Origin of the sequence: Kineococcus sp. NPDC059986 (assembly GCF_040702905.1) — a bacterium.
Classification (GTDB): domain Bacteria; phylum Actinomycetota; class Actinomycetes; order Actinomycetales; family Kineococcaceae; genus Kineococcus.
Window position 1 is genome coordinate 1 of record NZ_JBFBND010000020.1, and the last position, 89,195, is coordinate 89,195.

The 89,195-nt window shown below is 74.6% G+C and carries 77 protein-coding genes; 41 read left to right on the forward strand and 36 right to left on the reverse strand.

Annotated elements, in window-relative coordinates; translation table 11 throughout:
* The first annotated feature begins 193 nt into the window (after positions 1-193).
* The 5 genes from AB0637_RS15430 (at position 194) to AB0637_RS15450 (ending at position 8,719) form a co-directional block, all read left to right on the forward strand.
* Positions 194-1,663 (forward strand): DUF1800 domain-containing protein, encoded by a 1,470-nt coding sequence (locus tag AB0637_RS15430; protein WP_366173332.1) that lies wholly within the window; start codon positions 194-196, stop codon positions 1,661-1,663.
* Between the two features lie 8 nt (positions 1,664-1,671).
* Complete coding sequence (locus tag AB0637_RS15435; protein WP_366173333.1) at positions 1,672-2,964, forward strand: DUF1501 domain-containing protein; 1,293 nt, start codon at positions 1,672-1,674, stop codon at positions 2,962-2,964.
* A gap of 463 nt (positions 2,965-3,427) precedes the next feature.
* A complete protein-coding gene (locus AB0637_RS15440) occupies positions 3,428-5,443 on the forward strand; it encodes an N-acetylmuramoyl-L-alanine amidase (protein WP_366173334.1) in 2,016 nt (671 codons plus the stop codon).
* Between the two features lies 1 nt (position 5,444).
* Positions 5,445-6,680, forward strand: coding sequence for a hypothetical protein (locus AB0637_RS15445; protein ID WP_366173335.1), 1,236 nt, complete (start codon positions 5,445-5,447; stop codon positions 6,678-6,680).
* 23 nt (positions 6,681-6,703) lie between these two features.
* A complete protein-coding gene (locus AB0637_RS15450; RefSeq protein ID WP_366173336.1) occupies positions 6,704-8,719 on the forward strand; it encodes a SpoIID/LytB domain-containing protein in 2,016 nt (671 codons plus the stop codon).
* A gap of 38 nt (positions 8,720-8,757) precedes the next feature.
* On the opposite strand, the gene AB0637_RS15455 is transcribed toward AB0637_RS15450, so the two are convergent.
* From AB0637_RS15455 to AB0637_RS15535, 17 genes are all read right to left on the reverse strand, one after another.
* Entirely contained in the window at positions 8,758-9,882 is a 1,125-nt protein-coding gene (locus AB0637_RS15455) for a glycosyltransferase family 87 protein (protein ID WP_366173337.1), read from the reverse strand.
* On the reverse strand, positions 9,875-10,309 hold the full coding sequence (locus tag AB0637_RS15460) for a GtrA family protein (RefSeq protein ID WP_366173338.1): 435 nt from the start codon (positions 10,307-10,309) through the stop codon (positions 9,875-9,877). Before AB0637_RS15460 ends, AB0637_RS15455 begins: the two co-directional genes overlap by 8 nt.
* Positions 10,306-11,145, reverse strand: coding sequence for a decaprenyl-phosphate phosphoribosyltransferase (locus AB0637_RS15465; protein ID WP_366173414.1), 840 nt, complete (start codon positions 11,143-11,145; stop codon positions 10,306-10,308). The genes AB0637_RS15460 and AB0637_RS15465 overlap by 4 nt, the downstream gene beginning before the upstream one ends.
* A 47-nt stretch (positions 11,146-11,192) precedes the next feature.
* Positions 11,193-11,711, reverse strand: coding sequence for a phosphatase PAP2 family protein (locus AB0637_RS15470; RefSeq protein ID WP_366173339.1), 519 nt, complete (start codon positions 11,709-11,711; stop codon positions 11,193-11,195).
* Positions 11,708-13,261, reverse strand: a complete 1,554-nt coding sequence (locus AB0637_RS15475; RefSeq protein ID WP_366173340.1) for a hypothetical protein — start codon at positions 13,259-13,261, stop codon at positions 11,708-11,710. Before AB0637_RS15475 ends, AB0637_RS15470 begins: the two co-directional genes overlap by 4 nt.
* Positions 13,258-14,049 (reverse strand): ABC transporter ATP-binding protein, encoded by a 792-nt coding sequence (locus AB0637_RS15480; protein WP_366173341.1) that lies wholly within the window; start codon positions 14,047-14,049, stop codon positions 13,258-13,260. Before AB0637_RS15480 ends, AB0637_RS15475 begins: the two co-directional genes overlap by 4 nt.
* Positions 14,049-14,933, reverse strand: a complete 885-nt coding sequence (locus tag AB0637_RS15485; protein WP_366173342.1) for an ABC transporter permease — start codon at positions 14,931-14,933, stop codon at positions 14,049-14,051. Before AB0637_RS15485 ends, AB0637_RS15480 begins: the two co-directional genes overlap by 1 nt.
* Before the next feature lie 2 nt (positions 14,934-14,935).
* The gene (locus AB0637_RS15490; protein ID WP_366173343.1) at positions 14,936-16,957 is read right to left on the reverse strand and encodes a glycosyltransferase; all 2,022 of its coding nucleotides are present in this window, start codon (positions 16,955-16,957) and stop codon (positions 14,936-14,938) included.
* On the reverse strand, positions 16,954-18,141 hold the full coding sequence (gene glf / locus AB0637_RS15495) for a UDP-galactopyranose mutase (protein WP_366173344.1): 1,188 nt from the start codon (positions 18,139-18,141) through the stop codon (positions 16,954-16,956). The genes AB0637_RS15490 and glf overlap by 4 nt, the downstream gene beginning before the upstream one ends.
* The gene (locus tag AB0637_RS15500) at positions 18,138-19,433 is read right to left on the reverse strand and encodes an acyltransferase (RefSeq protein WP_366173345.1); all 1,296 of its coding nucleotides are present in this window, start codon (positions 19,431-19,433) and stop codon (positions 18,138-18,140) included. Before AB0637_RS15500 ends, glf begins: the two co-directional genes overlap by 4 nt.
* Complete coding sequence (locus tag AB0637_RS15505) at positions 19,430-21,295, reverse strand: glycosyltransferase (protein ID WP_366173346.1); 1,866 nt, start codon at positions 21,293-21,295, stop codon at positions 19,430-19,432. The genes AB0637_RS15500 and AB0637_RS15505 overlap by 4 nt, the downstream gene beginning before the upstream one ends.
* 17 nt (positions 21,296-21,312) lie before the next feature.
* Positions 21,313-23,496, reverse strand: a complete 2,184-nt coding sequence (locus AB0637_RS15510; protein ID WP_366173347.1) for a DUF6541 family protein — start codon at positions 23,494-23,496, stop codon at positions 21,313-21,315.
* The gene (locus AB0637_RS15515; RefSeq protein WP_366173348.1) at positions 23,493-24,626 is read right to left on the reverse strand and encodes a glycosyltransferase family 4 protein; all 1,134 of its coding nucleotides are present in this window, start codon (positions 24,624-24,626) and stop codon (positions 23,493-23,495) included. The genes AB0637_RS15510 and AB0637_RS15515 overlap by 4 nt, the downstream gene beginning before the upstream one ends.
* Before the next feature lie 58 nt (positions 24,627-24,684).
* Entirely contained in the window at positions 24,685-25,200 is a 516-nt protein-coding gene (locus AB0637_RS15520) for a methyltransferase (RefSeq protein ID WP_366173349.1), read from the reverse strand.
* On the reverse strand, positions 25,197-25,565 hold the full coding sequence (locus AB0637_RS15525; RefSeq protein ID WP_366173350.1) for a hypothetical protein: 369 nt from the start codon (positions 25,563-25,565) through the stop codon (positions 25,197-25,199). Before AB0637_RS15525 ends, AB0637_RS15520 begins: the two co-directional genes overlap by 4 nt.
* Positions 25,566-25,634: 69 nt before the next feature.
* Positions 25,635-27,050: a protein kinase gene (locus tag AB0637_RS15530; protein ID WP_366173351.1), complete on the reverse strand. Its 1,416-nt coding sequence runs from the start codon at positions 27,048-27,050 to the stop codon at positions 25,635-25,637.
* On the reverse strand, positions 27,043-27,972 hold the full coding sequence (locus AB0637_RS15535; protein WP_366173352.1) for a hypothetical protein: 930 nt from the start codon (positions 27,970-27,972) through the stop codon (positions 27,043-27,045). Before AB0637_RS15535 ends, AB0637_RS15530 begins: the two co-directional genes overlap by 8 nt.
* Before the next feature lie 177 nt (positions 27,973-28,149).
* Between AB0637_RS15535 and AB0637_RS15540 the strand changes: the two genes are divergently transcribed.
* A complete protein-coding gene (locus AB0637_RS15540; RefSeq protein ID WP_366173353.1) occupies positions 28,150-29,004 on the forward strand; it encodes a peptidoglycan-binding domain-containing protein in 855 nt (284 codons plus the stop codon).
* A gap of 73 nt (positions 29,005-29,077) precedes the next feature.
* The gene (locus tag AB0637_RS15545; RefSeq protein ID WP_366173354.1) at positions 29,078-29,917 is read left to right on the forward strand and encodes a CHAP domain-containing protein; all 840 of its coding nucleotides are present in this window, start codon (positions 29,078-29,080) and stop codon (positions 29,915-29,917) included.
* A gap of 81 nt (positions 29,918-29,998) precedes the next feature.
* Here the strand turns inward: AB0637_RS15545 and AB0637_RS15550 are convergent, their stop codons facing one another.
* Positions 29,999-31,813, reverse strand: coding sequence for an ABC transporter ATP-binding protein (locus tag AB0637_RS15550; RefSeq protein ID WP_366173355.1), 1,815 nt, complete (start codon positions 31,811-31,813; stop codon positions 29,999-30,001).
* Between the two features lie 59 nt (positions 31,814-31,872).
* Here AB0637_RS15550 and AB0637_RS15555 point away from each other — a divergent pair, with 59 nt between their 5' ends.
* Together AB0637_RS15555 and AB0637_RS15560 are read left to right on the forward strand one after the other, a co-directional pair.
* The gene (locus AB0637_RS15555; protein ID WP_366173356.1) at positions 31,873-32,595 is read left to right on the forward strand and encodes a glycosyltransferase family 2 protein; all 723 of its coding nucleotides are present in this window, start codon (positions 31,873-31,875) and stop codon (positions 32,593-32,595) included.
* A gap of 2 nt (positions 32,596-32,597) precedes the next feature.
* On the forward strand, positions 32,598-32,972 hold the full coding sequence (locus AB0637_RS15560; protein ID WP_366173358.1) for a DUF2304 domain-containing protein: 375 nt from the start codon (positions 32,598-32,600) through the stop codon (positions 32,970-32,972).
* Positions 32,973-32,978: 6 nt separating this feature from the next.
* On the opposite strand, the gene AB0637_RS15565 is transcribed toward AB0637_RS15560, so the two are convergent.
* Positions 32,979-34,040, reverse strand: coding sequence for a cell wall-binding repeat-containing protein (locus AB0637_RS15565; protein WP_366173359.1), 1,062 nt, complete (start codon positions 34,038-34,040; stop codon positions 32,979-32,981).
* A 207-nt stretch (positions 34,041-34,247) separates the two neighbouring features.
* Here AB0637_RS15565 and AB0637_RS15570 point away from each other — a divergent pair, with 207 nt between their 5' ends.
* Together AB0637_RS15570 and AB0637_RS15575 are read left to right on the forward strand one after the other, a co-directional pair.
* Positions 34,248-35,576 (forward strand): UDP-glucose/GDP-mannose dehydrogenase family protein, encoded by a 1,329-nt coding sequence (locus tag AB0637_RS15570; RefSeq protein ID WP_366173360.1) that lies wholly within the window; start codon positions 34,248-34,250, stop codon positions 35,574-35,576.
* 165 nt (positions 35,577-35,741) lie between these two features.
* On the forward strand, positions 35,742-37,001 hold the full coding sequence (locus tag AB0637_RS15575; RefSeq protein ID WP_366173361.1) for an LCP family protein: 1,260 nt from the start codon (positions 35,742-35,744) through the stop codon (positions 36,999-37,001).
* Positions 37,002-37,112: 111 nt separating this feature from the next.
* Here the strand turns inward: AB0637_RS15575 and AB0637_RS15580 are convergent, their stop codons facing one another.
* Together AB0637_RS15580 and AB0637_RS15585 are read right to left on the reverse strand one after the other, a co-directional pair.
* Complete coding sequence (locus tag AB0637_RS15580) at positions 37,113-38,885, reverse strand: S8 family serine peptidase (RefSeq protein ID WP_366173362.1); 1,773 nt, start codon at positions 38,883-38,885, stop codon at positions 37,113-37,115.
* Between the two features lie 117 nt (positions 38,886-39,002).
* The gene (locus AB0637_RS15585; RefSeq protein ID WP_366173363.1) at positions 39,003-40,292 is read right to left on the reverse strand and encodes an alpha/beta fold hydrolase; all 1,290 of its coding nucleotides are present in this window, start codon (positions 40,290-40,292) and stop codon (positions 39,003-39,005) included.
* A 92-nt stretch (positions 40,293-40,384) separates the two neighbouring features.
* On the opposite strand from AB0637_RS15585, the gene AB0637_RS15590 reads away from it, so the two are divergent.
* Positions 40,385-40,843, forward strand: a complete 459-nt coding sequence (locus AB0637_RS15590; protein WP_366173364.1) for a DIP1984 family protein — start codon at positions 40,385-40,387, stop codon at positions 40,841-40,843.
* A gap of 262 nt (positions 40,844-41,105) precedes the next feature.
* Here the strand turns inward: AB0637_RS15590 and purE are convergent, their stop codons facing one another.
* Both purE and AB0637_RS15600 read right to left on the reverse strand, forming a co-directional pair.
* A complete protein-coding gene (gene purE, locus AB0637_RS15595; protein WP_366173365.1) occupies positions 41,106-41,624 on the reverse strand; it encodes a 5-(carboxyamino)imidazole ribonucleotide mutase in 519 nt (172 codons plus the stop codon).
* Positions 41,621-42,883: a 5-(carboxyamino)imidazole ribonucleotide synthase gene (locus AB0637_RS15600; protein ID WP_366173366.1), complete on the reverse strand. Its 1,263-nt coding sequence runs from the start codon at positions 42,881-42,883 to the stop codon at positions 41,621-41,623. Before AB0637_RS15600 ends, purE begins: the two co-directional genes overlap by 4 nt.
* 347 nt (positions 42,884-43,230) lie before the next feature.
* Here AB0637_RS15600 and AB0637_RS15605 point away from each other — a divergent pair, with 347 nt between their 5' ends.
* Positions 43,231-43,830, forward strand: coding sequence for a GtrA family protein (locus tag AB0637_RS15605; protein WP_366173367.1), 600 nt, complete (start codon positions 43,231-43,233; stop codon positions 43,828-43,830).
* Here AB0637_RS15605 and AB0637_RS15610 read toward each other — a convergent pair.
* Complete coding sequence (locus AB0637_RS15610) at positions 43,771-44,571, reverse strand: biotin--[acetyl-CoA-carboxylase] ligase (RefSeq protein WP_366173368.1); 801 nt, start codon at positions 44,569-44,571, stop codon at positions 43,771-43,773. The genes AB0637_RS15605 and AB0637_RS15610 overlap by 60 nt on opposite strands.
* A 100-nt stretch (positions 44,572-44,671) precedes the next feature.
* On the opposite strand from AB0637_RS15610, the gene AB0637_RS15615 reads away from it, so the two are divergent.
* From AB0637_RS15615 to AB0637_RS15665, 11 genes are all read left to right on the forward strand, one after another.
* A complete protein-coding gene (locus AB0637_RS15615; protein ID WP_366173369.1) occupies positions 44,672-45,694 on the forward strand; it encodes an iron-siderophore ABC transporter substrate-binding protein in 1,023 nt (340 codons plus the stop codon).
* 51 nt (positions 45,695-45,745) lie between these two features.
* Positions 45,746-47,401: a DUF885 domain-containing protein gene (locus AB0637_RS15620; protein WP_366173370.1), complete on the forward strand. Its 1,656-nt coding sequence runs from the start codon at positions 45,746-45,748 to the stop codon at positions 47,399-47,401.
* Between the two features lie 161 nt (positions 47,402-47,562).
* Entirely contained in the window at positions 47,563-48,204 is a 642-nt protein-coding gene (locus AB0637_RS15625) for a nucleoside triphosphate pyrophosphatase (RefSeq protein WP_366173372.1), read from the forward strand.
* Between the two features lie 116 nt (positions 48,205-48,320).
* Positions 48,321-50,168, forward strand: a complete 1,848-nt coding sequence (locus AB0637_RS15630) for a biotin carboxylase N-terminal domain-containing protein (RefSeq protein ID WP_366173415.1) — start codon at positions 48,321-48,323, stop codon at positions 50,166-50,168.
* Between the two features lie 323 nt (positions 50,169-50,491).
* A complete protein-coding gene (locus tag AB0637_RS15635; protein ID WP_366173373.1) occupies positions 50,492-52,033 on the forward strand; it encodes a sugar transferase in 1,542 nt (513 codons plus the stop codon).
* A complete protein-coding gene (locus AB0637_RS15640; protein ID WP_366173374.1) occupies positions 52,026-54,677 on the forward strand; it encodes a glycosyltransferase in 2,652 nt (883 codons plus the stop codon). Before AB0637_RS15635 ends, AB0637_RS15640 begins: the two co-directional genes overlap by 8 nt.
* Positions 54,674-55,429 carry a polysaccharide deacetylase family protein gene (locus AB0637_RS15645; protein ID WP_366173375.1) on the forward strand — a complete coding sequence of 252 codons (756 nt, stop codon included), beginning with the start codon at positions 54,674-54,676 and terminating at the stop codon, positions 55,427-55,429. The genes AB0637_RS15640 and AB0637_RS15645 overlap by 4 nt, the downstream gene beginning before the upstream one ends.
* Positions 55,426-56,625 carry a glycosyltransferase gene (locus AB0637_RS15650; RefSeq protein WP_366173376.1) on the forward strand — a complete coding sequence of 400 codons (1,200 nt, stop codon included), beginning with the start codon at positions 55,426-55,428 and terminating at the stop codon, positions 56,623-56,625. Before AB0637_RS15645 ends, AB0637_RS15650 begins: the two co-directional genes overlap by 4 nt.
* The gene (locus AB0637_RS15655; protein ID WP_366173377.1) at positions 56,622-57,248 is read left to right on the forward strand and encodes a hypothetical protein; all 627 of its coding nucleotides are present in this window, start codon (positions 56,622-56,624) and stop codon (positions 57,246-57,248) included. Before AB0637_RS15650 ends, AB0637_RS15655 begins: the two co-directional genes overlap by 4 nt.
* Entirely contained in the window at positions 57,245-59,452 is a 2,208-nt protein-coding gene (locus tag AB0637_RS15660) for a lipid II flippase MurJ (protein ID WP_366173378.1), read from the forward strand. The genes AB0637_RS15655 and AB0637_RS15660 overlap by 4 nt, the downstream gene beginning before the upstream one ends.
* Positions 59,449-60,645, forward strand: coding sequence for a GNAT family N-acetyltransferase (locus tag AB0637_RS15665; RefSeq protein WP_366173379.1), 1,197 nt, complete (start codon positions 59,449-59,451; stop codon positions 60,643-60,645). Before AB0637_RS15660 ends, AB0637_RS15665 begins: the two co-directional genes overlap by 4 nt.
* Here AB0637_RS15665 and AB0637_RS15670 read toward each other — a convergent pair.
* Together AB0637_RS15670 and AB0637_RS15675 are read right to left on the reverse strand one after the other, a co-directional pair.
* Entirely contained in the window at positions 60,618-61,580 is a 963-nt protein-coding gene (locus AB0637_RS15670) for a hypothetical protein (protein WP_366173380.1), read from the reverse strand. The two genes, AB0637_RS15665 and AB0637_RS15670, sit on opposite strands and share 28 nt — an antisense overlap.
* The gene (locus tag AB0637_RS15675; RefSeq protein WP_366173381.1) at positions 61,573-63,015 is read right to left on the reverse strand and encodes an NAD(P)H-quinone dehydrogenase; all 1,443 of its coding nucleotides are present in this window, start codon (positions 63,013-63,015) and stop codon (positions 61,573-61,575) included. Before AB0637_RS15675 ends, AB0637_RS15670 begins: the two co-directional genes overlap by 8 nt.
* Positions 63,016-63,044: 29 nt before the next feature.
* Here AB0637_RS15675 and AB0637_RS15680 point away from each other — a divergent pair, with 29 nt between their 5' ends.
* On the forward strand, positions 63,045-63,509 hold the full coding sequence (locus AB0637_RS15680) for a gamma-glutamylcyclotransferase (protein ID WP_366173382.1): 465 nt from the start codon (positions 63,045-63,047) through the stop codon (positions 63,507-63,509).
* 27 nt (positions 63,510-63,536) lie between these two features.
* Here AB0637_RS15680 and AB0637_RS15685 read toward each other — a convergent pair whose 3' ends face one another.
* Entirely contained in the window at positions 63,537-63,971 is a 435-nt protein-coding gene (locus AB0637_RS15685) for a PH domain-containing protein (RefSeq protein WP_366173383.1), read from the reverse strand.
* Between the two features lie 78 nt (positions 63,972-64,049).
* On the opposite strand from AB0637_RS15685, the gene AB0637_RS15690 reads away from it, so the two are divergent.
* Positions 64,050-64,874, forward strand: a complete 825-nt coding sequence (locus AB0637_RS15690) for a purine-nucleoside phosphorylase (protein ID WP_366173384.1) — start codon at positions 64,050-64,052, stop codon at positions 64,872-64,874.
* A gap of 9 nt (positions 64,875-64,883) precedes the next feature.
* Here the strand turns inward: AB0637_RS15690 and AB0637_RS15695 are convergent, their stop codons facing one another.
* Both AB0637_RS15695 and AB0637_RS15700 read right to left on the reverse strand, forming a co-directional pair.
* On the reverse strand, positions 64,884-65,684 hold the full coding sequence (locus AB0637_RS15695; protein WP_366173386.1) for an ABC transporter permease: 801 nt from the start codon (positions 65,682-65,684) through the stop codon (positions 64,884-64,886).
* Complete coding sequence (locus AB0637_RS15700; protein WP_366173387.1) at positions 65,681-66,676, reverse strand: ATP-binding cassette domain-containing protein; 996 nt, start codon at positions 66,674-66,676, stop codon at positions 65,681-65,683. The genes AB0637_RS15695 and AB0637_RS15700 overlap by 4 nt, the downstream gene beginning before the upstream one ends.
* Positions 66,677-66,982: 306 nt before the next feature.
* Here AB0637_RS15700 and AB0637_RS15705 point away from each other — a divergent pair, with 306 nt between their 5' ends.
* Positions 66,983-68,221: a hypothetical protein gene (locus AB0637_RS15705; RefSeq protein WP_366173388.1), complete on the forward strand. Its 1,239-nt coding sequence runs from the start codon at positions 66,983-66,985 to the stop codon at positions 68,219-68,221.
* 2 nt (positions 68,222-68,223) lie between these two features.
* Here AB0637_RS15705 and AB0637_RS15710 read toward each other — a convergent pair whose 3' ends face one another.
* Positions 68,224-69,222, reverse strand: coding sequence for a GTP-binding protein (locus AB0637_RS15710; RefSeq protein ID WP_366173389.1), 999 nt, complete (start codon positions 69,220-69,222; stop codon positions 68,224-68,226).
* 50 nt (positions 69,223-69,272) lie between these two features.
* Here AB0637_RS15710 and AB0637_RS15715 point away from each other — a divergent pair, with 50 nt between their 5' ends.
* The 3 genes from AB0637_RS15715 to AB0637_RS15725 are packed head-to-tail and all read left to right on the forward strand — an operon-like array spanning position 69,273 to position 71,879.
* Positions 69,273-70,940: a phospho-sugar mutase gene (locus tag AB0637_RS15715; protein WP_366173390.1), complete on the forward strand. Its 1,668-nt coding sequence runs from the start codon at positions 69,273-69,275 to the stop codon at positions 70,938-70,940.
* A 49-nt stretch (positions 70,941-70,989) separates the two neighbouring features.
* Positions 70,990-71,658: a hypothetical protein gene (locus tag AB0637_RS15720; RefSeq protein WP_366173391.1), complete on the forward strand. Its 669-nt coding sequence runs from the start codon at positions 70,990-70,992 to the stop codon at positions 71,656-71,658.
* Positions 71,655-71,879 (forward strand): helix-turn-helix transcriptional regulator, encoded by a 225-nt coding sequence (locus AB0637_RS15725; RefSeq protein WP_366173392.1) that lies wholly within the window; start codon positions 71,655-71,657, stop codon positions 71,877-71,879. Before AB0637_RS15720 ends, AB0637_RS15725 begins: the two co-directional genes overlap by 4 nt.
* A 115-nt stretch (positions 71,880-71,994) precedes the next feature.
* Here the strand turns inward: AB0637_RS15725 and AB0637_RS15730 are convergent, their stop codons facing one another.
* A complete protein-coding gene (locus tag AB0637_RS15730; protein ID WP_366173393.1) occupies positions 71,995-73,560 on the reverse strand; it encodes a histidinol-phosphatase in 1,566 nt (521 codons plus the stop codon).
* 80 nt (positions 73,561-73,640) lie between these two features.
* Here AB0637_RS15730 and AB0637_RS15735 point away from each other — a divergent pair, with 80 nt between their 5' ends.
* From AB0637_RS15735 to rsgA, 4 genes are all read left to right on the forward strand, one after another.
* Entirely contained in the window at positions 73,641-75,062 is a 1,422-nt protein-coding gene (locus AB0637_RS15735) for an aldehyde dehydrogenase family protein (protein ID WP_366173394.1), read from the forward strand.
* Positions 75,055-75,690: a hypothetical protein gene (locus AB0637_RS15740; protein ID WP_366173395.1), complete on the forward strand. Its 636-nt coding sequence runs from the start codon at positions 75,055-75,057 to the stop codon at positions 75,688-75,690. Before AB0637_RS15735 ends, AB0637_RS15740 begins: the two co-directional genes overlap by 8 nt.
* Positions 75,691-75,858: 168 nt before the next feature.
* Positions 75,859-76,464: a CvpA family protein gene (locus tag AB0637_RS15745; RefSeq protein ID WP_366173397.1), complete on the forward strand. Its 606-nt coding sequence runs from the start codon at positions 75,859-75,861 to the stop codon at positions 76,462-76,464.
* A 52-nt stretch (positions 76,465-76,516) separates the two neighbouring features.
* Positions 76,517-77,602 carry a ribosome small subunit-dependent GTPase A gene (gene rsgA, locus AB0637_RS15750; RefSeq protein WP_366173398.1) on the forward strand — a complete coding sequence of 362 codons (1,086 nt, stop codon included), beginning with the start codon at positions 76,517-76,519 and terminating at the stop codon, positions 77,600-77,602.
* Positions 77,603-77,618: 16 nt separating this feature from the next.
* Here the strand turns inward: rsgA and AB0637_RS15755 are convergent, their stop codons facing one another.
* Positions 77,619-78,242, reverse strand: a complete 624-nt coding sequence (locus AB0637_RS15755; RefSeq protein WP_366173400.1) for a TIGR03086 family metal-binding protein — start codon at positions 78,240-78,242, stop codon at positions 77,619-77,621.
* Positions 78,243-78,303: 61 nt separating this feature from the next.
* Here AB0637_RS15755 and AB0637_RS15760 point away from each other — a divergent pair, with 61 nt between their 5' ends.
* On the forward strand, positions 78,304-79,281 hold the full coding sequence (locus AB0637_RS15760; RefSeq protein WP_366173401.1) for a WYL domain-containing protein: 978 nt from the start codon (positions 78,304-78,306) through the stop codon (positions 79,279-79,281).
* A 3-nt stretch (positions 79,282-79,284) separates the two neighbouring features.
* Here the strand turns inward: AB0637_RS15760 and AB0637_RS15765 are convergent, their stop codons facing one another.
* On the reverse strand, positions 79,285-80,394 hold the full coding sequence (locus tag AB0637_RS15765; RefSeq protein WP_366173402.1) for an adenosine deaminase: 1,110 nt from the start codon (positions 80,392-80,394) through the stop codon (positions 79,285-79,287).
* Positions 80,391-81,350, reverse strand: a complete 960-nt coding sequence (locus AB0637_RS15770; protein ID WP_366173403.1) for a DMT family transporter — start codon at positions 81,348-81,350, stop codon at positions 80,391-80,393. Before AB0637_RS15770 ends, AB0637_RS15765 begins: the two co-directional genes overlap by 4 nt.
* A gap of 71 nt (positions 81,351-81,421) precedes the next feature.
* On the opposite strand from AB0637_RS15770, the gene AB0637_RS15775 reads away from it, so the two are divergent.
* The 6 genes from AB0637_RS15775 (at position 81,422) to AB0637_RS15800 (ending at position 86,251) form a co-directional block, all read left to right on the forward strand.
* Positions 81,422-82,321, forward strand: a complete 900-nt coding sequence (locus AB0637_RS15775) for a LysR family transcriptional regulator (protein ID WP_366173404.1) — start codon at positions 81,422-81,424, stop codon at positions 82,319-82,321.
* Positions 82,322-82,354: 33 nt separating this feature from the next.
* Entirely contained in the window at positions 82,355-83,773 is a 1,419-nt protein-coding gene (locus AB0637_RS15780) for an MFS transporter (RefSeq protein WP_366173405.1), read from the forward strand.
* Between the two features lie 43 nt (positions 83,774-83,816).
* On the forward strand, positions 83,817-84,794 hold the full coding sequence (locus AB0637_RS15785) for a 3,4-dioxygenase subunit beta (protein ID WP_366173406.1): 978 nt from the start codon (positions 83,817-83,819) through the stop codon (positions 84,792-84,794).
* A gap of 49 nt (positions 84,795-84,843) precedes the next feature.
* Positions 84,844-85,185 carry an SMR family transporter gene (locus AB0637_RS15790; RefSeq protein ID WP_366173407.1) on the forward strand — a complete coding sequence of 114 codons (342 nt, stop codon included), beginning with the start codon at positions 84,844-84,846 and terminating at the stop codon, positions 85,183-85,185.
* Positions 85,182-85,502: a multidrug efflux SMR transporter gene (locus AB0637_RS15795; RefSeq protein ID WP_366173409.1), complete on the forward strand. Its 321-nt coding sequence runs from the start codon at positions 85,182-85,184 to the stop codon at positions 85,500-85,502. Before AB0637_RS15790 ends, AB0637_RS15795 begins: the two co-directional genes overlap by 4 nt.
* Positions 85,503-85,687: 185 nt before the next feature.
* Complete coding sequence (locus AB0637_RS15800) at positions 85,688-86,251, forward strand: GNAT family N-acetyltransferase (protein WP_366173410.1); 564 nt, start codon at positions 85,688-85,690, stop codon at positions 86,249-86,251.
* Here the strand turns inward: AB0637_RS15800 and AB0637_RS15805 are convergent.
* Positions 86,230-88,527, reverse strand: a complete 2,298-nt coding sequence (locus AB0637_RS15805; RefSeq protein WP_366173411.1) for an EAL domain-containing protein — start codon at positions 88,525-88,527, stop codon at positions 86,230-86,232. The two genes, AB0637_RS15800 and AB0637_RS15805, sit on opposite strands and share 22 nt — an antisense overlap.
* A gap of 105 nt (positions 88,528-88,632) precedes the next feature.
* The gene (locus AB0637_RS15810) at positions 88,633-89,100 is read right to left on the reverse strand and encodes a DinB family protein (protein ID WP_366173413.1); all 468 of its coding nucleotides are present in this window, start codon (positions 89,098-89,100) and stop codon (positions 88,633-88,635) included.
* Positions 89,101-89,195: the final 95 nt, after the last annotated feature.

Here is an 89,195-nt window from a genome sequence, read left to right on the forward strand (position 1 = left end):
CCGCGGCGCGGCGGCGCAGCTCGGCGTCCGGTCCCTCGCCCGCGGCGAGGCCCTCGGAACACGTGTTCCGAGGGCGGAAAGGGTGTTTTCCGCGCGGGGTCGGGTGGGGGTGAGCTGAGGGGGCGGTCGCGGAGGGGGTGGGGACGTCACCCACCCGGCTCAAGCTTCGAAGATCCCCTGTCGAGAAGTGGCCGTGCCCACCTCGCCCCTCGTCACGCGCGGTCGCCGCCAGGCGGCACCCGCCCCGTTCGCGCACGAGAGCCCCGCCGACCAGCTGCACCTCCTGCGCCGCGCGACGTGGGGGCCCACGCCGGACTCCCTCGCCGAGGTGGCCCGGCTCGGGACCGCGGCGTGGCTGGACCGCCAGCTGAACCCCGGCGCGATCGACGACGGGGCGCTCGACGCCTTCGCGGGCCGCATGACGTTCTACGGTCGCTCGTGCCAGCAGCTCTACTCCGGCGGGTACGCCGCGACGGAGTGGAACGCCATGTTCGAGACGGGCCGGATGACGCTGGCCCGGCAGGTCTGGAGCAGCCGGCAGCTGTTCGAGGTCGTCGTGGACGTCTGGAACAACGTCCTGCACGTCACGTGCCCGAGCTCGGACGTCTGGTACAGCCGGCAGGACTACGACCGCACCGTCGTGCGCCGCCACGCGTTCGGCAGCTTCCCCGACATGCTCGTGGCCTCGGCGCGCCACCCCGCGATGCTGACCTACCTCGACAACGCCAGCTCCACGGCCGCCCAGCCGAACGAGAACTACGGCCGCGAGCTGCTGGAGCTGCACACCCTCGGCGTCGAGGCGGGGTACTCCGAGGCCGACGTGAAGAACTCCGCGCGGCTGCTGACGGGTCTGACCATCGGCCCCGACGGCGGCGGCGTCTACGACGCCGGTCGGCACGACGGCGGGGGCCGGTCCGTCTTCGGGTTCGGCGTCCCCCCGCACGCGGCCGGGGACGGCAACGGCTGGATCGACGCCTACCTGCGCTGGCTGGCCGTCCACCCCGTCACGGCCCGGCGGCTGTCCACCAAGCTCGCGACGCGGTTCGTCTCCGACACCCCGCCCGCCGCGCTGCTGGACGCGATGGCCCGCACGTGGGTCCAGACGGGCGGCCAGGTCGTCCCGGTGCTGCGGACCATGTTCGACTCCGCCCACTTCTGGGCCTCGGCGGGGCAGAAGGTCCGCACGCCCCAGGAGGACTACGTCGCCACGCTGCGCACCCTGGGCACCGGCATGGAGTCCAGCGGCGTCGGCGGGATCACCAAGATCTACTGGCACGTGCTCGACCAGGGGCACGCGCCGATGGCGTGGCCGGCACCCAACGGCTACCCCGACGTCGCCGCCGCGTGGACGTCCCCCAGCGGGACGCTGTCGCGCTGGAACCGGCACATGGACTTCGCCGCCGGCTGGTACCCGCCGGAGCTGCGGTTCACCCCGGCCCCGCAGCTGCTGCCGAGCATCCCCTCGACCTTCGGCGCCCTCGTCGACGCCCTCGGCGTGCGGCTCACCGGCAGCCGGCCCAGCGCCGACGAGAAGGCCGGTCTGCTCCAGTACGCGGGCCGCTCGGAGGGTTCGCCCTGCTCGTCCGGGGACCGGTGGGTGCAGAACAACCTGCGCTACCTCGTCGCCCTCACCCTCGACTCCCCGTCCTTCACGATCCGCTGAGGAGCCCCGTGAGCACCCGAAGCACCACCGGAACGGCGAACGACCCGCGCTGCGGCTGCGAGGAGGGGTCCCGCCTCACCTCGCGCCGGACCATCCTGCGCGCGGCCCTCGCGGCCGCCGCCACCGGCCTCACGACCTACACCGTCGGCGACGTCTCCACCCAGGTGTCGTTCGCCGCCCCCGGCTGGAACGGCGAGACGCTCGTCGTCCTGTCCCTGCACGGCGGTTTCGACGGCCTGTCCGCGGTCGTGCCCGGCGGCGACGGCGCCTACTACGCGGCCCGTCCGAGCATCGCCGTCCCCCGCTCGACGCTGCTGGGCCTGGACCCGATGTTCGGCCTGCACCCGGCGATGGCCCCGCTCATGCCGTTCTGGCGGAACGGGACGTTCGGCGTCGTGCACGCCGTGGGGCAGACCGACCCCACCCGCTCGCACTTCGCCGCCATGGAGCGGATGGAGACGGCCGCCCCGGGCAGCTCGGTGCGCACCGGCTGGATCGACCGGACGATCGGCTCGCTCGGCACCGGGTCGGTGCTGGGTGCCGTCGGCATCTCCAACCAGCAGCCGCGCTCCTTCGCCGGGCCGGCTGCGAAGACGACCATGACGTCGCTGGACGGGTTCAGCCTCATCGGCCCCGGCGACGACCGGCCGACCTGGCACGCCGCGCTGCGCCGCATGCACACGGGCGCCCGTCCCGAGGTCGCCGCACCCGCCACGACGCTGCTGAGCGCCATGGAGGACGTGGCCAAGCTGCAGGGCCGGACCGCGGGGCCCGCGAACGGCGCGGCCTACCCCGACTCCGACCTCGGCCGGGCGCTCGCGCAGGCCGCCGTCCTGAAGAAGTCGGGGGCTCCGGTGCAGGTCATCGCGCTGGACTCCGGCGACTGGGACATGCACGCGGGTCTGGGCCGGGTCGACGGCGGCTGGATGCGCGAGAAGCTCACCGAGCTGTCCTCGGCGCTGGCCGCGTTCGCCACGGACCTCGGCACGGCCTTCGGGTCGACGACGCTCGTGACGCTGTCGGAGTTCGGCCGCCGCGTCGGGGAGAACGCCTCGGGCGGCCTCGACCACGGCAACGGCAACGCGGTCCTGCTGCTCGGCGGCGGCGTCGTCGGCGGCCGTGTGCACGGTGTGTGGCCGGGGCTGAGCGCCGACCGCCTCGTCGACGGCGACCTGGCCGGGACGACGGACTACCGCAGCGTCATCGGTGAGGTCCTGCAGAAGCGGTGCGGCGCCGGGTCGCTGGGGACGATCTTCCCGGGGTTCGGCGGGTCCCAGCTGGGGGTCGTGCGGGCACGCTGACGTCGTCGTGCGGGCGCGCTGACCCTCGTACGGTCAGTCACCGAGAGTGACGTGCACCTCATCCAGCCGTCACCCGACCGAAGGCTGGGAATGCCCTGGACCACGTCTGGACTGCTCCTCCACCAGCCCTCCGAGCCCCCTGCGGGCCCGGGGGGCTGTGTGGTTCCTGGGGAGAACCGGTGCCGGATCGACCCTTCAGGTCTGGGACCCGTGCGCCGATTGTGACGTAGAGTGAACGAGTGACCACAGAGGTGTTACGAGGTTGTCCACTCCAGCACCTTGTACACCACAGGCATCGTCCCCTACTTTGCGTGACGAACCGGGCACAGTCCGGGAGCGACACGCTCAAGGTCGGGAGTCGACGCGCCGATGCCGAGGCCGAGCGTTCGCCCGTGTGGGTGTGTCACCACACGCAGTGAGCACCGGCAGTGAGCACCGCCCCCGCCAGAGAGGAACGAGCCCGATGCGGTCCGTCCAGACCCCCCTGTCCCGCCGCGCCCTGCTGACGGGTGCCGTCGGCACCGGCATCGTCGGCGCCTCCCTCGCCGGCGGGACCAGCTCGGCCAGCGCCCTCACCCCCTCCGCCCTGCAGGTCACCGGCTCGACCCGCGCCTTCGCCCTCGGCGCCCAGCGCTCGGCCTCGCTGCTGTCGGCCGACGCGGCCGGCGCCGGGCTGACGGTCGTGAGCGTCGACGTCGACGGCGGCCACATGGTCGGGGTCACGTTCCCCTCCGGCGCCTCCACCGACACGATCTCCGTCCGCGTCCGCCAGGCCGGCGGCGCGTGGACCGCGTGGAGCGACCTGCCCCTCAACGACTCCGAGCCCGACCCCGACACCGCCGAGGGCCGCCGCTCCGTCACGGCGTCGGACCCGATGTGGGTCGGCGCGCTCGGCGCCGGCGCGACCGTCCAGGTCCGGTTGCCGAAGACCGACGTGGCCGACGCGCACCTGCAGCTCGTCGACGCCGGCGAGGCCTCGGCCCTGGCCCGCACGACGCTGTCCAGCACGACGCCCTCCGGCACTGCGGCCGACCGCAGCGCCCAGCTGCTCGACACCAAGGCCTCCCCCAAGGTCCTGCCGCAGCCGACCATCAGGACCCGCGCGCAGTGGGGCGCCGACGAGTCCCTGCGCAAGGGCGGCGTCGGCTACAGCGACACGATCAAGGCCTGCGTCGTCCACCACACCGCCGACGGCGGGACGTACAGCCAGTCCGAGGTTCCCTCGGTGATCCGCGGCATGTACCGGTACCACACCGTCTCCCTCGGCTGGTCCGACCTCGGCTACAACTTCGTCGTCGACCGCTTCGGCGGGATCTGGGAGGGACGCGCGGGCGGGATCACGCTGCCCGTCGTCGGCGCCCACGCCGGGGGTTTCAACTCCGACACCTTCGGTGTGTCGATGATGGGCGACTTCACCTCCATCGCTCCGAGCGCCGCCTGCCTCGAATCCGTCGCGCAGGTCATCGCGTGGAAGCTGTCGATGTACGGCCTGCCCGCCGACGGCGTCGCCTACCTGACCTCCGCCGGTGGCGGCACCGCGAAGTACTCCCCCGGCACCACCGTCAAGCTGCGCACGATCAACGCGCACCGCGACGTCGGCTACACCGCCTGCCCGGGCAACGTCGGCTTCACGAAGATGGACTCCATCCGCGACCGCGTCGGCGACCTCCTCGGCGGGGCGACCATCACGGCGATCGCCGCGAAGTACGCCGCCCTCGGCGGTGCGGGCAACCTCGGTGGCCCGACGACCGACGAGAACGACACCCCGAACGGCGCCGGGTCGTACCGGTTCTACTCCGGCGGCGCGATCTACTGGTCCAAGGCCACCGGCGCCCACACCGTCCGCGGCGCGATCCTGCAGCTGTGGGGCCAGCTCGGCTGGGAGAACGGCCTGGGCTTCCCCACGACCGACGACTCCCCGGCCAAGGGCGGGTTCTACAACCACTTCCAGGGCGGGTCGATCTACTGGTCCCCGGCCACCGGCGCCCACGAGGTCCGCGGCGCGATCCGGCAGAAGTGGGCGGCCATGGGCTGGGAGGGCGGCCCCGCCGGTTTCCCCGTCACCGGGGACAGCGCCGCGAAGGGCGGGTTCTTCACGCACTTCCAGGGCGGCTCGATCTACTACTCCCCCGCCACCGGCGCGCACTGGACGACGGGCGCCATCCGCGACCGCTGGGCGGCGCTCGGCTGGGAGTACGGGCTGGGTTTCCCCACCGTCGACGACACCCCCACCCCGAACGGCAAGGGGTACTACAACCACTTCCAGAAGGGGTCGGTGTACTGGTCGCCCTCGACCGGTGCGCACGCCGTCACCGGCGCGTTCCGCGACACCTGGGCCTCCCTGGGCTGGGAGAACTCCTTCCTCGGGTTCCCCACGAAGGACGAGGTCTCGATCGACGGCGGGACGCGCATCGAGTTCGAGGGTGGAACCCTCACCTGGACCCGGTCCACCGGCAAGATCACCGTGAAGAAGAAGTGACGTGAGGCGTCGACGGCCGGCCCGGACCGGGGTGGGGGTGCGCGCGGGACTCTCCGTCCTCGTCGCCGGAGCGCTCCTGGCCACGGGCCTGCCGGCCCAGTCAGCCCCCCGGGTTCCCGGCGGACTGCCCGCGGACGTCGACGCCGTCCCCCGCTACCAGGCCCCGATCACCTGCGCGCCACCGCAGCCCGGGACCCTGGCGGTGGCCCAGCTGCTGCGTGACGCGTACGGCAAGCAGACGATCGGGACCGCCCGTGAGTGCCCCGCCAGCGGTGTCCCGGTCTCCGAGCACTCCGACGGCCGCGCCGTGGACTGGATGCTGGAGTCGACCGACCCCGCCCAGGCCGCGCTCGCCGGGGAGTTCCTCACCTGGTTGCTGGCCACCGACTCCGGCGGGAACGTCGCCGCGAACGCGCGTCGGCTCGGCGTCATGTACGTCATCTGGAACAAGCGCGTGTGGAAGACGTACGACGCGGCCGCCGGGTGGCAGCCGTACACCGGCCCCGACCCGCACACGAACCACATCCACCTCTCGCTGACGTTCTCGGGCGCCGCGCGCGAGACGTCCTGGTGGACGGGGACGACGGACCCGTTGCGCGCGCACTGGATCGCCCTGGGCGCCGAACGCTCCGTGCTCGGCGGCGACGTCGGCGGCCGCCGCACCACAGCGGCCGGCGGGGTCGCCCGCAAGGACTACCACTACGGCACCGTCTACTCCTCCCCCACCACCCCGGTGCGCGAGGTGCACGGCGGCATCCGTGCGCGGTTCGACCGCGTCGGCGGCGTCGGCACCCTCGGCGTCCCGCTGACCGACGAACTGCGCACGCCCCGCCGCACGGGCGCGTACAACCACTTCCAGTTCGGGTCGATCTACTCCTCCCCGGCGACCGGGTCCTTCGAGGTGCGCGGTGCGATCCGCGACCGGTGGGCCCAGCTCGGCTGGGAGAACGGCCTGGGGTTCCCCGTCTCCGGTGACACGCGCACCCCGCGGGGATCGGGGTACTACACCCACTTCGAGGGCGGCTCGGTCTACTGGTCCGCGGCCACCGGTGCGCACGCCGTCCGCGGCGCGTTGCGCGACGCCTGGGCCCGGCAGGGCTGGGAGAACGGCCGTCTGGGGTTCCCGACCCGCGACGAGTACCCCGTCCCGGGCGGTCTGCGCGTCGACTTCCAGGGCGGTTCCGTCACCTGGGACGCCGCCCGCCGCACCACCTCGACCAGCTACACCGGCAACTGATCCACGAAACCCCGGAGGACACCGTGCGCATTCGAACCCGTCGCCTGACCCGGGCCCTGGCCGCGACGGCCGTCGCGCTCACCGCCACGGGAACCCTCGCGACCCTCACGACGCTGCCCGCCCAGGCCGACGAGGTCCGGCCCGCGGTCGGGGGCGCCTTCGCCGTCGTCGGGCACGGGTTCGGCCACGGCATCGGGATGTCGCAGTGGGGCGCGCAGTCCCGCGCCCTGTCGGGCCAGGGGTACCGGACGATCCTCGACTTCTACTACCCCGGCACCGCGGTGGGGAACCAGGCGAACCGCACCCTGCGCGTCGGTCTCACGTCGTTCGCCAACGCGGCCGTGGCGATCTCCGCCCCGACCTCGGCCCAGCTCACGCTGTCCACGAGCGGCCAGAAGCTCGGCCCCGGCCAGCGCCTCGTCGTCGCCCCGGCCGGCAACGGCCTGTCCGCCACCGTCGGTTCCGGCAACGCCGCGAACGGCGGGTGGAAGGAGACGTGGGGCGGCACGGTGAGCATCAGCGGCCCCGACGGCGTCCTGCTGCAGAAGGGCGACGGCACCTTCGTCCGCTACGACGGCACCATCCGCATCGTCACGGGCTCGAACCTCACCGTCGTCAACGACGTCCCGCTCGAGACGTACCTGCGCGGCGTCGTGCCCGCCGAGTCCCCGTCGTCGTTCGCCCCCGAGGCGCTCAAGGCCCAGGCCGTCGCCGCCCGCAGCTACGCGATGTCGGTCCTGAACCCGCAGTCCCAGACCGACATCTGCGACACCACGGCCTGCCAGGTGTACCGCGGGTCCGAACTGCGCGACCGCAACGGCGCGACGACCTGGACGACGCCCGCCTCGACGGACGCAGCGATCGCCGCCACGGCCGGGGAGACCCGGTCCTACGGCGGGCAGGTCGCCTTCACGCAGTTCTCCTCCTCCAACGGCGGGTGGACCGTCAACGGGTCCAAGCCGTACCTCGTCGCCCGCGCGGACCCGTTCTCCGGCCCGGGGGCCGCCGCCGGGTCCAGCGTCGCCGACTGGTCGGCCACCGTCCCGGCGACGGCGTTCGACGCCGCGTGCGGCAACGCCGGGTCGGCGACCGGCCTCGTCATCACCGGCCGCGACGGCCGCGGTGACTACGGCGGCCGGGTCACGACCGCGAAGCTGCTGTGCACGAACGGCACGACGACCCTCACGGGCACCCGCATCCGTCAGCTCGCCGGGTTGCGCTCGGACTACTTCTCCGTCGTCAGCGCCGTGCAGCAGCGGTACTCCGCGCTCGGCGGCGGCGGCGGTCCGCTCGGCGGCGCGACGAGCGCGGAACTCGCGACGCCGAACGGGCTCGGGTCCTTCCAGCACTTCGCGGGCGGCTCGATCTACGCCTCGGCCGCCGGGGCGTACGACGTCCGCGGCGCCATCCGCTCGGAGTGGGCGCGCCTGGGCTGGGAGAACGGCCTCGGGTTCCCGACCACCGGCGACAGCCGCACCCCCAACGGCGCGGGCTACTACAACCACTTCCAGGGCGGTTCGGTGTACTGGTCCCCCGCGACCGGCGCGCACGCCGTCCGCGGCGCCATCCGCTCGGAGTGGGCCCGCCTGGGCTGGGAGAACGGCATGGGCTTCCCGACCACCTCCGACGCCCCCACCCCCAACGGGGTCGGCTGGTACACGAAGTTCCAGGGCGGGTCGATCTACTGGACGCCGTTCGCCGGCGCCCACGCCGTCCGCGGTGCGATCCTTCAGGAGTGGGCCTCTCTCGGCTGGGAGACGGGCGGTCTCGGGTTCCCCGTGACGAGCGACGCCGTCCTGCCGAACGGCCGCGGGTTCTTCACCCGCTTCCAGGGCGGAGCGATCTACTGGAGCCCCTCGACCGGTGCCCACGCCGTCCGCGGCGCCGTCTACGACGCGTGGGCCGCACAGGGCTGGGAGAACGGGTCCCTCGGCCTGCCGACCGGCGACGAGGCCTGGAACGGCTCGACGCTCACGCAGACGTTCCAGGGCGGCACGCTGAGCTTCAGCTCGGCCACCGGGAAGGTCGCCCGCGTCTGACGCCCGTCCCCTACGAGCCGGATGCTGGAGCCAGCGCGCTAGCGCTGGACAACGAGCCCACCCCCCGCGGGACGTCCACGCGCAGGGCCGCCCCGCGGCGTGAGGGCGAGGAGCGCGACGAGGACGAGCAGCGACAGCGGGCGCGTCTCGGCGGCGAGCGTGCCCCAGTGCAGCACGGGCAGCAGCCACGGGATCCCGGCGAGCACGACGAGCACGCGGAACCGGCCCCAGGCCAGCAGCGCGACGGCGGCGACCGGCGCGGCGAGGGCGTGGTGCGACCAGGTCACGGGCGAGACGAGGCACGTCACGAGGGAGACGAGCAGGCCGAACCGCAGCCGGTCCTGCCGCTCCAGCCAGTCGGCCCGGTACGCCACCACGACGACGAGCACGAGCAGCGGGACGGACAGGACGAGGCCCAGCGTCGAACTCGTCGACGACGACAGCCCGGCGTGCGCGAAGGCCCCGGCGAGGGAGTTGTTCGTCGTCGTGCCGGGGGCCGCGACGCGGGAGGAGTCCCACACGAGCGAACCGAAGTAGGACCCCGCCGACCCCGGCGCCACGAGCACCCCGAGGACGGTCGCGACGAGACCGACGACGGCGACCGCGGAGGCGAACCACCAGCGCGCACGCCGGTTGACGAACGCGGCGACGACGAGGGCGGGCGTCACCTTCACGGCTCCCGACAACCCGGCGAGCACCGCTCCTCCGCGCCCGCCGTAGAGGCAGCCGACGACGAGACCGACGACGACGAGGGGGCTGACCTGCCCCAGCACGAGGGCCTCGCGGAACGGGTCGCTCAGCAGGACGAACACCGTGCCGAGGCCGACGAACCACCCCGTCGCCACCGAGCGGAACACCTTCCAGCACGCCCATCCCGTCACCGCGAGGAGCGCGGCGTCCCACACGACGAGGTCGAGGGAGGCGGGCAGCAGCACCAGCGGCAGGAACAGCACGGCCGCGAACGGCGGGTAGACGAACCAGTGCCCGCGGTACGTCTCGCGCAGGTACAGGTCCCGGCCGGCGAGCAGGTCGCGCGCCCCGTCCCGGTAGACGGCGAGGTCGTACCCGCGCTGCCACGCCTCCTGCCCGAGCCCGGACAGGACGAGCCCCACCGCGAGGACGGCGCCCACCGCGGCGGGCAGCCAGAACCGGCGGTCAGGCACGTGAGGCGGACCGGTCCGGGAAGACGTACGTCCGGAACGTCAGGAAGCGGAACACCATGGCGATGGCCATCCCGACGACGTTGCCGGACAGGTTGTCCGCCAGCGCCGACGTCCAGCCGAACCCGTAGTGCGTGATGACCAGGCAGACCAGCTGCAACCCCGCCGCGATGGCGGAGAAGAGGAAGAACAGCGCGTACTCCCGGCCCGGGTGCGCGCTGCGGCGGTCGCGCCACGTGTAGTACCGCGAACCGAGGAACGCGATGAAGATCGCGATGACGCTGGAGACGACCTTCGACAACGCCGACCCGACCCCGGAGAACAGCAGCACGTTGAAGACGAGGAGGTCGGCGAGGTAGGCGATGCCGCCGGAGACGAGGAACCGGACGACCTCGCCGAAGCGGTGGTGCTGCGTGACGGCGCGGATCACAGCCACACCGCCAGCAGCAGGGACCCGCACCAGGCCAGGGCCAGCACGAGCAGGACCTTGTCGTGCAGGGCGATCTCCTCGGGTTCCTCGGCGTTGCCCTTGTCGACGTCGATCGCGTAGCGCAGGACGGCGAGGATGAACGGCACGACCGACAACGTCGCGAGCTGCGTGCCCGACTGCGGCACGAGGACCTCGACGGCCCACAGCGCGTAGGTGGTGACGACGACGGTCGCGGCGAGCGTCCACACGAACCGCAGGTACGTCGTCGTGTACTTCTGCACGACGCGGCGGACGGGTTCGCCGGTCAGCTCCCCGCGGCGCGCCTCGCCGTAGCGCTTGCCGGCCGCCATGAACAGCGACCCGAACGCGGTGGTCAGCAGGAACCACCCCGACAGCGGGATGTCCCCCGCGGTCCCGCCGGCGAGCATCCGCAGCAGGAACCCCGACGCGACGCAGGCCAGTTCCAGGACGGGTTCGTGCTTGACGCCGAAGCAGTAGGCGAGCTGGATCGCGAAGTAGACGGCGAGGACGACGCCCAGCATGGGCTGCCACAGCACACCGCCGACGAGGGCCACGGCGGCGAGCACGACGGCGAGGACGACCGCCGTGCGGGCGTCGAGCTCCCCCGCGGCGATGGGCCGGAACCGCTTGCGCGGGTGCGCGCGGTCGGCCTCCACGTCCTTGGCGTCGTTGATGAGGTAGACGGCGCTGGAGACGAGGCAGAACAGCACGAACGCCACACCGACACCCGTGAAGGTGTGCAGCCCGACCTGCGACCCGGCCGGGAACACCGGGGCCAGGACGAGGACGTTCTTGACCCACTGCCGCGGGCGCATGGCCCGCAGCCACGCGGGCAGGACGGAGGAGGGCGTCTCGGTCACGCTCACCGGGACCGCTCCGCGAGCGACCGGACGGCTCGCACGGTGACCGCCCCCAGCAGGGCTCCCGCGGTGACGTCGCTCGGGTAGTGCACCCCGAGGACGAGGCGGGAGGCCATCATCGCGGGCACGAGCGGCCACGTCGGGACGGGCAGCAGGGGCGCGAAGGCGATCGCCGCGGCCGTCGTGGAGGTGGCGTGCGAACTGGGCATGCTCCAGCGGCTGGGGGTGCCGACGCGCACCTGGACGTGGTGGTCCAGCGGGCGGTGCCGGCGCGCGACGCGCTTGAGGACGACGGACGCCCCGTGCGCGGCGACGACGGCCGTCGTCGCGACGAACCACTCCCGTCGGCGGCGGGTGTCCACGAGGAACCCCAGCGCGCCGAGGCCGATCCACGCCGCGGCGTGCTCGCCCGCGTGCGACAGACCCGTCGCGACGGGGACGGCGCCCGGGAAGGCGACCTTCTCCTGGACGGCGCGCAGGACCGCGAGGTCCACCTGCGCCACCTCCTGCAGTGCGTTCACAGACCACCCGCCGGGAGCAGGACGATGTCGGACAGGGGCATGTCCCACGTCGTCGTGACCGGCCACGTGGGCAGGCCGCGCGCCGCGGGGGGTTCGGTGCCGCGGTCGAAGCGGAAGAGGTCCCCCGCCACGGGGACCGGCGCCGCGGTCGTGTCGCGGTGGGTGAAGTTCCACTCCAGCAGCCGCTTGCCGAGCGGGGAGGCCTCGGCCTCGACCTGGTCGATCATGGGCTGCACGCGGGCGGGGTCGCCGAAGTAGTCCACGACGCAGTCGCAGACGTAGGCGAGGTGGCCGACCTCGCCCGGTGAGGTGACGTGCTGCGGACCGCCGCGCTCGCGCAGGACCTGCTGCACCCCGAGGGCGACCTGGGTGTACTGCGAGGGTTCGGCCCAGTTCGTCTGGATCGGGGCGATGCGCCACGGGGTGCCCGCGCGCAGGTCGACACCGACGCTCGCGACGAGCACGACGACGGCGGCGAGCGCGGCCCCGAGACCGACCGGCCGGACCTCCACCGTCCGGAACAGGACACCGAGCGCGGCGACGGCCGTGATCGTCGACAGGGCGATGAGCACCGCGTAGTACCAGTGGTAGGGCGGAACCCCGAGCACGGACAGCGCGACGTAGTGCGCGACGCCCGCGATCCCGGTGACCAGCCACGGCCACAACCGCGGCCCGTCCCCCTCGACGCGACGGCCGGTCGCCGCGAACGCGGCGAGCACGCACCACCCGAGCCCGCCGAGGACGACGGGCAGGAACGCGAGCACGGCCGTGAGCCCGTAGACCTCGACGTACATCTGCGCGCCGTTGGTGACGTCGTACTGCTCCCACGACTTCTGCAGCGTCTTGATGACGACGGTGTCGGGGACGGCCGAGCCGAGGACGAACCAGCTCCAGACCATCCACGGCAGCACGACGACGAGGGCCGCGGGCACGGCGACCCACACCCGGCGCAGGATCGCGGGGGTCAGCAGCGTGACGACGGCGATGACGACACCGGCGTCCATGCGCGTGAGGAAGACCGCGCCGGCGACGAGCCCGAACGGCAGCGCCCGTCCCTGCACCGCGGTGAGCAGCAGGAGGGACAGCAGCAGGACGAGGAACGCCGACTCCAGCCCGACGGAGCTGAGCAGCAGCGGGTTCACCCCGACGGCGACGGCCGCGACGGGACCCACCCACGCGGGCAGCCGGGTCCGGCGCGCGGAGGCCGTCAGCGACAGCGTCAGCCCGATCGCGACGGCGACGTGCAGGATCCCCAGCGCGAGGACGGGCCGGCGCACGACGAACGTGACCGCCCCCAGCAGGAGCACCCACAGCGGGGACGTCGCGGTGTTCGACTGGACGTCCGACAGCAGCCCCCACGTCCCGTGCAGGGCGAGGTTCCGGGCGTAGGCGAGGGTGATGTAGGCGTCGTCGACGAGGGCCGTGCGCAGCAGGACGAACGTCGCCGCCGCGAGCACGCCGACCCCGAGGGCGGGGACGAGCGCACCGACGCGCGAGACGGGCCGGCTCGGCGGTGCCGTCCGGACCGGGTCGGTGACCCCGCTGCTCACCCCTGCCCCCGCATCCGGGCGACGACGCGCTCGGCGCTGTCGTCGGCCACGATGCGACCCTGCTCGAGCAGGATCCCGCGCGTGCAGAGGTTCGCGACCATGTCGAGGTCGTGGCTGACGATGACGAGGGTGCGGCCCTCGGCGCGCAGCTCCTCGATCCGGGCCAGGCACTTCTTCTGGAACGGCTCGTCGCCCACCGACAGGATCTCGTCGATGAGGAACACCTCGGGGTCGGTGTGCACCGCGACGGCGAAGGCGAGCCGCAGGAACATCCCGGAGGAGTAGAACTTCACCTCGGTGTCGATGAAGCGCTCGATCTCGCTGAACGCGACGATGTCGTCGAACCGCTCGGTGATCGTGGCCTCGTCCATGCCGAGGATGGCGCCGTTGAGGAAGACGTTCTCGCGGCCCGTGAGGTCGGGGTGGAACCCCGCGCCGACCTCGATGAGCCCGGCGATCCGCCCGCGGACGCCGATGGTGCCCTCGTCCGGGCGCATGACCCCGGAGATGAGCTTGAGCAGCGTCGACTTGCCCGAGCCGTTGAACCCGAGCAGCGCGAGCGACTCTCCCTGGTGGACCGTGAGGTCGATGCCGTGCAGGGCCCGGAAGTTGTCCGAGATCGGCTTCTTGCGGATCTTCGCCATCGCCAGCTCCTTGAGGGAGCGGTTGTGGCGCAGGGTGAAGTCCTTGACGAGACCCCGGACCTCGATGGCGGTGGGGACGTCCGACGTGCGGGCCCGGTCCGGCTGGGAGGAGTTCGGTGCGGTGTTCTGGTCAGCCAAGCTCATCACAGCTCCTGGGCGAAACGGCCTTCGATGCGGCGGAACACGACCTGCCCCACCGCGAGGAGGACGAGGGCGATGAGCAGACCCCAGAGCCCGGACCACAGCAGGTGCGGCGGCAGCGGCGGCGGGACCGCCGCCTCGCGCACCCCGGCCGTCGGGTACCAGAACGCCCAGTGGAACAGCTCCACGGCGGAGGTCACGGGGTTCAGCTGGTACAGGGTCATGAACCAGGAGTCCGGCCCGCCCGTGGCGGCCGCGACCTTCTGCCAGTCGTAGAGGACCGGCGAGGTCCACGTGACGACCATGAGCAGCAGGTCGACGATGTTCTCGAAGTCGCGGTAGAGCACGTTGACGGCGCCGAACAGCAGCCCGAGGCCCACGGCGAGCACCGCGACGATGACGAACCCGAGCAACCCGGCCAGGACCTGCACGGGCCCCGGCCGCCAGCCCGTCACGAAGCACGCGATGAGCAGCACGACCAGCTGGGGCAGGAAGTGGATCGAGGCCACCCACGCCGAGGACACCGAGAACAGCTCGCGCGGCAGGAAGATCTTCTTGATGAGCGGCGCGTTGCCGACCACCGAGCGCGTCGCGTTGCCGAACGCCTCGGTGTAGAAGTTGATCACGACGATGCCGGAGAACAGGTACACCGCGAAGTTGGGCACCGACTGGTTGAGCCGGAGGAACTCTCCCATCGCGAAGTAGAAGACGGCGAACTGGACGCCGGGCTTCACGTACGACCAGAGCAGGCCCATGACGGACCCGCGGTACCGGACCCGCATCTCCTTGCGGACGAGGAGCTTGAGCAGGTACCGGTACCGGACGACGTCCAGCAGCCCCGAGCCGTGGCCCGGGGCTACCAGCGGTGCAGTCGTGTCGACGGCCACGGTCAGCGGTTCTCCGCCGGCGCGTCGACGGGCTGGGACAGGTCGACGCCGAACGTCTCCGCCCACGCCTCCATGGACGTGATCTCCGGCAGCGCCGCCTTGTACGCCGCGCGCAGCTGCGGCCACGACGTGAGCATCCGGCGGTGCAGGTCGGCGGACTCGGCGAGCAGCGACCGGAACTTCTTGGCGTCGCGGCGGTACCAGACCGCCCCCTTGCCGTCGGCCATCGAGACGACGGCCGAGTCGTAGAGGGACAGCTCCCACCACTTGCCGTCGGCCGCGGCGAGCGTCGCGTCCGGACGTTCGGTGGCCTCGGGCTTGACGGGCTTGAGCTGGCGCAGCGCGGCCTGGGCGGCCCAGGGCAGCAGCGTCGCCTTCTTCGGGGGCTTCGGCTCCTTGCCCTTGTGGGCGGGCTTGCCGCGGGTCGGCGAGGGGAACGCGTCGGGTTCGGCCTCGACCTGTGCGTCGGGGTGCTCGGCGCGGGCCGCGCGGATCGCCGGCAGCGTCGTGCCGAGGGTCTCGTGCAGGTGCCCCGGACCGCGGAGCAGGTCCGACAGCGCCCGGTTGCGCAGGGTCTGCGCGTAGTACTGCATCGAGATGAGGTGCTTGACGTCGGTGTAGCTGCTCTCGCGGAACAACCGGCCACCGCGCTCGTACGGGGAGTACAGCAGCGCCACGAGGAAGCGGTTGCGCTCGTGGTAGTAGGCCTGCCAGTCGATCGTGTCGTCCTTGTCGTTCCACGACACGTGCCAGACGCAGGCGCCCGGCAGCGACACCGTCGAGTAGCCGTGCTCCATGGCGCGCAGGCCGTACTCGGCGTCGTCCCACTTGATGAAGGCGGGCAGCGAGAGCCCGATCTCCTTGACGATCTCGACGGGGATGAGGCACATCCACCAGCCGTTGTAGTCGGTGTCGACGCGGCGGTGCATCCACGGCGTCTGGCGCAGGTTCGAGGCCGCCAGGTTGTGGCCGTGGTACAATCCGCGCGCCGGGCCCCAGAAGAACCGGTAGAGGTTCACCGACTCGCCCAGGGTGTGCAGCACCGAGCGGTCGTACATGTCGAACATGTGCCCGCCGACGAGGGTCGGCTTGCGGCAGGCGTCGCCGAACTGAACGGCGCGCACGATGCCCTCGGGCTCGATGTTCACGTCGTCGTCCAGGAGCAGGACGTACTTGGACTTCTCGCCCCGGACGGCCTCGAACATGCCGCGGGCGAACCCGCCGGACCCGCCGAGGTTGGCCTGGTCGATGACGCGCAGCTTGGAGCCGAGGAGCGCCGCGACCTCCTCGTAGCCCTCCTGCTCGCGCAGCTTCTGCGTGCCCTGGTCGACGATGACGATCTCGTCGAGGACCTCGAGCACGGACGCGTCGGCCGCGAGGGCGTTGAGCGTCTTCACGCAGTAGTCGGGACGGTTCATCGTCGTGACGCCGATGGACGCCTTGCCCGCGGGCTGGTCGGCCACGGGTGCGCTCCACGCGGCCTCGACGAGGGTGAGCGGCTCCGCGCCACCCGCCACGTCGATCCAGTACCAGCCGCCGTCGGCGAACGGCGCGAGCGTCAGGTCCTCGGACAGCTTCGCCTCGCCCTCGACGCGCCAGGACGTGACGCGCTGGCGGGACCCGCGCGCGTTCGACTTGAAGAGGGTGACCGTGCCGTAGCCGGAGAACGTCCCGACGAACCGGATCTCCTCCGCACGGGTCCACTTGCGCCAGTAGCTGGCGGGGAACGCGTTGAAGTACGAACCGAGGGAGTACCGCTTGCCGGCCGGGACGGTGAGGCTGCGGCGGTTCCCGGCGGCCTCGGTGTCGGACTCCACCACACCGGTGTTGACGAACTCCATCGAGTCGGTGTCCGCCGAGGCGTACCCCTCCGACTGCGAGAAGTCGACGTACAGCGGGAGGACGTCGATGTCGGCCGCGCTCGGGAACACGATGCGGTGGACCTCGCGCCACGCACCGTCGTCCGGTGCGAGCCCCTGGGACCCCTCGAGGTGCAGGTCGGTGCCGTGCGTCACAGTCGTCATGCGTCCACTCCCCCGGCCACGAGGGCCGCGCCGTCCTTGAAGTGCGGCGTCAGCTTGTTGTCCACCATCGACAGGGCCGCACCGATCGCCATGTGCATGTCGAGGTACTTGTACGTGCCGAGCCGGCCGCCGAACAGGACGTCCTTCTCCCGCGACGCCAGGTCCCGGTAGGCCAGCAGCTTCTGCCGGTCCTCGGGGGTGTTCACGGGGTAGTACGGCTCGTCGCCGGCGACCGCGAAGCGGGAGAACTCCCGCATGATCACGGTCTTGTCCTTGGGGTAGTCCCGCTCGGGGTGGAAGTGCCGGAACTCGTGGATCCGGGTGTAGGGCACGTCCTCGTCGGCGTAGTTCATGACCGGGACGCCCTGGAAGTCCTCGACCGGCAGGACCTCCTGCTCGAAGTCGAGCGTGCGCCACGACAACTGGCCCTCGGCGTCGCCGAAGTACGTGTCGACCGGGCCGGTGTAGACGACCGGGACGTTGCCCGTGACGTTCGCCTTCGAGACCTCCTGGGAGGCGTCGAAGAAGTCGGTGCCGAGGCGGACCTCGATGTTCTCGTGGTCGGCGAGCCGCTCCAGCCACGCGGTGTACCCGTCGACGGGCAGACCCTCGTACGTGTCGTTGAAGTAGCGGTTGTCGTAGTTGTAGCGGACCGGCAGGCGGGTGACCGTCGCCCCGGGCAGGTTGCGCGGGTCGGTCTGCCACTGCTTGGCCGTGTAGCCCTTGAAGAACGCCTCGTAGAGGGGGCGCCCGATGAGGGAGATCGCCTTGTCCTCGAAGTTGTCGGCGGCCGCGGTGTCGATCTCGCCGGCCTGCTCGGCGACGAGGGCGCGCGCGGCGGCCGGGCCGAGGGCCTTGCCGAAGTACTGGTTGATCGTGTGCAGGTTGACCGGCATCGAATACACGCCGCCGGAGTACGTCGAGAACACGCGGTGCACGTAGGGCGTGAACTTCGTGAACCGGTTGACGTGCTGCCAGACCCGCTCGTTGGAGGTGTGGAACAGGTGCGCGCCGTAGCGGTGCACCTCGATCCCCGTCTCCGGCTCCGCCTCGGAGTAGGCGTTGCCACCGATGTGGTCGCGGCGGTCGATGACCAGGACCTTCAGCCCGAGGTCCTCCGCGCACTGGCGGGCCACGGTGAGCCCGAAGAAGCCCGATCCGACGACGACGAGGTCTGCGTTCACTGCTCGGTCACCCTCGTTCGCTCGGTCCGGGTCGCTGCGTGCTGCTCGGGGGCAGGGCTGTGCTCTGAAGCGGCATGGGTCATGGTGGCGTCAGCGTAGCCGTCCCGGACCCCGTCCCGGCGCAGGCGACGCGCGCGGCCGAGGTCGCGCAGGCGGCGGCGGGCCGGTTCCTCGACGAACCTCCACAGGACCCACCCGAGCCCGATCGCGACGACCGGCAGGTTCGGCACGAGGAAGCTCGTCCACGGTCCGCCGGGGGCGATCTGCGGCACCGTCTTCTGGAAGGTCCAGAAGATCTCGTACACCGGGACGTGGACGAGGTAGACGCTGTAGGAGATGCGCCCGCCGAGCACGATCGAGGGCCGGGACAGCCACGCCGACGGCCCGCGGTCGGTGAGCGCGAGCGCCCCGACGAGCAGCGGGAAGAGGACGGCCACGGTCGCGAAGCGGTCGTAGGGGCGGCCGGCGGCCCAGCCGACGACGAGCACGCTCTCGAGCACGAGGATCCACGCGATGCGCGGGGCCCACAGCGCGGCACGCGGACCCGAGACGGGCCCGGCCTGGAGCTTGCGGACCGCCAGGCACACGAGGGCACCGGCGCCGAAGCAGGTGAAGATCCGCTCCAGCCAGCTGTAGTCCCAGTAGATGACGCCCGTCTCGTAGCTGCGCAGCGCGGCCGGCGCCATGAGCGCGACGGCCCCGGCGACGAGCACCCACCACGGCAGCTTCTTCAGCCGGTACAGGACGAGGGCGAGGACGGGGAAGGCGACGTAGGCGGCCATCTCGGCCGAGACCGACCACGTCGCACCGACGAAGCTCGCCCCGTCGAAGTCGGGACGGTGCCACAGCTGCACCAGCAGGAGCTGCTCGACCCAGCTGCGCCAGCCGAGGTCGGGCTGCACGCCCTGGTAGGCGTAGAACGCGGGGTCGACGCTGCGCCGCCACAGCAGCCAGATGCCGAAGAGCACGACGACGACGGCGTACGCCGGCCAGACGCGGCAGATGCGCGCCCACCAGAAGCTCAGCCAGCCGCCCAGACGGGGCCGCCGGCCCATCTTCTCCACGTAGGTGAGCGTGATGACGAAGCCGGAGATCACGTAGAAGAGGTCGACGCCGAGGTGCCCGGAGTCGGTGACGGGGGTGAGGAACGCCCGGACCCGCTGCCAGTCCGGCAGCGGGGTGAACTTCCAGTGGAAGAGCAGGACCCAGACGGCCGCGACGATGCGCAGGCCCGTGATCGAGCGGACCTCGGGGACGCGGGCCGGTGCGGTGGCCCCAGGGACGGCGGTCACCGGCTCCCCCCTCTCGCGATCAGGGCGCGGTAGGCGACGGTCCGCACGCGCGTGGGCACGAACCGGTAGCCGCCGCGCACGACGACGTTGCGGACGGCCTGCGCCGTCGTGGTGAACCCCTCGGCGCGCAGGTGCCGCTGCAGGGTGAGCTCGGAGCGGAAGAGCCGCAGCCCCCCGCGGCGGGCGTAGGACCCGGCCTCCGGCGAGGCTCCCACGCGGTACTTCACGAGCGCGTCCGGCAGGTTCTCGACCCGGGCCCCCGCGGCGATCATGCGCGCGAAGAGCCAGTAGTCCTCCATGAGGTCCAGGTCCCGGTACCCGCCGGCGGCGGCCACGGCCGAACGCCGGTACACGACCGTCGGGTGGTTGAACGGGTCGTGGAAGCGGGCGTAGCGGGCGATCTCCGCGGCCCCCGTCGGCGGGACCCGGCGGGCCACGACGTCGTGCTCGTCGGCGCCGATCTCCAGCAACCCCGCCCCCACGAGGTCGGCGCCCGCGGCGATGAGCGGCAGCTGCGCGGCGAAGCGGCCGGGCAGGCTGACGTCGTCGGCGTCCATCCGGGCCACGACGTCGAACGCCGTGTGCCGCAACCCTTCGTCGAGCGCGCGGGCCAGGCCGACGTTGGCCGGCAGCTCCAGGACGCGCAGCTCCGGGCGGGCCGAGAGCTCGTCGAGGGCGCGCTGCAGGTCCGGCGGGACGGGACCGTCGCGCACGACGAGCACCTCGTCGGGGCGCAGCTGCTGCTCGACGGTGACGCTGTCGACGGCCCGGCGCAGCTGGGCCACGTCGTCGCGCGCCCACACCGGCAGCAGGACGGAGAAGCGCGGCAGCTCCGACGTCGGGTCGGTCGGCGTCAGCGGGGCGCGCCCGGCCGCGGCCTCCACGGCGAGGACGTCGTCGGACACCTCGCCGAGCCCGGCCAGGACGGTCGCGGTGGGGGTGGGCCGGCCGGTGCCCTGGCGCACCCCGTCGACGAGCCCGCGCAGCAGGACGGCGCGCCGCTGGGAGCGGGCCAGGGTGCGGACCCAGCGGCGGGCCGTCGCCCCGCCGTACAGGACGGTGTCGCGCGGACCGAGGGTCCGGGCGCGCGTGAACGTCCACAGCTTGTTGCGGACCTCCAGGACGAACCGCTCCCCCGGGTCGGCGTCGGCGCCGCCGAAGACCTTCGTGCGGTGCTCCACGACGCTCGCCGCGCAGGCGACACCGCGACGGTGCCGCAGGAGCCGGGTCGTGTACTCGAAGTCGTCGTTCCAGAGGAAGAAGGCCGCCTGCGGCAACCCGTCCTCGCGCACGGCCTGCGCGTCGAGCAGCAGCGCGACGAAGCTCGCCGACCGCACGGGCGTGCAGCCGGCGGCGTGCGCGGCGCGTGCCTCGGCGGGGTCGACACCGGGGCGCTCGCGCGGGGTGTTCATGGGGTGGTCGCGGCCGTCGGTCCACACGACGCGACTGGCCACGAGCGCGGACCCGGTGCGGCGCAACGCCGTCAGCGACTCCGCGAGGGCACTGGGGCGCGGGACGGTGTCGTCGTCCATGAGCCAGACGGCGTCGGCGTCGTGCCGGTGCACGGCCCGGGCCAGGCCCGCGGCGAACCCGCCCGCACCGCCGGTGTTGCGGGGCAGCTCGACGAGGTCCAGCGGCAGGTCGTGCGTGCCGCTCCACGTCCGCACCGCGGCGGGAGAGCCGTCGGCGCTGGCGTTGTCGACGACGACCACGACGTCCGGCCGGCGCGTCTGGGCCGCGAGCGCGTCGAGCCCGGCGAGGAGCAGCTCCCGGCGGTCGTAGGCGACGACGACGGCGACGACCTTCTCCGGGGTCGGGGTCCGGTCGGCGGCCTGGTCGGGGTCGGGGACGGCGCGGGGCACCGCCACAGGGTGCCAGGTCACGAGCCCTGCGCCTGACCCTGCTGCGGGGGCAGCACCTCCCAGACCCCCACCGACCCGCTCGTGAAGACGCGGCGGAAGCCGGGGGCGGTGTCGAGGTCGACGAGCCCGGGCGGCACGGCGTACCCGGGGACGCCGAAGAACCGCGCGTCGTCGGGGCGCAGCGGCAGGCCCGGCGCGAGGGAGTCCACGACGACCCACGCGACGTCGTCGCGGCGCACGACCTCCTGCACCTGCGGGGTCATGGCGCGCAGGTCACGGGCCAGGATCCGCAGGTCGGGCTGCGAGGCCAGGGGCACGGCCGTCGTCGCCAGGACCGGGACGCCCTCGAGGACGTAGGCGTAGGTGGAGCCGTCGTTGCCGGAGTTCATGACCCGCTGACCGGGCCGCACGACGGAGGCGAGGTAGCGGGCGGCGGCCTGGTCGTCGGCGTCGATGCGCTCGTAGGCGGGGGCGGCGTACCGCTCGCGCAGCGCCTGGACCTCCCCCGGTCCCGACTCCACGGCCGCCCCGGCGAGCAGCGCCGCCCCGAGGACGGCCGCGACGACGGGTGCGGCCCGGCGCCCCCGGGTCAGCCACCCGGCGACCCGGACGACGGCGACCCCGGCCAGCAGCCACGCCCAGGGGCTGCCGTGGGCGACGACGCGGTAGTAGGAGTTCCACGCCGAGTCCCAGACGAGGTCCAGGCCCGGGGCGTGCAGGTCGACGAGGTAGGCGACCGCGAGCGCCGACCAGACGAGCCAGACGAAGACCACGGGCAGGGCCTTGCGCCCGGCGAGCGCGACCCCGGCGAGGACGGCGACGGCCAGCACCCACTGCTCCTGCGTCCCGCCGGGGTCGACCCCGCCCTGCAGCGGCAGCATGAGGACGCGGTGCAGCGCGTCGGGAAGGGACTCCGGCGGGAGGTCGCGGGCGAAGCGGGAGCTCGACCCGCCCCCGGCCGACGCGGCCTGCAGCAGCGAGGTCCCGACGAGCCCGCCCGCCAGCCCTCCCGCCACCACGAGCCCGACCAGCCACCGCCACCCGGCCCGCGCGGAGAACACGCTGTCCGCCTCCGGGACCCGCCCCTCCGAGGCGGAGGACACCCTTTCCGCCCCCGAGCGGGGGCGTGCAGGGGCGGGAAGCGTGCTTTCCGCCCCGCAGGAACGCCGGCGGACGGCGGAGAGGCCGCTGCCCACGAGCCAGACGCACCACACGCCGAGCACCCCGCTGCCGACCGTGAGGGCGGCGCTCGGGTGGACGGTGACGGCGCCGGCGCACGCGAGGGCGACGGCGGGCACCCGGGCGGACAGCGCTCGCCACGACAGGACCTCGCGCGGCGGCATGACGAGGGCGATCGCGCCGGGGGCCAGGGCGATGGCGGCGGCGTTGGGCAGGGCACCGGAGTCGTGGTGCATGGCGAGCAGCGGCTGGTAGGCCAGGGACGAGGCCACGGCCGCGACACCCCCGGCCGCGAGCCAGCGCGGCGGCAGGACCCGGTCGGCGAGCGCGAGCAGCCCGAGGGTCTGGACGACGGCGAGGACGACGACGCTCGTGGCGTTGAGCCCGCTGACGGCGTCGACGCGGGCGGTCTGCGCGACGAGGGCGGCCCACTGGTGCAGGCCGTCGGGGTAGTACTGCGCGGGCGTGCCGGTCACGACGTCGAGGGCCTGCGCGCGCCACGGGGCGGCGTCGCCGGTGCGCAGGATGCGCGCCACGACGAGGGTGTGGGTGATGGTGTCGTGCTCCTGCGACGGCGTCGCCAGCGCGCCCATCCCCCGCCGGAACAGCTCGCACGTCGTCGCGGCGGCGGCCAGGACGAGGACACCCCCCGCCAGCAGCGGCCCCCGGGCGGAGAACACTCCTTCCGCCCTCGAACCCGCCCGTTCGGGGGCGGAAAGAGTGTTTTCCGCCCGTGGGAGGTGGCCGCGCAGGAGGCGGGAGAGGGCGGCGAGGAGCAGCGCGGCGGCGAGCACTCCCCACCACGCGAAGCGCGTGCCCGTCGCGCCGGTGACGCTCGCGGCGACGGTGGAGACCCCGATCGAGACGGCCGGCGCGGCGCCGAGCAGCAGCGGCGACCGGCGCACCCCGCCGGCGACGAGCACGGCCGCCCCCGGCAGCAGGACCCACAGCGCGGCGACGACGAGGGTCAGCCCGTCCCCGGCCGGGGAGCCGCCGGTGACGACGGCGACAGGGGGGTTCACAGCAGGTCGGTCACGGCGTCGGCGGCGCGGTCGGCGGCGGCGGCCAGCGACCCGTGCGCGAGGGCCCACGAGCGCAGCCGTTCCCGCTGCTCCGGCGACGGCGTCCGGACCTCGGACAGCGCCGCGGCGACGGCCGCGGGGTCGTGCGCGACGGCCCAGCCGAGGTCGTGCTCGCGCACGAGCGTCGCACCGCTGCCGACCCCGGCGAACAGCACGGGCGTCCCGCAGGCCGTGGCGGCGAAGATCTTGGTCGGCGACATGAGGTCGTAGCCGCTGGCCGGGACGAGCGAGGCCAGCGCGACGTCGGCCCCGGCGAGCAGTTCCGCCGCGCGTTCGGGCGGGACGGTGCCGGGCAGCTGCACCCCGGGCACCGTGCGGGCCAGCTCGCGCAGCCGCGGGACGTCGACCCCGCCGCCGACCATCGTCAGCGTCGCGCCGGGGTGGTCGGCGACGAACCGCGCGAACCCGCGGACGAAGACCTCCGCGCCCTGCCACTCCGACATCGTGCCGCTGTAGACGACACGGACCCCCTGTGCCGCAACCACTTCGACGGCCGGACGGAACACGTCGACGTCCACCCCGTTCCCGACGACGCGCACGCGCGAGGCGTCGACGCCGCCGCGGACGACCTCGTCGGCCATCCCCTGCGTGACGGCCAGGACGCGGGCGGCACCCCGCAGCGACGCCTGTTCGGCGAGGGCGACCGCGCGCAGCACCGGGGCCGGGGCCCCCGCGGCGACGGCGCCCTGGGACCACACGTCGGGCAGGTAGGAGACGTACGGCACCCCGCGCAGCCGGGACGTCAACCGCGTGACGACCCCCGTCGTGGGCGGAGGTTCGTGCACGACGACGTCGGGGCGGCGGCCGGTGAGCAGCCGCGCGGTGAGGGGGACGTCGAAGGAGAGGTAGGGCAGGTAGCCGCGGACGACGCCGTCGCCGTCGCGCAGGACGGGCAGGCGCCGCGTGCGCACCCCCGCGTCGGGCGTCTCCGCCCGCGTCGCGGACGTCGTCAGGACCTCGACCTCGCAGCCGCGGGCGACGAGCGCGCGCGCCAGGGCGCGCAGGCGGAACGGCGCGGCCCCCACGTCCGGCGGGTAGGTCCGCGTCGCGATGCGGACCAGCGGCGACACGCACCGGACCCTACCCAGCGCTTCTCGGAACCCGGGCCCGCCACTCCCGGGGAGCGCCTCAGCGACGCGGAAACCACAGGGGCACGGCGTCCCGGTACCGGGCGAAGGCCGTCCCGAAGCGGTCCAGCAGGAACCGCTCCTCCGACGGCCGGATGACGAGGTGCCACAGGAGCGCCCCCGCCGGCGGCACGAGGTAGTACGTCGGGGACCCGACGAGGAGCGCCACCCCGAGGGCCTGGGTGCACCCGCTGACGGCCATCGGGTTGCGCACCCACCGGTACGGGCCGGCCACGACGAGGCGGGCGGCCGCGTCGAACGGGACGGGTGTGCCCTCCCCGGCGGCCATCGCGAACGCGCAGCGGATCCCGAGGGCGCTCGCCGCGACGAGGACCACGACCCCGGCGACCGGTCCCCCGGGCAGGTGCCACGTCGGCACCCCCAGCCACCTCTCGACCGCGCGCAGCCCCGTCGGCAGCACGACGAGGGCGAGCGTCCAGACGACGACCATCCAGGCCAGGGTCTTGGCCAGGTGCCGGCCGCGGGTGGCGGGACGGGCGACCCGGTAGAGCCTCACCGGGCGAGCGCCCGGGCGAGGGCGCTGCCCGCCGTCGCGGCCGTCATGGCGGCGACGCCGAGCCCGCCGCTGCGGCTCGCGGCCGCGCACCGGAGGGTGCGGACGGTGCTCCAGCCCACGACGGCCGTGACGACGCCGGCCACCGGGGCCGCGGCGGGGTGCCCGGCGCGGACCAGCACGGCGGCGGCCGCCGAGGTGAGCGCGAGGACGACGTCACCGCGGGCGAAGGAGTCCAGGACGGCCGGGTCGCCGAGCTCGAAGCGTCGACGGAAGGACGGCGAGACGGCCAGCCCGGTCCACCACACCGGCACCGCGACGGCCTGCGCCGCGAGGTAGCCGGCGGCCAGGGCCCGGGTGGAGCTCACCCTCCGAGCATGACCCAGACACGGGAGCTGGGGAGTGCGGACGGGAACGCTGCGGCGTTCCCGCACCCCTCACGGGCAGGACCAGGCCCCCGTCGCGTCGCGCACCGACCACTGCCCGGCGGCGTCGAGCACCGAGACGCGCCAGGACACGCACCCGTCGACGGCGGGCACGACGACCGGGCCGGCGTCGATGCGGTAGGCGTGCCAGTCGTGGTCGCACGTGCCGCCCTGCCCGCACAGGGTGAGCGCGAGGTGGGTCTCCTGCCCGCGCAGCGGTGACCCCTCCGGTTTGACGAGCTTGGCGCACACCTCGCCGCCGTCGGGGGCCTGGAAGAGGCGGACCTCCCCGACGACCACGCCGTCGGCGCGGGCCACCTCCGAGCGGGCCACCGGGGCGGCGTCCGTGACGGCCTGGTCGCACCGGCCCGGGGTCGCGGGCGGCAGCACGACGGGGCTGCCGTCCGCGGCCACGTCCGCGCGGGCCGTGGCGGCGTCGGGCGTGCCCGCCCCCGTGACGGACGGCGTCCCCCCGGCCACCGCGCGGGGCCCGGCCGAACCCCCGGCGGACCCCCCGGCGGACCCGCGCCCCAGGACCCCGCCGCCCGTCAGCACCACGGCTCCGGCGACCACCACGGCGAGCAGCCCCGAGACGAGGCCGCCCACCAGCAGGGCGCGGGCCGGCCGGCGGGCGGGGCGCCCGGAGGTGCCGGCGACCGGCTCGGCCCGCGGGCCCGGCGGCAGCGGCGGGGGCAGCGCGACCCCGAGCTCCTCGGCGTCGCGGGCGAGCCGCTGCGCGAAGGCGGCCGCGTCCGCGGGCCGGTCCTCGGACCGGACCGAGGCCGCCGCGGTGAGCGTCTGCTCCAGGCCCGCGGGCAGGTCCTCGCCGAGCACGTCGCGCAGGACGACGGCGGCGGAGTAGACGTCGGTGCGGGCGTCCGGCGAGGCCCCCCGGCTGAGCTCCGGGGCGACGTACCGGGGTGTCCCGGCGGCCCGGTCCTCGGTGGCGGCCCCCTGGACGGTCGACAGGCCGAGGTCGCAGAGCTTGGCCCGGCCCTCGTGGACCAGGACGTTCCCGACGCCCACGTCGCGGTGGACGGCCCCGGCGCGGTGCACGGCGGCCAGCCCGAGGAGCAGGTCGTGGCCCCAGACCAGCCCCTCGGCCAGGGCCGGCCGGCCGTCGTCGGCGAGGACGTCGGCCAGGGCGCGTCCGTGCGGTTCCACGGCGATCCACGGTGGGTCGGCGTCCGGTTCGGCCCACGTGTAGGAGACGAGGTGACCACTGGTGGCGGCCAGGTCGGCGTGCCGGCGGACCTCGCGCACGAAGCGTTCGCGGTCCCGGGCGCCGGCGAGCGGTCGCCGCCACACCTTCAGGGCGGTCACCCGGCCGTCGACCGTGCGCCGCGCCAGCCACACGACGGCCGTCGACCCGACGCCCAGGGGTGACCCGACCGGTTCGAACCCGTCGGGGAAGGGCAGGTCAGCCACCCACGGCCCCCTGCAGCTTGCCGCGGTGGACCAGCAGCCGGGCCACGGCCGCCGTCAGCGTGTCCTGCGGGCGCACCCCGCCGGGCAGGGCGCGCACGGTGTCGGCGTACTCCTCGACCAGCGCCTCGACGCGCCGCCGGGCGGTGCGGGCGCTGACGCCGAGGACGGCGGCGACCTCGGCGTAGGTGGCCGGACCGGGGGCACCGCGCAGCAACGGCGCGCAGACGGCCTCGGCGACGTCGCGGTGCTGCGCCGGGACGTCCGGCACGCGGACGGTCCCCAGCACGGGTGAGGCCAGCAGCACCCGCGCCAGCTCCGGACCGTCCACACCGGTGGGGTCGTCGAGGCCGAGCAGGTCCGCGAGCCGGGCGAGGTCGCGCTCGACGTCCCGCCGCGGCAGACCGAGGACGCCGGCCACCTCCCCGGCGTCGGCCCCCTCGCGGCGACCCGCCAGGACGGGCGCGCACACCGCGCGGGCCACGGGGTCGAGGTCGGCCGGGATCCGGCGGGGCGGCGCCGCGGCCGGCTCCGCGGGGACGGGTTCGGGGGTCTCGGAGGTGGACCGGCGGTCGTCGGGGGCGATCAGCAACCGCCACGACCCGGTGCTCGGCGCGTGCACGGAACCCCGCGGCCAGGGCACCGAGCACGCGTGCCCCGGGCGGTCGGGGTCCCGCGGGGGCAGCACGGTCGAGACGACGCCCGGGCCGTCGACGACGAGTTCGTGCGCGCTGGAGAGGTTGCGCACCCAGACCTGCCCGTCGGTGCACCACAACTCCCCTGCCGTGACGGACAGGGTGTTGCCGCGGACCTGCTCCCACACGGTGATGTCGTCCTCGGCGTCGCTGCGGCCGAACCGCCGGCGCTGCCCCTCCCGCAGGGTGCACGTCTCGTCGGCGTACCGGACGACGAAGGCCGAGGTCACGGGTCCGGTCGCACGACCTCCGACCGACCTGTCACGCACGGTCACGCATTGTGGCCCCGCGGTCCGGTCGGCACAAGGACGCCGGGGGGCAGGGGCTGCCCGTGACGACGTCGGCCCCGCACGGCGAGGGTCGGTGCACCGGCCGGGACCACCCGGCCCCCGCGAGGAGGAGGACCGATGTCGATCGACCTGCGGGCCGGTCCGGGCGCACGGCGCCGGACCGTCGTCGGAGCCCTGGCCGCCGCACCGCTGGCCCTGGCGGGCGCGCAGCGCGCCGCCGCCGCCGCCCTGCCGACCGTCTCGATGGAGGCCGTGCTGCTGGCCGCCCAGTGGGACCCCGCCAAGGCGGACGAGGCGGTCACCCCGGGCGCCGGACCGGGCGTCCGGCTCGTCGAACGCGCGCTGGCGGACCGCGGGCTGCTCGCGTCGGGGTACGTCGACGGCCACTTCGGCACCCGGACGGTCGCGGCGTACGCCGCGTGGCAGCGCTCGCTGGGCCACAGCGGACTCGGGGCGACGGGGCTGCCCGGCCGGGCGTCGCTGGAACGGCTGGGACAGGGGCGCTTCACCGTCGTGCGCCCCGTCGCGACGGGCGGGCGGACCACCGTCCAGGGGTTCGCCTGCAACGCCCGCACGCTCGCCATGCTGCAGGCCGCCCGGACCCGGGCCGGGGTCCCCGTCGTCGTCGAGCAGGGGTCCTACTCCCCCGGCGCCGACCCGACCTCGGCCGGCACCCACGACGGCGGCGGCGCCCTGGACCTCGACGCCGAACGGCTCACCGCCGCCCAGCGCCGCACGCTCGTCAACGCCCTGCGCGAGGTGGGGTTCGCGGCGTGGCTGCGCACCCCCGCCCAGGGCCGGTGGCCGCTGCACGTGCACGCCGTGGCCATCAGCGACCCCGACCTGTCCCGGCCGGCGGCCGACCAGGTCGGCGACTACTTCGAGGGCCGCAACGGACTCGCGAACGGCGCCCCCGACGACGGCCCGGCCGTCCGCAAGCGGACCTGGGAGCAGTTCCAGCGCGGCGACTGACGACCCGACCTCACGACACGACCTCACGACACGACCCCGGAACCACCACCAGCACCACCGAGAGGACCCACCGATGCGCACTCCGTTCCGCTCCGCCCTCGGCGCCGCCGTCGCCACCGGCCTCCTGGCCGCCGGCACGCTCGCGGTGTCGACCCCCGCCCAGGCCGCCGCCCGCGACGGCGTCTGCAACGCCGGCGAGTTCTGCCTGTACTTCAACAGCGGCCAGCAGGGGTCGGTCTCCGACTTCACCGGCTCGATCTCCGACTACGGCGCCGCCCAGCCGGACTGCTACGAGTTCCGCGGCGCCGGCACCGGCAAGGGCCGCTGCGTGAAGAACAACGCGGCCTCGGTCTGGAACCGCACCGGCAAACCGGTCACGGTGTTCTTCAACAGCGGCTACGGCGGTGCGGGACAGACGTTCGCGGCCGGCGCGACCGCGAACCTCAACGCCACCCTGAAGAACGAGAACGCCTCCCACCGCATCGGGGGCAGCACGTCCACGGGCGGGTACCCGGCCCGCGACGACTACCCCTACAAGGGGCAGGGCAGCGGCGTCGACCCCTGGAACTTCTACAAGGGCCAGTGCACGAGCTTCGTCGCGTGGGCCGTCCGGTCGCGGCTGGGCATCGACTTCAGCAACTCCTACAAGGGCCAGCACTGGGGCAACGCCGAGCACTGGGACCAGGCTGCCCGGGCCGCCGGCATCCCCGTGTCCGGGACCCCCCGCGCCGGGGACGTCGCCGTCCGCAACGGCGGGAGCTACGGCCACGTCGCGTTCGTGACGAAGGTCAACGCCAACGGGTCCATCGAGGTCGACGAGTACAACTACCTGCACCGGGACGCGTACTCGCACCGCACCACGACGGTCGGCTCCGCCGACTCGCAGTTCAGCACGTTCATCCACCTGAAGTGAGCCGGTGGCTGCGGGACCCGCGGGGGGGGGGCGGGTCCCGCAGCCGTGCCCGGTGCACTGCGGGCCCGCGTCAGGCCCGCGTCAGGAGCCGGGGGCCCCCGTCAGCCCGGACAGCTCGGCCTGCACGGCGAAGTCCGGCACCCGCGCGACGACCTCGTCGAAGGTGCCGACGTCCACGACGCGCCCCTCCTCCAGGAGCACGACGGCGTCGCAGTCGCGGACCGTCGCGAGACGGTGGGCGACGACGAGCACGGTGACGTCGTGCAGGCCGGCGACGGTGGCGGTGACGGCGGCCTCGGTCGAGGCGTCCAGCGCGGACGTCGCCTCGTCCAGGACGAGGACCTTGGGGTCGGTGTAGAGCGCCCGGGCGATGCCGAGCCGCTGCCGCTGCCCACCGGACAGCCGCAGCCCGCGCTCCCCCACGGGCGTGGAGAGGCCCTGCGGGAGACCGGCGACGACCTCGGTGAGCTGGGCGTCGGCGAGCACCCGCTGCACGCGCGCCTCGTCGACCTCCTCCCGGCGCCAGGACAGGGCGACGTTCGCGGCGACGTCGGCGTCGAGCAGCGCGACCTCCTGCGGGACGTACCCGATCCGTCCACGCCACCCCGCGGCGACGTCGGCCAACGGCACGCCCCCGACGAGGACCCGGCCGGCCGACGGCTCGAGCAGGCCGAGGACGACGTCGACGAGCGTGGACTTGCCCGACCCGGACCGGCCGACGACGGCGACGCGGGCCCCGGCCGGGATGCGCGCCGAGACCCCCGCCAGGGCGGGGCGCTCGCTGCCGGGGTAGGTGAAGGTGACGTCGTCCAGGACGATCTCGACGGCGCCCGGGGGCAGGCCCACGGGGTCGACGGGGGCGAACCGCGGGGGCTCGGCGCCCGCGGCCCCCGTCTCCCGCAACGCCTCGAGCACCTCGTGGGCGTTCGGCTCGTGGGCGTGCATCGTCGCGAACACCGACTGCAGCCGGGTCAGGCACGGCACGACGCGGAACCCCGCGACGGCGAACAGGCCGATGGCCGAGACGGCCTCGGTGACGCCCTGGGTCAGGACGGCGACGCCGCCGACGACGAGGAACCCGCCGAGCAGCGCGGCCTCGAGGACGAACCGCGGGCCGACGGAGTAGAAGAACGCCATCCCACGGGCGCGCGCGCTGCCCGTGCGCACCTCGCGGGCCACCCCGGCGAGCTGGTCGCCGCGGCCGCGCAGCGTGATCTCCTTCGTCGTGGCGAAGGACTCCTGGACGAGCCGGATCGTCTGGACGCTGGCCGACGTGGCCGTGCGGCCGGCCGCGGCGGCGCGCTTGGCGATGACGGAGTAGAGCAGGACGGCGACGAGCCCGAAGTAGACGGCCGCGACGATCGCGGTCTGCCACGCCGCCACGAGGACGACGGCCCCGACCGCGACGAGCGAGGCGACCTCGGCGACGAGGCTGGAGAACGGCATGAGGAACCCGTTGAAGGACTGGTTGAGCGACTCGTCGACGGTCCGGACGGCCCGCGCGGAGGAGGCCCGCAGCCGGTAGCTCCACGACGCGGACAGGTAGGCGCGCACGAGCCGGTCGGCGACGTCGACCTCGTGGTCGGCGAAGCGCACGACGCCCCAGCGCACGAGCGCGAGCTGGGCCAGGGACTTCACCACGAGCAGCAGGCTGGCGACGCAGATGAGGACGATGAGCTGCACCGTCGTGATCGAGGCGCCGAGGACGGGCAGCGCCAGGGCGAGCTGGCCGCTGCCGGAGACCGCGGCGGGCAGCAGGACGGCGAGCAGGCCGAGGGCCGCGACGTCGAAGACCGACAGCAGCGCCTGGGCCGTGCAGTAGACCGCCACGAACCGCGAACTGCCCGCCGGCAGGAGCGAGAGCAGCGTGCGGACGGTCGACAGCAGGGACTTCACGCGCGTCATCCTCGCCGATGCGCGGGGTGGGGTGGGGGACGCGCCATGATGGACGGGCCGTGACCACCTCAGCCGCCTCCCCCACCCCGACCCCGCCGCGCCCCAGCGCCCCGGGGTTCGACGACACGTGGGTCGTCGTCCCCCTCTACTGCGAGGCGAGCGTCATCGGGGGTGTCGTGCGCGGCCTGCACGAGCAGTTCGCCCACGTCGTGTGCGTCGACGACGGCAGCACCGACGCCTCCGCGGCCGAGGCCGAGCGGGCCGGCGCGGTCGTCGTGCGGCACGCCGTGAACCTGGGCCAGGGCGCGGCGCTGCAGACGGGCATCGCGTACGCGTTGCGCGACCCGCGGACGCGGTCGGTCGTGACGTTCGACGCCGACGGCCAGCACCGTGTCGAGGACGCGGCCGACATGGTCCGGCGGCTGGAGGCCGAGGACCTCGACGTGGTGTTCGGCAGCCGGTTCCTGGACCGGCGCACCGAGCTGGACCGGCTCAAGCGGCTCGTGCTGCGGGCCGCGGTCGTCTACACGAACCGGACGACGGGGCTGCGCCTGACGGACGCGCACAACGGGTTGCGGGTATTCTCCCGCCGCGGGGCGCAGACCCTGCGGATCCGCCACAACCGGATGGCCCACGCCAGCGAGATCGTCGCGCAGGTGGGCCGGTCGGACCTGCGCTGGGGCGAGCAGCCGGTGCACGTCCTCTACACGGACTACTCGCGCTCGAAGGGCCAGTCGCTGCTGAACAGCATCAACATCCTCGTCGAAACGCTGCTGGGGTAGTCGTGCTCGCCATCCAGGTCCTGCTCATCGCCGTGGTGCTCGTCGTCGGCGCCGTCCTCGTGCGCAGCACCGCGAACGCCCGGCACCAGGCCGTCCGGCGGCTGCTGCTGGCCGCGCTCGTGGCGCTGGCCGTCGCGAGCATCCTCGTGCCGACGGCCGTCACGTCGGTCGCGAACCTCGTCGGCGTCGGCCGCGGCGCCGACCTGCTCCTGTACGGGCTGGTCATCGCCTTCCTGGGGTTCGTCGTCTCCTCCTACCGGCGGGCCCGGCACCTGGAGGAGACGGTCACCGAACTGGCCCGCCGCCTCGCCCTCGACGAGGCCCTCACACCGGAACAGGCCCGCCCCCACGAGGGTGACGGGCCCGTCCGGGACTGAGCGGGATCAGCTCGCGGCGGCGACCGCGGCGTTGTACGCGGCGTCCGAGACGGAGTTCTGGTCGCCGAAGACGAGGACGTTGTCGATCGTCTTGCCGTTCGCCGTGGCGTCGGACTTGATGACGTTGATCGCGTTCTTCGTGCTGTCGGGCAGCGATCCCTTGGCGGTCAGCAGCATCGGGCCGCCCGCGTAGGCCAGCAACGCCGACCCGGACAGGGCGTCCGGCCAGTTCTCGCCCGTGGCGACGCCGATGACGGTCGTCGCGTCCTCGAAGAAGGCCTTCGACGTGAACTGCTGCGCCACCAGGCCCGCGGTCTCGTAGCGGTCGTTGCCGGCGAGCTGGGCCCAGCCGCTGGTGCCGCGGCCGACGGCCGTCACGGCGGTGCCGCCGATGGCGAGCTTCGTCGCGAAGGTCCGGGAGTTCAGGTAGTCCTGCGTCGTGGCGCCGAGGTTGCCGCCGTCGCTCAGCAGGACCACGCCGATGCTGTGGTTGGTGTCGCGCTCGACGACGCCCATGAGGGCACCGGCGGCGAGGCCGTCCGGGAAGTTCCAGCCGGTGACGACCGAGACGGTCTGGGCACCGGGCAGCAGCTTCGCGATCGCGACGGCCGTGCCGAAGCGGTCGGAGCCGGAGACGCGCTGGGTCGTGAAGCCGAGGGCCTTGACGGCGCTCTCGACCCCGGCCGACAGGGCGTTGGTGTCACCGAGGAGGTACACGGTGCCGCCGGGCTTGAGGACGTCGCTGATGGCGGCCGCGACCTCGGGCTGCAGCGCCGTGCGCGACGTCATGAGGAGCGGGCCGCCCTTGTCGGAGGCCAGCGGGGCGCCGGCGAGGGCGTCCGCGAAGGTGTCCGACCGGGTCAGGACGACCGCGGAGGCGCCCTGGCTGGAGAAGGACTTCGAGGCCGCGATGGCGGTGCCGACGCGGTCGGCGCCGTAGACGCGGTCACCCTGGGCTGCCTTGAGGGTGACGCCGGGGCTGGCGGTCGCGGGCGCTCCCCCGGCGACGAGGGCCGTGCTGACCGCGAGGGCGGCCGCGAGGCCGAGGGTGCGAGGACGCAAGCGCATGGTGACCTTCCGGTGGGACGTGCCGTCAGCTGCAGGTCTCGACCCCGAACGGCCGAATCTTGAGGCACAGAGTGTCACGACTTCTGACGAGATCCGGTCACACCCTCGGCTCCAGCCGGTCACAGGACCTCCGCGAGACGGGCGTCTCACCGCCCCGAACGGCCGCGGATGTGTTCACACCGCGTACGGGTCGCTACTCTGCGCGTCATGCGGATGACTGTCATCGGATGTGGCTACCTCGGCGCGGTCCATGCTGCGTGCATGGCCGAGCTGGGGCACGAGGTCATCGGGATCGACGTCGACCCTGAGAAGGTCGCGGCCCTGCAGGCCGCTCGCGCCCCGTTCTTCGAACCGGGCCTGCCCGAACTGCTCGAGCGCACCATGGCCACCGGCCGGCTCCGCTTCACCACCGACATGGCCGAAGCCGCCGGCTCGGCCGTCCACTTCGTCTGCGTCGGCACCCCGCAGAAGCGCGGCGAGTTCGCGGCCGACATGAAGTACGTCGACGCCGCCGTGGACTCCCTGCTGCCCCACGTCGCCCCCGGCGAGCTCGTCGTCGGCAAGTCCACCGTCCCCGTCGGCACCGCCGCCCGCCTCGCGCTGAAGGTCAAGGAGACCGAACCCGGCGCCGCGCTGGCCTGGAACCCCGAGTTCCTGCGCGAGGGCCACGCCGTGGAGGACACCCTGACCCCGGACCGCCTCGTCTACGGCGTCCCCGGCGGGCAGACCACGACCGAGGGCAAGAACGCCAAGGCCCTGCTCGACGAGGTCTACGCCACCCCCCTGGGCCGCGGGACCCCCCTCATCGTCACCGACTACCAGACCGCCGAACTGGTCAAGGTCGCCGCCAACTCCTTCCTCGCCACCAAGATCAGCTTCATCAACGCGATGGCCGAGCTGTGCGAGAAGGTCAACGCCGACGTCACCCAGCTCGCCGACGCCATCGGCCACGACGACCGCATCGGCCGCAAGTTCCTCAACGCCGGCCTCGGCTTCGGTGGCGGCTGCCTGCCCAAGGACATCCGCGCCTTCATGGCCCGTGCCGGCGAGCTCGGCGCCGACCAGACCCTGACCTTCCTGCGCGAGGTCGACTCCATCAACATGCGCCGCCGGATCCGCATGGTCGACCTGGCCCGCGAGGTCTGCGACGGCTCCCTCATCGGCAAGCGCGTCGCCGTCCTGGGCGCGGCGTTCAAGCCGCTCTCGGACGACATCCGCGACTCCCCCGCCCTCAACGTCGCCGCCCAGATCCGCCTGCAGGGCGGTGACGTCGTCCTGACCGACCCCGCCGCGCTGGACAACGCCCGCAAGGCCGTCCCGGACATCTCCTACGCCGAGACCGTCACCGAGGCCGTCCGCGGCGCCGACGTCGTGCTCCTGCTCACCGAGTGGAAGGAGTACCGCGACCTGGAACCGGCCACGATCTCCTCCCTGGTCAAGGAGAAGCGCATCCTCGACGGCCGCAACGCCCTCGACCCCACCCGCTGGCGCGCCGCCGGCTGGACGTACCGCGCCCTGGGCCGCCCCCGCTCCTGACCCACCCTCCCCCGCGCGGAGGACACGCTTTCCGCCCCTGCACCGTCCCTTCCGGGGCGGGTGTCGTGCTCTCCGCCCGCGGGGAGCGCGCGGCAGGGGCGGAAAGTGTGTTTTCCGCGTGTGGAGGGACGGGTGGGGTGCGGCGCCGGCCGTACGGTGGTGGACATGCCCGCCGAGCCCCCCGAGCGAGACACCTCCGCCGACGAGGCGCAGCGCTGGCACTCCACCACCTACGGCAAGCCCCGGCGCGCGGCCGGCCGGCCCGCCGCCCAGACCCCCGGGCACCAGCAGCGCCTCGCGGAACTGCAGCGACCGCCCGCCACGCGCCCCCGGGCCCCCCAGGACCCGCAGGACGCGCACGACCTGTCCGAGTCCCCGGACCCGCAGGACCGCGGGCCCGTCCCGCCGCGGCCGGCCCGTGCGCGCCGTCGGCCCCACGTGCGCCGGCGCCGGGTCCTGGCCGTCGTCGCCGTCCTCGTCGTGCTGGCCGTCACCTACCCCGTCGCCCTTGCCTGGCGCGGCTGGTCGTCGGTGGACAAGATCGCGGCGGCCTCGACGGGTGAGCGCCCCGCGGCCACCCCGGGCACGACGTACCTCATCGTCGGGTCGGACTCGCGCGACGGACTGACGCCGGCCGAGATCGCGGAGTACTCCGCGGGCGGCGCCGACATCTCGGGCCAGCGCACGGACACGATCATGCTGCTGCACGTCCCCGACGGCGGGGGGCCGGCGGCGCTCATCAGCATCCCCCGCGACTCGTGGGTCCCCATCCCGGGCCACGACAAGAACAAGATCAACGCGGCCTTCTCGATCGGCGGCGCCCCTCTGCTCATGCAGACGGTCGAGCAGGTCTCGGGGCTGCGCATCGACCACTACGTCGAGACCGGGTTCGGCGGTTTCGCGCAGATCGTCAACGCCGTCGGCGGGGTCACGATGTGCCCGGCCAAGGCGGTGGACGACGTGCGCGCGGGGCTGAACATCCCGGCCGGCTGCCAGCAGATGGACGGCAAGACGGCGCTGGGGTACGCCCGCTACCGCTACACCGACGTCCAGGGAGACTTCGGCCGCGTGCAGCGCCAGCGCGAACTCCTCGGCGCCATCGTGTCGAAGGCCGCGAGCCCCACCACGCTGCTGAACCCCTTCCGGGCGTTCCCCCTCGCCTCCGCGGGCGGTGCCGCGGTGACGGTCGACGACGAGTCCTCCATCACGGACCTCGTCGGGTTCCTGCGCGGCATGCGCGCGGCCACGGGCAGCGGTGGGATCTCCATGACGGTGCCGGTCTCGGACCCGAACTACCGCACCGGGCACGGCACCGCGGTGAAGTGGGACAGCCAGAAGGCGCTGGCCATGTTCACCGACCTCAAGAACGACGACACCCAGGCGCTGACGTCCCTCGTCCCGGCGCCGGCCCCCGCCCCCGCCTGAGTCGCCCGGGCAGCAGGACGCCCCGCCGGCCGAGAGGCCGACGGGGCGTTCTGCTGCTGCCGTGGAGTCCGGAACCCGATGCTCCAGAACCCCAGGATCAGAGCCCGAGGATCAGAACTCGGTGACCGCGCTGAGCGCGTTCACGATCCCCTCGCCGTAGAAGCCGTTGTCGTCGGCCGGTCCGGCGCAGGTGGCCGTCGAGGTGACGGGCCCGTTGGCGGTGACGCGGCGGTAGGTGAACTCCGCCGGCACGGGGCAGGGGGTGTCGGTCGCCGTGCCCGTGAGGATGGCCTCGGTGACCTTCGGGTCGAGCGTCAGCGTGCCGGGGTGCGCCTTGTCCGGCTTGCCGTACTGGCTGACGACCAGCGCCGCGACCCCGGTGGCGTGCGGGGCGGCCATCGAGGTGCCCTGCAGGTACTGGTAGTACGCGTCCTTGCCGTCCCTCGTCTTCTGCCGCAGGACGAACGGGGTGTTCGGCTCACCGTTGGCGTCGATCGTGCCCTCGGCCTTGGCCACGTTCGCCGGGTAGGCCGCCAGGATCATGCCGGCGGGCGAGGTGCGCTCGTTGGCTGTGTCGTAGGCGTCGCCGCCGGGGGCGGAGACGTCGGACTGCTCGGTGCCGAAGTTCGAGTAGTACGCCTTGCGGCCGGACGGGCCGGTCGAGTTCACGGTGACGACACCGTCGTTCTCGGCGGGCACGTTGAGGCAGGTCGAGTTGTCGATGGTGCGGTCGCGGGCCTTCGTCGGGTTCCCGTCGGCGTCCACCGGGTAGTCGGGGCTGGAGGAGTCGACACCGGGGGCGCCGAGGTCGGTGGCCTCGTTGCCGCTGGCCGAGATCGGCAGCACGCCCTTGCCGCGGGCGTAGTCGATCGCGCGCTGGACGGCGGCGACGATGACGCGCTGCTGCTGCTGCTCGGCCGGGGAGTCGGCGGGGTTCGCCTGGCAGTTGTAGAGCCACGGGTCGACGTAGAAGCTCATGTTGACGACGTCGACGCCGGAGTCGCCGGCGAACGTCAGCGCGTCGAGGGTGGGCTGCAGGAAGAAGTACCCGGAGTCCTGGCCGGCGCGGAGGTTGACGAGGTTCACGTTCGGGGCGACGCCGGCGATGCCGAGGCCGTTGACCGGGGAACCGATGGTGCTGGCGACGTGGGTCCCGTGGCCGTCGTCGTCGACGTCGACGGGGTCGACGCAGTCCGCGACCTCGCACGGGCCGTCGATGTCGGGCATGTCGGTGACGAAGTTCCGGCTCCCGGCCCGGTCGAAGTTCGGGGCGATGTCGGGGTGGGTGCCGTCCACGCCGGTGTCGATGATGCCGACGGTGACCTTCTTGCTGCCCGGCTGGACCTTGTACGAGCCGTCGGGGGTAGCCCCGATGGCGCGCATGTCCCACTGCAACGGGGCGAGCGGTTCGGCGCCCTTGGCCTTCTTGGCCAGGGACTGCAGGGACGCCCGGCCGGCGAGCGTGGCGCGTTCGGCCTCGGTCAGCTTCTCGACGGCGTCCGCACCGGACACGGCGTCGGCCGGGGCCTTGCCGATGCTGCGGTCGGCGGCGGCGCCGACGAGGCCGGCGGCGCGGTCGGCCTTGGCGGAGAAGTCGGCGGCCGAGCTCTCGACGAGGGCGTAGCCGACCTCGGCGTTGCTGGACAGCACCGTCCCGCCCGCCTGGGCGATCGAGGTGCGGGCCATGGCGTCGGTGACGCCGGCGTCGTAGAGGACGACGTAGCGGGTCGTGCCCTGCTGCGCGGTGGCAGCGCCCTTCTGGTTGCTGGTGGTGGTCCCGGTGGTGGAACTGGAACTGGTGTCGGCGGACGCGGACTGCGTCACCGCCAGTGTCGTCGCGAGCAGCGCGGTGCTCATCGCGGCCGACAGGACGATCTTGCGCACGGGGCCTCCCTGCCTCAAACCTGCCTCAAACGGATCAACCGGGCAGAGTGTGCTGCACAGTCTGCACACAGGCAACCCTTGACCTTGAGCAGTTTGCGCGCTACCCGCCCGCGCGCGTCACCGCCGGGCGAGGTCGAGGAGCACGTCGAACAGGCGCCGCCCGTCCATCCGCAACCCGTCGTGCTGGTACTCGTTGGTGACGAAGGTGCGGGCCCCCCGGACCGCCCGCGCCGTCGCGGCGGAGAACGCGTAGGGCACGAACATGTCGTCGACGTAGACCGCGGCGGCGACCGGCACGGTGTTCTGCGCCAGCACCTCGGCGTCGTACAGGGCCGGCAGGGTGGCGTCGGCGGCCAGCAGGTGCGCGGCCTCGCGCAGGGGGACGAGCGCGGGGTCCTCGTCGAACTGCCAGGGGTAGACGTGCTCGCCCGTGAACCGGAACTCCGGGGCGTCGAGGGCGAACTCGGAGAACTCCCCGCGGACGCGTTCGGCCGACCAGTCCGTCGCCGCACGCTGCGCGTAGATGCTCTCGTGGACGAGGGCGTAGAGCGGCTGTCCGGCGAAGGAGAGCCGCCGCCCGACCTCCAGCAGGAACCGCTCGCGCAGCCGGACCTCACCGCGGACGGTGGTGAACGGGTCCTCCAGGGCGAAGTGCAGGGCGTCGAAACCCGACACCGTCCCCAGCGCGATGCCGAGGGTGCGGAACCGCCTGCCCGACAACCGTTCACCCGTCGGCAGGAACTCCTCGGTGGACTCCAGGTGGTCGGCCACGCGCTGCGCCACGGCGAGGTCGCGGGGGTAGCGGGCGGAGAACTCGGCGTTGCGGCGGGCGGTCTGCGCGTAGGTGGCGCGGTAGACGTCGTCGGCCGTGGTGTCGATCCCGGGCAACCCGGCGGTGACGAACACCTCGCGCAGCCCCTGCGGCGCCTGCGAGAGGTAGGTCGTGAGGCAGAACCCGCCGTAGCTCTGCCCGAGGGCCGCCCAGGTGTCCCCACCGAGCGCGTGCCGCAGCAGTTCGGCGTCGGCGACGATGGAGTCGGCCCGCACGTGCCGCAGCAGCGCGGCCTGCTCGGCCGGCGTCCCGGTGAGCGACTGCCGGTCCAGCGGCGTCGAGCGGCCCGTCCCGCGCTGGTCGAGGAGCACGACCCGGAACTCCTCCAGCGCCCGGTCCAGCCAGCCGCCGACGACGTCGGGCCGGGGCGAGGGGTTCCCCGGACCGCCCTGGAAGAAGACCAGGCGCGGGGCGTCGTGGCGCCCGTCCCGGACGTACTCGCGGGCGAAGACCTCCAGGGTCCCGGGCAGGCTCCCGGAGTGGTCCAGCGGGACCGTGAGCACGTGCTCGTGGACGTCGTGCCCGTCGACGCGGTGGGACTCGGTGACCAGGGGGCCGTCGGTGCGGGAGCTCACGGCGCGACGCTACCGGGGCCCCGCCGAACCGCTGTCCACAGGCCGCGGGAACCCCGTGGACGGAGCACCGGAGGGCACCTACGGTCGTCGACGTGAAGATCGCCGAAGCGCTCACCGAACGCGCCGACGCCCAACGCCGGGTCGAACAGCTGCGCAGCCGCATCGCGGCCAACGCGCGCTACCAGGAGGGCGAGGAGCCCGCCGAGGACGCCGCCGCGCTGCTCGTCGAGGTGGGCGAGGTGCTGTCCCGCCTGCGCACGCTCATCGCGCAGGTCAACCGGACGAACGCCCGGGTCGACCTCGGTCCGGACGGCACGATGACCGATGCCCTCGCCACCCGCGACGTGCTGCGCCTGCAGCACGCCGTGCTGACGTCGGCGGCGGACGCCGCGGCAGGTCAGGGCACTCGGCACCTGCGCAGCGAGCTGCGGCACCTCTCGGCCCTGCCGGTCGCCGACCTGCGCCGACAGGCCGACGAGGTGGCGCGCACGCTGCGCACCCTCGACGGCCGGATCCAGCAGGCGAACTGGACCCACGACCTGGTGGACTGACCGGGAGGGGGTGAGGGGCGGCGGCAGTCGGTAACCGGACGGGAGCGGACACGACCCGCAGTGGCCGGCGGGCAGAACGGCCACCCGCTGGAGGTGGAGGGCAGCCTGGAGTTCGAGTCTCCGCGCACCGAGCAGCCCCGCACCGCGCACCACCCACGGTGCACCCAGCACGCAGCACCACCGTGTGTCGGTCCGTCCGGTGAGGGTGGGTCAGGGGACCCGCCGCCCCACCAGAGCCCCGCGTCCGTCCCCGGCGGAGGCGTCAGCTCCCGAAGCCGACGCCTCCGCGCCGGGTGCGGGCGCGGAGCTTCTCCCCCTTGTCGTAGGCGGTCTGCCGCAGACCGTCCTGGAACTCGACCATCCGCGCGCGCAGGTCGGCGTCGGCGGCGGCGAGGATCCGGACGGCGAGCAGCCCCGCGTTGCGGGCCCCGCCGATGGAGACCGTCGCGACGGGCACGCCCGCGGGCATCTGGACGATCGACAGCAGCGAGTCCATGCCGTCGAGGTACCGCAGGGGCACCGGCACGCCGATGACGGGCAGCGGCGTCACGCTCGCGAGCATCCCGGGCAGGTGCGCGGCACCCCCGGCGCCGGCGATGACGACCTGCAGCCCGCGGTCGGCGGCCGAGGCGCCCCACGCGACCATGTCCTGCGGCATCCGGTGCGCCGAGACGACGTCGGCCTCGTAGCCGACGCCGAACTCCTCCAGCGCCTTCGCGGCCTCCTCCATCACGGGCCAGTCGGAGTCGGACCCCATGACGAGCCCCACCTGAACGCTCATTCGTCGATCTCCCCCGCGATGAAGGCCGCCGCGTGCCGGGCACGCTCGCGGACGGTGTCCAGGTCGTCGCCGTAGACGGTGACGTGCCCGAGCTTGCGGCCGGGCCGCTGCTCCTTGCCGTACAGGTGCACCTTGACGCCCGGGTCGTGCGCCATGACGTGCAGGTAGGACCGGTACAGGTCCTCGTGCCGGGTCTGGATCTCCTTCGGCCCCAGCACGTTCACCATGACCGTCCACGGGGACCGCGCGGCCGTCGAACCCAGCGGCAGGTCCAGCACGGCCCGCAGGTGGTTCTCGAACTGGCTCGTCACGGCCCCGTCGATGCTCCAGTGCCCCGAGTTGTGCGGGCGCATCGCCAGCTCGTTGACGACGAACGTCCGCCGGCTCACCCCCGCGACGATCCGCTGCACCTCGAACACCTCCACGGCCAGCACACCCGTGACACCGAGACCGCCCGCGATGCGCAGGGCGACGTCGGTCAGCTCGGCGGCCAGGTCGTCGTCGAGGTCGGGGGCGGGGGCCGTCACCTCGTGGCAGACGCCGTCGCGCTGCACGGTCTCCACGACGGGCCACGCCGCCGCCTGGCCCGAGGGGCTGCGCGCGACGAGGGCGGCGAGCTCGCGGGTGAAGGGCACGTGCTCCTCGGCCAGCAGCCCGCCGCGGTCGGCCCAGTCGGCGAACCACGCGTCGGCCGTCGCCCAGCCCGCGTCGTCGGGGCCGTCGAGGACGAGGACACCCTTGCCGTCGTACCCGCCGCGCGGGGTCTTCAGCACGACGGGCCACCCGGCGTCGGCCGCGAAGGCCTCGACGGCCGCCCGGTCGGCCACCCGCGCCCACGCGGGGCACGGGACGCCGAGCGCGCTGAGCCGCTCGCGCATGACGACCTTGTCCTGGGCGTGCACGAGGGCGTCGGCACCGGGCTGGACGCTCGTCACCTCGGCCATCGCCCGCAGGCCCGGACCGGGCACGTGCTCGTGGTCGAACGTCACGGCGTCGCAGTCGGAGGCGAAGGCGACGAGGGCGTCGAGGTCGTCGGCGGCACCGATCGGCGCCGGGGTGATGACCTGCGCGGCGGCGACGTCGGGGCCTTCGGCCAGGACGCGCAGCCGCAGGCCGAGGGCCGTCGCGGCCGGTTGCATCATGCGGGCGAGCTGCCCGCCGCCGACGACGCCGACGACGGGGAAACCGCCGGGACGCGCGTAGGGGGCCGGGTCCGGCCGACTGGCCGCAGACGACGAGACGGGGGACGAGGCGGTCACGGGGTCCGAGGGTAGTGGGCGCGGCGCGCGGGTCAGGAAGTCACCCGTTCGGCCGATGGACCCCGAGATGCCCGCCACCGTGGCGTGCGTCACCCTGGTCCCGGCGCGTCGTGGGACTGCGGCGCGTACCCACGGAGGGGGAGCAAGTTGTTCACCGTGATCGCCTGTGTGGCGTTCGTCGTCGTCGGCATCGTCGGAGCGATGAAGATGGAGGACCACCTGGACCCCCGGAGCACGCGTCGCGAGACACGCGCCCCCGCGGAACGGTGACCTGGAGCGGGTTCCCAGCCTGACCCGTCAGACTGCGTGGCCGCAGGACGTACGGCCACCGACTGAGGGGAAGCGTGTTGAGCAAGGCGTTGAGCGGGCACGAGCAGGGCGAGCGGGGTCTCGTGCGGCGGTTGCGCGACACCTACGAGGTCCTGGCCCGCGAGGCCGCCAAGTTCGGCATCGTCGGCGCCGTGGCGTTCGTCACGGACTTCGGCATCTTCAACCTGCTGCGCTACGCGGGTCCGGACGGTGTCGGCGTCCTCAACCACAAACCGTTGACGGCCAACGTCATCTCGGTGGTGGCGAGCATCGTCGTGGCCTGGGTCGGCAACCGGTACTGGACCTTCCGGCACCGTCGCCGCGCCTCGGCGCCGCGGGAGCTGCTGCTGTTCTTCGTCATGAACGGCGTGGGGCTGCTCATCTCCCTGGCCTGCCTCGCCTTCACGTACTACGTGCTGGACCTGCGCGGGCCGGTCGCCTCGAACATCTCGGCCAAGGTCGTCGGCGTCGCGCTCGGCACGCTGTTCCGCTGGTGGGCCTACCGCCGCTTCGTCTTCGTCGAGGAGCTGCGCGAGGAGGGTTGGAACGAGTCCGCGGACGCGTCGACGGCCGGACCGTCAGCGACGGCGCAGGTGGACGACGTCCCCCGCCGCGAGGCTCGTCCGGGCGCCGCCTGAGTCCTGCACCACGAGGCGTCCGTCGTCGTCGACGTCGACCGCCTCCCCCTCGAGCGTCGTGCCGCCGGGCAGCTCGACCCGGACGGCCTGCCCGAGCGTCGCGCTGACGGCGCGGTAGTCGGCCAGCGGGGACTCCCCCGCCGCCCACGCGTCGACGCGCAGCCGCAGCGCCCGCAGGTACCGGCGCAGCACGGTGTCGCGGTCCGTCGTGCGGGCCCCGGCGAGCGCCAGCGACGTCGCGGCCTCGACGGGCAGTTCCTCGGAACGCAGCGAGACGTTGATCCCCGCGCCGAGGACGACGCGGTCCCCGCGCACCTCGGCGAGGATGCCGCAGACCTTCCCCGGCCGGTCCGGCCCGGCGAGCAGGACGTCGTTCGGCCACTTCAGTCCGGCCTGCACCCCCAGCGCGCCCAGCGCGTCGACGACGGCCAGTCCCGTGACGAGCGGAAGCAGCGCCCACCGCTCGGTGGGGACCGCGGGCCGCAGCAGCACCGAGACGGCGAGCGCCGACCGCGGCGGCGCGCTCCAGGTGCGCCCGAGCCGGCCCCGGCCGGCGTCCTGGTGGTCGGCGACGAGGACCGCCCCGTCGGGCGCCGTCTCGTCGGCGAGCAGGTCGGCGTTGGTCGAGCCGGTGCTCGCGACGGCGTCCAGCCGCGTCCAGCCCCCGGGCCCGACGAGCGCCGAGCGCAGGGCGGCGGCGCGCAACGGCGGGCGGTCGAGGTCGCTCCAGGCGGGATCCACACGGGCATCCTGCCGCACGCGATTTCCCTCCGAGCCGAACCTGTGGTGAGGTGAGCCTGCCCTGACCACCGCTTGTTCCGCCGCCCTCCGAGGAGCACCCGTGCGCACGTCCCGCCGCGCCCTGCTGGCCACCGTCCCCGTCGTCGCGTTCGCGAGCGCCTGCGGCTCCTCCAGCGACGAACCGACCACCGCGGGCGCGTCGGCGTCGGGATCGGCCGCCGCGGGGGCGTTCCCCGTGACGATCGAGCACGAGCTCGGCAAGACGACGGTGAAGGCTGCGCCGCAGCGCATCGTGTGCCTGGGCTGGGGTTCGCAGGACGTGCTGTGGGCGCTCGGACTGCAGCCCGTCGGCATCCCCGAGGTGACGTGGGGCGGCCTGCCCGACGGGACCCTGCCCTGGTGGGCGGGTCACTTCGACAAGGCGACGACGACGTTCCTGCCGGCCCCCTCGAGCCAGGAGATCCCGTTCGAGCAGATCGCGGCGCTCACCCCCGACCTCGTCCTCGCCGTGAACTCCGGGATCACCGCCGAGGACTACAGCAAGCTCACGGCCATCGCCCCGACCGTCGGGTACCCGAAGGGGCCCTGGCTCACGACGTGGCAGGAGTCGGCGTCGATGATCGGGAAGGCCGTCGGCAAGTCCGCGGAGGCCGAGAAGCTCGTCGCCGACACCGAGGACGACCTCGCCAACCGCGCGGCCGCGACGCCGTCGCTCAAGGGGAAGTCCTTCGTCTACGTCTACGCCACGACGACGGGGCTGTCGGCCTACCTGCCCGGTGACGCGCGCGTCGACCTGATGCGCTCCCTCGGCATGGTGGACGCCCCCGGGATCGAGTCCCTGGCCAAGGCCAACCCCGACGAGTTCTACGTCGAGGTCGCCAAGGAGCGCGTGCGCGACATCGACAGCCAGGTCCTCGTCGGCTACGGCGAGATCACCCGCGACGAGCTCCGCGCCGACCCGGTCTACGCCACGATGCCGGCCGTCGCCGCCGACGCCGTCGCCTACCTCGACGACAAGCTCCTCGTCACCGCGACCTCGGCCACCGTGCTGAGCGTGCCGTGGCTGCTGGACCGCCTCGTCCCGATGCTCGACGCCGCGGCGCAGAAGGCCCCGACCCTCTGAGGAGCGCCTGTCCGAGGGGTGTCCGTCCGAGGTGATCACTAGGCTCGGCGCGTGAGCGAGCAGCGGCCGGCGACGGCCATCGACGCGGTGGCCGAACGACACCTCGAGACGGTGCTGCGCCTGCAGCCCGCCCTGGCGCTGAGCCTGGGCGTCCCCGACGCCGCCCCCGGCCTGGGCGACCGCTCCCCCGCCGGGCTGGCCGAGGTCGCCGCCGCCGACCGCGCCACGCTGGCGGCGCTCGACGAGGCCGAACGCACGGGCGGTCCCGTCGACGACGTGGACCGGGTCACGCTGGCCGCGCTGCGGGACCGGCTCGGCCTCGAGGTCGCCCTCGAGGAGGCCGGCGAACTGCTCGGGGACCTCAACGTCATCGCCTCCCCCGTCCAGGACCTGCGGATGGTCTTCGACCTGCTGCCGACGGAGACGGACGACGACTGGCGCGCCGCCGGGGAGCGGCTCGCCGCCGTCCCCGCGGCCGTGGCCGGGTACGTCGAGAGCCTGCGGGCCGCGGCCGCCGCCGGCCGCGTCGCGTCCGTCCGGCAGGTCCGGGCCTGCGCCACCGAGGCGGAGTCGTACGCGGCGCCGGACGGGTTCTTCGGCACGTTCGCCGCCGGTCACGGAGCGGACGTGGAGCGCGCGGGCGCCGCCGCGTCACGGGCGTACGGCGACCTCGCGCAGTTCCTGGCCACCGACCTGCTGCCGCAGGCCCCGGAGACCGACGCCGTGGGCCGGGACCGGTACGAGCTGTGGTCGCGGTGGTTCGTCGGCGCCCGCGTCGACCTCGACGAGACGTACGCGTGGGGCCTGGACGAGGTCGCGCGGCTGCGGGCCCAGATGGCCGACGTGGCGCGGCAGGTGTGCGGGTCGCCGGACGTGCACGAGGCCGCCGCGGTGCTGGACGCCGCGCCGTCCGCCGTCGTCGAGGGCGCCGCGAACTTCCGGGCGTGGATGCAGGACCGTTCCGACGAGACCGTCGAGGCCGTGCAGGGCAAGCACTTCGACATCCCCGAACAGATCCTCCGGCTGGAGTGCCGGATCGCGCCGACCACGGGCGGCGGCATCTACTACACCGGTCCCAGCGAGGACTTCACCCGCCCGGGCCGCATGTGGTGGGCCGTGCCGACCGGTCAGACCCGGTTCTCCACGTGGCGCGAGGCCACGACCGTCCACCACGAGGGCGTGCCCGGCCACCACCTGCAGGTCGGGCAGACCGCCGTGCGCAGCGAGGTGCTCAACCGGTGGCGGCGGCAGGGCTGCTGGATCTCCGGGCACGGCGAGGGCTGGGCCCTGTACGCCGAGCGGCTCATGCAGGACCTGGGGTTCCTGCGCGGGCCCGGCGAGGTGCTCGGCATGCTCGACGCGCAACTGCTGCGCGCCGGCCGGGTGGTCATCGACATCGGGGTCCACTGCGGCCTGCCCGCCCCCGCCGAGGTCGGCGGCGGCGCGTGGACCTACGACAAGGCCTGGGCCTACCTGCAGTCGGTGTCCGGCAACCACCCCGACGTCCTGCGCTTCGAGCTCGACCGCTACCTCGGCTGGGCCGGGCAGGCGCCGAGCTACAAGGTGGGCGAGCGGTTGTGGACGGCGCTGCGCGACGACGTCGCCGCGGCGCAGGGCGCGGCGTTCGACCTCAAGGCCTTCCACCGCCGCGCCCTCGACGTCGGGTCCGTCGGCCTCGACGTGCTCCGCTCCGCCCTCCTGCCCTGACCCCACCCCTCCCCCCGTCCGTCACTGCGCGTGGTCGCCTGGGGGGATCGTTGACGCAACGCGCCGATAGGTTCGGCTCGTAGCGTCAACGAGCTCACCAGGCGACCACGCGCAGTGACGGGGGAACGGGGCAGGGCGGGGGACGTGGAAGCATGCCGCCCGTGACGTCGCTGCTCCTGGCCTCCGCCTCCCCCGCCCGCCTGGCCACCCTGCGCTCCGCGGGCCTGGACCCGGCCGTCCTCGTCTCCGGGGTCGACGAGCCCGCCGTCGTCGAGCGGTACGGCGTCACCGACGCCGAGGACGTCTGCCTCGTGCTGGCGAAGGCGAAGGCCGAGGACGTCGCGGCGAACGAGGACCGGCCCGAGGACCACCTCGTCCTGGGGTGCGACTCCGTCCTGGCGGTCGACCTGGGCGCGGGGGTCGAGGTCCTCGGCAAACCCGCCGACGCCGCGGACGCGGTCCGCCGCTGGCGGGCGATGCGCGGCAGGAGCGGGGTCCTGCACACGGGGCACTGGCTCATCGACGACCGCGAGGACGGCTCGGGCGCGACGATCGGGGGCGTCGCGAGCGTGACGGTCCACTTCGCCGACGTCACGGACGCCGAGATCGACGCCTACGTCGCGACGGGCGAACCGCTGCAGGTCGCGGGCGCGTTCACGGTCGACGGGCTGGGCGGCGCGTTCGTCCGCGGGATCGAGGGCGACCACCACGCCGTCGTCGGGGTCTCGCTGCCGCTGCTGCGCGACCTGGTCGGCGAGGCGGGCGTCGCGTGGCCGGACCTGTGGGCGACGCGCGAGGCGTAGGCGCAGGTAGTCTCAGCCCTCGTCCCACCCCACCCACGACCTCCCGGAGACGCCGCATGACCTCCCCCGAGCCGACCAGCCCGACGTCGAGCCGGGCGTCGGGGATCACGGGTCCGGTGACGAAGGTCCTCGTCGCCAACCGCGGGGAGATCGCGGTGCGCGTGGTGCGCGCCGCCCGGGACGCGGGACTGGCGTCCGTGGCCGTCTACTCCGAGGGGGACCGGGACGCGCTGCACGTGCGCAGCGCCGACGAGGCCTTCGCCCTCGGCGGGAAGTCCGCCAAGGAGTCCTACCTCGACATCACCAAGATCATCGACGTGGCCCTGCGCTCGGGGGCCGACGCCGTGCACCCCGGCTACGGGTTCCTGTCCGAGAACGCCGCCTTCGCCCAGGCCGTCATCGACGCGGGCCTGACGTGGATCGGCCCGCCCCCGGCGGCCATCGAGGCGTTGGGCGACAAGGTGTCCGCCCGCCACCTCGCGGCCCGCGCGGGCGCCCCCCTCGTCGCCGGCACCGCCGACCCGGTCTCCGGTCCGGACGAGGTGCTCGCCTTCGTCGACGAGCACGGTCTGCCCATCGCCATCAAGGCGGCGTTCGGCGGCGGGGGCCGCGGACTGAAGGTCGCCCGGACCCGTGAGGACGTCCCGGAGCTCTTCGCCTCCGCCGTCCGCGAGGCCGAGGCCGCCTTCGGCCGGGGCGAGTGCTTCGTCGAGCGGTACCTCGACCGGCCGCGGCACGTCGAGACGCAGGTGCTGGCCGACGCGCACGGCGGCGCCGTCGTCGTCTCCACGCGGGACTGCTCGCTGCAGCGCCGCCACCAGAAGCTCGTCGAGGAGGCGCCCGCGCCGTTCCTCACGCCCGAGCAGGACGCCGAACTGCGCCGCGCGTCCCTGGCCATCGTCGCCGAGGCCGGGTACGTCGGCGCGGGCACGGTGGAGTTCCTCGTCGCCGTCGACGGGACGTTGGCGTTCCTCGAGGTGAACACGCGGCTGCAGGTCGAGCACACCGTGACCGAGGAGGTCAGCGGGATCGACCTCGTCACCGAGCAGTTCCGCATCGCCCGGGGTGAGCACCTCGGGTACAGCGAGGTCCCCACCCGCGGGCACTCCATCGAGTTCCGCATCAACGGCGAGGACCCGAGCGCGAACTTCCTGCCCCGTCCGGGCAAGCTCACCCGGTTCTCGCTGCCGTCGGGGCCGGGGGTGCGCGTCGACACGGGCATCGACCCGCGCGCCGCGGCCGTCAGCGGCGGCGTCGACATCTCCCAGGACTTCGACTCCCTGCTGGCCAAGCTCATCGTGACGGGGGCGACCCGCGAGCAGGCCCTGGCCCGGGCGGCTCGTGCGCTCGGCGAGTTCGTCGTCGAGGGCGTGCCGACCGTCATCCCGTTCCACCGCACCGTCGTCGTCGACCCGGCGTTCGCGGCCACCACCGCCGAGGGTTTCACCGTCCACACCCGGTGGATCGAGTCCCCCGAGTTCGACGCCTCCAAGATGCCGGGGTCCGGCGCGCTGGAGGCCGCCGAAGGCTCTGCGGCGCACCGGGAGACGATCGTCGTCGAGGTCGCCGGCAAGCGGCTGGAGGTGTCCATCCCGGTCGAGCAGCTCAACGCGCAGCTGTCCCGCGCCGGGCACGAGATCTCCCGCGCGGGCGTCGCGACGGGGGCCGCCGTGGCGCGCGCCTACCGCTCGGCCACGCACCGGGGCCAGAAGAAGGGCGGCGCCGGGGGCGGGTCGACGAAGAACCCGCACGCCCTCGTGACGCCGATGCAGGGCACCATCGTGAAGATCGACGTGGCCGACGGGGACACGGTCGCCGAGGGCGACCTCGTCGCCGTCCTGGAGGCCATGAAGATGGAGCAGCCGCTCCTGGCGCACCGGGCCGGGACGATCTCCGGTCTGACCGCGAAGGCCGGCGACACGACCACGACCGGCACGGTGCTCTGCGAGATCGTCGACGCCTGAGGTTCCGCCCTCCGGAACGGGCCCCGCAACGGCGCGGGGATACCACCCGTTCACGGTCCCCGCACTTCGTGACCTCATTGTTATCGTCACCTCCCGTGAGCCGTTCAGGACGATGCGTTTGACGGACTCGGTCCGTCTTCGCCGTCGGTGAGGGTCTCCGCGCGGAGCGTGGCGGTATTCACCCTTCGCAGTGAAGATCTCCGAAATACCGCGGAAAACATCGCTCTCCGCGACGTTGCGTGACGATTCCGGTTGCTGACCGCCCACCACGAGGCGGCTATGTTGCGACCGACCCCGCGGCCAGCGCATCCGAGGAGACTCGAGTGGAGCACCACCGTCTGCGGGACGGGTCCAGCGGAGCGGCCTCGGGGATCCTCCTCGACCACGCCCCGGTGCCCGTCCCCAGGACTGCGAGCACGACCCCCCTCGACGACGAGCCCCCCACGACCGGCCGCCGGCCTCCCCGCCACCGGCGCGACGAGGTGGTCCCGGAGCGTCCCCCGGCGCCCGCCGCGCACGTGCGACGGCGCCACCCCGGCGCCCGCGCCTGGTCCCCTGCCCTGTCCTTCGGCGAGACCGCCCTCGGCGTCGGGGTCGCTCTCGCGCTGGACGCCCCCACCGCGGTCGTCCTCGGCACCACGCTGGCCCTCGCCGGCCACCTGCCCCGCTGGCGGCACCCCGTGCGGCTGACGCTGTCCGCCTTCGACGACGCCCCGCGGCTCGTCCTCGTGCTCACCAGCGCCCTGGGCGTGGCCTTCCTGGCCCGCGGCGCCCGCGGCGAACTGCACGTCGGCGAGAGCGGCGCCGTGCGCACCGTCGTCGCCGTCCTGGCCGTCGTCGCGGTGCAGCTGACCCTGCGCACCGTCGTCTACGCCGTCGTCCGCCGCTTCCGACGCCGGCGCGGGCACGGCCTGGCCACCCTCGTCATCGGCGGCGGCACGGTCGGGGCGAAGTTCTCCCGCACGCTCCTGGAACACCCCCACTACGGGCTCCTGCCCGTCGGCACGGTCGACGACCGCGCCCCCTTCATCGACGCACCCCCCACCCCCTGGCTCGGCCCCGTGGACGACCTCGTGCGGCTCGTGCGGCGGCACGACGTGCGCGTCCTCGTCGTCGCCTACGGCCTGCGCGAGGACGAGCACCTCGTGGACCTGCTGCGCGGCCCGGGCCTGGAGGACACCGAGGTCTACTGGCTGCCGCGGCTGTGGGAACTGCACACCGCCCGGGCCGACGGGGACCTCGTGCACGTGCTGCCGCTGGAACGCTTCCGCCGCCCGCACCACGACCGGGCCGGCCGACGGGCCAAGCGCGTCGTCGACGTCACCCTGTCCGCCCTCGCCCTGCTGCTGCTGTCCCCCGTCATGCTCGCCTGCGCGCTGCTCGCACGCTGGGAGACGAAGGACGGCGCGATCTTCCGCCAGGTGCGCGTGGGCGTCGACGGCCGGCCCGTCACCGTCATGAAGTTCCGCAGCCTCTCCGTCGCTCCCACCGAGTCGGACACGACCTGGAACATCGCCGGCGACCTGCGCGTCGGCCCGGTCGGGAAGTTCCTGCGCCGGTCCTCCCTCGACGAACTCCCCCAGCTGGTGAACGTCCTGCGCGGGCAGATGAGCCTCGTCGGACCGCGCCCGGAACGCCCCGTGTTCGCGCAGCAGTTCGCCGCGCAGTACCCGCGGTACTGGCACCGCCACCGCGTCCCCTGTGGACTGACCGGGTGGGCGCAGGTGAACGGGTTGCGCGGCAACACCTCCATCGAACTGCGCGCCGACTACGACAACTACTACATCGAGAACATCTCGCTGTGGTTCGACCTGAAGATCATGCTCGCGACGGTGGCCCAGGTCGTCCGGGGGTCCGGTGGCTGACGCGCTGCCCAGCCCCGCGACGCACTCGAACTCCACCCTCACCGCCGACCTCACCGCCGACCTCACCGTCGAACCGCCCCGCGGTCCCGTCGCGGACCCGACCCTCCAGCGCGCATCCGGCCGGCACCGCGTCCGCACGCGCCGCACCCGCCGGACCCGCGGCCGCCGCGTCACCCCGCGGTCCCAGCGGCTCGGGTGGTTGCCGCTGCTGCCGCTGCACCTGCTGGTCGTCGCGGTCTGCGTGCCCGACACCTCCACGAGCAGCGCCGTCTCGCTCGCCCACGTCACGGCCGCCGACGTGGCGGCGGTCCTCGTCGTCGTGGCGGCGGCCTGGCGGTTGCTGAGCGGTGACGGGCCGGCCCTGCTGCGCTCCCGGGCCCTGCTGCCGACCCTCGCCGTCCTGCTCGCCGTCACCCTCTCCGCGGTCTTCGCCACCGACCAGCGCCTCGCGGCCGCCGGCTGGGTGCGCTGGGTCGAGGTCGACGTGCTCCTGCCCGTCGCGGCGTTCGTGCTGTGCCGGACCGTGCGGGCGACCACCGGCGTCCTGCTGACCTTCCTCGCCGTCTCCCTCGCCGAGGGCGTCCTCGGGGTCGTGCAGTACCTGACCGGGACCGGTGCGGGGTACGGGGCCGAGGCCATCCGCGCCATCGGCACCTTCGGCGTCGGCAACCAGCTGGCCATGGGCAACCTCGTCGCCGACGCGGGTCTCGTCTGCCTCGCCGGCGCGCTCGCACTGCCCGTCCGCCGCCACCGCCTCGTCGCGGGCGCCCTCGCCGTCTTCTTCCTGCTGCCGCTGCTGCTGAGCCTGAGCCGGGGCGCGCTGCTGTCCGGACTCGTGGCGGCCGTCCTCGTCCTGGCCCGCGTCGGCTGGCGCGTGCTGGCCGGGACCGCCCTGGCCGGGATCGCCGTCGCGACCGTCGCCCTCGTCGCCGTGCCCTCCCAGGGGGCCGTCGTCGTCGCCCGCGTCGAGACCGTCGTCAGCTCCGCCTCCTCCCCCGACCAGTCGGTCGCCGACCGGTACGGGCTGTGGTCGGCGGCGCTGCGCATGTGGTCCGAGGACCCCGTCACCGGCATCGGGGTGAAGAACTTCTCCGAGCACCGCGACTCCCAGCTGGGGATCGCCACCTCCTCCGGCGCCGACGCGGCCTCCGACGACAGCTACGAGCGCGTGCAGCTGCTCTCCCCGCACGAGCAGTACCTCCTCGTGCTGTCCGAGCAGGGGCTGCTGGGACTGCTGGCGTACCTCTCGCTCGTCGTCGTGGCGGCCCTCGGCCCGCTGCGGCGCTACGACGGCCGGCCCTCCCTGACCTCGGCGACGGCCCTGGCCCTGTTCGGCGTGGGCACCCAGTTCGTGGTGACGAACTTCTGGGGCGACCTGGCCGGGCCGACGGCACCCCTGCAGGGCGTCGTCTTCGGTCTGGCCCTGCGGATGGCCGCGACACCGCGGACCCCCCGGGACCCGCGGCCAGGCCCGCGGCGCCCCGTGGAGCCGGTCGACGTGACCGGCCTGCGGGTGCTGCACGTCTGCCAGCCCGTCGACGCCGGGGTGGCGGCCTTCGTGGCCCGGGCCGCGGAGCAGCAGCGGGCCGCCGGCCTCGACGTCGTCGTCGCCTGCGCGCCCACCGGCTGGCTCGCCGACCGGCTCGACGCCCTCGGCGTCGAGCGCGCGACCTGGCCCGCCGTCCGGTCCCCGCTGCGGGGTGTGCTCCCGGAGGCCCGACGGCTGCGGGCCGTCGTGCGCGCCGTCGACCCCGACGTCGTCCACCTGCACTCGGCCAAGGCCGGGCTCGTCGGCCGCCTCGTCGTGCACGGCTCGCGGCCGACGGCGTTCCAGCCGCACGCGTGGGCGTTCGAGGCGGCCACCGGTCCCGTCGCGCTCGCCGTCCGGCTGTGGGAGGCGCTCGCCCTGCACCTCACCGACTGCCTCGTCCTCGTCAGCCGCGCCGAGCTCGACCGCGCCCGCGAGGCGGGACTGCCGCTGGACGTCACCGCCCGGCGGGTGGTCCGCAACGGTCTCGACCTGCGCCGGCACGGCGTCGACGACGCCACGGACGCCCGGCGCGAGTTGGGCCTGCCGGACGCCCCGACCGTCGTGTGCGTCGGCCGCCTGGCCCACCAGAAGGGCCAGGACCGGCTGCTCGCGGCGTGGCCGCTCGTGCGGGCCGCCGTCCCGCAGGCGCGCCTCGCGCTCGTGGGCGACGGCCCCGACGCCGACGACCTGCGCCGCCGGGTCGCGGTGGGGGGTGCGGAGCTGTCCGGCGTCCTGCTGCCCGGCGCCACCGACACCCCCCGGCGCTGGTACGCGGCCGCGGACGTCGTCGTCGTGCCCAGCCGGTACGAGGGCTTCGCGTTCGTCCCGCTGGAGGCCATGGCCGCCCGCCGCAGCCTCGTCGTCCACGACCACCCCGCCCTGCGCGAGGCCCTGCCCCCCGGTGCGGGCGCGGTCGTCGACACCGACGACGCCGCCCTGCTCGCCACCGCCCTCGTCCGGCGGTTGCTGGCCCCCGAGGTCCGCGACCAGGAGGGCGCCGTCGGGCGCGCCCACGTCGTCACCACCCGCGACGACCTGACGGTGCTGCCCCAGCTCGTCGACGCCTACCTCGCGGCCGGGGCGAGCGTCCCTGCCCAGGAGGTCCGCCCGTGAGCGCCCCCTTCGCCCTCATGTACCACTCCGTCGCCGACCGCCGCCCCGACCCGCACGGGTTGTGCGTCCCGCCCCGGACCCTGGCCCACCAGCTGGACACGCTGCGCCGCAGGGGGTTGCGAGGTGTCAGCATGGCCGACCTGATGGCCGCGCACCGGTCCGGCTCCGCCCGCGGGCTCGTCGGCCTCACCTTCGACGACGGCTACACCGACGTCCTCGACGCAGCCGAGGTCCTCGCCGAGCGCGGGTTCGGCGCCACCCTCTACGTCGTCGCGGGCCGGTTCGGCGGCACCAACGACTGGGACGACAGCGGCTGGCCGCTGCTGACGGCGGCCGGGGTCCGCGAGGTCGACGCCCTCGGGATCGAGATCGCCAGCCACACCCTGACCCACCCGCACCTGCCCCGCTGCCCGCCGGACCGGCTGCGCGCGGAGGTCGCGGACAGCCGCGCGGTCCTGCAGGACCTCCTCGGCCACGAGGTCCCCGGGTTCGCCTACCCCTTCGGCGACGAGGACCCCGCCGTCGTCGAGGCCGTCGCCGCCGCCGGGTACCGGGAGGCCGTCCGCGCCGACACCGGGGCCCCGAGCACCTCCGCGCACCCCGAGCTCACCGTCCCCCGCAGCTACGTCGGCCCCGGTGACGGCCCCGTCCGGCTCACCGCCAAGCACCTCCGACACCAGCTCAGCCACCAGCTCAGCCACCGCCGGCGCCGCCGGGCGGAGGGCGTCGCCCCTCGGAGGAACCGACCGTGACCCGCCGCCTGAAGGTCCTGCACGTCATCACCGGTCTCGCGGCCGGCGGCGCCGAGACGCAGCTGCTGCGCGTCGTCCGCGCCAGCCGCCACGACTGCGCCGTCGTCGCCGTCTACAACGCCGGGGTCGTCGCCGAGCAGCTGCGCGCCGAGGGCTACCGCGTCCACGACCTCGACGTCCCCTCCACGACCGACCCGCGCGCCCTGCGCCGGCTGCTGCGCGTCGTGCGCGAGGAGGCCCCCGACGTCGTCCACACGCACCTGTTCCGCGCGGGCGTCCTGGGCCGCGTCGTCGGGCACCTCGCGCGCGTCCCCGTCGTCGTGAGCACCGAGCACTCGCTCTTCCACCCCGACCTGCTCGAGGGACGGCGGGCGAGCCGGGTCGTCCGCGCGGTGCTGCGCCGCACCTCACGGTGGGCGCAGGCGACGGTGGCCGTCTCCGACCAGGTCCGCGACAACCTCGCCACGTGGGGTGTCGTCGACCGCCCCGGCCACCGTGTCCTGGTCGTGCGCAACGGGATCGACACCGGCGAACTGCGCTTCGACCCGGGCGCCCGGGCGCGGGTGCGCGCCGGTCTCGGGGTGGCCGAGGACGTCGAGCTCGTCGGCATCGTCTGCCGACTGCACCCCTGGAAGCGCGTCGACGTGGCCCTGGAGGGTCTGGCCCCGCAGCTGGGTCCGCACCGGCGCTTCGTCGTCATCGGCGACGGCGCCGAACGCGCCCGCCTCCAGGCGCGCGCGCAGGAGCTCACCGTCGAGGCGTTCGTGCACTTCACGGGCGAGGTCGGCGACGTCGCCTCGTGGCTGTCGGCCCTGGACCTGCTCGTCAGCGCCTCGCAGTCGGAGACCTTCGGCCTCGGTGTCCTGGAGGCCCTCGCCAGCGGCCTGCCCGTCGCCTACGCGGCCGCCCCCGTCCTCGACGAGCTCGCCGAACCGCTGCCCGGCACGGTCCGCGTCGGCGGGTCGACGTCCGCCCTGGCGGCCGGGGTGACGCAGCTTCTGCAGGAGCGGCGCGACGCCGGTCCGCGGTCCGGGCGACCCGCCCCCGCCGTCGTGGCGGCGTTCGACGTCCGGGCGACCGCGCGGGTGCTCGACGACCTCTACGACGACCTCTTCGACCAGTCCCGCGCCACGTCCCCCGCTGAGTCCCCCGCCGAGACCCCCGCCACGGCCAGCCCGCAGGAGCAGAACGCATGAGCCCGACCGCCGTCCCCACCTCCGTCCCCTCCGCCGCCCCCTCCCCGGGGGCGGGCCGCGGGTCGCGGACGCGCGCCCGTCGCCGTCCCGGCGCCCTGCTCGTGCTGGCGGGGCTGGTGCTGGGCGTCCTCGCCGGGGCCGGGTACGGCCTGCTCAGCACCGGCGCCCACCACGCCAGCGCGTACCTCGTGGTGGCGCCGACGGCGACCGGCGACGCGCGCGGGGACGCCGGCGGTGCGACGACCTACGCCAAGGCGTACGCCGAGGTGGCCGGCCAGCCGGAGGTCCTCGACGCGGCCCTGGCCCGGTTCGCGACGGGCGGCCGGTCCGTCGACGACGTCGCCGGCGACGTGACCGTGGCCGCCTCCCAGGACGCCCCGCTGCTGCAGGTCAGCGCGTCCGGGGACAGCGCCGACGACGCCGTCGCCGTGGCGGCCGCGGCCTCGAAGGCCGTGGCCACCTACCTCGCGCCGACGGCCGCCGCGAGCGGCTACTCCCTGTCCGTGCTCACCCCCGCGGCCGAGGTGCGGTCGGCGAACGGCCTGACGCCGCCGCTGGCGGCCGCCCTCGGGGGTGTCGTCGGTGTCGTCGCGGCCGGCGCCGTGCTGCTGCTGCGCCGGTGACCTCGCTCGCCGAGCACCCCGCCGAACCGACGCCGGTCGCGGGGGCCCTCACCACGGGCGCCCCTGCGGCCGGCCCCACGCTCGTGCGCGACCGCCGGGCGCGGGACGCGACCCTCGTCGCCGGGGTCATGGTCCTGTCGTCGCTGCTCGGCCTCGTCCGCGACCTCGTCATCGCCGCGCTGTTCGGCGCCTCGGCGAGCTCGGACGCGTTCTTCGTCGCCTGGACCATCCCCGAGACGGTCACCCCGCTGCTCAACGAGTCCGGGCTCGCTCTCCTGCTGACCCCCCTGTTCGCCCGCACCTGGGCGCAGGAGGGGTCGCTCACGTCGGCCGTCCGCCGCACGCTCCTGCCCGTCGTCGTCGTGACGGCGGCGGCCGGGACCGTCTGCGCCCTCGCGGCGCCGCTGCTCGTGCGGCTCATCGCCCCCGGCCTCGCCGACCCGGCTCCGGCGGTCGCGTGCTTCCGGCTCGCCAGCGTCACCGTGCTGGGGCTGGGGGTCGCGGGCTACCTGTCCTCCGCGCTGCGCGGGCGGCGGTCCTTCGTGCGCCCGGCCGCGACGTACGTGGCCTACAACGTCGGGATCCTCGGCTGCCTGCTCCTGGAACCGTGGCTCGGCGTCCGGGCGGCCGCCCTCGGCCTGGCCGTCGGCAGCCTGCTCATGGTGGCCGTCGTCGCCCCGGCGGTGGCGCGCTCCACGCGGCTGGACGGGCTGCGCTGGCACGCGGGCGCGGGGCTCGGACCGCTGCTGGCCGTCGCGCCGGTCATCGTCTACAGCCTCGCGCGGCAGTCGCAGGTCTTCGCCGAGCGGTTCTTCGGCAGCGAGCTCGTGGGTGCCATCAGCGAGCTGAACTACGCCTCGAAGGTCGCGCAGATCCCGGTGACCCTCGCGCTCGTCGTGTCGTCGGTCTCGCTCGCCTCGGTCACGGCCCACGTCGGGGCCGGGCGCCGGGACGCCGTCCGGCGCGAGGTGACCGACGCCCTGCGCCTCGGGGTCTGCCTCGTCCTGCCGGTGACGGTGGCGCTGGAGGTGCTGGCCCCGCAGATCACGGCGCTGCTCTTCCAGCGGGGCGCGTTCGACGCCGGGCTCGTCCGGTCGACCTCGGAGGTGCTGCGCTGGTACTCCCTCGGTCTGCCGGGTCAGCTCGCGGTCGGCGCCGCGGTCCTGTTCCTCTGCATCCGCCCCCGCGGTGCGCGGGTCGCGGCGGTCGCCGCCCTGGGCTGCCTCGCGGTCACGGTCGCCGTCGACGCCGTCGCGGTCGGCCCCCTGGGCGCACCGGGCCTCGCGCTCGGCAACGCCGCGGGCATCACGCTGGCCGGGGTCGTCCTGCTGCACCGGCTGCACCGCGACCTCGTCGCGCTGCCCTGGCGCCGCCTCGCGGACGCCGTCCTGCGCACCGGCGTCGCCGCGGCCGTCGCCGGGGCCGCCGCCTGGGGCGTCACCCTCCTCGGGACGGGGTCGTCCGTGAGCCTCGTCGCCGGGACGGTGTTCGTCGGCGTCCACGTCCTCGTCGCGCACGCCGTCGGGCTCGCCGAGGTGCGCGCCCTCACCGACCGCCTCGGGGCCCGGCTCGGCGGGTCCGGGCACGGCCCGCTGCCCGACGACGCCCCCCGCCTGCGGCCCCGGTGGGCCCCGGCCCTGGCGCCGGTCGTCGTCGGCGCGTTCGTCGGGGCGCTCGTGGCGACCGGTGTCGGTCTGTCCCGGCCCGTCGTCCACCGGGCGACCGCGCTCGTCGTCGTGACGACGGGCGCCGACGGCCGCGACGCCACCACGACGACGCAGGCCCTGACCCGCCTGACGGCGACGCTGTCCCAGCGCTACGAGGGAGGGCCCGAGGACGTCGACGTGCTGCTCGAGGGGGCGCCGTCGTCCCCCGTGGTGCAGATCACCGTCGACGGAGCTCGCCCGCAGGAGGTGCGCCGGGTCGCCGCGGAGGTCGTTCGGACCCTCGAGACGGTCTCCCGCGGGCAGGACTGGGCCGTGCGCGACCAGACGCCCACGACCGGCGCCGACGTCACCGTCCGCGACCGCGTCGGCCCCGGGCTGCTCGTCGTCGGGGCGGGGGCCGGTGCCCTGCTCGCCCTCGCGGCCGCCGGGCTGGCGGGCCGCTGGCCCGGTTCCGCCCCGCACCGCCCCTGGCCCCTGTCCGCAGCGCGCCGGCCCCGGCCGCGTCGTCGTCGTGCCGCCCACCGGAGGATCCCGTGACCCAGACCCAGACCCCGACCCCGTCGTCCCAGGCCGGGGACGCGACCGCGGCCCCCGTGACCCGGGTCGTGCCCGCGCACACCCCCGTCCGGGGGTGGGCCGAGCTCACGGCCGCGACGGGCGCGCTGTTCGCCAGCCCGGCCTGGGTGGGGGCGACGACCGTCCTCGGCGCTCCCGTCCGGCTGGCGCTCGCCCGCGCGGGGACCGACGACGACACCCCCCTGCTGGGGTTGTTGCCGTTCGTGGTGCAGGACGTCGCCGGTGTCCCCGTCGTCCGGTTCGCAGGCACCGGGCCGAGCGACTACGGCACCGTCCCGGTGACCCCGGGCGCGGACCGGGTCGCGGTCGTCGCAGCCCTGCTGGACGCGGTGCTCGCGGACGTGACGGGCGGCGCGGCCGAGGGACGCGCGCAGGGCGACGTCGTCCTGGACCTGCAGCAGGTCAGCGAGCTGGACCCGACGGCGCAGGCCGTCCGGACCTGGGCCGACGCCCGCGGACGCGCCGTCCGCGAGCGGGTGCAGGCCGAGACGATCCGGCGCACCTTCGGTCCCGACGACAGCCGCGAGTCGAAGAACCGGCGCACCAAGGACCGCAAGACCCTCAAGCGGCTGGCCGCTCTCGGTGCGGTCGAGGTGTGCACCGACCTGCTGCCCGACCCCGTGGGTGCCGACGCCCTCGTCGAGGAGCTGCGGGCCGTCGACGCCGCCCACCCGAACGCGGACGAGCGCAACCAGCCGTGGACCGGGACGACGGGCCGGTTGCTGGCCCACCACCTGCGCACGGCCCCGCCGGCGTCGCGGTGGCTCACCGGCGTCCGGGTCGACGGCCGGCTCGTCGCGTACACGCTCAACCTCGTCGCGGGGAACGCCGTCGCCACCTACCTGTGCTCCTACCGGCGCGAGATCGCCGACGCCGGGGCGGGAACGCTCCTGCTGCACGAGGTCCGGCGGCGGGCGTTCGCCCACGGCGCTGCGGCGCTGGACCTGCTGCGCGGTCTCGAGCCGTACAAGTTCCGGCTCGCGACCTCCACCCACGTCTCGCACCGGCTCGTGGTGCTCCCGGACGGCGGGACGCGGTGGACGCTGCTGGGGGCCGCACTCACGTGGCGCCAGGACCTGCGGCCGGTCGTGCTGCGGGTCCGCACCTGGCGGGACGCGCGCAGGGGTCAGGACCGGCCGACGAGCGCGGAGTAGGCGGCCGCGGCGCGCGGGTTCGCGCCACCGGTGAAGAGCCGCCCGTCGCTCTGCTCGTAGCGGACCTCGTTGTAGATCTCGTGGACGACGCCGACGGCGTCCATCCAGCCCACGAACCGCTCGACGAACTGCGGGTCGTCACCCCCTCCGCCCCAGGACGGGGAGGCGACGGCCCACTCGTCGACGCCGAGGGGTTTGCCGCGCGAGCGCGCGAAGGCCACGACCTCGTCGAGACCGCCGGGTGCGCTCAGGTACCAGTCCCACCGCTCCTGCGGGGTCGACGGTTCGGGGCGCATGTCGTACACGTCGACCCCCACGACGTCGACGACGTCGTCGCCGGGGTACACGTCCGCGAGCGCCACGGCGTGCCCGTCGACGGCGACGGTGACGCAGAAGTCGCTGCGCAGCGCGGGCGCCTCGCGGCGCAGGGCCCGGACGCAGCGGGCGAACGCGGCCCGGTAGGCGGCGGGGTCGGGGACGGCCGACCAGGGGTAGTTCACCGGGGAGTTCGCCTCCCACCCGGGGCGGACGACGACCTCGCCCATGCCGTGGGCGGCCAGCCCGGCGCCGAGTTCGCTCCAGTACCGCTCGTGGGCGCCGTCGGCGGCCTCGGCGAGGGACTCCCCGGGCGGGACGAGCGGCAGGCTCAGCACGAGGTCCCGGGCGTAGGCGGACCCGGCGTACGCGTCGTAGAGGTACCCGGGGTTGCGCAGGTGGTCCCAGTCGCGGCCGTCGAGGTACTCCCCCACGACGTCGAGACGGCGGCCGCGGGCTCGGGCGAACGCGTCGAGGGTGGTGGGGGTCTGCGGCCAGCCCACGTAGGCGCCCGACCGGCGGCCCGGCCCGGTGTGGCCGGGGGCGTCGGCGACGAGGAGGCCGAGGGCGGCGACGGTCCCGGCGGCGAGGAACCCCCGCCGCCGCACCCCGTCACTCACCCATGACGTGCAGCTGCCGCGCGGCCTCGGCGATCGACCCGGACAGCGAGGGGTAGATCGTGAAGGCGTGGGCGACGTCGTCGACGTTGAGGCGCTTCTCGACGGCGAGGGTGACGGGGAAGATCAGCTCGCTGGCCCGCGGGGCCACGACGACACCCCCGATGACCGTCCCGGACCCGGTGCGGCAGAACAGCTTCACGAAACCGTCGTGGATGCCGAGCATCTTGGCCCGGGCGTTCGTCGACAGCGGGAGCTTGATGATCTCCCCCTGCGCCTCCCCGGAGTCGATCTGCGCCTGGGTCCACCCGACCGTCGCGATCTCCGGGGACGTGAAGACGGTCGAGGCGACCGAGCGCAGCTTCAGCGGGGCCACGGTGTCGCCCAGGGCGTGCCACATGGCGATGCGCCCCTGCATGGCGGCGACGGAGGCCAGCGGGAAGACGCCCGTGCAGTCGCCGGCCGCGTAGACGCCGCGGGCCGACGTGCGCGAGACCTTGTCGACGTCGACGTGTCCGGAGTCCGACGTCCAGACCCCCGCCTCCTCCAGCCCGATGCCGGCGGTGTTCGGGACGGCGCCGACGGCGACGATGCAGTGCGAACCCTCGACGGTCCGGCCGTCGGCGAGCGTGACGACGACGCGGTCGCCGTGCCGTTCCACCTTCTCCGCCCGCGAGCGGGACATGACGTCCATGCCGCGGCGGCGGAAGACGCCCTCGAGGACCTCGGCGGCGTCGGCGTCCTCGCCGGGCAGCACCCGGTCCCGGGAGGAGACGAGGGTGACGTGGGCCCCGAGCGCGTCGTAGGCGTTGGCGAACTCGGCCCCCGTGACACCGGAGCCGATGACGACGAGGTGCTCGGGCAGCTCGGTGAGGTCGTAGACCTGCTTCCAGGTGAGGATGCGCTCCCCGTCCGGCCGGGCGTCGGGCAGGATCCGCGGGCGGGCGCCGACCGAGACGAGGACGACGTCGGCGTCGACGCGGGCGCCCTCGTCCTCCCCCTCGCGCACCACGATCGACTGCGGGCCGTCCAGCGCACCGGCGCCGGACAGGATGCGGACACCCTCCTTCTCCAGCCGGGCGCGGACGTCCATCGACTGCGCGAAGGCCAGCGCCTTGACGCGGGCGTGCACCCGCGCGAGGTCCACCGTCACCGAGCCCTCGGGTTCGGTGTCGGGGGCCGAGCCGCCGGGGAACCGGACCCCGAGCTCGGAGGCGCCGCCGACGGTGGCCATGAGCTCGGCCGTGGCGATGAGCGTCTTGGACGGGACGACGTCGGTCAGGACGGTCGACCCGCCGAGCCCGTCGCGCTCCACGACCGTCACGTCGGCACCGAGCTGGGCCGCCACGAGTGCGGCCTCGTACCCGCCGGGGCCACCGCCGAGCACGGCGACCTTGGTGGCCTTCACTGCTGCTGGGGACGCACTGGTGGCACTCACCCCCCCATGCTCCCCTACCCTCTTCAACCGTGCCTGCCCCCTCGCCCGCCTACGCCGCGTACGCGACCAACCTCGACCCCGAGGTCATGTCCCGCAAGGCTCCGCACTCCCCCCTGCGCTCGACGGGGTGGCTGCAGGACTGGCGACTGACCTTCGGCGGGGAGGACCGCAGCTGGGAGGGTCCGCTCGCCACCGTCGTCGAGGCGCCGGGTGACGAGGTCTACGTCGCGCTGTACGACCTCACCGAGGCCGACGAGACGCGCCTGGACGCCTCCGAGGGCATGGACATCGGCCTGTTCCGCAAGATCCGGGTGCGCGTGAAGACGCTCGAGGGCGACGTCGTGGCGTGGACGTACGTCCTGGACGACTACGAGGGCGGGCTGCCCACGGCGAAGTACCTCGGCCGGCTGGCCGACGCCGCGGAGGCCGGGGGCGCCCCGCACGACTACGTGCTCGGGATGCGCGCCCGGCCCTGCCGGTCCAACGACGCCTGAGGACCGGTCGGGACCGCGCCCGGCCGGTCACGACCCGGCCGCGGCCCGGGCCCGGCGTTCGCACTCGGCGCGGAGCCGCTCCAGTCGCCGGTTGCGCCCGGCGAAGGCGAACCCCGCCACGGCCGGCACCTCCACCTGAGTGCCGTCGGCGAGGCGTACGACGAGTCCGACGGACTCGAGGGGGCTCGCGGAATCGAGGACGTCGATGTCCACCCCCGTCACGTCGGTCCAGGGGATGCGCCGTGTCCGCAGGTGCTCGACGTAGCCCAACTCGTCCCCGGCGAGCCGGACGTGACTGATGAGGGCGCGGACGCCGGCGAACAGTCCGACGGCCCCCGCACCTCCCCCGACGAGCAGACCTCCCGGAGTGTGGTCCTCCTGCAGGACCGGCACGGCGACGACCGCGAAGAACAGCCAGACCGCCGCCAGCAGCCACGACCAAGGTCCCTTCGTCCACCGCACAGCCGTCAGGGTGACACCCCACCGGCGACCCCGCGGTCGGCTGCCGCGGGTCCCGGCGGGGCCGTTAGGGTTCCGCGCGTGACCGACACCCTCGCCGCCCAGGACCCCTTCACCCTCGCCGAGGAGTCCGCCGCGACCCTGGCCGAGCGCACGGGTGTGCCGCGGCACGACGTGGCCCTCGTGCTCGGCTCCGGCTGGTCCGCGGCGGCCGACCGGCTCGGTGAGGTCGTCGCCACCGTCCCCGCCACCGAGCTGCCGGGGTTCCGCGCCGCCAGCGTGGTCGGGCACGCCGGGACGGTCCACTCGATCAGCGTCCCCCGCGACGGCGCCGACCCGCTGCGCGCCCTGGTGCTGCCGCGCAGCCACTACTACGAGGGCCACGGGGTGCGGGCCGTCGCCCACGGTGTGCGCGTGGCGGCGGCCGCGGGCTGCCGGACGATCGTGCTGACGAACGGCTGCGGCGGCCTCGACCGGTCGATCGCCCCCGGCTCCCCCGTCCTCATCTCCGACCACCTCAACCTCACGGGCGCCACGACGCTGGAGGGGCCGACGTTCGTCGACCTCACCGACCTCTACGCGGCCGAGCTGCGGGACCTGGCCCGCACGGTCGACCCGTCGCTGCGCGAGGGTGTCTACGCGCAGTTCCACGGCCCGCAGTACGAGACGCCCGCCGAGGTGCGCATGGCCGGGGTCATGGGCGCCTCCCTCGTCGGGATGTCGACCGCCCTGGAGGCCGTCGCGGCCCGCCACGTGGGGATGCGCGTGCTCGGCTTCTCCCTCGTGACGAACCTCGCGGCGGGCGTCTCGGACGAACCGCTGTCCCACGAGGAGGTCCTGCAGGCCGGCCGGGACGCGGCCGGGCGCTGCGCGGACCTCCTCGCGGGGGTCGTCCCGCTGCTCTGAGCCGGCCCCTCAGCGTGCGGCGGCCCGCTGGTACTGGCGGGTCGCCAACGGGACGAACACGACGAGGATCACGACGATCCACCCCAGCGTGTAGAGCTCGGCGTGCTGCAATGCCCACGACTCCGGCGCCGGCCCGGGGCCGACGTTCCCGAACCGTTCCCGGGCCGCCTGCACGAGCGTGGAGACGGGGTTCCACTCCGCGATCTTGCGCAGGACCGACGGGTAGCTCTCGATCGGCACGAACCCGTTCGTGAGGAACGTGACCGGGAAGATCGTGATGAACGTCAGGTTGTTGAACGCCTCCGGGGTCCGGATCAGCAGGCCCAGCAGCGCCATGCACCAGGAGATGGCGTAGGCGAAGAGCAGCAGCAGGCCGTAGGCGATGACGGCGTCCAGCACCGAGGTGCGGATCCGCCAGCCGACGACGAGACCCGTCAGCGACATGATGACGACGACGATGACGTTCGTGACGACGTCGGAACTCGTCCGCCCCACGAGCACTGCCGACTGCGCCATCGGCAGGGACCGGAACCGCTCGATGATCCCCTTCTGCATGTCGTCGGCGAGCCCGGCGCCGGTGATGGTGGCCCCGAAGATCACCGTCTGGGCGAAGATCCCCGGCACGAGGAACTCGCGGTAGTTCACCCCGGGCACGCTGATCGCGCCGCCGAAGACGTAGCCGAAGAGCAGGATGAACATGATGGGCGAGATGAGCGTCCCGACCAGCAGGTCGGGGATCCGCTTGATCTTGATGAGGTTGCGCTTGGCGACGACGGAGCCGTCGGCCAGGACCATCCCGAGGGAACTCACGCGTCCGCCCCTTCCTGCTCGGTGACCAGTTCTTCGGCGGGTTTGCCCGTGAGGGTCAGGAAGACGTCGTCCATCGTGGGCCGGCGCAGCCCCGCGTCCAGCGGGACGACCCCGACCTGCTCGAGCCGCCGCAACCCGTCGACGAGCGCCGGGGTGCCGCCGCTGACGGGCACGGTGACGCGCCGGGCGCGCCGGTCGACCTGCACCTCGCCCACGGCGAGCGGCTGCAGGGCGTCGACCGCCGTCGGCACCTCGTGGTCGGCCGCGACGACCAGCTCGATGCGCTGACCGCCGACCTGCGTCTTGAGCTCGTCGGCCGTGCCGCGGGCGATGACCCGCCCGTGGTCGATGACGACGATGTCGTCGGCGAGGCGCTCGGCCTCCTCCAGGTACTGCGTCGTCAGGAGCAGCGTCGTGCCGCCCTGGACCATCGTCGTCAGCAGCTCCCACATGTCGTTGCGCGAGCGCGGGTCCAGCCCCGTCGTCGGCTCGTCGAGGAAGAGCACGGGCGGTGAGGCGACGAGCGCGCCCGCGAGGTCGAGGCGCCGGCGCATGCCGCCGGAGTACGTCTTGGCGACGCGGTTCGCCGCGTCGGTGAGGCGGAACTGCTCGAGCAGCTCGGTCGCCCGCTCGCGGGACCGCTTGCGGCCCAGGTGGTAGAGCCGGCCCACCATGTCGAGGTTCTCGAACCCGGTGAGGTTCTCGTCGACGGCCGCGTACTGGCCCGACAGACCGATGCGCCGGCGGACCTCGCGCGGGTCCTTCACGACGTCGACGCCCGCGACCGTGGCCGTCCCCGCGTCGGGCACGAGGAGCGTCGTCAGCATCCGCACCGTCGTCGTCTTGCCGGCCCCGTTGGGCCCCAGCAGGGCCAGCACCGTCCCCTCCGGGACGTCGATGTCGACCCCCGCCACCGCGGTGACGTCCCCGTACCGCTTCACCAACCCCCGTGCCTGGACTGCTGGTGCCTGCACCGCGTGACCACCCGTCATGGCCTCGACCCTAGAGAAGACCTCCGACACCACGCCCGTCCTTTCCCCACAGTTCGTCCTCAGCCGGCTCCCCGACCGCAGTGCCGAGCCCACGGCACCGCCCTGTCGACCCCGGCCGGCGCCGGAACTCATCGGCCGCGCCGACCGCTGCTCACGGGGAGAGGGGTGGACGCCGATGCACAGGACGTGGCAGCTGCGAACGGTGGTCCCCGTCCCACCCGTCGCGCCGCGACGGCCCTCGGCGCCGCCGCGGTCGCGGGCCTGCTCGCACCTCCCGGCCGGGCTCGGGCTTCGAGCGGATCGGCCGTGAGCGGACCGAGGGTGCCCCGCGGCACCCGGTCGCGCCGCCCCGCCACGGCCGTCGCGGTGCAGGCGCCGCGGTGGGCCGGGGAGCCGACCCGGTTGTCCGGCCTCCTCCCGCCGTCGACCGGTCGCGTGGACGCGGCGGTGATCGCGGTCCGGGACGCCCGCGGGCAGTCCTTCGACGTCGCGCACACCGGCCCCTGCACCGTCGCCGGCGACGGCCTGCCGCTCACGGGTCGCGCCGTGCTCGCCCCGGGCCGCTACGCGGCGTGGGTCTCCCACCGCGTGGGCGAGCGCTGGGTCGACGGGGAGCACGGGACCTTCGACGTGCCCGGCGCGCTGCCCACCCCGCCGCGCGACCGCACCCGCCTGTCGGGCGCCTACGTCGGCTGGCCGCAGACGCCCGCCGACCTCACCGCGTGGGGACGGCGCCGCGGCCGGGCCGTGCAGGTGGCCGGGGAGTACCTCGACCACCGCCGCTGGGACTGGATCGCGCAGCCGACGGCCCTGCTGGCCGCCTACGGCGACGGCCGCTGGACCGCGCCCCTCGTGCTGTCGGTGCCGCTGCTGGCCGACCCGACCCCGCAGGACCCCGCGCCGTCGCTGGCCGGGGTCGCCGAGGGCCGGTACGACGCGTCCTTCCGGGCCCTTGCCCGGTCGCTGGCTGCGTACGGGCTCGGCGCCACGACCCTCCGGCTGGGGTGGGAGGCGAACTCCCCCGAGAACTACGCGTGGTCGGCGGTGCCCGACCCGGACGCCTACCGGGCCGCGTTCCGCCGCGTCGTCGGTGTCGTCCGCGCCGAGGCGCCCGCGGCCCGGTTCGACTGGGGGCTGACGGTGGCCGTCGACGGCGCCTTCGACGCCCGGCGCTGCTACCCCGGCGACGACGTCGTGGACGTCGTGGGCCTCGACGTCTACGACATGAGCCCGCAACCCCTCGCCGCCGACGAGCGGTGGGACTGGTACCAGTGCGCACCCGGCGGCCTCGACGAGATCGCCGAGTTCGCCGTCGCGCACGGGAAACCCGTGGGTGTCGACGAGTGGGCGGTCGCGTCGCGGACCTGGAACGGCGGCGGGGACGACCCCGCCTTCGTCGAGAGGTTCCGCGCGTGGATGGACCGCTGGCCCGTGGCCCACGAGATCTACAACGAGGTCGAGTACCCGTACTCCGACGGCCGGCTGCTGCTCGGCGACCGGAACCCGCGCGCCGCCGCGGAGTACGTGGCGCAGTTCGGGGACTGAGCTCAGGCGCCCTCGGTGCTGCGCAGGACCCCCATGAACGCCCACTCGTCGACGGGACCCTCGCCCCGGTGCACGCATGCGGCCAGGTCCGCCAGCAGCGCGGGCGCGTCGAGACCCGCACCGATGAGGACGAGCGCGGTCTCGCGCGCATCCCCCCGCGGCCAGGGCCCGCGCGTGAACCGCACGGCGGCGCCGACGGTCTGCAGCAGGAACCGTTCGTCGGTGCCCGCGAACCGCACCGGCCCCTTCACCCGGAACACCCCCGACGGCCGCGCGTCGAGGAACTCCACGAACCGCCGGGGGTCCAGCGGTTCGGGGCTGCGGAACTCGACGGCGTCGTAGTAGGAGTGCAGGTGCTCGGCCGGTGCGGGCACGACCTCCCCGAGCGAGAGCTGCCGCGTCCGCGGCGGCCGCGCCTCGAACAGCAGCCGCGGGTCCAGGGAACCGTGCGCCGCGGGGACGACCGGAGCCCAGGTGTTGAGCTCCCGGCAGAGCGCCGTGACGCGCGCGAGCGCCGTCTCGGTCAGCAGGTCGGTCTTGCTGAGGATCACGACGTCGGCCATCGCGACGTGGTCGTCGAGCTGCGGGTGCCGCGCCCGGACGGTCTCGAACTCCACCCCGTCGACGACGACGACCAGACCGCCGTAGCGGACGCCGGGCACGGTGCTGGTGAGCACCTGACGGACCATCGCGGCGGGTTCGGCGACGCCGCTGGCCTCGACGACGACGGCGTCGAGCGCGTCCGGGCCGCGGCGGGCGGTGAGCCGGGCCAGGAGTTCGTCGACCGACCCGTCCTCGGTCGAGCAGCACAGGCAGCCGTTCTCGAGGGAGACGGTGCTGTCGGCCTGGCCGGAGACCAGCAGGGCGTCGACGCCGACGGCCCCGAAGTCGTTGACGACGACCCCGAGGCGCACGTCGGCGGCCGAGCGCAGGAGGTGGTTGAGGACCGTCGTCTTGCCGGCGCCGAGGAACCCGGCGAGGACGACGACGGGGGTGCTCACGCGCCCATGGTCGCACCGCTCCCCCGGGTGCCCCTCGTAGGCTGCCTCCCGTGGACGCACCCCTGACGGACCGGGTCCGGAGCTGGATCGACGACGACCCCGACGAGCGCGACCGGGCCGAACTGCAGGCCCTGCTGGCGGCGTCGCAGGCCGGGTCCGCCGCGGCGACCGCCGACCTGCAGGACCGGTTCTCCGGGCCGCTGGAGTTCGGGACGGCGGGGCTGCGCGGCCGGGTCGGCGCCGGGGAGCACCGGATGAACCGCGCCGTGGTCCAGCGGGCCGCGGCCGGGCTCGGCGCCTGGCTGACGGAACGGTTCGAGCGGCCCCGCGTCGTCGTCGGCCTCGACGCCCGGAACGGGTCCCGGGAGTTCGCCGACGACTCCGCGGCCGTCCTGACCGCGGCCGGGTGCGAGGTGCTGCTGCTGCCGCGGCCGTTGCCGACGCCCGTGCTCGCGTTCGCCGTCCGCCACCTGCAGGCCGACGCGGGCGTCATGGTCACCGCGAGCCACAACCCCGCGGCGGACAACGGGTACAAGGTCTACCTGGGGGGTCGGGCGACCGGGCCCGAGGGACGCGGGGTGCAGATCGTCCCGCCGGTGGACGCGGAGATCGCCGCGCTCATCGCGGCCGTGGGGCCGCTGCGGGACCTGCCCCGCGCCGCCGCGGGCTGGACGGTGCTCGGTGACGACGTCGTCGAGGACTACCTCGCCGCGGTCACGGCTGCCGTCGGCGCAGGGACTCCCGGACGCGATCCGCGCATCGTCGTCACCGCGATGCACGGGGTGGGGGGTCCGGTGCTGCTGGAGGCGTTGCGGCGCGGCGGTTTCGGCGACGTCCACTCCGTCGCCGAGCAGGCCGACCCCGACCCGGCGTTCCCGACCGTGCCGTTCCCGAACCCGGAGGAACCCGGCGCGCTGGACCGCGCCGTCGCCCTGGCGCAGCGGGTGGGTGCGGACGTCGTGCTGGCCGTCGACCCGGACGCCGACCGCTGTTGCGTCGCGGTGCCGGCCCCCGGGGGGTTCCGACAGCTGACCGGGGACGAGCTCGGCCGGCTGCTGGGGCAGGAACTCGCCGCGCCGGGGGCCGTGCTGGCCTGCTCGGTCGTGAGTTCGCAGGCGCTGCAACGGGTCGCGGCCCGCACCGGTGCCCGGTTCGCGGCGGCGCTCACGGGGTTCAAGTGGATCGCCCGGGTGCCGGAGCTGACGTTCGGGTACGAGGAGGCCATCGGCTACTGCGTGGCGCCCGAGGTCGTGCGGGACAAGGACGGGATCTCGGCGTCCCTGCTCGTCGCCACCGTCGTCCGGCGTGAACTCGGCGCCGGCCGCACGCTCCTGGACGTCCTCGACGACCTCGACCGCGCCGACGGCGTCCACCTCACCGCGCCGGTGACCGTCCGCGTCGACGACCTCGCCGTCATCCCCGCCACGATGGCGCGGCTGCGCGGCACCCCGCCCGCGACCCTCGGCGGGTCGGCGGTGACCTCGGTGGAGGACCTCGCCGACGGCCTCGACGGGTTGCCGCCGACCGACGGCCTGCGGTTCCGCACGGCCGACGGGACGCGCGTCGTCGTCCGGCCGAGCGGCACCGAACCCAAGCTCAAGTGCTACTGCGAGGTCGTCGCGGACGTGCCGGCGGGGGCGGACCTGGACACGGTCCGCCAGGGCGCCCGCGAGCGCCTCGACGCCGTCCTGGCCGACGTGCGGGCGGCGACCGCCTGAGTTCGCCGACTCCGAGACACATCGACTGTCGATGTGCCACCGTCACGGCATGGCATGTCGACTGTCGATGGTCCCGCGCATCGCGCAGCGGTTCGGCGTGCACACCCGACCGCACGTCGTCCGCCTGGGCGCGCACCTGGCGCGCCGGTTCGGGATCTTCTGCCTCGTCGTGGCGGCCCTGGCCCTGCTCGGTTCGGCACCCCGGGAGGTCACCCTCCCGGTGGCCTCGTTCAGCGGGTCCTGGGGAGCGGACGAGGCCCAGGGAATCGTGACGTCCCCCGCCGCACCCCCCGGAGCCACCGTCCACACCCCGGACAGCAGCTCGATCGGGCGGCTCGCGATCTCCTTCTCCGCGACCCTGCCGGAGCGACTCCTGGCGGCGGCCCCCCACTGGCTCGGCCGGGCCAGCGTCGGGGTGGCCCTCGTCTGGCTCGCCCCCCTGCTGCGCACCTTCGCCGAGGGCGACCCGTTCGCCCCGGGCAACGGCGGCCGGTTGCGGGGCATCGCGGGGGCGGCGTTCGTCGTCACCCACGTCGTCCCGCTGCTCACACCCTTGACGGTGGCGCTCGCCCTGCACCGGCTCGGCGCCTCGGGCTGGGCCCCGGACTGGGGCTTCCCCGTCCACACCTCGCTCGTGTTCGTCCTCCTGCTCGTCCTGCTCGCGGGCGCCCTGGACGTCGGCCGACGCCTGCAGGTCGACAGCGAAGGGCTCGTGTGAGCGACGACGCCCCGCACCGCGTCGTCTGCCACCTCGACCGGCTGCTGGCCGAGCGCGGGATGACCCTGGCCGAACTCGCGGCCCGTGTCGGGGTGACGGTCGTGAACCTGTCGGTCCTGAAGAACGACAGGGCCCGGGCCGTGCGCTTCTCGACCCTGACGGCGATCTGCGACGCGCTGGGCTGCCAACCGGGCGACGTCTTCAGCGTCGCGCCGCGGTGACCGGACCGGGCGACGCGGGCCGGCCAAGACCACCAGCGATCGGAACGTTCCGACCCTCCGGACGGTGTCGAACGGGTCGGGACGTTCCGATCGAGCGGGCAGGCGTTCGCCGAACTCAGACCACGTCGACGAACACCGGGTTCGTGTAGCACCACAGGTCGTCCCACGGGTCGGAGTCGCCGATGCGGTCCACCCGGGGGTGGCCGTCGGCGTCGGCGTGCTTGCCGTCGCTGCCGCGGAACCGGACGTAGAGCGGGTCGGCGACGCCGCGCAGCACGGTCCGGAACACCTGAGGGCCGGTGGCGTGGGCCGGCACCTCGAAGCTCTCGACGACGCGGGTCCCGGGCGCCTCGAACAGGTCGCGGTCCACGTCGGCGACCCGGCCGGTGACCGTCCCGACGATGACGTCCCACCGCGCCGAGCGCGGCACCTGCCCGCTGCCGTTGGCCTCGGTGGCGGGGTCGACGCGCAGCTCCACCTCGACGTCGCCGCCGCGCGCGACGGTGGTGCGGGCCCCGAACGTCACGCCCGGGCCGGGCCCGGTCCGCACCCGGCCCTCGACGGCGCGGACGAGTCCGCCGTGGACGACGAACACCCGCCCCGAGCGCAACGCGGCCATGACCGAGCGGTAGTCGCGCGTCGTCGCCCCGACGCAGGTGCGCGAGTAGAACCCCGGGGCGAAGTCGACGTACCCGTGCTGCACGACGCCGGTCTCGACGGGTTCACCGCGCGAGCCGTGCCGCCGGTAGTGCTCGTGCGAGAGGTTCCCGACGCGGACGGTGTCACCGATGTCGAAGTGGTTGTCGGAGTTGGCGGTGATCCACCACGGCAACCCCTCGGCCAGCAGGGAGTCCCACAGGCCCCCCATCCGCGCGGTCGCGGCGTCGAACCCGCCCCACGTCCGGTACTGGTCGAGGTCGTAGCCGGGGAAGGACCAGCGGCCGGGGCTCTCGTCGTACTGCCCCCGCCCCCGTCCGCGGCCCAGCGGGGCGGGCAGCGCCGCGGCCTGGTGGCCCGGCGCCCCCTCCCAGCCGACGAAGACGCCCGGGGCGGCGTCGCGCCAGCCGCGCACCTTCGACGGGGAGACGCGGCCCGTGCGCATGGGGTGGTTGGACAGGACGAGGGCCTCCCCGACCCCACCGGTGCGCAGCTCCTCGACGAGCCAGGCCAGGGCGTCGAGACCGAGCTGCTCGGCGACGGGACCGCCCTCGACGGAGTCCCGGATCATCTCCGGGCCGCCCGGGTTCTGCCGCGCGGCGAGGACGTCGCCGTCGAACATCCGCTCGAAGCGCTGCAGCAGGTCCGGGGTGCCCTCGTGCTCGGGCGCGATGAAGGTCGCGTGCTCGGCGCCGGGGATGTTCCACTCCATGCCCTGGAAGACGAGGACGTCGTGCCGGCGGCGGGCGTCGGCGATGAGCGGGGTCTGCAGCGCGACGGACTGCTTGGCGTGGTCGGGGCCGCCGTGGTCGGTGATGACCATCCAGTCCAGCCCGCACGCGCCACCCCGGCGCACCTGGTCGTCGACGGAGTACATGGCGTCGCGGGAGAACGTCGTGTGGATGTGGTGGTCGCCCGCGTACCAGGCGTACTGCCGGTCGTCACCGTCCGACGGGGCCGGCGGCGCGGGCAGGGGGTGGGAGTGCGTGTGGGGGTGCGGGTGCTCGTGCGGGTCGTCGGCCACGGGCCCACCCTCTCAGTGCACCGGACGCATCCCCCGAACGGCCCTCTCAGAACACAGGAACCTCAGTAGACTCACTCTTCGTGAGCGCCTCGCTACCGGATGTCGTCGTGGGACTGACCGCGCCCCGGGAGTCCCCGCTGCGCGTCACCACCCGGGACCTGCCCGCCGCCGCCGACTCGTTGGCCGCGTCCCCGCCCCCCGTCCCCGGCACGGCCACGCTGCCCGACGAGGTCCCCGCCCTCGTCCTCGCCGACGGTCCCGGGACCCCGGCGACCACCCCCGGGGCCACGTCCGGCGCGACCGGCGACCTCCTCGACGTCCTGGCCCCCACCACCGGCGAACGGCTGCTGCGGGTCGAGGACACGAGCCCGGACCTGGCCCGCGACATCGCCACCGCCGTCGCCGCCACGAGCCGGACCGACTGGGCCTGGCTGTCCGCGCAGGACCGCGCCCGCTTCCTCTTCGCCGTCTCCGACGTCCTCGCCGGCCACGTCCGCGCGCTCGCCGTCACGGCCGCCCTCACCACCGGGCGGCCCCTGGCCGCCGGCTTCACCCTCGACGCCCCCGCCGCCCACGCGGCGGCGTTCTCGGCGGCGGGCTGGGCCGACAAGCTGGACAGCGTCGGCGCCGCGCACCGCCCGGGCGGAGGCGTCGTCGTGCTCCTGACGACGTGGCGCACGAGCACCGCCGACGCCCTCAGCGCCGTCGTGGCCGCGCTCGCCACCGGCTGCGGGGTCGTCCTGCGCGCCCGGCCGGCCGCCGCGGCCACCGCGCGGCAGTTCGTCCGCCTCTTCGAGGAGGCCGGCCTGCCCCCCGGGCTCGTCCGCTCCGCGCCCGGCGCCGACGCCGCCGCCGACGCGGCCCTGTGGGCGCACCCCGACCTCGTCGCCGTCCGCGCCGACGGGTCCGTCGACGACCTGCGCTCGGTCGGCGTCGCGCTGGCCGACCGCGGGACCCCCCTCCTGCAGCGCCCCGACGCCCCGCACGTCGACGTCGTGCTCGAGGGCGCGGACCTGCAGGCCGTGACCGTCGCCCTCGTCGAGGCCGCGGTCGGCGGAGCCCACGAACGACCCGGCGGTTCCCGAGTGCTGGCCCACCGCGCGGTCGTCGACGCGCTCGTCGAACGGGCGACCCCCGTCGTCGCGCGGCTGCACACCGGGCACCCGCTGGACCGGGCCACCGCCGTCGGCCCCGTCCCGACGCCGCACCTGGCCCGCGCGGCCCGCGAGGTCCTCGACGCCACCGCCGGGCTCCCCGCCGGGCTGCCCGCCGGCGGTTGGTGGGCCCCGCCGGGCATCGCGACCGTCGGACGGCACAGCGCCTGGCCCCCGCCCGGTCCCGTCCTGGGCGTGCGGTCGGTCCGCTCCGCCGAGGACGCGCTGACCCACCTCACGGGCGCCGGTTCGGTCACCGTCTGGGGCGGCGAGCTCGGCACGGAGGTCCCGGCACCGCCGGACGCCCGCCGGGACGCGCTCGACCTCCTCCGGGCGTGCCGTGGGTGAACGCCTCGTCCGGCCCCGCTCCCCCGCCCACAGCGCCGCCCGCCGCGGACGGGCGCTCCTGGCTGCCGCGGCCGAGGTGGAGTCCGGTCGCCAGCAGTTCGTCGAGCAGGTGCGCCGAGCGCACCGCTGCCGCATCTCCGAGGCCGTCGCGCAGGTGGACGGCTGCATCGACACGATCGTCCGGTGGGCCGGCTGGGCCGACAAGCTCGACCTCCTGCTGCCCGTGGCGGCCGGCGGGCGGCGGCCGCCACCCCTCGGGGTCCTGCCGCCCGAGGAGTTCCTCGGTGCGGCGCGCGTGCTGTGCTCGGCGCTCGCGGCCGGGGCGCGCTGCGTCGTCGCGCACGAGTCCGCCGCCGTCGGCGCCCTCGTGGACCTCGTCGCGGCGGAGTTCCCGGCCGAGGCCGTGACGGTCGTCGCCCGCGACCGGGACACCGTCCGCAAGCTGGCCACCACGGTGACCCTCCTCGACGCCCGCGCCGCCCCCGGCGACTGGGACGCCGACCTGCGGCTGGCCTGCGCCGAGGCCGGCACCCGCGTCCTGCCCCCGCTGCCGGTCGGGCAGCTCGCCGGCCTCGACGACCTCGCCCTCGTCGGCCCCCTGTTCACCGGCGCCGTCCGCCCCGCCTGACCGCCCCGCCTGACCGACCCCCTCGACCGCCCGGTGCGGGAGGACCTGCGGGGGCCTCGTGAACACCGCGTGCGCGCGGCGCGAACCCCTCGGGGGAAACCCTGAACCGACCCTGAAGTTCCTGCCGCACAGCTTCTCCCGGGGTCCCGGCGTGCTTACGGTCGGCCCGTGGACATCCCCTTCCTCCCCCCGCACCTGCTCGGCGGCCTGCGTCCCGCCGGCCTCCTCGTCCTCGCGCTGGCGGTGCTCGTCGTCGTCCTCGCCGCGCGCTCGGGCTGGCGCAACGGCGCCTCCCGCCTCGTCCTGGCGCTCCTCGGTCTCGGGGCCGGCGCCGTGGCCGGCCTGAGCGTCGCCGACCGCATCGAAGCCCACTGGCCGCAGACCGGCTGGAACGAACTCGCCCTCGTGGCCGGCACGGTGCTCGTGCTCGCCGTCGTCGGCGCCGGGCTCGGCGGTGCCCTGGGCACGGCCCTGTCCCGCGCCCTCGGGGCGGTGCACCTGCGCATCGTCGACCGCACGGCCGGCGCGGTCCTGCGCGGCGGGCTCGCGGTCCTGGTCCTCGCCCTCGTCCTGCCCCTGCTGCCGGGGAACCCCGTCGGCGGTCCGGGCGGCCCGGACGGGTTCGGCGGCCCGGGTCTCGACCGCGCCCGCCAGGTCGTCGTCGACGCCGTGCACGGAACCGTCGGCGGCACGGTCGGCGGCACCGTCGGGGGCGCCGTGGACCGGGTCGGCCAGGACGCCGGCCGCCTCGTGGACGCCGCCCCCGGCCGCTGACGGGCGGGAAAACCCCTCGCCGGTCCTCGGACGGAAACCTAGCCTCGGGAGCGTGCTGACCGAGGTGGACTCCACCGACCCGCTCGTCCGGCTCGGCTGGGACGAGGACTGGGCCGCGCGCTGGACGGCGTTCCACGCGACGACCGGAACGGGCGGGCACCTGCTGCCGGCCCGCGTCGTGCGGGTGCACCGGGGGGCGTGCGACGTCGAGACGCCGCTCGGCCCGCAACGGGTCGAGGTGCCCGCGGGCAGCCTCGTCCCCGCACCCACCACGGGCGACTGGGTGGGTCTGCGTCTGGACGACCCGCAGGGTGTCCGGCCCGCCGGCGTCCTGCCGCGGCGCACCGTGCTCGCGCGGGCGTCCGTCACGGGACGTTCGGCCGAGCACGTCCTGGCCGCGAACGTCGACACGGTCGTGGTCGTGATCGGTGCGGAGTCGCGCACGTCGAACGGCCGCGTGGAACGTTTCCTCGCGCTGGCGTGGAACTCCGGCGCGCACCCCGTCGTCGCCCTCACCAAGTGCGACCTCGTCGCCGCCGACGACCTCGACGGCACGCTCGACCGCGTCCGGACTGACGCCGTCGGCGTGGACGTCGTCCCGGTCCGCCAGGACGATCCCGCGAGCCTCGCCGAACTGCGGAACCGGTTGCGGGGCACCGTGGTCCTGCTCGGGTCGTCCGGGGCGGGGAAGTCCACGCTGGCCAACCTCCTGCTGGGTGAGGACCGCTTCGCGGTCGGGGCGGTGCGGTCGGTGGACGGCAAGGGACGGCACACGACGGTGACCCGGGAACTCGTGCCCGTCCCCGGCGGCGGAGAACCCCTCGTCCTGGTCGACACCCCCGGCCTGCGCAGCCTGGGGGTCTCCGAACTCGGTGATGCCCTCGACCGCACGTTCGCCGACGTCGAGGAGATCGCGGTGGACTGCCGGTTCTCGGACTGCTCGCACACCCGAGAACCCGGGTGCGCGGTGCTCGCCGCGATCGACGCGGGGGTGTTCGACCGGCACCGCCTGGAGAACCTGCGCAAGCTGGAACGGGAACAGGCGTGGTTCGCGAGCCGGACCGACGCCCGCGCGGCCGCCGACCGTCGCCGGGAGTGGAAGAAGATCGCCAAGGCGAACCGCGACCGCTTCAGCTGACGGCCCCGACCGCGGGTCAGGCCGGGACCCGGCCGAGCCACCCGGAGAGCTGGACGTGCGCGGGCGCGTCGTCGGGGACGGCGACCGGCGGCGCGAAGGGGAAACCCTCGCGCTGCGCGGGCACCACCCGACGGGCGATCTCGAGCACCCGGGCGAGGAACCCCTCGTCGAGCAGGTCCGTGCGGCCCGTCGCGACGGCGAGGTCGACGGCGTGGGTGGCGAACTCCTGGGCGTAGACGGTGGCGCCGGCCGCGCCGGGCATGTCTCCCGCCGGGTGGTGCACGGTCGCCGTCAGCACGGCGTCGTCGGCCCACGCCGCGCGGACGCCGGCCACCCCGGCCGCGTAGGCGGCGGCGAAACCCCCGGCCGGTTCCTCCTCGAGCAGGGTCGGGAGGTCGAAGGGGTACCCGCCGCGGGCGATGTGGGCGACGCGGGCCGTGACCGCGACGAGGTGGCCGCGCAGGTCGTCGACGGTCCACTCCGTGCACGGCGTCGGGTCGGGGTGGGCGCCGTCCGGGACGGCGTCGAGCACGCGACCGGCGAGGTCGGCGGCCAGGAACATGGTCTGGCGGGGGTCCTCGGCGGTGGTCTGCGCGCGGGTGTCAGCGGTGGTCTGCGTGGGGGTCTCTGCGGAGGTCATGGAGGCAGCGTTGCCTGTGAACACGACACCTCCTGTCACCTTTTCCTGCCATCCTCGACGGGTGCGCGCCGACCGGCTCCTGTCCCTGCTCTTCCACCTGCAGACGCACGGCCGCTGCACGGCCCCCGACCTCGCCCGCCGCCTGGAGGTGTCGACCCGGACGGTCCTGCGCGACGTCGAGGCGCTGTCCGCGGCCGGGGTGCCCGTGTGGACCGAACGCGGGCGGGGCGGCGGCATCTCCCTCGTCGAGAACTGGCGCACCGACGTCTCGGGGTTCACCACGGCCGAGGCCCGGGCCCTGTTCTCCGGGTCCTCCGGCACGGCCGACCCGCAGCGGCCCGCGTGGGAGTCCGCCGTCCGGAAACTGCTCGCCGCCACCCCGGCCGCCCAGCGGGCGCCGTTCGCCCGAGCCGCCGAGCGGATCCTCGTCGAACCCGCCGGCTGGCGCTCGCGCGAGGAGCGCCCTGAGCACCTCGCGCCGTTGCAGGAAGCGGTGTTCTCGGCCCGGAGGATCCGGCTGCACTACCGCTCCGCGGGCGCGACGCGTGCCTCGACGCGGACGCTGGACCCGCTGGGCCTGGTCGCCAAAGGCGGCACCTGGTACCTCGTCGCCGCCCCCACGGGCGCCGAACCGCACTGGGAACGGCTGTTCCGCGTCGACCGCGTCGTGGGGGTGGACGTCCTGGAGGAGACCGTCCCGGCCGACCTGCCCGCCCTGCCGGCCGTGTGGGACAGGCTGCGGGAGCAGGTGGAACGGCCGAGCACGTGCGGGGTGGCGGTACGGCTGCGGGTGGCGGCCGCCGACGCCGGGATGCTGCTGCGCATCGCCGACGCGCAACTGCTCGCCGAACCCGTCGTCGAGGAACGGCCCGGGGCGCTCGACCAGGTCGACGTCACCGCGACCTTCCGGGCCCTGCCCGCGGCCCGGGCCGTGCTGCTCGGGCTGGGCCGGCTCGTCCTCGTGCTCGAACCCCCCGAGCTCGTCGCCGACCTCGTGGCGACGGCCCGGGACGTCCTCGCGACCTACGAGGAGGGGTGACGCTCAGGCGAAGGCGGGCCGGATGACGTCGCTCGCCAGCGTGAGCCGGTCGGGGAACGGCAGGAACGAGGCGGACAGAGCGGTGATCGTCGCCCGCTCGACGTCGGCGAGGTCCCAACCGGCCTCGTCGACGAGCAGCGCGAACTCGCGCGACAGCGACGTCCCGGACATGAGCCGGTTGTCGGTGTTGACGCTGATGGAGAACCCGAGGTCCTTGAGCAGCGTGACCGGGTGCCCGGCCACGCTCGTCGCAGCGCCCGTCTGGACGTTGCTCGACGGGCACAGTTCCAGGACGATCCCGCGGTCGCGCACCCACGTGGCCAGGCGGCCCAGCGTCGCGTTCGGCAGCCCGTGGGCGTCGTGCCCCTCGTGCACGGTGACGTCCTCGACGATCCGGACGCCGTGCCCGATGCGCTCGGCGCCGCACGGGTGGACGGCGTCGGCGATGCTCTCCAGGCCGGAGGCCTCCCCCGCGTGGATCGTCACGGGGAAGTTCTCGGCGTGCAGCCGGTCGAAGGCGACGAGGTGGTTCGAGGGCGGGAACCCGATCTCGGCGCCGGCGATGTCGAACCCGACGACCCCGCCGTCGCGGTGGCGCAGGGCCAGTTCGGCGATCTCCAGACCGCGGTCGGCGTGCCGCATCGCGGTGACGAGCGTGCCGACGCGGATGGGCGTGCCCGCCGCCGCGGCCTGCTGCTCCCCGCGCCGCATGCCCTCCTCGACGGCCTCGACGACCTGGTCCAGCGTCAGACCCCGCTGCAGGTGCTGCTCGGGGGCGTAGCGCAGTTCGCCGTAGACGACGCCGTCGGCGGCGAGGTCCAGGACGGCCTCGGTGGCGACGCGGGCCAGCGACTCGGCGTCCTGCATCACCGCGATGGTGTGGTCGAAGGTCTCGAGGTAGCGCACGAGCGTGCCGGAGTCGGCCGCGTCGCGGAACCACGCCCGCAGTTCCTCGGGGTCCGTGGTCGGCAGCGCGTGGCCGTTGGCCGCCGCGATCTCGACGATGGTCGCCGGGCGCAGACCACCGTCGAGGTGGTCGTGCAGCGACACCTTGGGCAGGGCGCGCACGCGGTCGAGGGTGGACTGGGCCTGCGTCGGGGTGGTCTCGCTCACGGCTCCGATCCTGCCAGTTCGCCGGTGGGGCGCCCGCGGGGTGCGACGGCCCGGCCCGCCGAGCGCAGCTCGATGCGCTGGCCCGCCGCGGTCGCCCCCAGGAGCAGGACGGCCCCGAGCACCCCGGCCGCGCCGAGGGCGTCCCCGGCCAGGACCACACCGAAGAGCACCGCCCACAGCGGTTCGGTCCCCAGCAGCAGGCTCGCGCGGGCGGCCGAGGTCCGGCGGACCGCCCACGACTGGGCGACGAAGGCGAACACGCTGCAGCCCAGGGCGAGGTAGGCCAGTCCGGCCCACTGCACCGGGGTCGCCGAGGCCACCAGACCGACGGTGGCCGACGGGGCCAGCACGAAGCCCACCACGGCGCCGACCACGGTCTGGACGAACGTCAGGCCGCGCAGGTCCAGGGGCCGGTGCGGTGTGCGGCGCGTCACCCGACCGATCGCGGTGACGTGGCAGGCCCGGACCACGGCCGCGGCCAGGACGAGCAGGTCACCCCCCGTCGGGGTGCGCCACCCGCCACCCCCGACGAGGAGCGCGACGCCGACGACGGCGACGAGCCCCGCGGCGAAGAACGAGGGCGGCAGCCAGGACCGGGTCCACAACCCCTCGACGGCGGGCGTCAGCAGGATGGTCGTGGCGATGAGCAGCCCGGCGTTGGTGGCCGTCGTCCCCGCGACGCCGAACGTCTCCAGCAGCAGCACCGCCGCCTGCGAACAGCCGAGCACGAGACCCCAGCCGAGCTCACCGCGACCCACCCGGGCCCGCGTGAGGACCACGACGACCCCGAGCGCGAGCGCCGCACCCAGGTAGCGCAGCGCCAGCACGGGCAGCACGGCCTGCGCCCCGCCCCCCGCTCCGCCGACGCTGTCGAGCAGCACCTTCACCGCGAGGTAGCTGCTGCCCCACACCACCGCGACGCCCAGCAGGAGGGCGTCCACCCGTCGTTCTCCCACGGTGCCAGCGTCGACGTCGGCAACCGTCCAGTCCAGCGAAACGTGCTCAACCCGGTGGTTAGCATCGCTTCATGGATGAACGGCAGCTGACGGTTCTGCGCGAGCTGTCCGAACGCGGCACCCTCGTCGCCGTCGCCCGGGCGCTGCACGTCACGCCGTCCGCGGTCTCCCAGCAGCTCGCCGCCCTGCAGCGGTCCTGCCCCGCCCCCCTCACCGAACGCCGCGGTCGGCGGCTGGCCCTCACCCCGGCCGGGGAGGCCCTGGCCGCGGCCGCGGTCGACGTCGCCGCGGCCATGGACGCCGCCCGGCGCGTCGTCGACGAGCACCTCGACTCCGCCCGCACCCCCGTCGCCGTCGCGGCCTTCCACTCCGCGGCCCTGGCCTGGTTCGGCCCCCTGCTCACCGCCCTCGCCGGGACCCCACCCCTGCGGTGCGCCGACCAGGACGTCGCCCAGGACGAGTTCCCGGCCCTCGTCGCCGACTACGACGTGGTCGTCGCGCACCGGCCGGAGGCGTCCCCGGCCTGGCCCGCGCACCGCGTGCGCGTCGTCCCGCTGCTCCTGGAACCCCTGCACGTGGCGCTGCCCGCCGGGCACCGGTTGGCCGAGCGCGACGAGCTGCGGGTGGCCGACGTCGCGGCGGAGCGGTGGATCTCGGTCCACGAGGGGTTCCCGCTCGCCGGCGTCCTCGACGTCGTGGCGGCCGCCGCCCGCCGGCCGCTCGACGTCGTCCACCGCATCAACGAGTTCTTCGTCGCCGCCTCCCTCGTCGAGACCGGTGACGCGCTGGCGCTCCTGCCGGCCCGCACGAGCCGCCCGGGGCCCGGCGTGGTGCTGCGCCCCCTGGTCGACGTCAGCGTCAACCGCCGCGTCGACGCACTGCTGCGGCCGGAGGCGTTGGCCCGCAACGGTGTCCGCACCGTCTTGGACGCCCTGCGCGACGTCGCCCGGTCGCCCGGGGAAACGGGTTGAGCTGCAGTGCGCTGGAGGTCCTAGCGTGAGGTCGTGACCCAGAGCACCGACCGGGACAGCGACGCCCCCGCGACCCCGATGCCCCCCGCCCCCACCGACGGGATCCTCTCCCGCCGGTACCTCGTCATGACGCTGGGGACGACGGCGCTGGTGTTCCTCTCCGCCTTCGAGAGCCTGGCCGTCACGACGGTCATGCCGCTCGTGGTCGCCGACCTCGGCGGCCGCAGCGCCTACGCGACGGCCTTCGCCGCCACGCTGGCCGCGAGCGTCGTCGGCATGGTCGCCGCGGGCGGGTGGTCGGACCGCCGCGGGCCGGCGAGGCCCCTGCTGGCCTCGGTCGTCGTGTTCTGCGCCGGGCTGCTGGTGGCCGCCCTGGCCCCCTCCATGCCCGTCTTCGTGGCCGGTCGGTTCCTCCAGGGCCTGGGCTCGGGCGGCATCAGCGTGACGCTGTACGTCCTCGTCGCGCTCGCCTTCCCACCCGTGCTGCGGCCCGCGGTGTTCGGCGCGTTCGCCGCCGCGTGGGTGCTGCCCTCGATCGTCGGACCGGCGGCCGCGGCGCTCGTCGCCACGACCTTCAGCTGGCACTGGGTCTTCTCCGGCGTCCTGGTCCTCGTCCTGGTCGCCGCGGGCGCCGTGCTCCCCACGCTGCTGCGGGTCCGGGCCCCCGTCACCTCCTCCGAGGCGTTCCCCCGCGGCCGCTTCCTCGCCGCGGCCGGGACGTCCCTGGCCGTCGTCGCCGTGAGCTCGGCGGGCAGCCTGGGCGGCGCCGCCGGCTGGCGCTGGCTCGCGGCCGCCGCGGCCCTCGTCGTCCTCGTCCTGGCCGTCCGCCCCCTGCTGCCCACCGGCACGCTGACCGGGCGCCCCGGGCTCGCGTCGGTCGTCCTGCTGCGGGCCCTGCTCGCGGCGACGTTCTTCAGCACCGAGGTCTACCTGCCGCGGATGCTCTTCGAACGCTTCGACGTCTCCCTGCGCCTGGCCGGCGTCGTGCTCACGGCCGCCGCGGTGGCGTGGGCGTCGGCGTCCGCCGTGCAGGGCCGCCTCGGCCCGCGACTGCCGCACGCGCGGGCCGTGCGGATCGGCACGGTCCTGCTCCTCGTGGGCGTGGCCGCGCAGGCGGCCGTGGCGCTCCTCGCCCCGGGTGCGGTGGTGGCCGCGGTCGGCAGCGCCGCCGGCTGGTTCGCGGCGGGCGCGGGCATGGGACTGGGCTTCCCGCGCACGACCGTCCTCGTCCTGGAGCAGTCGACCCCCGGCCAGGAGGGGTCGGGGTCGTCCGCGCTGACCATCGCCGACGCCGTCGGGGGTGGCACGGCGATGGCCCTCACCGGCCTCGCCTTCACGGCCTTCGCCGCCGTCTCCGGCTGGGCCGCCTTCGCCGGCACCCTGCCGCTGTGCACGGCACTCGCGGTCCTGGCCCTCCTCGCCGCGCGACGGGTCTCACAGCCCACGCACTGACGACCCACCGGTGACGCTGGGACCGGTCACCGACGGTGGTCCCATGACGAGCTACGAAGGCCGCCCGCTCCCCCGCCCCGACGAGGACGTCGACGACCAAGGACTCGCGTTCGACCTCGCCACGATGGCCTCCCGGCGGGTCGGACGCCGCCGGGCGCTCGGCCTGCTCGGTCTCGGCGCCACCGGACTGACCCTGGCCGCCTGCGGGACCGACGACACGACCGCCGCGGCCTCGAGCTCGAGTTCCTCGAGCGCCACGACGACGAGTTCCACCGCCCTCACCGAGATCCCCGACGAGACGGCCGGCCCCTACCCCGGCGACGGGTCGAACGGCCCGGACGTCCTGGACCAGAGCGGTGTCGTCCGCAGCGACATCCGGTCCAGCTTCGGGTCGAGCACCACCACGGCACAGGGGGTTCCGATGACCCTGACGCTGGACGTCGTCGACCTCGCGGGCGGGAACGGCCCGTTCGAGGGGGTCGCCGTCTACGTCTGGCACTGCAACCGGGACGGGGAGTACTCCCTGTACTCCGCCGACATCGCCTCGGAGAACTACCTGCGCGGGGTCCAGGTCGCCGACGCCGACGGGAAGGTGACGTTCACGAGCATCTTCCCGGCCTGCTACGACGGACGCTGGCCGCACGTGCACTTCGAGGTCTACCCGTCGGTGGACGAGATCGGCGACGTGGCCAACTGCATCGCGACGTCGCAGGTGGCGCTCCCCGCGGACGCCTGCACCGCCGTCTACGCGACGTCGGGGTACGAGGCGTCGGTGACGAACTTCGCGGAGGTGAGCCTGGCCACCGACAACGTGTTCGGCGACGACGGCGGCGCCTCGCAGACGCCCACGTCCGAGGGCGACCCGACGACGGGGTACACCCTGACCCTCACCGTCGGCGTCGACACCACGACGCAACCGACGGCGGGCACCATGGCCGGCATGGGGTCCGACGGTTCCGGGCACCCCGCCCCGGGTGCGGGCGGAACCCCGCCATCGGGGGCACCCGCGGCCGCCGCCTGAGGAGGTCGACCGGGCCGGGGGTCGACTCCGGCCCGGTAGCGTTCCCGGTGTGCGCGCGCGAACCTTCGCCCTGCTGGCGGGGGCCGTCCTGTCCGAGGTGACCGCGACGTTGGCGTTGCGCGCGGCGAACGACCGGCCGCTCTGGTTCGTCCTCGTCGTCGCCGGGTACGCAGCGGCCTTCGTCCTGCTCGCCGCGGTCCTGCGCGCGGGGATGTCGATCGGTGTCGCGTACGGGTTGTGGGCCGCGACCGGGGTGACGCTCACGGCGGTCGCGGCCGCGTTCCTGTTCGCCGAACCGCTCACCCCGGTCATGGGCGCGGGGATCGCCCTCGTCGTCGCCGGTGTCCTGCTGGTGGAACTCGGCGCTCGCCACCCGGGCGAGGACCGGTGAGCTGGTTGTTCCTCGCCGGGGCAGTCCTGTTCGAGGTGGCCTCGACGGCCGTGCTGCGGATGTCCGACGGCGGACGCCGCCGGCGGTGGCTCCCCGTGGTGGCGGCCGGCTACCTCGTCTCGTTCGGCTTCCTGTCCCTGTCCCTGCGCGCGGGGATGCCCGTCGGTGTCGCGTACGGCGTCTGGTCGGCGGTCGGGATCGCCCTGACGGCCCTGCTCGCCCGCGCCGTGTTCGGCGACCCGCTGACGCGCACCACCGCGCTCGGACTGGCCCTCATCGCCGGCGGCGTCCTCCTCGTCGAGCTCGGCGCGCACTGAACTCCCCGGGTTCTCCCAGGGTTCCACCCGTTCGGCTTCCGGCCTCCGGAACGCAGCGTGGGACCTGCGCCCGTCCGGGCGCAGAACGGTGCGCCGGAAGGGTGGTCAAGATCATTCCGCGTCACGTACGGTGCACGCGTCCTGGCAGGATCCGGTCATCCCACCCGCCCCCTGGAGGAGACGACGTGCCGCGCGCGAACACCCGCTTGGAGAAGACCACCCGACTCACCGGCGACGACCTCGAACAGGCCTGGAAGGTCTACGAACTCGCGTTCGCGGGGCTCGCCACCCGCGCCGTGCAGCAGCACCTCATGACCCGCGAGGAGTTCGACGAGGTGTGCGCCGACGTCCGCGTATTCAAGTACGTGGTCCGCGACGCCGACCTCGGCACGCTCTGCGGTTTCGCGACGTTCTCGAACGACCTCTCCACCGTGTACCAGTTGTCCGAGGACTACTACGAGAACCGCTGGCCGCGACAGTTCGCCGAACGCAGCATCTGGTACATCGGCTGCGTGGGCGTGCACCCGGCCTACCGCAGCAGCGGGGTCTTCGTGACCCTCGTCGAGGCCATGTGCCGGGTCGTCCACGAACAGCGCGGCGTCGCCAGCCTCGACATCTGCCGCTACAACGACGAGCGCCTCGCGCTGCCGCGGCTCATCAGCCGGATCGTGAACTCCTTCGGCCACGCGACGGAGGGCGAACGCCTCGACGTGCAGACCTACTGGGCCTACGACTTCGCCGCGGCCTGAGTTCCCCCCGGAACTCCCCGCCGGGGGTACCGGGCCCCGGCCTCCCGCAGGTGGCGGGCCACGTCGCCGGCGGACTCCGCGCGGTGCCAGAGCCACCCCTGACCGTGCCCGACCCCGAGTCCGGCCAGGACGGCGCGCTGCTCCTCGGTCTCGACGCCCTCGGCCGTGACGGCGAGCCCGAGGGCCTCGCTGACGGCGACGACGGCGCGCACCACGGCGGCGTCGGTCCCGTCCCGGCCCAGTCCCGAGACGAAGCTGCGGTCGACCTTGACCCGGGTGACGGGGAAGCTGCGCAGGTAGCTCAGCGCGGAGTACCCGGTTCCGAAGTCGTCGACGGCGAGCCCGACCCCGAGTCCGCGCAACCGGTCCAGCAGGTGCAGCGTCCGGTCGTCCTTCTCCAGCATCGACGACTCGGTGATCTCCAGCAGCAACGCCGTCCCGCCGACGCCGTGCGCGGCCAACCGGTCCCGCACGGTGTCGGCGAACTCCTCCTCGAGCAGCTGGCGCGGTGAGACGTTGACGGACAGCAGGAAGTCCTCGCCCACCACACCGGCGTCGCGCCACCCGGCGAGGTCGGCGAGGGCGGTGTCGAGGACCCACTGGCCGACCTCGAGGACGAGACCGGTCTCCTCCAGCACCGGCACGAACACGGCCGGGGAGATCGGCCCGTGCAGCGGGTGGTTCCAGCGCAGCAGCGCCTCGACGCCGCGGGGAACCCCCGTGGCGATCGACACGATGGCCTGGTAGTGCACCTCGAGCGTCTGCTCGGCCACGGCGCAGCGCAGGTCGAGTTCGAACTCCACCTCGTCGCCCACCGCGCGGCGCAGCGCGTCGTCCCACAGCACGAACCGGTTCCGGCCCTCCGACTTCGCCCGGTACATCGCGAGGTCCGCCTCGCGCAGGGCCACCGACAGGGTCGTCAGCACGGGCGCGACGCCGACCGACGCCGAGACGAGGACGTCGCCGACCGGCAGCCGCACGGGCCGGCGCAACGCGTCGAGCAGGTCACGGGCGCACCGCACGGCGGCCGCCTCGGGACCGGGGACGGCGAGGACGAACTCGTCCCCGGCCAGCCGCGCGGTCACCGAACCCTCCGGCGCCACGGTCCGCAGGCGGGTGGACACCTCCTGCAGCAGGAGGTCGCCCACGACGTGCCCGTGGGTGTCGTTGACGCGCTTGAACCCGTCGAGGTCGACGAACAGCACGACGTGCCCGCCGGACCCGCGCGAACCCGCCGTCAGGGCGGTGACCCGACGCTCGAACTCGTCGCGGCCGGGCAGGTCGGTGAGCGCGTCGTGGGTCGCGCGGTGCTCCAGGACGGCCCGCGCGGCCGCCTGCCCGTTGACGGCGGCGACCGCGCGGACCAGGACGAGGCCGATCATGACGCACAGCAGCGTGAACGCGGCGACCTGCCCGACGAGCCCCTGGTCGGTGCGGACGCTCGCGAGGAACGCCGCGCCGAGGAGTGAGACGCACAGCACGACCAGGCGGGGTGCGGACCACGCGTCGTACGTGGGGGCCGGCGCGACCGGTGCCGCACCCGGCCGCGGCAGGTGCAGCACGGCGACGACCAGCAGGAAGTACGCGACGAGGAAGGGCGCGTCGAAGGCGGTCGGGGGGGCCGACCGTCCAAGACGGGTCATGACGGCGTACCCGACGTCCCCCACGAGCAGGCAGGCCACGGCACCGCACAACCACCGGTGGGCCACGACGCCGGGCGCGCTCATGATCAGGTCCAGGGCGAGGACCACGAGGACGACGTCGAACAACGGGTACACCCCGGCGAGGACCGACCAGACGACGGAACGCCCGGGGACCTCCAGGACGGGCAGCACGAGGAACTGCACGGCGGCCGCCGCCCCCGCCAGGCTCGCGACGAGGACGTCGACCACGACCTCGCGGCGCAACCCGCCCACGGCCCGGGCCATCCGCGCGAGCACCACGACCAGGAGGGCGTACCCGGCGAGGGAGAAGGGGTCCGGCGCGAAGGCGGCGAGACCGGCGCGGCCGTTGGCCCAGGGCCGCAGCGCGGAGCCGAGCAGGAAGAGCCCGGCGCACACCGGGACGAGCGACCAGCTCCACGCCGGCCCCGGACGACGACGGCGGACGACGACCGCCGACACGACGAGCGCGCTGACGCCGAAGACGCTCATCCCCGTCGAGCGCACCGCGTCGGGCAGCGGCAGGAGGTACACGACCGTGAGCACGACCGCGCCGAGGAGGTGCACGAGCCACCCGCGCGGGCGGCGCGGTGCGGTCGCCCTCTGCTGGACCACGAGCACTCCTCTCATCCCTGGTCCCATCGGCTCCACGGCCTCGTCCTTGATCGGGACTGGGCCGTTCGGGTGGCACCATCGCACGCCCCGGGCCGTCGCGACCTGTCAGACGTCGGCGAGCACCTGCTCCCGCAGCACGTCCGCGTGGCCGCAGTGCTGGGCGAGCTCGCGCAGGACGTGCAGCAGGACCCAGCGCAGCGGCAGCGGTCCCCGGCGGTTCCCCGTGACGACGTCGTCGAGCCCTAGGTCGGCCACGGCCGCCCGCGAGGCGGCGCACGCCGCGGCGTGGGCGGCGCGGACGGACGCGACCGTGTCCTCCGGAGTCAGCGCGAACGACTCCGTCGGCCCCGCCACGATCCCCAACTCCGCGCGGCTGCGGCCGGTGACGGCCTCGGCGAACCAGACGCTCTCGACGAAGGTGGCGTGCTTGACCAGCCCGAGCAGCGTCGTCGCCGACGGCACGAGCCGTCGCCGCGCCTGCTCCTCGGTCAGCCCGTCCAGGCACGCCGCCAGCGCGGCCCGGTGCTCGTCGACGAAGGTGTCGAGCTGCTCCCGCAACCCCTCGTGGAGCACGTCCCACGCCGAGGTGGGCGAGGTCGACGCCGTGGGCGTGCAGCAGCCGGGTCGCGTAGTGGTCGGGCGTCAGCAGCAGCGACGTCGGGTCCGCG

Excerpts from the sequence above, each read along its gene's own strand:
- AB0637_RS15540 (WP_366173353.1), top strand. The coding sequence starts at position 28,150 with ATGTCGATCGACCTGCGGGCCGGTCCGGGCGCACGGCGCCGGACCGTC.
- AB0637_RS15440 (WP_366173334.1), top strand. The coding sequence starts at position 3,428 with ATGCGGTCCGTCCAGACCCCCCTGTCCCGCCGCGCCCTGCTGACGGGT.
- AB0637_RS15575 (WP_366173361.1), top strand. The coding sequence starts at position 35,742 with ATGCCCGCCGAGCCCCCCGAGCGAGACACCTCCGCCGACGAGGCGCAG.
- AB0637_RS15755 (WP_366173400.1), bottom strand. The coding sequence starts at position 78,242 with ATGACCTCCGCAGAGACCCCCACGCAGACCACCGCTGACACCCGCGCG.
- AB0637_RS15570 (WP_366173360.1), top strand. The coding sequence starts at position 34,248 with ATGCGGATGACTGTCATCGGATGTGGCTACCTCGGCGCGGTCCATGCT.
- AB0637_RS15775 (WP_366173404.1), top strand. The coding sequence starts at position 81,422 with ATGGATGAACGGCAGCTGACGGTTCTGCGCGAGCTGTCCGAACGCGGC.
- AB0637_RS15700 (WP_366173387.1), bottom strand. The coding sequence starts at position 66,676 with ATGACGGGTGGTCACGCGGTGCAGGCACCAGCAGTCCAGGCACGGGGG.
- AB0637_RS15480 (WP_366173341.1), bottom strand. The coding sequence starts at position 14,049 with ATGAGCTTGGCTGACCAGAACACCGCACCGAACTCCTCCCAGCCGGAC.
- AB0637_RS15785 (WP_366173406.1), top strand. The coding sequence starts at position 83,817 with ATGACGAGCTACGAAGGCCGCCCGCTCCCCCGCCCCGACGAGGACGTC.
- AB0637_RS15545 (WP_366173354.1), top strand. The coding sequence starts at position 29,078 with ATGCGCACTCCGTTCCGCTCCGCCCTCGGCGCCGCCGTCGCCACCGGC.
- AB0637_RS15465 (WP_366173414.1), bottom strand. The coding sequence starts at position 11,145 with ATGCGCCCGCGGCAGTGGGTCAAGAACGTCCTCGTCCTGGCCCCGGTG.
- AB0637_RS15490 (WP_366173343.1), bottom strand. The coding sequence starts at position 16,957 with ATGACGACTGTGACGCACGGCACCGACCTGCACCTCGAGGGGTCCCAG.
- AB0637_RS15565 (WP_366173359.1), bottom strand. The coding sequence starts at position 34,040 with ATGCGCTTGCGTCCTCGCACCCTCGGCCTCGCGGCCGCCCTCGCGGTC.
- AB0637_RS15655 (WP_366173377.1), top strand. The coding sequence starts at position 56,622 with ATGAGCCCGACCGCCGTCCCCACCTCCGTCCCCTCCGCCGCCCCCTCC.
- purE (WP_366173365.1), bottom strand. The coding sequence starts at position 41,624 with ATGAGCGTTCAGGTGGGGCTCGTCATGGGGTCCGACTCCGACTGGCCC.
- AB0637_RS15720 (WP_366173391.1), top strand. The coding sequence starts at position 70,990 with ATGGCATGTCGACTGTCGATGGTCCCGCGCATCGCGCAGCGGTTCGGC.